General features: G+C 36.3%; 109 protein-coding genes (2 of these 109 cut by a window edge). 67 read left to right on the top strand and 42 right to left on the bottom strand.

What is annotated here, in order from left to right; all coding sequences use genetic code 11:
- Nucleotides 1-329 carry the 5' portion of a crossover junction endodeoxyribonuclease RuvC gene (gene ruvC / locus ACVFVN_RS02890; protein WP_165135762.1) on the bottom strand. 226 nt of this gene lie to the left of the window's left edge, so 329 of the gene's 555 nt are visible here — the first part of the coding sequence; it begins with the start codon at nt 327-329; its stop codon lies beyond the left edge, outside the window.
- A gap of 102 nt (nt 330-431) precedes the next feature.
- Here ruvC and ACVFVN_RS02895 point away from each other — a divergent pair, with 102 nt between their 5' ends.
- The gene (locus ACVFVN_RS02895) at nt 432-3,173 is read left to right on the top strand and encodes a M16 family metallopeptidase (RefSeq protein WP_456234096.1); all 2,742 of its coding nucleotides are present in this window, start codon (nt 432-434) and stop codon (nt 3,171-3,173) included.
- An 82-nt stretch (nt 3,174-3,255) separates the two neighbouring features.
- Here ACVFVN_RS02895 and hemH read toward each other — a convergent pair whose 3' ends face one another.
- Both hemH and ACVFVN_RS02905 read right to left on the bottom strand, forming a co-directional pair.
- Nucleotides 3,256-4,314 (bottom strand): ferrochelatase, encoded by a 1,059-nt coding sequence (gene hemH / locus ACVFVN_RS02900; protein ID WP_456234097.1) that lies wholly within the window; start codon nt 4,312-4,314, stop codon nt 3,256-3,258.
- Between the two features lie 59 nt (nt 4,315-4,373).
- The gene (locus ACVFVN_RS02905) at nt 4,374-5,252 is read right to left on the bottom strand and encodes a NifU family protein (RefSeq protein WP_456234098.1); all 879 of its coding nucleotides are present in this window, start codon (nt 5,250-5,252) and stop codon (nt 4,374-4,376) included.
- 284 nt (nt 5,253-5,536) lie between these two features.
- On the opposite strand from ACVFVN_RS02905, the gene ACVFVN_RS02910 reads away from it, so the two are divergent.
- The 3 genes from ACVFVN_RS02910 to ACVFVN_RS02920 all read left to right on the top strand — a co-directional run bounded on the left by ACVFVN_RS02910 (nt 5,537) and on the right by ACVFVN_RS02920 (nt 8,363).
- Entirely contained in the window at nt 5,537-6,052 is a 516-nt protein-coding gene (locus tag ACVFVN_RS02910) for a gamma carbonic anhydrase family protein (protein ID WP_456234099.1), read from the top strand.
- A 233-nt stretch (nt 6,053-6,285) separates the two neighbouring features.
- On the top strand, nt 6,286-7,353 hold the full coding sequence (locus tag ACVFVN_RS02915) for a DUF4407 domain-containing protein (RefSeq protein WP_456234100.1): 1,068 nt from the start codon (nt 6,286-6,288) through the stop codon (nt 7,351-7,353).
- Nucleotides 7,354-7,838: 485 nt separating this feature from the next.
- Complete coding sequence (locus tag ACVFVN_RS02920) at nt 7,839-8,363, top strand: T9SS type A sorting domain-containing protein (protein WP_456234101.1); 525 nt, start codon at nt 7,839-7,841, stop codon at nt 8,361-8,363.
- 150 nt (nt 8,364-8,513) lie between these two features.
- Here the strand turns inward: ACVFVN_RS02920 and guaB are convergent, their stop codons facing one another.
- The 8 genes from guaB to ACVFVN_RS02960 all read right to left on the bottom strand — a co-directional run bounded on the left by guaB (nt 8,514) and on the right by ACVFVN_RS02960 (nt 18,411).
- Nucleotides 8,514-9,974, bottom strand: a complete 1,461-nt coding sequence (gene guaB / locus ACVFVN_RS02925; RefSeq protein ID WP_456234102.1) for an IMP dehydrogenase — start codon at nt 9,972-9,974, stop codon at nt 8,514-8,516.
- 133 nt (nt 9,975-10,107) lie between these two features.
- A complete protein-coding gene (locus ACVFVN_RS02930) occupies nt 10,108-11,316 on the bottom strand; it encodes a LuxR C-terminal-related transcriptional regulator (RefSeq protein ID WP_456234103.1) in 1,209 nt (402 codons plus the stop codon).
- 182 nt (nt 11,317-11,498) lie between these two features.
- On the bottom strand, nt 11,499-12,716 hold the full coding sequence (locus ACVFVN_RS02935) for a response regulator transcription factor (RefSeq protein ID WP_165135787.1): 1,218 nt from the start codon (nt 12,714-12,716) through the stop codon (nt 11,499-11,501).
- 121 nt (nt 12,717-12,837) lie between these two features.
- Entirely contained in the window at nt 12,838-14,445 is a 1,608-nt protein-coding gene (locus ACVFVN_RS02940) for a hypothetical protein (RefSeq protein WP_456234104.1), read from the bottom strand.
- Between the two features lie 30 nt (nt 14,446-14,475).
- Nucleotides 14,476-15,270: an SDR family oxidoreductase gene (locus tag ACVFVN_RS02945; RefSeq protein WP_456234105.1), complete on the bottom strand. Its 795-nt coding sequence runs from the start codon at nt 15,268-15,270 to the stop codon at nt 14,476-14,478.
- Between the two features lie 178 nt (nt 15,271-15,448).
- Nucleotides 15,449-16,669 carry a 3-phosphoshikimate 1-carboxyvinyltransferase gene (locus tag ACVFVN_RS02950; RefSeq protein ID WP_456234106.1) on the bottom strand — a complete coding sequence of 407 codons (1,221 nt, stop codon included), beginning with the start codon at nt 16,667-16,669 and terminating at the stop codon, nt 15,449-15,451.
- A gap of 6 nt (nt 16,670-16,675) precedes the next feature.
- Nucleotides 16,676-17,002, bottom strand: a complete 327-nt coding sequence (locus ACVFVN_RS02955; protein WP_165135795.1) for a nucleotide pyrophosphohydrolase — start codon at nt 17,000-17,002, stop codon at nt 16,676-16,678.
- Nucleotides 17,003-17,016: 14 nt separating this feature from the next.
- On the bottom strand, nt 17,017-18,411 hold the full coding sequence (locus ACVFVN_RS02960) for a hypothetical protein (RefSeq protein ID WP_456234107.1): 1,395 nt from the start codon (nt 18,409-18,411) through the stop codon (nt 17,017-17,019).
- Between the two features lie 240 nt (nt 18,412-18,651).
- On the opposite strand from ACVFVN_RS02960, the gene ACVFVN_RS02965 reads away from it, so the two are divergent.
- The 33 genes from ACVFVN_RS02965 to ACVFVN_RS03125 all read left to right on the top strand — a co-directional run bounded on the left by ACVFVN_RS02965 (nt 18,652) and on the right by ACVFVN_RS03125 (nt 52,073).
- Nucleotides 18,652-20,733 (top strand): alpha-ketoacid dehydrogenase subunit alpha/beta, encoded by a 2,082-nt coding sequence (locus ACVFVN_RS02965; protein ID WP_456234108.1) that lies wholly within the window; start codon nt 18,652-18,654, stop codon nt 20,731-20,733.
- A gap of 1 nt (nt 20,734) precedes the next feature.
- Nucleotides 20,735-21,319 (top strand): TetR family transcriptional regulator, encoded by a 585-nt coding sequence (locus tag ACVFVN_RS02970; RefSeq protein WP_456234109.1) that lies wholly within the window; start codon nt 20,735-20,737, stop codon nt 21,317-21,319.
- A gap of 5 nt (nt 21,320-21,324) precedes the next feature.
- Nucleotides 21,325-22,407 carry a 1,2-phenylacetyl-CoA epoxidase subunit PaaE gene (gene paaE / locus ACVFVN_RS02975; protein ID WP_456234110.1) on the top strand — a complete coding sequence of 361 codons (1,083 nt, stop codon included), beginning with the start codon at nt 21,325-21,327 and terminating at the stop codon, nt 22,405-22,407.
- A 146-nt stretch (nt 22,408-22,553) separates the two neighbouring features.
- On the top strand, nt 22,554-23,495 hold the full coding sequence (paaA, locus tag ACVFVN_RS02980) for a 1,2-phenylacetyl-CoA epoxidase subunit PaaA (protein ID WP_456234111.1): 942 nt from the start codon (nt 22,554-22,556) through the stop codon (nt 23,493-23,495).
- A gap of 62 nt (nt 23,496-23,557) precedes the next feature.
- Nucleotides 23,558-23,845: a 1,2-phenylacetyl-CoA epoxidase subunit PaaB gene (gene paaB / locus ACVFVN_RS02985; protein ID WP_165135801.1), complete on the top strand. Its 288-nt coding sequence runs from the start codon at nt 23,558-23,560 to the stop codon at nt 23,843-23,845.
- Nucleotides 23,846-23,981: 136 nt separating this feature from the next.
- On the top strand, nt 23,982-24,743 hold the full coding sequence (gene paaC / locus ACVFVN_RS02990; RefSeq protein WP_456234112.1) for a 1,2-phenylacetyl-CoA epoxidase subunit PaaC: 762 nt from the start codon (nt 23,982-23,984) through the stop codon (nt 24,741-24,743).
- A gap of 49 nt (nt 24,744-24,792) precedes the next feature.
- A complete protein-coding gene (gene paaD / locus ACVFVN_RS02995; RefSeq protein ID WP_456234113.1) occupies nt 24,793-25,281 on the top strand; it encodes a 1,2-phenylacetyl-CoA epoxidase subunit PaaD in 489 nt (162 codons plus the stop codon).
- 117 nt (nt 25,282-25,398) lie between these two features.
- Entirely contained in the window at nt 25,399-26,556 is a 1,158-nt protein-coding gene (locus tag ACVFVN_RS03000) for a 3-hydroxyacyl-CoA dehydrogenase NAD-binding domain-containing protein (RefSeq protein WP_456234114.1), read from the top strand.
- A gap of 58 nt (nt 26,557-26,614) precedes the next feature.
- Nucleotides 26,615-27,820 (top strand): 3-oxoadipyl-CoA thiolase, encoded by a 1,206-nt coding sequence (pcaF, locus tag ACVFVN_RS03005; RefSeq protein ID WP_456234115.1) that lies wholly within the window; start codon nt 26,615-26,617, stop codon nt 27,818-27,820.
- A gap of 82 nt (nt 27,821-27,902) precedes the next feature.
- Complete coding sequence (gene paaZ, locus ACVFVN_RS03010; RefSeq protein WP_456234116.1) at nt 27,903-29,951, top strand: phenylacetic acid degradation bifunctional protein PaaZ; 2,049 nt, start codon at nt 27,903-27,905, stop codon at nt 29,949-29,951.
- 122 nt (nt 29,952-30,073) lie between these two features.
- Nucleotides 30,074-30,832 (top strand): enoyl-CoA hydratase/isomerase family protein, encoded by a 759-nt coding sequence (locus ACVFVN_RS03015; RefSeq protein WP_456234117.1) that lies wholly within the window; start codon nt 30,074-30,076, stop codon nt 30,830-30,832.
- Between the two features lie 73 nt (nt 30,833-30,905).
- Nucleotides 30,906-31,088 carry a hypothetical protein gene (locus ACVFVN_RS03020; protein WP_456234118.1) on the top strand — a complete coding sequence of 61 codons (183 nt, stop codon included), beginning with the start codon at nt 30,906-30,908 and terminating at the stop codon, nt 31,086-31,088.
- A gap of 138 nt (nt 31,089-31,226) precedes the next feature.
- On the top strand, nt 31,227-31,847 hold the full coding sequence (locus ACVFVN_RS03025; protein ID WP_456234119.1) for an outer membrane beta-barrel protein: 621 nt from the start codon (nt 31,227-31,229) through the stop codon (nt 31,845-31,847).
- A gap of 24 nt (nt 31,848-31,871) precedes the next feature.
- Complete coding sequence (locus tag ACVFVN_RS03030; RefSeq protein WP_456234120.1) at nt 31,872-32,669, top strand: polysaccharide biosynthesis/export family protein; 798 nt, start codon at nt 31,872-31,874, stop codon at nt 32,667-32,669.
- Between the two features lie 5 nt (nt 32,670-32,674).
- Entirely contained in the window at nt 32,675-35,014 is a 2,340-nt protein-coding gene (locus ACVFVN_RS03035) for a GumC family protein (protein WP_456234121.1), read from the top strand.
- 3 nt (nt 35,015-35,017) lie between these two features.
- Complete coding sequence (locus ACVFVN_RS03040; protein ID WP_456234122.1) at nt 35,018-36,451, top strand: lipopolysaccharide biosynthesis protein; 1,434 nt, start codon at nt 35,018-35,020, stop codon at nt 36,449-36,451.
- On the top strand, nt 36,448-37,533 hold the full coding sequence (locus ACVFVN_RS03045; protein WP_456234123.1) for a DegT/DnrJ/EryC1/StrS family aminotransferase: 1,086 nt from the start codon (nt 36,448-36,450) through the stop codon (nt 37,531-37,533). Before ACVFVN_RS03040 ends, ACVFVN_RS03045 begins: the two co-directional genes overlap by 4 nt.
- Nucleotides 37,534-37,537: 4 nt before the next feature.
- The gene (locus ACVFVN_RS03050; protein WP_456234124.1) at nt 37,538-38,056 is read left to right on the top strand and encodes a DapH/DapD/GlmU-related protein; all 519 of its coding nucleotides are present in this window, start codon (nt 37,538-37,540) and stop codon (nt 38,054-38,056) included.
- A gap of 8 nt (nt 38,057-38,064) precedes the next feature.
- The gene (locus ACVFVN_RS03055) at nt 38,065-38,736 is read left to right on the top strand and encodes an LbetaH domain-containing protein (protein ID WP_374330142.1); all 672 of its coding nucleotides are present in this window, start codon (nt 38,065-38,067) and stop codon (nt 38,734-38,736) included.
- Nucleotides 38,737-38,744: 8 nt separating this feature from the next.
- On the top strand, nt 38,745-39,449 hold the full coding sequence (locus tag ACVFVN_RS03060) for a WbqC family protein (RefSeq protein WP_374330140.1): 705 nt from the start codon (nt 38,745-38,747) through the stop codon (nt 39,447-39,449).
- 16 nt (nt 39,450-39,465) lie between these two features.
- The gene (locus tag ACVFVN_RS03065) at nt 39,466-39,903 is read left to right on the top strand and encodes a GNAT family N-acetyltransferase (protein WP_456234125.1); all 438 of its coding nucleotides are present in this window, start codon (nt 39,466-39,468) and stop codon (nt 39,901-39,903) included.
- A complete protein-coding gene (locus ACVFVN_RS03070; RefSeq protein ID WP_456234126.1) occupies nt 39,904-40,779 on the top strand; it encodes a glycosyltransferase family 2 protein in 876 nt (291 codons plus the stop codon). It abuts the gene before it with no gap.
- Nucleotides 40,755-41,678: a glycosyltransferase family 2 protein gene (locus ACVFVN_RS03075; RefSeq protein ID WP_456234127.1), complete on the top strand. Its 924-nt coding sequence runs from the start codon at nt 40,755-40,757 to the stop codon at nt 41,676-41,678. Before ACVFVN_RS03070 ends, ACVFVN_RS03075 begins: the two co-directional genes overlap by 25 nt.
- A gap of 1 nt (nt 41,679) precedes the next feature.
- On the top strand, nt 41,680-42,576 hold the full coding sequence (locus ACVFVN_RS03080) for a glycosyltransferase family 2 protein (RefSeq protein WP_456234128.1): 897 nt from the start codon (nt 41,680-41,682) through the stop codon (nt 42,574-42,576).
- Nucleotides 42,566-43,660, top strand: coding sequence for a polysaccharide pyruvyl transferase family protein (locus ACVFVN_RS03085; protein ID WP_456234129.1), 1,095 nt, complete (start codon nt 42,566-42,568; stop codon nt 43,658-43,660). Before ACVFVN_RS03080 ends, ACVFVN_RS03085 begins: the two co-directional genes overlap by 11 nt.
- Nucleotides 43,657-44,793: a glycosyltransferase gene (locus ACVFVN_RS03090; protein ID WP_456234130.1), complete on the top strand. Its 1,137-nt coding sequence runs from the start codon at nt 43,657-43,659 to the stop codon at nt 44,791-44,793. The genes ACVFVN_RS03085 and ACVFVN_RS03090 overlap by 4 nt, the downstream gene beginning before the upstream one ends.
- Nucleotides 44,790-45,866, top strand: coding sequence for a glycosyltransferase family 4 protein (locus tag ACVFVN_RS03095; protein WP_456234131.1), 1,077 nt, complete (start codon nt 44,790-44,792; stop codon nt 45,864-45,866). The genes ACVFVN_RS03090 and ACVFVN_RS03095 overlap by 4 nt, the downstream gene beginning before the upstream one ends.
- Nucleotides 45,866-46,981 carry a glycosyltransferase family 4 protein gene (locus ACVFVN_RS03100; protein ID WP_456234132.1) on the top strand — a complete coding sequence of 372 codons (1,116 nt, stop codon included), beginning with the start codon at nt 45,866-45,868 and terminating at the stop codon, nt 46,979-46,981. Before ACVFVN_RS03095 ends, ACVFVN_RS03100 begins: the two co-directional genes overlap by 1 nt.
- A complete protein-coding gene (locus ACVFVN_RS03105) occupies nt 46,974-48,074 on the top strand; it encodes an EpsG family protein (RefSeq protein ID WP_456234133.1) in 1,101 nt (366 codons plus the stop codon). Before ACVFVN_RS03100 ends, ACVFVN_RS03105 begins: the two co-directional genes overlap by 8 nt.
- Complete coding sequence (locus tag ACVFVN_RS03110; protein WP_456234134.1) at nt 48,071-48,958, top strand: glycosyltransferase family 2 protein; 888 nt, start codon at nt 48,071-48,073, stop codon at nt 48,956-48,958. Before ACVFVN_RS03105 ends, ACVFVN_RS03110 begins: the two co-directional genes overlap by 4 nt.
- Nucleotides 48,959-48,973: 15 nt before the next feature.
- Nucleotides 48,974-50,080 carry a glycosyltransferase gene (locus tag ACVFVN_RS03115; RefSeq protein ID WP_456234135.1) on the top strand — a complete coding sequence of 369 codons (1,107 nt, stop codon included), beginning with the start codon at nt 48,974-48,976 and terminating at the stop codon, nt 50,078-50,080.
- Nucleotides 50,081-51,124 (top strand): GNAT family N-acetyltransferase, encoded by a 1,044-nt coding sequence (locus ACVFVN_RS03120; RefSeq protein ID WP_456234136.1) that lies wholly within the window; start codon nt 50,081-50,083, stop codon nt 51,122-51,124.
- Nucleotide 51,125: 1 nt separating this feature from the next.
- Nucleotides 51,126-52,073, top strand: a complete 948-nt coding sequence (locus tag ACVFVN_RS03125; RefSeq protein WP_409508510.1) for a polysaccharide deacetylase family protein — start codon at nt 51,126-51,128, stop codon at nt 52,071-52,073.
- Between the two features lie 170 nt (nt 52,074-52,243).
- On the opposite strand, the gene ACVFVN_RS03130 is transcribed toward ACVFVN_RS03125, so the two are convergent.
- Nucleotides 52,244-52,447, bottom strand: coding sequence for a hypothetical protein (locus tag ACVFVN_RS03130; protein WP_165135848.1), 204 nt, complete (start codon nt 52,445-52,447; stop codon nt 52,244-52,246).
- 193 nt (nt 52,448-52,640) lie between these two features.
- On the opposite strand from ACVFVN_RS03130, the gene ACVFVN_RS03135 reads away from it, so the two are divergent.
- Nucleotides 52,641-52,817, top strand: a complete 177-nt coding sequence (locus tag ACVFVN_RS03135) for a tyrosine-type recombinase/integrase (protein WP_456234137.1) — start codon at nt 52,641-52,643, stop codon at nt 52,815-52,817.
- Between the two features lie 76 nt (nt 52,818-52,893).
- Here the strand turns inward: ACVFVN_RS03135 and ACVFVN_RS03140 are convergent, their stop codons facing one another.
- The 4 genes from ACVFVN_RS03140 to ACVFVN_RS03155 all read right to left on the bottom strand — a co-directional run bounded on the left by ACVFVN_RS03140 (nt 52,894) and on the right by ACVFVN_RS03155 (nt 58,590).
- Nucleotides 52,894-53,757 (bottom strand): SDR family oxidoreductase, encoded by an 864-nt coding sequence (locus ACVFVN_RS03140; RefSeq protein ID WP_456234138.1) that lies wholly within the window; start codon nt 53,755-53,757, stop codon nt 52,894-52,896.
- A 505-nt stretch (nt 53,758-54,262) separates the two neighbouring features.
- Nucleotides 54,263-54,868 (bottom strand): hypothetical protein, encoded by a 606-nt coding sequence (locus tag ACVFVN_RS03145; protein ID WP_456234139.1) that lies wholly within the window; start codon nt 54,866-54,868, stop codon nt 54,263-54,265.
- A gap of 4 nt (nt 54,869-54,872) precedes the next feature.
- Nucleotides 54,873-57,974, bottom strand: coding sequence for an Eco57I restriction-modification methylase domain-containing protein (locus ACVFVN_RS03150; protein ID WP_456234140.1), 3,102 nt, complete (start codon nt 57,972-57,974; stop codon nt 54,873-54,875).
- Nucleotides 57,975-58,341: 367 nt separating this feature from the next.
- Entirely contained in the window at nt 58,342-58,590 is a 249-nt protein-coding gene (locus tag ACVFVN_RS03155) for a helix-turn-helix domain-containing protein (protein ID WP_456234141.1), read from the bottom strand.
- A 739-nt stretch (nt 58,591-59,329) separates the two neighbouring features.
- Here ACVFVN_RS03155 and ACVFVN_RS03160 point away from each other — a divergent pair.
- From ACVFVN_RS03160 to ACVFVN_RS03175, 4 genes are all read left to right on the top strand, one after another.
- The gene (locus ACVFVN_RS03160) at nt 59,330-59,452 is read left to right on the top strand and encodes a hypothetical protein (protein WP_456234142.1); all 123 of its coding nucleotides are present in this window, start codon (nt 59,330-59,332) and stop codon (nt 59,450-59,452) included.
- A 365-nt stretch (nt 59,453-59,817) separates the two neighbouring features.
- Nucleotides 59,818-60,987 (top strand): TlpA family protein disulfide reductase, encoded by a 1,170-nt coding sequence (locus ACVFVN_RS03165; RefSeq protein ID WP_456234189.1) that lies wholly within the window; start codon nt 59,818-59,820, stop codon nt 60,985-60,987.
- A gap of 286 nt (nt 60,988-61,273) precedes the next feature.
- A complete protein-coding gene (locus tag ACVFVN_RS03170) occupies nt 61,274-64,570 on the top strand; it encodes a SusC/RagA family TonB-linked outer membrane protein (RefSeq protein ID WP_456234143.1) in 3,297 nt (1,098 codons plus the stop codon).
- 165 nt (nt 64,571-64,735) lie between these two features.
- Nucleotides 64,736-66,088 (top strand): RagB/SusD family nutrient uptake outer membrane protein, encoded by a 1,353-nt coding sequence (locus tag ACVFVN_RS03175; protein WP_456234144.1) that lies wholly within the window; start codon nt 64,736-64,738, stop codon nt 66,086-66,088.
- Between the two features lie 289 nt (nt 66,089-66,377).
- Here ACVFVN_RS03175 and ACVFVN_RS03180 read toward each other — a convergent pair whose 3' ends face one another.
- The 3 genes from ACVFVN_RS03180 to ACVFVN_RS03190 all read right to left on the bottom strand — a co-directional run bounded on the left by ACVFVN_RS03180 (nt 66,378) and on the right by ACVFVN_RS03190 (nt 67,687).
- Complete coding sequence (locus tag ACVFVN_RS03180) at nt 66,378-66,689, bottom strand: hypothetical protein (RefSeq protein WP_456234145.1); 312 nt, start codon at nt 66,687-66,689, stop codon at nt 66,378-66,380.
- A gap of 124 nt (nt 66,690-66,813) precedes the next feature.
- Nucleotides 66,814-67,242, bottom strand: a complete 429-nt coding sequence (locus ACVFVN_RS03185; protein WP_456234146.1) for a MauE/DoxX family redox-associated membrane protein — start codon at nt 67,240-67,242, stop codon at nt 66,814-66,816.
- Nucleotides 67,243-67,462: 220 nt separating this feature from the next.
- Nucleotides 67,463-67,687, bottom strand: coding sequence for a hypothetical protein (locus ACVFVN_RS03190; protein ID WP_456234147.1), 225 nt, complete (start codon nt 67,685-67,687; stop codon nt 67,463-67,465).
- 265 nt (nt 67,688-67,952) lie between these two features.
- Between ACVFVN_RS03190 and ACVFVN_RS03195 the strand changes: the two genes are divergently transcribed.
- The 7 genes from ACVFVN_RS03195 (at nt 67,953) to ACVFVN_RS03225 (ending at nt 72,521) form a co-directional block, all read left to right on the top strand.
- Nucleotides 67,953-69,602 carry a helix-turn-helix domain-containing protein gene (locus tag ACVFVN_RS03195; protein ID WP_456234148.1) on the top strand — a complete coding sequence of 550 codons (1,650 nt, stop codon included), beginning with the start codon at nt 67,953-67,955 and terminating at the stop codon, nt 69,600-69,602.
- A gap of 45 nt (nt 69,603-69,647) precedes the next feature.
- The gene (locus tag ACVFVN_RS03200) at nt 69,648-70,517 is read left to right on the top strand and encodes an RteC domain-containing protein (protein ID WP_228455859.1); all 870 of its coding nucleotides are present in this window, start codon (nt 69,648-69,650) and stop codon (nt 70,515-70,517) included.
- Between the two features lie 45 nt (nt 70,518-70,562).
- Nucleotides 70,563-70,685: a hypothetical protein gene (locus ACVFVN_RS03205; RefSeq protein ID WP_456234149.1), complete on the top strand. Its 123-nt coding sequence runs from the start codon at nt 70,563-70,565 to the stop codon at nt 70,683-70,685.
- 258 nt (nt 70,686-70,943) lie between these two features.
- Nucleotides 70,944-71,699 carry a hypothetical protein gene (locus ACVFVN_RS03210; protein ID WP_165135891.1) on the top strand — a complete coding sequence of 252 codons (756 nt, stop codon included), beginning with the start codon at nt 70,944-70,946 and terminating at the stop codon, nt 71,697-71,699.
- Nucleotides 71,653-72,105: a DUF5675 family protein gene (locus tag ACVFVN_RS03215; RefSeq protein ID WP_456234150.1), complete on the top strand. Its 453-nt coding sequence runs from the start codon at nt 71,653-71,655 to the stop codon at nt 72,103-72,105. Before ACVFVN_RS03210 ends, ACVFVN_RS03215 begins: the two co-directional genes overlap by 47 nt.
- Nucleotides 72,102-72,320: a hypothetical protein gene (locus ACVFVN_RS03220; protein WP_317164522.1), complete on the top strand. Its 219-nt coding sequence runs from the start codon at nt 72,102-72,104 to the stop codon at nt 72,318-72,320. Before ACVFVN_RS03215 ends, ACVFVN_RS03220 begins: the two co-directional genes overlap by 4 nt.
- A 3-nt stretch (nt 72,321-72,323) precedes the next feature.
- A complete protein-coding gene (locus ACVFVN_RS03225) occupies nt 72,324-72,521 on the top strand; it encodes a hypothetical protein (protein WP_456234151.1) in 198 nt (65 codons plus the stop codon).
- Nucleotides 72,522-72,812: 291 nt separating this feature from the next.
- Here the strand turns inward: ACVFVN_RS03225 and ACVFVN_RS03230 are convergent, their stop codons facing one another.
- The 4 genes from ACVFVN_RS03230 to ACVFVN_RS03245 all read right to left on the bottom strand — a co-directional run bounded on the left by ACVFVN_RS03230 (nt 72,813) and on the right by ACVFVN_RS03245 (nt 77,630).
- Nucleotides 72,813-73,385 (bottom strand): hypothetical protein, encoded by a 573-nt coding sequence (locus tag ACVFVN_RS03230; protein ID WP_456234152.1) that lies wholly within the window; start codon nt 73,383-73,385, stop codon nt 72,813-72,815.
- Nucleotides 73,386-73,433: 48 nt separating this feature from the next.
- On the bottom strand, nt 73,434-75,410 hold the full coding sequence (locus ACVFVN_RS03235) for a hypothetical protein (RefSeq protein WP_456234153.1): 1,977 nt from the start codon (nt 75,408-75,410) through the stop codon (nt 73,434-73,436).
- Between the two features lie 89 nt (nt 75,411-75,499).
- Nucleotides 75,500-75,895, bottom strand: a complete 396-nt coding sequence (locus ACVFVN_RS03240; RefSeq protein WP_456234154.1) for a hypothetical protein — start codon at nt 75,893-75,895, stop codon at nt 75,500-75,502.
- A 172-nt stretch (nt 75,896-76,067) separates the two neighbouring features.
- Complete coding sequence (locus ACVFVN_RS03245; protein WP_456234155.1) at nt 76,068-77,630, bottom strand: helix-turn-helix domain-containing protein; 1,563 nt, start codon at nt 77,628-77,630, stop codon at nt 76,068-76,070.
- A 755-nt stretch (nt 77,631-78,385) separates the two neighbouring features.
- Here ACVFVN_RS03245 and ACVFVN_RS03250 point away from each other — a divergent pair.
- The 6 genes from ACVFVN_RS03250 (at nt 78,386) to ACVFVN_RS03275 (ending at nt 83,107) form a co-directional block, all read left to right on the top strand.
- Nucleotides 78,386-78,637: a type B 50S ribosomal protein L31 gene (locus ACVFVN_RS03250; RefSeq protein WP_165135921.1), complete on the top strand. Its 252-nt coding sequence runs from the start codon at nt 78,386-78,388 to the stop codon at nt 78,635-78,637.
- 147 nt (nt 78,638-78,784) lie between these two features.
- On the top strand, nt 78,785-79,945 hold the full coding sequence (locus ACVFVN_RS03255; RefSeq protein WP_456234156.1) for a GlmU family protein: 1,161 nt from the start codon (nt 78,785-78,787) through the stop codon (nt 79,943-79,945).
- Between the two features lie 111 nt (nt 79,946-80,056).
- Nucleotides 80,057-80,575, top strand: coding sequence for an RNA polymerase sigma factor (locus tag ACVFVN_RS03260; protein ID WP_165135927.1), 519 nt, complete (start codon nt 80,057-80,059; stop codon nt 80,573-80,575).
- The gene (locus tag ACVFVN_RS03265) at nt 80,541-81,287 is read left to right on the top strand and encodes a hypothetical protein (RefSeq protein WP_456234157.1); all 747 of its coding nucleotides are present in this window, start codon (nt 80,541-80,543) and stop codon (nt 81,285-81,287) included. Before ACVFVN_RS03260 ends, ACVFVN_RS03265 begins: the two co-directional genes overlap by 35 nt.
- 8 nt (nt 81,288-81,295) lie before the next feature.
- A complete protein-coding gene (locus ACVFVN_RS03270; protein WP_456234158.1) occupies nt 81,296-82,567 on the top strand; it encodes a DUF4252 domain-containing protein in 1,272 nt (423 codons plus the stop codon).
- A gap of 21 nt (nt 82,568-82,588) precedes the next feature.
- Nucleotides 82,589-83,107, top strand: a complete 519-nt coding sequence (locus ACVFVN_RS03275) for a DUF4252 domain-containing protein (RefSeq protein WP_456234159.1) — start codon at nt 82,589-82,591, stop codon at nt 83,105-83,107.
- 65 nt (nt 83,108-83,172) lie between these two features.
- On the opposite strand, the gene ACVFVN_RS03280 is transcribed toward ACVFVN_RS03275, so the two are convergent.
- From ACVFVN_RS03280 to ACVFVN_RS03290, 3 genes are all read right to left on the bottom strand, one after another.
- Nucleotides 83,173-83,628, bottom strand: coding sequence for a YciI family protein (locus ACVFVN_RS03280; protein ID WP_456234160.1), 456 nt, complete (start codon nt 83,626-83,628; stop codon nt 83,173-83,175).
- Nucleotides 83,629-83,860: 232 nt separating this feature from the next.
- Nucleotides 83,861-85,039 (bottom strand): nicotinate phosphoribosyltransferase, encoded by a 1,179-nt coding sequence (pncB, locus tag ACVFVN_RS03285; protein WP_456234161.1) that lies wholly within the window; start codon nt 85,037-85,039, stop codon nt 83,861-83,863.
- 243 nt (nt 85,040-85,282) lie between these two features.
- Nucleotides 85,283-86,908 carry a T9SS type A sorting domain-containing protein gene (locus tag ACVFVN_RS03290; RefSeq protein WP_456234162.1) on the bottom strand — a complete coding sequence of 542 codons (1,626 nt, stop codon included), beginning with the start codon at nt 86,906-86,908 and terminating at the stop codon, nt 85,283-85,285.
- A 163-nt stretch (nt 86,909-87,071) separates the two neighbouring features.
- On the opposite strand from ACVFVN_RS03290, the gene ACVFVN_RS03295 reads away from it, so the two are divergent.
- From ACVFVN_RS03295 to rpsJ, 5 genes are all read left to right on the top strand, one after another.
- Nucleotides 87,072-88,451: a hypothetical protein gene (locus ACVFVN_RS03295; protein WP_456234163.1), complete on the top strand. Its 1,380-nt coding sequence runs from the start codon at nt 87,072-87,074 to the stop codon at nt 88,449-88,451.
- A 250-nt stretch (nt 88,452-88,701) separates the two neighbouring features.
- Nucleotides 88,702-89,109 carry a 30S ribosomal protein S12 gene (gene rpsL, locus ACVFVN_RS03300; RefSeq protein WP_165135954.1) on the top strand — a complete coding sequence of 136 codons (408 nt, stop codon included), beginning with the start codon at nt 88,702-88,704 and terminating at the stop codon, nt 89,107-89,109.
- A gap of 23 nt (nt 89,110-89,132) precedes the next feature.
- Complete coding sequence (gene rpsG / locus ACVFVN_RS03305; protein WP_079667158.1) at nt 89,133-89,609, top strand: 30S ribosomal protein S7; 477 nt, start codon at nt 89,133-89,135, stop codon at nt 89,607-89,609.
- A gap of 8 nt (nt 89,610-89,617) precedes the next feature.
- A complete protein-coding gene (fusA, locus tag ACVFVN_RS03310; protein WP_165135957.1) occupies nt 89,618-91,735 on the top strand; it encodes an elongation factor G in 2,118 nt (705 codons plus the stop codon).
- A gap of 17 nt (nt 91,736-91,752) precedes the next feature.
- Complete coding sequence (gene rpsJ, locus ACVFVN_RS03315) at nt 91,753-92,058, top strand: 30S ribosomal protein S10 (RefSeq protein ID WP_002661363.1); 306 nt, start codon at nt 91,753-91,755, stop codon at nt 92,056-92,058.
- A 444-nt stretch (nt 92,059-92,502) separates the two neighbouring features.
- On the opposite strand, the gene dnaK is transcribed toward rpsJ, so the two are convergent.
- Nucleotides 92,503-94,395, bottom strand: a complete 1,893-nt coding sequence (dnaK, locus tag ACVFVN_RS03320) for a molecular chaperone DnaK (RefSeq protein ID WP_456234164.1) — start codon at nt 94,393-94,395, stop codon at nt 92,503-92,505.
- 349 nt (nt 94,396-94,744) lie between these two features.
- Between dnaK and ppk1 the strand changes: the two genes are divergently transcribed.
- The 3 genes from ppk1 to ACVFVN_RS03335 all read left to right on the top strand — a co-directional run bounded on the left by ppk1 (nt 94,745) and on the right by ACVFVN_RS03335 (nt 98,869).
- Nucleotides 94,745-96,808, top strand: coding sequence for a polyphosphate kinase 1 (ppk1, locus tag ACVFVN_RS03325; RefSeq protein ID WP_456234165.1), 2,064 nt, complete (start codon nt 94,745-94,747; stop codon nt 96,806-96,808).
- A 9-nt stretch (nt 96,809-96,817) separates the two neighbouring features.
- The gene (locus ACVFVN_RS03330) at nt 96,818-97,699 is read left to right on the top strand and encodes a Ppx/GppA phosphatase family protein (RefSeq protein WP_456234166.1); all 882 of its coding nucleotides are present in this window, start codon (nt 96,818-96,820) and stop codon (nt 97,697-97,699) included.
- Nucleotides 97,700-97,849: 150 nt separating this feature from the next.
- Nucleotides 97,850-98,869 carry an LLM class flavin-dependent oxidoreductase gene (locus ACVFVN_RS03335; RefSeq protein WP_456234167.1) on the top strand — a complete coding sequence of 340 codons (1,020 nt, stop codon included), beginning with the start codon at nt 97,850-97,852 and terminating at the stop codon, nt 98,867-98,869.
- A gap of 38 nt (nt 98,870-98,907) precedes the next feature.
- Here the strand turns inward: ACVFVN_RS03335 and ACVFVN_RS03340 are convergent, their stop codons facing one another.
- The 8 genes from ACVFVN_RS03340 to ACVFVN_RS03375 all read right to left on the bottom strand — a co-directional run bounded on the left by ACVFVN_RS03340 (nt 98,908) and on the right by ACVFVN_RS03375 (nt 105,897).
- Nucleotides 98,908-100,479 carry a flotillin family protein gene (locus ACVFVN_RS03340; protein ID WP_456234168.1) on the bottom strand — a complete coding sequence of 524 codons (1,572 nt, stop codon included), beginning with the start codon at nt 100,477-100,479 and terminating at the stop codon, nt 98,908-98,910.
- Between the two features lie 12 nt (nt 100,480-100,491).
- Nucleotides 100,492-101,058 carry an NfeD family protein gene (locus tag ACVFVN_RS03345; protein ID WP_165136045.1) on the bottom strand — a complete coding sequence of 189 codons (567 nt, stop codon included), beginning with the start codon at nt 101,056-101,058 and terminating at the stop codon, nt 100,492-100,494.
- Between the two features lie 174 nt (nt 101,059-101,232).
- Complete coding sequence (gene rpoN / locus ACVFVN_RS03350) at nt 101,233-102,699, bottom strand: RNA polymerase factor sigma-54 (protein ID WP_456234169.1); 1,467 nt, start codon at nt 102,697-102,699, stop codon at nt 101,233-101,235.
- A gap of 156 nt (nt 102,700-102,855) precedes the next feature.
- Nucleotides 102,856-103,188, bottom strand: coding sequence for a preprotein translocase subunit YajC (yajC, locus tag ACVFVN_RS03355; protein WP_165136087.1), 333 nt, complete (start codon nt 103,186-103,188; stop codon nt 102,856-102,858).
- Nucleotides 103,189-103,199: 11 nt separating this feature from the next.
- The gene (locus tag ACVFVN_RS03360; RefSeq protein ID WP_165136090.1) at nt 103,200-103,718 is read right to left on the bottom strand and encodes a DUF1573 domain-containing protein; all 519 of its coding nucleotides are present in this window, start codon (nt 103,716-103,718) and stop codon (nt 103,200-103,202) included.
- Nucleotides 103,719-103,736: 18 nt separating this feature from the next.
- Complete coding sequence (gene nusB / locus ACVFVN_RS03365) at nt 103,737-104,642, bottom strand: transcription antitermination factor NusB (RefSeq protein WP_456234170.1); 906 nt, start codon at nt 104,640-104,642, stop codon at nt 103,737-103,739.
- A gap of 81 nt (nt 104,643-104,723) precedes the next feature.
- The gene (locus ACVFVN_RS03370) at nt 104,724-105,410 is read right to left on the bottom strand and encodes a beta-carotene 15,15'-monooxygenase (RefSeq protein WP_456234171.1); all 687 of its coding nucleotides are present in this window, start codon (nt 105,408-105,410) and stop codon (nt 104,724-104,726) included.
- Nucleotides 105,403-105,897: an RNA polymerase sigma factor gene (locus ACVFVN_RS03375; RefSeq protein ID WP_165137712.1), complete on the bottom strand. Its 495-nt coding sequence runs from the start codon at nt 105,895-105,897 to the stop codon at nt 105,403-105,405. Before ACVFVN_RS03375 ends, ACVFVN_RS03370 begins: the two co-directional genes overlap by 8 nt.
- A gap of 154 nt (nt 105,898-106,051) precedes the next feature.
- Here ACVFVN_RS03375 and ACVFVN_RS03380 point away from each other — a divergent pair, with 154 nt between their 5' ends.
- Nucleotides 106,052-106,915 (top strand): mechanosensitive ion channel family protein, encoded by an 864-nt coding sequence (locus tag ACVFVN_RS03380; RefSeq protein ID WP_456234172.1) that lies wholly within the window; start codon nt 106,052-106,054, stop codon nt 106,913-106,915.
- On the opposite strand, the gene ACVFVN_RS03385 is transcribed toward ACVFVN_RS03380, so the two are convergent.
- The 6 genes from ACVFVN_RS03385 to ACVFVN_RS03410 form a co-directional block, all read right to left on the bottom strand.
- Nucleotides 106,905-107,690 carry a T9SS type A sorting domain-containing protein gene (locus tag ACVFVN_RS03385; RefSeq protein WP_456234173.1) on the bottom strand — a complete coding sequence of 262 codons (786 nt, stop codon included), beginning with the start codon at nt 107,688-107,690 and terminating at the stop codon, nt 106,905-106,907. The two genes, ACVFVN_RS03380 and ACVFVN_RS03385, sit on opposite strands and share 11 nt — an antisense overlap.
- Before the next feature lie 97 nt (nt 107,691-107,787).
- Nucleotides 107,788-108,981 carry an ADP-forming succinate--CoA ligase subunit beta gene (gene sucC, locus ACVFVN_RS03390; protein WP_456234174.1) on the bottom strand — a complete coding sequence of 398 codons (1,194 nt, stop codon included), beginning with the start codon at nt 108,979-108,981 and terminating at the stop codon, nt 107,788-107,790.
- A gap of 120 nt (nt 108,982-109,101) precedes the next feature.
- Complete coding sequence (locus ACVFVN_RS03395) at nt 109,102-109,362, bottom strand: hypothetical protein (protein WP_456234175.1); 261 nt, start codon at nt 109,360-109,362, stop codon at nt 109,102-109,104.
- Between the two features lie 6 nt (nt 109,363-109,368).
- The gene (locus ACVFVN_RS03400) at nt 109,369-109,908 is read right to left on the bottom strand and encodes a hypothetical protein (protein WP_165136111.1); all 540 of its coding nucleotides are present in this window, start codon (nt 109,906-109,908) and stop codon (nt 109,369-109,371) included.
- Between the two features lie 6 nt (nt 109,909-109,914).
- Nucleotides 109,915-110,301: a DUF423 domain-containing protein gene (locus ACVFVN_RS03405; RefSeq protein WP_456234176.1), complete on the bottom strand. Its 387-nt coding sequence runs from the start codon at nt 110,299-110,301 to the stop codon at nt 109,915-109,917.
- 194 nt (nt 110,302-110,495) lie between these two features.
- Nucleotides 110,496-111,824 carry a hydroxymethylglutaryl-CoA reductase, degradative gene (locus tag ACVFVN_RS03410; RefSeq protein ID WP_456234190.1) on the bottom strand — a complete coding sequence of 443 codons (1,329 nt, stop codon included), beginning with the start codon at nt 111,822-111,824 and terminating at the stop codon, nt 110,496-110,498.
- Nucleotides 111,825-111,992: 168 nt separating this feature from the next.
- On the opposite strand from ACVFVN_RS03410, the gene ACVFVN_RS03415 reads away from it, so the two are divergent.
- The 3 genes from ACVFVN_RS03415 to ygiD all read left to right on the top strand — a co-directional run bounded on the left by ACVFVN_RS03415 (nt 111,993) and on the right by ygiD (nt 114,781).
- On the top strand, nt 111,993-113,171 hold the full coding sequence (locus ACVFVN_RS03415; RefSeq protein ID WP_456234177.1) for an MFS transporter: 1,179 nt from the start codon (nt 111,993-111,995) through the stop codon (nt 113,169-113,171).
- Nucleotides 113,172-113,372: 201 nt separating this feature from the next.
- Nucleotides 113,373-113,885 carry a YceI family protein gene (locus tag ACVFVN_RS03420; RefSeq protein ID WP_456234178.1) on the top strand — a complete coding sequence of 171 codons (513 nt, stop codon included), beginning with the start codon at nt 113,373-113,375 and terminating at the stop codon, nt 113,883-113,885.
- Between the two features lie 71 nt (nt 113,886-113,956).
- Nucleotides 113,957-114,781: a 4,5-DOPA-extradiol-dioxygenase gene (gene ygiD / locus ACVFVN_RS03425; RefSeq protein ID WP_456234179.1), complete on the top strand. Its 825-nt coding sequence runs from the start codon at nt 113,957-113,959 to the stop codon at nt 114,779-114,781.
- 111 nt (nt 114,782-114,892) lie between these two features.
- On the opposite strand, the gene ACVFVN_RS03430 is transcribed toward ygiD, so the two are convergent.
- Nucleotides 114,893-115,343: the 3' portion of a DUF2059 domain-containing protein gene (locus ACVFVN_RS03430; RefSeq protein WP_456234180.1), read on the bottom strand. It continues 5 nt past the right edge of the window; 451 of the gene's 456 nt are visible here — the last part of the coding sequence; its start codon lies off the right edge, out of view; the stop codon is at nt 114,893-114,895.

Here is a 115,343-nt window from a genome sequence, read left to right on the forward strand (position 1 = left end):
TTCTTAGGAGAATATTCAACAATTGGAACATCGCGATGCAAACTTGCGGCCATTGCCACGCCTTGTGCGCGACCTAATTTCAACATACTTTGGACATTTTTTCCAAAGAAAGGTGCTTCCAAAGCAACTTCATCAGGATGATATTCATCAATCAAAGATAGGGTGCGGTCGAAGATGTGTTTTAGTTTTATTTCGTGGGTTTCATATTTCTTAAGAATAAGTTCATGAATGGCTAGTAGCGACATTTTGCCACCTTTTATGGTGATAATTCCAAAGCCCATTACGGCGGTTCCTGGGTCGATTCCTAAGATGATTTTTTCGGTTTGCATTAGCGCAAAGTTACGTTAAGATTTTTAAAATATTAAATCAAAAACAGTATCGAATTAAATAAAAGCTTACTTTTAATAATCACAAAATATCACTAATTAATTATGAAAAAACTTTTACTAGCCTCGGCTTTTAGCTTTGGATTTGGTGTAATGCCAATTGCTATTTATGCGCAAAAAAGTGCTGTAGAATCGCCAGTTTACGTTAGTAATACTGAAGGAATTAAAGAGTATAATCTTAAAAATGGACTTAAAGTATTATTAATTCCAGATGCTTCACAAAGTAATATGGTTGTTAATATTATCTACAATGTTGGTTCTCGACACGAAGGTTATGGTGAAAAAGGTATGGCCCATTTGCTGGAACACATGCTTTTCAAAAGCACCAAAAAATTAGGTGACATCAAAAAACAATTGTCGGATAAAGGAGGTGCTGCCAACGGTACAACGTGGTATGACAGGACCAATTATTATGAAGTTTTCCCTTCTAGTGACGAGAATCTTCGTTGGGCTTTGGAGATGGAAGCCGATAGAATGATAAATGCAACAATTCTTCAGTCAGATTTGGATAAAGAATTTTCAGTGGTAAGAAACGAGTTCGAGATTGGAGAAAATAACCCAGGCAGTGTGTTGCAAGAACGTATTGTCTCAACGGCTTATTTGTGGCACAACTACGGAAACTCAACCATCGGTAGCAAAGAAGATATCGAACGTGTTAAAGCACCGACGTTGAGAAAGTTTTATGAAAAATTTTATCAACCGGATAATGCAACTTTGATTGTTGCTGGTAAATTCGATGAGAAAAAAGCTTTGGATTATGTATCACAATATTTTGCACCTATCCCGAAGCCGACAAGAGTTATTGATCCAACATACACCGTAGAACCAGCACAGGACGGAGAACGTTTTATCGAATTGAAGCGATCTGGTGACAGCAAAGTTGTCGGAGCACTATACCATACCGCGCCTTTTGCGGATAAAGATTACGCGGCTTTGGACGCACTAAGTGAAATTTTAACTTCGGATCCTTCGGGGTATTTGTATAAAGCATTTATTGACACGCACAAGGCCGCTTCTGTGTACGGGTGGCAACCAACGGTTCGTGATGCGAGTTATTTATATTTTGGACTAGAAGTTCCGAATGATAAAGATGTTAAAGCGACACAAGAAGAGTTTAGAAAAGAGTTGGATAAAGTGGCCAATATCAAATATACCGATGATGATGTAAAACGTGCCAAAGCCAAACTTCTAAAACAAGTTGAAAATATTAAAAACAATACCATCAATTATGCTATTAGCTTAACCGAAGTTATTGGTGCTGGCAATCACAAACTTTTTATGCTGTATCGTGATAATGTTGAACAATTAACCAAAGCCGATATCCAACGCGTTGCAGAAAAATATTTTAGAAGTAATAACCGTACAATAGGCGCTTTTATACCAACAAAAGATGAAGTTCGTGTTAAAAACACCGAATATTCTGACAGCCAAATTGCAAGTTTAACCAAAGATTATAAAGGTAAAGCATTAGAAAAAGAAGCCGCAGCTTTTGAAGCTTCCATCAAAAATTTAAAAGCCAATCTTACAGAGTCTACATTAAATAATGGCCTTAAATATGGCCTAATTAAAAAAGAAATAAAAGGAAACAAAATGCTTGCGAGTTTTCGTTTTCCAATTGGCAATGTAAAGGATTTAACAGGTAAGTCAGACGTTGGATCATTAATGGCTCAAGTGCTTAAAACGGGAACGAAATCCCATACCAAAGAGCAGATCCAAGACATGTTGGACGAGTGGAAGACCAATCTTAACTTCGGATTTAGCGGTCAGACTCTATTTGTAAACATTAATACCTACAAAGAAAATTTCCCTAAGGTGATGAATTTGGTGAAAGAAATTTTAACTGAATCTACTTTCCCAGAAGCGGAATTGGTGAAAACTGTTAACGAATATAATACTTACCTAGAATCTTCGTTGAACGACCCACAGGCTTTAGCTTTTACAGAGATTGAGCGTCAAAGTACAGCTTATCCGAAAGAAAGCATCTATTACACGCCATCAACAAAAGAACAAATAGAAAATAACAAAAAAGTGACGCGTCAACAACTTTTAGATTTTTATTCAAATATGCTAGGTGCTAATAATGGCGTAGGTTCTGTAGTCGGCGATTTGGACGGAAAAACAGTTTCAGGATTGATAGAGTCAACCTTTGGAAATTGGAATTCTAAATCGAAATACGAGTATATCAAACCAGAACTATTCGGAACTAAAAAATTAGATAAAGATTATTTGACGCCAGATAAAGAGAATGGCGCAGCGGTTGGCCGTATCAATTTTGCCATGAATCGTAATAGCGCAGATTATCCTGCCATGGTGATGGCGAACGAAATTCTTGGAAGTGGCGGTTTCTTGTCTGCGCGTATTCCGATGCGTTTGCGCGAGAAAGACGGCATCAGTTATGGTGCGGGTTCTTTCATGAATATTCCGATGAATAACGACGTTGCGTCTTGGTCTTGGTATGCACTTTTTAATCCGACAAAAAAAGAGGCTGTTAACAAAGCTGTGAAAGAGGAAATTGCAAAAGCGCTTAAAGATGGTTTCACAGCAGAAGAATTGAAATCTAATTTGACATCGTGGCTTAACTCTAGAAAAACTGGATTGGGGAACGATAATACTTTAATGAATCTTGTCAATACGCAATTGCTATATGGCGTTTCACTAGATGAATATGACAAGTTGGAAAAAGAAGTTTCTGCGTTGAAGTTGGATCAAGTCAACGCTGTTTTAAGAAAATATATTTCTGAAGACAGGTTAACTTCTGTCTATGCAGGTGATTTTAATAAAAAATAAAAAGCATGAAATAATTTTAAACAAAAAGTCCAAGTATTTCGCTTGGACTTTTTATTTATTTTTGAAAAGCTTGAACAGATTTTTAAACCAAATAAAACTCGTTCAGTCTTTCCTCGCAAAGAGTTTTTACAACATTAATCCATTGGTCTTCGTCGTTAAGACAAGGGATGTAGTGGAAGTTTTCGCCACCTGCATGGAGGAATTCTTCTTTACCTTCGACCGATATTTCTTCTAAAGTTTCTAGACAATCGGATACAAAAGCAGGACAAACCACAGCGATATTTTTGATTCCTTTTTTCGGGATCGATTCAAAAGTTTCATCGGTATAAGGCTCAACCCATTTGTCTTTTCCAAGTCGAGATTGGAAAGAAACAATCACCTTTTCTTTTGGAATGCCCAATTTTGCAATGACAAGTTCTGTCGTTTTGTAGCATTGATGTCTGTAACAATAGGCGTTGTGTGTTTCCACTTGGCTGTTGATACAGTTAGCATCATCGATTTTACAAGTCTTAGAAGGATCGGTTTTATAAAGATGCCTTTCCGGAACGCCATGATACGAAAACTGTAAAGCATCAAAATTTCTAGGTAATTTTTCCTTAATACTTTCAGCTAAACAATCGATATAATCTTCTCGATCGTAAAATGGCTGAACATAATTAATTTTAACTTCCGGGAATTTTTTCTTGCGTACAGCTTCTGCTTTTTCTATAACTGTTTCTGTCGTACTCATCGCATATTGCGGATAGAGTGGGAACAAAACAATCTCTGTAACGTCTTGGTCAACGAGTTTTTTAATTCCTGTTTCTATGCTAGGTTCTGCGTAGCGCATTCCGATTTCTACCGGGACATCAACCAACTTTTGAAGTTTCTCTTGGATTTGTTGTGTTATGACAATCAGCGGAGAACCTTTTTCTGTCCAAACTGTTTTGTACGCTTCTGCAGATTTTGCGGGGCGTGTTTTCAAAATAATGCCTTGCACAAGAAGCGCACGACCAATCCAGCGATAATCGATAACTCTTTCGTCCATCAAAAATTCGTCAAGATAATCTTTAACATCTTTCACAGATGTCGATTTGGGCGAACCTAGATTAACGAGTAAAATGCCTTTTCGTTGCTTAGCGTGTAGCTTGTTGGTATCCAATGTTTGATTTTAAATTTGAGTAAAGTTCTGATGTTTTCCATCAACGATTACAAAAGTGATTAGCCATTAACAGCTTCTACTTTGTCCACTAAATCTGGTACAAATTGTTTTAAAATATTTTCGATGCCATTTTTAAGGGTTGCAGTGGAAGAAGGACAACCGCTACATGCGCCTTGTAAAAGCATTTTAGCTGTTTTGCTCTCTTCATCATATTCCATCAAGGAGATTTTTCCACCATCGTTTTCTACAGCTGGAGCAACATATTCCATGAGGATATCGCTGATTTTTTGCTCGTTATCGGTATAGTCACGATTTAAAATTTTCTGAACTGGATTCTCATGCGGATGAGGCTCGATGTTTGAAACTTCGCCTCCTGCCTGAAGATAATCAGCAACTTTGGAACGAACTTGCGTCATAATCTGGTGCCATTCGTATTGATTGTCTTTGGTGACAGCCACAAAATTATCGCTAATAAAAATTTCTTTTACAAAATCGAATTCATCGAAAAGCGCTTTTGCTAAAGGTACAAGCTCTGCGTCTTGCGCATTTTTGCATTCGAGAAAGCCGTCCAAAAGCAACTTGTTAGAAACGAATTTCATCACCGCTGGATTGGGCGTCATCTCCGAATAGATTTGGTACAATTCTTTTTTCTTTTGAAGGTAAATTCTTGGATTTGCCAAAAGTTCGTCTTCAATAACATTTTTAAGACTTTCCGTAATATGTTCCCATTCTGCAGAATCTTCTTTGGCTACCGCGATGAAGTTAGCCGTGATAAAAATACGACTTACAAAAGGGTAGTTAAACAATTCTTGAGCTAATGGAATTTCCGAAATATCGGAGTCTCTATCGAGTTCTAAAGATCCTGGGACAAGGTTGTAATCGGCTACAAACTTTAGGACTTTAGGATTTTCTGTTGGTTCTATTAAAATTTGTCTCATTGACTGATTTTTTCTCTTACAAAAATATCGTAATTTGGTGGAAGAAAAAAATGTGGCAGGATAAGCTATTTCTCGAAAGCTTGAAGAATAGGGTTTTAGGTGTTTTTGATTTTTTCTATATAGCTTATTTGTAATAGAATGACAAAATTCTAGCCCCGATTGTAGCATTTGTTTGAGCTCTTTGCAAAACAAGGCATAAGCTAGGGCTTTGCAAAAGCGAGTGCGGAAAGCGGGAATAGCTTCAAAAAAGAATAAAATAATTAGCTGATAATAAATTTATAAAAATGGCAATAGTTAAAGAACTTTTGGGGAAAACGCCCAAAATAGGTGAAAATACGTGGCTTGCAGAGACGGCAACTATCGTAGGAGATGTGGAGATGGGAAAAGATTGCAGCGTTTGGTTCAATGCGGTGATAAGAGGGGATGTACATTACATCAAAATAGGTGATCGTGTGAATATCCAAGACAACGCGATGGTGCATTGTACTTACCAAAAAAGTCCGACAGTTATTGGAAATAACGTGTCCATAGGACATAACGCTATTGTGCATGGTTGTACTTTGAAAGATAATGTGTTGATAGGGATGGGGGCTATTGTAATGGATGATTGCGTTGTAGAAAGTAATTCTATTGTCGCGGCTGGCGCGGTTGTAACGGCAAATACCCACATTAGCGAAGGTGAAATTTGGGCAGGCGTTCCTGCAAAAAAAGTGAAAGATGTGTCGCAACAATTAATAGAAGGCGAAATCAACCGAATTGCCAATAATTACATGAAATATTCTAGTTGGTATAAAGAATAATATTTGTGGTTCATATCATTTTATTAGACTCTTTTCTCGAGATATTTTTTAATGAGAAAAGAGTTTTTTGTTTATAATACCGGCGTTGGTGTTATTTTGTAAAAATAAATTTCAATTTTGAATTCAGGATAATTGTCTTGGCATATTTTTCGCTACTTGGTAAAGCCTATTACTATTTGTAACAATATATAGTTTTAAATGACAAATTGTAATATCTAAAAAATGAAATAAACATGAATTGGTTACAACATTTTCTTATACTTTGCTCGGGCGCGAATGTTCATATATTGAAAAAAACACCTTCCGAATGGAACAAATTTGCAGGTATTGGTGGTATCGTTTTGTTCACTGCTGTTTTTGCAAGCTTGTCTGCAGGATATGCTATTTTTACGGTGTTTGATGATGTTTGGATTTCCGTCGGCTTTGGACTTTTATGGGGTTTGATGATTTTCAATCTCGACCGGTACATTGTGTCTTCCATTAAAAAAACTGTTGGCTGGTGGCATCAACTTTTGATGACTTTGCCGCGTTTGGCTTTGGCAACTTTTCTAGGTATTATCATTGCAAAACCTTTGGAACTTAAGATTTTTGAGAAAGAAGTTAATAAGCAACTTAACACGATTATCCAGAGAAATAAAAAACAATTACAAGCCGAGATGAGTGGGCGTATTCTTCAACAATCTGGCCCTTTTGACACCGAGAAAAAAGAAATTGCCGATAAATTAAAAACCTATCAGATCGCTTATGATTCTGCGGCTGTAGAATTGGAGAAAGAAATCCTCGGAACAAAAACTGGGCTTACCAGCGGAAAAGAAGGTTATGGACCTAATGCCAAACGAAAAGCAGAGTTGAAAGAGCAACGCCGCCAAGATCTTGAAAATTATCAAAAACAAATGGCGCCAAGATTGGATTATCTGGACAAAGAAATTTCGAAAGTCTATACGAATCTAGAAACTGAACGAAAAAGTACCGAAACCTTTGAGGATAAATTCAATGGTTTTGCAGCGCGGTTACAAGCTTTGGATGAGCTGGGGAAAAACTCAGCAATTATCGCTTTGGCAGCCAGTTTTATTATGGGAATGTTTATCTGTCTGGAAATTTCGCCAGTTTTGATAAAGCTGATTTCGAATGTTGGACCTTACGACTATCTTTTAGAAAAAACTGAAAATGAGTTTAAACTCTATGCTAAAGAAAAAATTGAAAAAGGAAATTCTTTGACCGATCATAGAATCCATGATTTTAAAGAAGAATTGGATGAGAAAAAAGTAAAACCACAAAATGATAATTCTCCCGAAGCTTAATCTATTTAAAATATAAAATAATTTGAAAATTATCAAGAAGAATTAAAAAGATTCTAGGTTCTATAAATAAAACTATATATTTGTCTTCCTAATTTTAAAAATTTATACTTATGAAAAGAATTTTATCTTTTTCTTTAACAGCCGTTATCGCATTTACTGCTTACTCATAGGAATTATGGAGCGATAATTTCGAGTCTTACAATATCGGAAATCTCGGTACACAAGGAGGCTGGCAAAATGATGGCGTTACCGCAAGTTGGACAAAAGTTGCAAATATTGATGCAGCACACGGAAAGTCTTTTCAGTTAGCTAGTCCATCTTCTAACTCGGATGGTGCTTGGAAATTTCGAGAATTTGATCCTGCTGCAAGAACAGAAGGTAATGATATTTTTGTTGTAGAATATGACTATTACACAGGAACTAACGGAACAGATGCTGTTGGAGCTGTACAAATTTATAATACTGATGACGGGTATGCTACTCTCATGGAAATAGGTTATAGTGATGGCGCTTTGTATTTGGCTGATTCTTTTGACGGAATTTATTTAGATGAAAATGCAAGTCCTAATACTTGGTATCACATCAAAGTTGCTTTTGATTCTAGTACAGGAGAAATTAAAGCACGTGTAAACAATGGTGAAGTGTTGACTTATGATGGTTATAGTGCTGGTTATTATCCAAACGAATTCGATGTTTTAATGGTTGGTGCGACTACTGCAGGTTTTGATAATATTTCTGTAACAGCAACTGCAACAGATCCTTTCTTAGCTGTATCTAATGTTTCTAAAAAATCTTTTGTAAGCGTTTATCCAAATCCTACAGCAGATGTTGTTAACATTAAATCTGATAAAAAAGTAGCATCTGTTTCTATCTATGATGCTGCTGGAAAAGTTGTGAAAACGACCGTAGAAACTTCTATCAACGTAGAAAACTTAGCTAATGGTTCTTATATTGTTAATATTAGTTATGTTGACGGTTCTAAAGAATCTACTAAAGTTATCAAAAAATAATTTTTTAGAATTGTAGATATTAAGAGGTTATTTCAGAAGTTGAAAATCATTGGATTTTGTCATTACCACAATCTCTTTTTATCATTTTTTAAACAAATAAAAACTCCGAAGTTTCTAAAAGCTTCGGAGTTTGTTTTATAAGAAATTCTTTTATAAAGAATAGTTAGGCGCTTCTTGCGTAATAATCACATCATGAGGATGAGATTCTTTCAATCCACTTCCTGTGATCATTACCATTTTTGAATCTTTCTGTAAGGCTTCAATATCTTTCGCGCCACAATAACCCATTCCAGCTCGAAGACCTCCCGTTAATTGGAAGATAACATCTTCTAATTTTCCTTTGTAAGGTACGCGTCCTTCGATACCTTCTGGAACAAATTTTTTAGCTTCACTTTGGAAATAACGTTCTTTACCACCACGCTTCATTGCTGAAAGACTTCCCATACCTTGATAAGATTTGAAGGTTCTGCCCTGGAAGATGATTTCTTCGCCTGGTGCTTCTTCAGTTCCTGCCAAAAGAGATCCTAGCATTACAGCACTTGCGCCACTTGCGATGGCTTTTACAATATCACCCGAAAGTTTGATACCGCCATCAGCGATAACCGCAACATTTTTCTTTTTAGCATATTCATATACATTGTAAATTGCAGAAAGTTGAGGTACACCTACGCCAGCAACAACTCGTGTTGTACAGATTGATCCTGGACCAACGCCAACTTTTAGAACATTAGCACCTGCTTTAATTAGATCTTTAGCAGCTTCAGCGGTTACGATATTTCCGCCAACGATGTCCAGAGTAGGATAGGCTTTTCTAATTTCAGCAATCTTGTCCAAAACACCTTTAGAATGTCCGTGTGCAGAATCTATGGCAACAATGTCAACGCCTGCAGCAACCAATGCTTTTACGCGATCCATTGTATCTTCGCCAACGCCAACGCCCGCACCTACGATAAGACGTCCATTTTCATCTTTGTTGGCATTAGGATATTCCATTTGGTTGTCGATGTCTTTAATAGTAATCAATCCAACCAATTTATTTTTCTGGTCAACAATCGGTAATTTTTCAACACGATTTTTAAGAAGTATCTCTTTCGCTTTTTCTAAATTAGTGTCTTTGTCGGATGTGATAAGATTTTCACTTGTCATGATCACAGCGACTTTCATATCAAGGTTTTCCTGATATTTAACATCACGATTGGTAATAATCCCGATAAGGATACCGTCTGCGTCAACAACGGGAAGTCCAGAGATTTTATATTTGTTCATTAAATCCTTAGCCTGACCCAAAGTATGATCTTTGGAAAGTGTAACGGGATCGGAAATCATGCCATTTTCTGAACGTTTTACGCGGTTAACTTGTGCAGCTTGTTCTGCGATTGTCATATTTTTGTGGATGAAGCCAAGACCGCCAACACGAGCAATGGCAATTGCTAAATCGGCTTCTGTAACCGTGTCCATCGCCGCGGAAACGATTGGCGCATTAAGCGTGATTTTGTCTGTAAGTCTTGATTTTAAAGATACCTGATTCGGTAAGACTTCGGAGTACGAAGGGATGAGAAGAACATCATCAAAAGTGATAGCTTGTTCTACAATTTTGTTGTGAATAGACATTTTTACTTTCTTGCAAAATTAAAGTTTTTTGCTGAATTCTGAAAATCAAGGAATTGATATTAACTAAATTTAATTTTCAATCTGTAAATCAGTCGTCTATATGTTTTTTATCGAATTAATGATCCCTGAGGCTTTATAGATCCCAACGCTTTTCGATGCCTAGATTGTTATAGATAATTTTCAAATGATATTTGACTGTATTTTCGGAAATGAAAAGTTCTGCAGCAATTTCTTTATTTGTTTTTCCTTGTTTTACAAGGTTGATGATGTCTATTTGTCTTTCGGAAAAGTTATAGTTTTCAATGTATTTTTCTTCTTTAGTTTTGGTATTGCTTGCAATTAATTCCAGCTCGTGTCGCATTCGGTTGTTTTCAGACTCAATGAATTTTTTTCGTTGTTTATTAGAAAGATAGAGTCTATAAAGAACGAATGCCAACGCAATTGCAAAAACAAATAGTAAAATAAATAAGAATTTTATTCGCTTTTCAAATTCGATTTCTTTGGTTTTTCTGTTGTCAAGAAGATTTTTGTCTAGGATTGTAAGTTTTCCTCGATAGTTGTTAGCATCGTATTTTGTTGTAATTTCGAGTGCTTTACTTTGGTAGATGTAGGCTTTTTCGTAATCGCCCGATTCGCCGTAAAAGCGGCTTATGGTGTAGTACAAATAATTTTCGTAGATCAACATATTGTATTTCTGCGCATAATACAATCCATTTCGGAAGGCGTCTTCAGCCTTTTTTTTGTCTTTGGTTTGACGCGCAATTTCGAGTGCTTTGATGTAGATGGCAGGAAGATGTTTCGGGCTTTCTTTTTTTAATATCGCGATGGTGTTGTTGAGAATGTCTTCTGCGCCTTGCACATCATTATCACGCATTTTCCATATCGCGAGAACGTTGTTGTAAAAAGCTTTAGTTTCTGGTTCTAAGATAGATACGTCTTTTTTTTCTATTTGTTTTAAGTAAACGTCGGCTTCCTCAAATTTTGAAGTGTCAAAATAGACGAACATCTTTTCGACAAGAATTCTTACTTCTACCAAATCCCGCTCCGCTTGTGTCTTGCTTTCTTTGCCAAAGCTATGCGCCAATTCCAGGTTGCTAAGTATTTCGGGATAGTTGTAGAGTCTTTTTTGCGTAAGTGCTTTTTGCAGATAAGCATTATACTTATCAAAGTTTGTTGATTTACGATCGGTAATTATTTTTTCTAATCTAATAAAAGATTCTTCATAATTAAATTTATCATTAAGACTAGAGATTTCATTATTCAGTTTGGAAGTATCAATGTTGTTGGATTTTGAAAACTGGAAGACAACAAGAAAGATAATGAAATATAGAAATTTTGACATGCTTGTATTTTTTAACCGGTTGGGGTCAGTAGCTTGATTTTAATGTTTTATTTATTGGATGTTTTGGACGTTTGTATTGGCTGTTAATTTTGCCACTGTTACAATACGAAATGGGTTTGCAATAATACAATCTATTTTTTAGAGCCATAACTTTTATACTGTTGATATATCTGGAAATGTTTTTATATAGCAGGTTGTAATTCGCTTCGGTTATCAATTTCCAGAATGTTATAAATAATTTTAAGATGGTATTTGACAGTGTTTTCAGAAATATGAAGTTGCAAACCAATTTCTTTATTTGTTTTTCCTTTTTTTACAAGCTCGATGATGTCCAATTGTCGCTGACTAAGATTGTAATTGTCAAGGCTGATTTTCTGCTCGCCTTTTTCGTCAAGCGCTTTGGTCAGTTTTTCTAGTTCGCCACGCATGCGGGTGTTTTCTCGTTGTATTAGCTTGTTTTTTTGCTTATTAGATTTGTGTAGTTTGATGAGTACAATTATAAAAGCTGACAAAATAACGATAGAAAACGCAAGAAAATATTGGAGCTTTTTTTGATAATCGCGTTCTAAATTATTACGTTTGTTAATCAAATTTTTTTCTAAAACAGCGAGTTTACCACTCTGGAAAGTTGCATTATATTGTGAAGAAATCTCAACGCCTTGGTTTTCGTAGAGGTAAGCGTTTTTATAATCTTCAAGTGTAAGAAAAAAGTGACTCATCGTATAATACATCGATATTTTGTAAATAGCCATATTGTATTTATTCGCATAAGCAATTCCCTCATCAAAAGCTTTTTGCGCCATGTCTTTATCTTTGAAATGTTCAGCAAGTCCTATCATTTTGGTGTAGATTAAAGGAAGATGTTTTGGACTTTCAACTTTCAAAATTTTTATAGCATCATCTAGCGTGGCTTTTGCAAGCGTGTATTCTTTATTGATGATTTGCGTTACCGCAACAGCGCTGAGGTAAAATGCATGCGTTTCTGGGTCTAATAGATTGAGGTTTTTTGTGGCTAAAATGTTGATGAGTTTTTCAGCTTGAGCATAAGATCGAGAATCAAATTCAACAAACATTTTTTCAGTCAATATTCTTACTTCAGCTGCTTCTTCGAAATCGGTATTTTTGGCTTCTTCCATCGCGTAGCCAAGATTTTCTAAAACTTCGGGATAATTATACAATCTTTTATAAGTTAAAGCTTTCTGCAAATGAGCATTGTACAAATCCTGTTGGCTTGCTTTTTTATTATTAAGAATATTTTCGAGCTTTACAATAGATTCTTCATATTTGTATCGATCATTAAGCTCTGATATTTCATGATGAAGCTTAATAGGATCAACCAGTTGCGCATGAATATTAAAACTAAAATTAAAGAGAAATAGAATGAATAGAAATTTATTCATTTTAAAAGTTTTCGAATTAGTTAATTTTTTTTGATTTGAACACGTTAATAATTTCATTATCATGAAATTATTCGCTAAAATAAAAAATTATAATTAAAAGATTTATATAATCATATATGATTTAAAACCGACTAACAATTCCCCAATGGATTTTGGTTTCTGCAAATTTGAAAGGAACCCCGAATTGGCTACCATTTGAGATTTGAAAACTCATTAGCCCAACAGGCAAAAAGAAGTTGAAGCCAAGTCCAAAACTATACAGACTCGGACTGACATTTAAGGCCTTGTTCGACATGCTTCCATATTGCGCGAAAATATCAAAAAACGCTCGGTCGTTCACGAGATATCGGTATTCTGCGCCAGCAAAAGCATAAAAATCGCTAATCAAACTTAATTCGTTAAAACCCCGAAAAGAATTCCATCCTCCAAATCTAAAAAGCTCATTGACCGATAAATCATTCTTGGCAGAAAGTAAGGCCGATTCTGCTTTTAAATTAAGATAATGGTTGCCACTTAGATGCAAGTTGTGTTCGCCAGTTACAAAATATCTTAGTTGATTAACGGACAAATTGGTCTTGTCATAAGTACTTTTAATAAAGTCAAATTCCGCACGAATATGGGTGTTGTACAAAAACAACGGAATCTCACTTCCTGTTTGATATTGGTACCAAAGTCCAACGCCTTTCTTGGTGAAATCCTGCGCCTGTGTGTACAAAGAATCCAAAACTGCAGAACTTTCAAACGTGCCGCGAAGACCTATTTTTTGATTTTGTGAAAGATGCAAATACAACGACGGACGGAATTTTACACTGGCAAAAGTCGAGTCTTGTCGGTAAATATTAACCCCAAAATTAACCCCAACATTCGAGTTGAAAACATACGGAATATCGGTTTGCAAATCAAAAGTCTGTCCACGATCTGGATTGCGTTGCCAATAAAGACCAATGCTTTCAAAACCATTAAACATATTGCGAAGCGATACATTAATCGTTCCGTTGAAGGTGAATTTTTCGGATTTGTCATTCCCAAATCCCAGCATGCCGTCAAAATTATTCACTTTTTTCTTTTGTAAAAACAAATAAATTTGCGTGGAATCTTTCGTGAATAAAGTCTGCGGTGGCTTTTCCAAACTTACAAAATTGTGACCTTGTAAATCTCTGTTAATCGACACAAGGTTGTTGTCATCGTAAATTTTGTTGAGGTAAGTTTTTTCTAGATTTTTAATAAAACGTTTTGGCACGCGCTCGTAACCACGCACCACAAAAGAGTTGATACGGCGCTGTTGCGAGGTATTTACAGAGATTTGTACAGTCGCAACATTGTTTTTAAAATCCACAAACCTGGTCTTAACACGATTGAAGGCAAAACCTTTATTTCTATAATTCTGATTAATCTTTTGTCTTAAAGAATCAAGATTTTTCACGAAAATTTCTTTTGGATAATTAAGCTCTTTTTGAAGACTATCCGAAAACTTGACTTGCGCTTGGTTAAAGTTTGGACCTTTGTCATAAACGATTTCGGTGCGGTTGTCTTTCTTCTCCACCGATTCTAATTTTGCAAAAAAGTAAGATGTCTGTGCTAGGCTATCCAGAAATTTGACTGCGGCAGCAGAATCTTTCACCATGTTTTTTTTCTGAGAATCTTTGTCAATTAGCCAAAAGTCTTTTTGCTGCGCTTGTAAAAAGGCAGTAGAAAAAATCATGACAAGGTAAAGAATCGCTTTCAACATCAATAGTGTCCGACATTAATGTAACAGAAATTACTTTAGATTATTGTATTTCTTCATCAGATGTTCATAGATGTTTTGTGGAAGAATCCACTTCAGCGGAACACCTATTTTTTGTCCAAATGCGCCAAAATAATAATGGGCTTTCCATTTATTTTTCTGTAGAAGTTGGTCGATATATTCGGCCACTTCTTGCGGGTCGTTACCTTGGTCAACATGCGCATTCATCAAAGAATAAACTTTTTCGAAAATCCCCTGATATGGTGTGGATACATTGGTTTTGATACGATTGTCAGCAATATTGGTTTTAATATCACCAAGGTGTAGACTGCAAACTTGGACGTTCCATTGGTCAACTTCGTAACGCATCGCTTCCGTCACTTTGTCGAGCGCTGCTTTTGATGCCGAATAAAATCCTCGAAAAGGCAATCCCATTTCGCTGCCAATACTCGATATATTAATGATTTGTCCAGATTTTTGATGACGCATACTAGGCATTATGGCACTCATCATTTGGACGCTTCCCACAAGATTTAGGTTAAAAAGCTTCAGGATTTCCTCTTGGTTAGAATCTTCTACAGCGCCCACCATGCCCATTCCAGCATTGTTAATCAAAACGTCAATTTTGTTCTCGACTTCCAGGATTTTTGCAACTGCAGATTTCACCGCGTCATTATCTGTCACATCTGTTGGGATACATTCAAAATAAGGGCTTTCGGTCAATTTTCGGCTAAGTCCAAAAACCCGATGTCCTTGTTTTCCGAAATATTCCGCAAGCGCCCAGCCAATACCTGTTGAGCTTCCTGTGATGACGATTGTATTTTTCATTTTTAAAAATTCATTTTTTTTGAAGCAGGAAAAATTCCCATTCTTAGAAGATATACGCCCGCTGTCCGCTGTATCTTTATTGTTCGCTCGGTCGGCTCCGCTATCGCTCCGCCGCCTCACTCACAACAAAGGATGTCGCTTCCATCGGGGCTAGGTTATAGTTTCTAGCCTTGTTGGACTATATTTTTCGCGTTACTTTAGCAAAATCCAGCCAAAATTCAGGATAGGATTTTTCAACCACTTGCTCGTGTAGGATTTCAATATCGCGATCCAAAGCAACGGGCGCAAAAGCCATTGCCATACGATGATCGTTGTAGGTTTCTATCACAGGCAATTCCTCAACATCTGAGAAAGAAATAGACTGTATGCTATCTTCTTCAATCTCGGTTTCAACGCCAATTTTACGAAGTTCGTTTTGTAAAGCAACCAGGCGGTCTGTTTCTTTAACCTTCAATGTCTGCAGTCCCGAAACATAAAATGGAATTTTCAAAACCGAAGCGGTCACACAAAGTGTTTGTGCAATGTCTGGACAATCGTTCATGTCGAGCGATATTAGTTCAGGTTTTTTATAATGCACATCTGGCATCAAAGTAATGCTGTTTTCTGCAAAATCCGAAAGTGTGTCGATTCCAAAATGTTTCCAGTACAATTCTTTTATATGACTGTCGCCTTGCAAAGACAAGGTTTTAAAACTTTTAAGGTGAATGGTTTTGCGACCAATTGCTGCCAAAGCATAAAAATAGGATGCCGATGACCAATCGCTTTCCACTTCATAATATTCTGTTCTTAAGCTACCAGAATGGTGATCGATAGAAATTATTTGTCCTTTTATAGAAGCTTCAATTCCGATACTTCGCAGGATTGATAAGGTCATCTCCAGATAAGGCCGCGATGTTATTTCTCCAACGAGATTTATATGAAGTCCATGTTGTAATTTGGAACCAATTAACATCAAAGAGGTGATGAATTGACTTGAGATGTTGGCAGGGATTTCAACCGTATTTTTGATTAAGTTTTGTCCTGTAATTTTTAAAGGTGGAAAACCATATTCTTCCAAATAGTCAATCTCAGCGCCAAGACTTTGCAAAGCAGCAACCAAATCTTTTATAGGACGTTGTTTCATTCTGCTAGATCCTGTCAACGTCACTGTTCTTCCTGCTTGGATTGAAAAGTAAGACGTCAAAAAGCGCATGGCAGTTCCCGCATGATGAATGTCGATAAGATTGTTTGCGCTGTTAAGAGCGGTTTTCAGAAGTTGTGTGTCTTGGGAATTCGACAAGTTGAGAATATCGATATTATTGAACAGTTGGGCTAAAATCAAAAGACGGTTCGAAATGCTTTTCGAACCGGTAATTTGTATCTGTTGTCCATCAATAAGTTGAGACTTTTTTAATAGCATAAAAGCTTATTTTAATTTATCATTTTGCGCGTGACGTTCCGCGTCGCGCTCGGTTTTTATTTTCATTTTTTTATCAAAAGCAGATTGCAAGTCAACACCCGTTTGGTTGGCCAAGCATAAGGTTACAAACAATACATCTGCCAGCTCTTCGCCAAGATCTTTGGATTTGTCGGATTCTTTTTCACTTTGTTCACCGTAACGTCGGGCAATAATTCTCGCGACTTCGCCAACTTCTTCGGTCAGCATCGCCATATTGGTTAGCTCATTGAAATAACGAACGCCAACAGTTTTTATCCAAGCATCAACTTCTTGTTGAAGTGTTGTGATTTCCATTTTGGTCTTAACAATTAAAATTCGTAAGCACCGATGGTTGACGGATTTTTTCTTGCTACGCCTACAATATCCATGGTGTTTCCAGGAATTGAAACGCCTTTTCCGATTGCACCAGAACCTTCTTTAACTCTTAAATTCATTTTTTGGATGTAATAATTTGCGAATTTTGGTTCGATATTTTTTATGGAATTTTGGATTTTGTTATTGTTCTCAAATGTATATCCCGCGTTGTCACCATATTTTATCAAACAGTTTGAAATGTTGTAATCGAAAATTTGTCCTGGTTTTGGCGCAAATAATATTGCATTTATATTGTCATTGTAAGCGATAGAATTGGTCATTTTAAAATTAAGCGGTCCTTCGTAGTTTTGTCCGCCATTGCTCCAAGAGTTGCTCGCATAAATGCTGTATGCAGATAATGCACCATTAAGATCCCAATAATTAGCAAATGTGCTATAGGTTAAATTATAATTTCCTCCTTTAAAAATTGCTAAATCTGCTTCTCCACAATTATTCATCACAAGATTATTGGTTGTTAAATTGGCGCCAATAGCATATATCCCGAAACTTTGGAACGTGTGTATGATTGTATTTGTTATCGTGGCATCGTTATCTTGTAATTGCAAACCAACATTTCCGCCATAGACTTTGGCGTAATTCATGTGTAATTGAGAGGACTCTTCCATACGTATTCCGTTCCAGTTGGCAGGTAGTGTGTCGTATCGTGCATCGTTGCGATCGCCTCGGAAAATCACTTCATGGTTTAGTTCGCCCTTCACTTCTAGCGTTGCGCTTTTAGAAATATTAAGTCCACTTTTTTTATGGAAATATACTTTTGTTCCTTTTTCTACAGTCAGTTTTTTTCCTTCGGCAAGCGTTAAATCACCAAATATAATTTTAGCTTTATTATTGTTCCATGTGGTGTCGTCGCTGAGAATATTTGGGTTGCTATCTGACTGGATAAAATATTCAGCATCTTGAACGACCGAGAAAAGTGTAACTTTCTGTTCGCCTGCAGCGGTCTGGAAAACCACTTTGTCTTCAGCAATGGCTTCTGGCGCGTTGGCAACGGGTGCAATTTCCACGAAAACATAAAGGCTATCGTTTTTTCGCAAAGGGACATTTTTAAAATCTGTGCCTGGACGCCCATCTACATTGATTCGGTATAAAGAAGCATTCCCACTTTCTAGATAGATTCTTGGGATTTGGACATCTTTGTTTTCTTTGTTATAAACTTTAACAGCATAGGTTTCGGACCGCATTTGGTTGTACACAGTATCACAGAATACAGTATCAGCAGAAAATCTTAAAGATTGTGCAGGTTCTTCGAAAGAAATATCATCATTTTTACAAGAAAATAAAAACAAAGCAGACCAAAAGGCTAATCCCAAAAGTACTCGTAGTTTCATCAATTTTTTTTAAGTGTTTCAAAACTACAATATTTTTTTATTTCATTCAATGCTAATTGTCTTAAAAGTGTAATATTGACCAAAATCACTAACTAACGTTTGTTAGCGTCGTCGATTTTTTTATATTTGTAATAACCTAATCACAAGATGTTTTTTTGGGGAATAGCCTTTAGCATTTATCTTTTTTATTGCTTTCCCAAAATCATCTTAACCAATCGAAATATATAGCAGACCGTAAAAATGGAAGTTACTCAGCCAAAAAGAAATATCAATGAAAGCAACTTAGAAGATTTTCTTAAAAACGCATACAAGTTAATGTTTACCGCAAAAAGCTTGTCGGATTTGTATGAAGAAGAAAAGAGGATTGCTTCAAAATATGTACATGCAACCTCTCGCGGTCACGAAGCTATCCAGCTAGCCCTTGGTCTTCAGTTGTTGCCTCAGGATTTTTTAAGCGCTTATTACCGCGACGACAGTATTTTGTTGGGCATCGGGATTACACCTTACGAGTTGATGCTGCAACTTCTTGCAAAACGAGACGACCCTTTTTCTGGCGGTAGAACTTATTATTCGCATCCGAGTCTTAATCGCGATGACATGCCAAAAATTCCACACCAAAGTAGTGCGACAGGTATGCAGGCGATTCCTACAACAGGCGTTGCAATGGGACTTAAGTACAAAGAAGAACTAGGACTTACGAAAGATTTTAAAGACAAACCAATTGCTGTGTGCTCTTTGGGAGATGCGAGTTGCACCGAAGGTGAAGTTGCAGAAGCTTTCCAAATGGCAGCGCTTAAGCAGCTTCCTATTTTGTATTTGGTGCAAGATAATGAATGGGATATTTCCGCGCACGCTTCAGAAATCCGCGCGCAAGATATGTCAAAATATATCCAAGGCTTCGAAGGAATTGAAGCGAGAACTATTGACGGAACAGATTTTATTAAATCTTACGAAACCGTAAAAGAATGTATCCGCATCATTCGTGAAGAACGTCGCCCGATGTTGATACATGCCAAAGTTCCTTTGTTAAATCACCATACTTCTGGCGTTAGAAAAGAGTGGTATCGCGATGATCTTGAAGAAGCAGCAACAAGAGATCCACTTCCTAAATTAAGAGCAAAACTTTCAGAATTCGGTATTGAAGATTCTGAAGTTGAGATATTAGAACAAGAAATTCAAAAATCTGTTCGCGAAGATTACGAACGTGCTTTATTGGCAGAAGATCCGCGACCAGAAGATTTGTTTACGCATGATTTTGTGCCAACGCCAATTACCGAAGAAAAAGGAATTCGTGAGCCCGAAGGTAAAATCCCAACCGTGATGGTGGATTGCGCATTGTTTGCCATTCGAGAATTGATGTCAAAACATCCCGAAGCCTTGTTGTATGGACAAGATGTAGGGGCAAGATTGGGCGGTGTTTTCCGTGAAGCCATTACATTGGCGGGACAATTTGGAGACAAAAGAGTTTTCAATACACCGATTCAAGAGGCCTTTATCATTGGTTCTACTGTTGGGATGAGCGCAGTTGGACTTAAGCCAATTGTTGAGGTTCAGTTTGCTGATTATATTTGGCCAGGACTTAACCAGTTATTTACTGAAGTGGCAAGAAGTTGTTATTTGTCCAACGGAAAATGGCCTGTGTCAATGATTCTTCGTGTGCCAATTGGTGCTTATGGAAGTGGAGGGCCTTATCACTCGAGTTCGGTGGAAAGTGTTTTAACAAATATTAAAGGTATAAAAATAGCGTATCCCTCAACAGGAGCCGATCTTAAAGCTTTGATGAAAGCAGCTTATTACGACCCGAATCCTGTGGTGATGCTAGAGCACAAAGGTCTTTATTGGTCCAAAATTGAAGGAACCGAAGAAGCTAAAACTATTGAGCCAGACGAAGATTACATCATTCCATTTGGGAAAGCGCGCGAAGTTCTTTTGGCAGAAGCCAATGATAACGAATCTACTTTAACGATTATCACCTACGGAATGGGTGTTTATTGGGCGAGCAATGCCGCAAAAAGTTTCGACCGTCGCGTAGAAATTATCGATCTTAGAACTTTGGCACCGCTTGACGAAAACCAAATTTTTGAAAGCGTTAAAAAACATAATCGTTGTATGGTTTTAACAGAAGAACCTGTTAATAATTCTTTTGCACAAAGTATTGCAGCGAGAATTTCTGACGAATGTTTCCGATTTTTAGATGCGCCTGTTAAAGTAATTGGTGCCGAAAATATGCCGGCCATTCCACTTAATTCAGTTTTGGAAGAACGCATGCTTCCCAATGCGGAGAAAGTGAAATTGGAAATCGAAAAGCTTTTAAATTATTAAAATGGCTCCGCTAAGAACTAAAATAAATAAAAAAGAACTCATACTCACAGAGGCTGCGAAGCTTTTTAAAGATCGGGGTTTTGGAGGAACGGGTATGCGTGATATTGCCGAAAAAGTAGGCATGGAAGCGGCATCAATGTACAATCATATCAAATCAAAAGATGAGATTTTAGAACTGATTTGTTTTAAAATTGCAGATGCTTATACCACACAATTGTCCGAGATTGAAGCTTTGGAAGAAAGTTTTCAGGACAAACTGAAAATGATTATAAAACTTCACGTCGAATTAATAATAAACGATGCCGCAGCGGTTTCGGTAGCCAATAACGATTGGAAATACCTTCGTGACGAGAAAAAACAAGAATACAAAAGCATCAGAAAATCTTACGAAAGAAGTTTTGCAAATGTTTTGGAACAAGGGATGGAAACAAGCGAATTCAAAACCATCAATGTTTCTGTCGCTTTGTTCACGATTTTATCATCATTGCGCTGGATAGAGCTTTGGTACAAGCCAAGCCGTAATATCAGCGCCGAAGAGTTGGAAGAAGAGCTTTCAACTATATTACTTAACGGAATTAATATTTAATTATAATGTCAACAACTTTTCATCCTCTTAAAATCAAAAAAATAAAACGCGAAACGCCAGAATGTGTGTCTGTGAGTTTTGACGTGCCGGAGGACTTAAAAGACACTTTCAAATTCACACAAGGTCAATATTTAACCTTCAAAGGTCAAAGCAATGGCGAAGAAATTAGACGTTCTTATTCCATTTGCGCCAGCCCTTGTGAAAACGAATTAAAAGTGGCGGTGAAGAAGATTGCTGATGGCGCTTTTTCCACTTACATCAACGAGGCAGCAAAAGAAGGTGATGTGTTGGAAGTCATGACGCCACAAGGTACTTTTTTTACAACACTAAATTCTGACCATGAAAAGACTTATGTCGCTTTTGCAGCAGGAAGTGGTATTACACCCGTAATGTCGATTATAAAATCGGTGCTAAAAAACGAACCTAATAGCCAATTTGTGTTAGTGTATGGCAATCGTAACAAAGCCAATATCATTTTCAAAGAGGACATTGAAGCGCTCAAAAATATCTATATGGAGCGTCTTAGTGTTTATCATATTCTAAGTCGTGAGATTGCAGATGCCGACTTGTTAGCTGGAAGAATCAATTCAGAAAAAGCGCAACTGTTTTTGGATCACATTATTCCAGCAAATACAATAGATGAGGTCTTTTTGTGTGGGCCAGAAGAGATGATCCTTAGTGTGAGAGATACGCTGAAAAACGCAGGTGTTGACGCTAAGAAAATTCACTTCGAGTTATTCTACAGCGCAACATCCGAGCAAAAGAAGAAAGAACATGCACAGGCAGTTAATCATGCAGATGATCAATACAGCAAAGTCACTGTTAAGCTGGACGCATCAGCGCTCAATTTGGACTTGGCTTATCATGGACAGACAATTCTCGATGCCGCTTTACAAAATGGAGCAGACCTTCCTTTTGCATGTAAAGGTGGCGTTTGTGCAACATGTAAGTGCAAGCTAGAAAAAGGAGAAGTCGAGATGGATATCAACTACTCGCTAGAACAAGACGAGCTGGATGCAGGATTTATTTTGTCCTGCCAGGCGCATCCACGTTCGGAAGAAGTCGTTGTTAATTTCGATATTAAATAAAATAAAAATTATGGCAGCTGTATCCGCCTTCCGCTCCCAATCTTTTTGGAGATATCTTCGCTTTCGCTCGGGCATCTCCAAAAAGGATTTCCGCTCAAGTCGGGCTGCAACAACCAAGCTGTACAACTTCTGTTAAATTATAAATTATGGACACAACAGAAATCAATTTGGAACAACATTTCCAAAGCAAAATAGACAAAGAAATTCGCATCGAACCAAAAGATTGGATGCCCGATGCGTATCGCAAAACCTTGATTCGTCAGATATCGCAACACGCCCATTCCGAGATTGTCGGGATGTTACCCGAAGCCAATTGGATTACACGTGCACCGAGCCTTAATCGTAAAAAGATACTTTTAGCAAAAGTCCAAGACGAAGGAGGACACGGCTTGTATCTGTATTGTGCTGCCGAAACCTTAGGCGTTTCTCGCGATCAAATGTTGGCAGATCTGCACTCAGGCAAAGCCAAATATTCTAGTATTTTCAATTATCCAACTTTAACCTGGGCAGATATGGGCGCTATTGGCTGGCTGGTAGATGGTGCTGCCATCCTTAACCAAGTGCCGTTGTGTAGAGCATCTTACGGCCCTTATGCCAGAGCCATGGTGAGAATTTGTAAAGAAGAATCCTTTCACCAAAGACAAGGCTACGAGTTGATGATGAAACTAGCACAAGGCACGCCAGCGCAAAAAGCAATGGCGCAAGATGCCTTCAACCGTTGGTGGTGGCCAACTTTGATGATGTTTGGACCTCGTGATGCGGAATCTGGAAATACCGAGACTTCGATGAACTGGAGAATCAAACGTTTTACCAATGACGAATTAAGACAACGTTTCGTTGATATGACAGTTCCTCAAGCCGAATACTTAGGACTAACAATTCCAGATCCAAAGCTTAGGTTTAATGAAGAAACGGGTCATTATGAATTCGGTGAAATCGACTGGGACGAGTTCTGGAAAGTGGTGAAAGGTAATGGCATGTGCAACAAAGAAAGATTGGACACACGCCGTACAGCTTTTGACGAAGGCGCTTGGGTGAGAGATGCTGCTACAGCTTATCACGAAAAAAGAAAAAGAAAAACAGTTTAAAAATAAGTACAAAGATTAAAGTCTATTATCTCTAATCTTTTTGTCTCAAATCTAACAATATTATGCAAAATAAAGAATGGCCACTTTGGGAAGTTTTCATTAGAAGCCGCCAAGGTTTAGATCACAAACACGTAGGAAGTCTTCATGCTGCAGATGCGGAGATGGCTATCCAGAACGCAAGAGATGTCTACACAAGACGATTGGAAGGCGTAAGTATTTGGGTGGTAGAGTCCAAGCATATTACGGCTTCTAGTCCAGACGATGCTGGCGCTTTTTATGAACCCTCGGAAGATAAAGTCTACAGACATCCGACTTTTTATCACGTTCCGGAGGAAATCAAAAATATGTAAAAAGAGTCTTTGCAAACCTGCATGAGTAAGGCTTTAAAAAAGTACGTCTAGCCTTGCTCAATTTCACACGTACTTTGGACGAACTTCACACGTGCTTCAAATCTACTGCTGATTTGATAACAAAAATTAAGTATAAATGACAACAAATAATAATACAATTGCTTACCTGCTACAGCTTGCAGACACCAGCATGATTTTGGGACAACGTCTGTCAGAGTGGTGTGGCAAAGGTCCCGTATTGGAGCAAGATATTGCTTTGTCCAATATCGCTTTGGATCTTTTGGGAGAAGCTTCTCATTATTACCAATATGCGGCAGAACTTCAAGGAGAAGGAAAGACCGAAGATGATTTGGCTTTTCTCCGCAACGAAAGAGAATTTAGAAATCTATTGTTAGTAGAACGGCCTAATGGCCATTTCGGTGATACTATTGCACGTCAGTTCTATTTTGATGTTTACCATGTTTTGTTGCTAAGTGAGTTGAAGAATTCATCAGATATTAATATAGCTTCTATCGCCGAAAAATCTCTTAAAGAAGCAACTTATCATGCCAAATGGAGTGGCGAATGGGTCATTCGTCTTGGAGATGGCACCGAAGAAAGTCATGCGAAAATTCAGAAGTCGGTTCAGGACTTTATCGATTATACAGACGAAATGTTTATCCCAACCTCTTGGGAGCTAGAATTGATAGAAGCTGGGCAAATACCAGATATTCGCTTATTGCAAGAGAAATGGATGACTCGCGTTAATGCGGTTTTAGATGAAGCGACTTTATCTGTTGATGTTTCAAAATCCCGCGTGTTAACAGGGGGCAAAAATGGTGAACATACCGAAGCTTTGGGATATATATTGGCCGAAATGCAATATATGCAACGCATGTACCCAGGGATGGAATGGTAAACTTATTGAACCCCATCGGAGTAGATTCGTAAACATAATTAAACAAGAAATGACAATCACAGAACAAGATATTTGGCAATATTTAGGAGAAGTACAAGATCCTGAAGTGCCTGTTCTCAATATATTAGATTTGGGAATTGTTCGTGATGTTATTTGGGATGGTGCAGACGTCGAGGTTGTTGTAACGCCAACCTATTCTGGTTGTCCAGCAACATCTATGATTAACATGTCTATTCGATTAAAGCTTGCTGAAAAGGGCTTTAAAAACATAAAAATCACCAACCGATTGAGTCCTGCGTGGACGACAGCTTGGATGACCGATGAAGCCAAAGAGAAGCTGAAAGCTTATGGTATTGCACCGCCTGTATATTCCAAAACCAATCAAGATGATTTGTTTGCAAAGCCCGATGAGGTCGCTTGCCCACATTGCGGATCCACGCATACATCTTTGATTAGTCAGTTTGGGTCAACAGCTTGCAAAGCTTTGTATCAATGCGAAGATTGTCGAGAACCTTTTGATTATTTCAAATGTCATTAACTCAGTTTGACGATGTGTTGATAAATTAATTTGACAATGAAAACTTTGCGCTCTTTGCGTTAAAAATTAAACAAATAAAAATCTAATATCTGATGTCTAACATCTAATATCTAAAGAATGAAAATAGGAATTGTAGGAAGTGGTGCTATGGGAAGCGGAATTGCGCAAGTTATTGCCAGTGCAGGTAACCAGGTTTCTCTTTATGATAGCAATCCCCTTGCATTAGAAAAAGCAGGTGCCAATCTTGAAGCGACTTTCCAAAAGCTAGCCCAAAAAGGCAAAATGTCTTATGAAGAGGCTGGCATTTATTTTAATAATATCCGTTTGGTTAATGAGCTGAAAGATTTGGCGAATTCCGAACTTATTATTGAAGCCATTATCGAAGATCTTGAGATTAAAAAAGAGTTGTTTCAAAAATTAGAAGCTTTGGTAAGTCAGGATTGTATCTTGGCGAGTAATACCTCTTCTTTATCCATGGCTTCTATAGCGGCATCTTGCCAGAATCCTCGTCGTGTGATTGGGATTCATTTTTTTAATCCAGCACCTTTGATGGCTTTGGTCGAAATTATCCCGGCTGTGCAAACGGACTCTGATTTGGTTTTAAAAACGAAAGAATTAGTCGAAACTTGGAAAAAACTGCCTGCAATAGCGAAAGACACGCCTGGTTTTATTGTCAACCGTGTAGCCAGACCTTTCTACGGCGAAGCAATCCGAATCTTGGAAGAAGGCGTTGCGGATTGTGCGACGATCGATTTTGCAATGACCAGTCTTGGAGGATTCAGGATGGGACCTTTTCAGTTGATGGATTTTATTGGGCACGATGTTAATTATCGTGTAACCGAAAGTGTTTTCAAAGAATTTTTCTATGATCCAAAATTCAAACCTTCATTTACTCAAAAACGTTTGTTTGAAGCTGGTTTTTATGGAAGAAAATCGGGACGTGGCTTTTATGACTATTCGGAAAATGCCATTCAGCCGCAGCCTACTACAGATTCTGCTTTATTGGAAAGTATCTTTAAAAGAATTCTTTTGATGTTGATGAACGAAGCGGCCGATGCTTATTTTCTGAATATTGCTTCAGCAAAAGATATTGATATAGCGATGACCAAAGGCGTTAACTACCCGAAAGGTCTTTTGGCTTGGGCAGACGAATTTGGTTTAGAAAACTTAGAAAAAGAATTGGATGCTTTGTATAATTTATACCACGAAGACCGTTACCGATGCAGTCCAGTTATCCGTCGTTTGGTAAAAGAAAACAAAAATTTTTATAATTAATTTTAATGATTCAGATTCAAATATTAAATCTAAAATCTGATGTCTAATATCTAAAAAAATGAATCAAGTATATCTAATTGATGGTGTTCGTACACCAATTGGAAAACTAAAAGGAAGCTTATCTGGGATGCGCCCAGACGATATGGCTGCTTTTGTTATGAAAAAATTGTTGGAACGTAATCCAAATATCGACCAAAAGAGGATTTATGATGTTGTTTTAGGTTGCGCCAATCAAGCTGGCGAAGATAACAGAAACGTCGCAAGAATGGCGGGATTACTATCGGGTTTGGATTATCATGTTCCTGGCGAGACGGTGAACCGACTTTGTGCTTCTGGATTGTCTGCAGCGATTAATGCTTCGAGAGCTATTCAGGTTGGTGATGCCGATTTGATGATTTCTGGCGGCGTGGAAAATATGACGCGTGGGCCTTTGGTTATTTCAAAATCCGAAAACCCTTTTGGTGGCGATGCTAAAATTTATGACACAACTTTCGGGTGGCGATTTGTCAACCCCAAAATGAAAGAAATGTATGGTGTAGATGCCATGGGCGAAACAGCAGAAAATCTGGCAGCACGTGATAATATTTCGCGTGAAGATCAAGATCTATTTGCCTTTAATTCTCAAATGAAAACCAAGGCAGCACAAGAGAATGGGAGATTGGCACAAGAGATTGTTGCTGTTAATATTCCACAAAGAAAAGGTGATGATCTTATTTTTAGTAAAGATGAATTTGCTAAAAACGATACCACTTTAGAAGGTCTTGCTAAATTGAGAACAGCTTTCAAAAAAGATGGAACGGTTACGGCAGGTAATGCTTCTGGACTTAATGACGGTGCAGCAGTTAATCTTTTGGCTTCAGAACAAGCGATTAAAGAATTTAATTTAACGCCCAAAGCCAGAATTGTGTCAAGTGCTGTGGTCGGTGTAGAACCAAGAATCATGGGGATTGGCCCTGTGAAAGCCGCAGAATTAGCATTGAAAAAAGCTGGTCTTAGTTTTAATGATATTGATATTATTGAACTGAATGAAGCTTTTGCCGCACAAGGTTTAGCATGCATCAGAGCTTGGGGACTTGCCGATGATGATCCGCGCATCAACCCCAATGGCGGTGCGATTGCACTAGGACATCCACTAGGGATGAGTGGCGCAAGAATCCTAAACTCGGCAATGTATGAACTTCATAACCAAAATAAAAAATATGCTTTGGCAACGATGTGTGTAGGTCTTGGACAAGGTTTCGCCGTAATTATTGAAAAAGTTTAAATCAGACGAATAGAAAAGAGACATCAGTAAAGTTTATCATCTATCGGTCTATTATCTAATTGTCTAAAAAAATCTATATAAAATGATGCAACTAAAAAATTATGCTTTAGGGCAATGGACCAAAGGGTCTTCCGAAGGGCAGATGTTATATAACGCCATTACAGGAGATGAGATTGCAACCGCTTCATCGGCAGGATTGGATTTCGGTGCGATGATGGATTATGCACGTCAAGTTGGTGGGCCAAAATTGCGTAAAATGACGTTTCAAGAAAGAGGTTTAATGCTAAAGAAATTGGCATTGTATCTTATGGAGCGCAAGGAAGAGTTTTATAGCATTTCTTGGGCAACAGGAGCAACGCGTGCAGATTCTTGGGTGGACATCGAAGGCGGTATTGGTAACCTTTTTGCCAATGCCTCTTTGCGCCGTCAGTTTGGCGATCAGCCTTTTTATGTAGAAGGAGAAACGCATAAGTTATCCAAGAACGGAACGTTTATCGGGACACATATTATGACCCCTAAGCGCGGTGTTGCCATTCATATCAATGCATTCAATTTTCCAGTTTGGGGCATGTTAGAAAAAATTGCGGTTAACTTTTTAGCAGGCGTTCCAGCGATTGTTAAACCCGCAACCATCACTTCCTTTTTAACGGAAGCCGTTGTGCGCGCGATCATCGAATCTAACATTCTTCCAGAAGGTGCGCTGCAATTAATTACAGGTTCGGCTAACGGAATTTTAGAATGTGTTGAGTCCGAAGATGTGGTAACGTTTACAGGTTCTGCTTCGACAGGTCAAATGTTAAAAGCGCATCCAAGAATTACTTCGGAAGGTGTTCCTTTCAACTTGGAAGCCGATTCTCTTAATGCTTGTGTTCTTGGCGAAGATGTGAAGCCTGGTTCTGTAGAATTTGATATTTTCATTAAAGAAGTAACGCGCGAAATGACCACCAAAGCGGGTCAAAAATGTACAGCGGTGCGTCGTGCTATTGTTCCAGCTAATTTGGTAGAAGACGTTCAGATCGCTTTAGGGCAACGTTTAGCAACGACAACTATTGGAGATCCCAATGTTGAAGGTGTCCGTATGGGTGCGTTAGCTGGTGCTGCGCAAGTTAAAGAAGTTCGTGAGAAAGTTGAAGAACTCGCAAAATCTCAAGAGATTGTTTTCGGAAACTTAGATAATTTCGAAGTGAAAGGAGCGGATAAAAACAAAGGTTCTTTTATTTCACCTATTTTATTTTTAAACAAGGATCCATTCAATAAAACTGATGTTCACAATATCGAAGCATTTGGCCCAGTTTCTACCATTATTCCTTACAACGGAATGGCTGAAGCGGTTGAATTAGTTCGTATGGGTAAAGGCTCATTGGTATGTTCAATAGTTACTTCGGATAACGATATCGCAACAGAATTTGTGTTGAATGCAGGATCACTTCATGGACGTATTGTTGTTTTGGATGCCGAGTGTATCAAAGAATCTACAGGTCACGGTTCGCCATTGCCTTTATTGGTTCATGGTGGTCCAGGTCGCGCAGGTGGCGGCGAAGAAATGGGCGGTAAGCGTGGTGTGATGCATTATATGCAACGTACAGCGGTGCAAGGTTCTCCTAACAAGTTGACGTCGATTACGCAACAATACCAATACGGCGCGGATTATATCGAAGATGACAAACATCCTTTCGCTAAATATTTCGAAGAAATAAAAGTCGGTGATACTCTAATTACCGCAAAACATACACTTCAACAATCGGATATCAATGCTTTTGCGGCCTTGTCTGGTGATAATTTTTACGCACACGTGGATGCGACATCTTTGGAAGGTACCATCTTCGAGCGCAATGTGGCACATGGCTATTATCTGTTGTCAAAAGCGGCGGGCTTATTTGTTCAAGCCAAGAAAGGTCCCGTATTATTAAACTACGGATTGGACGAATGTCGTTTTGTAAAGCCCGTTTATCCAGGTTCTACAATTGGCGTTCGTTTCACTTGTAAAGAAAAAATTACACAAGAGAAAAAGGACGAAAACGACGTGGCGAAAGGCATTGTACGTTGGTTGGTCGATATCTATGACGAGACTGGCGAAACCGTTGCTATCGCTACAATTTTAACCATGGTAAAAATGTTACATCAAGACTAATTTTTTGGGCAGCTATTTCCGTCCTCCGTTCCCGCTTTTTTGTTCCGCTTTGCTACACAAAAAGAGCTCCACTCAGGCCGGGCTGCAAAAGTTGTCAGTCAATTAAAAATTCAAACTAAATTATGGAAGCATACGTAAAATCACATATAGAAAATGGAGTTGGAAGCATCGAGTTCTTCCATCCACAAAGCAACTCAATGCCAGGAAGCCAACTTAGAAGTTTGGCTGAGGAAATTGACAATTTAGGAAAAGATAAAGAGGTCAACGTCATTGTTTTAAAAAGCTTTGGTGAAAAGGCTTTCTGCGCAGGTGCATCTTTTGATGAGTTAATCTCAATCAAAGATTTCGAAACAGGGAAAGCATTTTTCTCAGGATTCTCCAATGTTATCAATGCGATGCGAAAATCGCCAAAGCTGATTATCGCAAGGATTCATGGCAAAGCCGTAGGTGGTGGCGTTGGTATTGCCTGCGCTGCGGACTATACCTTTGCTACAGAAAATGCCGCGGTTAAGCTCAGCGAATTAGCAGTCGGGATTGGCCCTTTCGTCATCGGTCCTGTTGTAGAAAAGAAAATCGGAACGGCCGCTTTTGCTCAGTTAGCAATCAATGCCACTGAGTTTTATTCGGCGGAGTGGGCGCGCGAGAAAAATATGTTCCAAGACGTGTACGAAACAACTGAAGAAATGGATGCCGAAATTGAAATTCTAGCAAATAAATTAGCTAAGTCTAATCCCCAAGCCATGTTCCAACTAAAAGAAATCTTCTGGAAAGGGACAGAACATTGGGATCAGCTTTTGACGGAACGTGCTGCTGTTAGTGGACAATTGGTATTGTCAGCGTTTACGGTGAATGCAATCAATCAGTTTAAAAGTAAGAGTTAGGGATTGGAGACGGGAGACTAGAGATTGGAGACGGGAGACTAGAGATTGGAGACTGGGGATTGGAGATTGGAGATTGGAGACGGGAGATTGGAGATTGGAGATTGGAGATTGGGGATTGGAGATTGGAGACTGGGGACTGGGGACTGGGGATTGGAGATTGGAGATTGGAAACTGGGGATTGGGGATTGGAGACGGGAGATTGGGGCGTGTGTTTGTGGACACTGCGGGATATCCGATTCTAAAAAAATTATGTTAAAAATTCTTGGGTGAGATATTGCGGAATCATGCGTATGGGAGGTGCTTGAGAGGGCATGGGAAATGAGGGATATGAAAAATTATTAGTTTATATTCGCGAAAAAATTCTTACTTTCGTCAAATAATTAAGAAATAAACTATGAAAAGAGTTGTAGGGATACTTTTTTTGTTTTGTATAGGAATGTTGTCAGCCCAAAATTTTAAAATGGGTGTTACAGGGAATATTCATAAGAGTAGTATTGTAAATATTCATGATGTTTCTAAGCCTTCCTGGGGGGGCGGTGGCGGCGTTTTTGCTCAATTTGCTTTGGTGGAGAATGATGTTTTTGACTCTGCCTGGCTTTATTTAATGCCTCAGTTGGAGTTTAGTATGCAAGGAGAAAATGCAGAACCTGAGCAGGGTAAGCAGCAATTTCCTAATCATTATATCGGCTTGCCTATTTATATCAAATACTTTTTTCATAAAGGTAATATGAAGCGTGACGTGTTTCTTATAGCGGGTCCACGTTTGGAGTATCTTGTGTCGCATGATCGCAAGGGTCCAGAAGTTTATCCTATGTTTGTTGATCAAGAAAAGAAGATTAATAAGTTTGGATTTGGATTTTCTGTAGGAGCAGGTTTGAAACTTTCCGACAAGATGGAAGCTTTTATCCGTTTTGACAGAGGCTTCAGCAAAGTTTATCCAGACTATACCCATAAGTCTAATACTTATAATCGACTATTAGGTATCGGCGTTAATTATTATATTAAAACTGAATAATCAGCTTTTAATCAGAAATTTGGAATGAAGAAGGTACAAAGGGTCTTATTTTGGATGCTTATCGTGGCGTTCGGTGTTGTTGTTTCGTGTAAGCCAAAAGAGAATATGGTTTATATGAAGAATCATAATTTTGAACAAGAGGTTTCCGAAGCGCGCTATCATGGACTGCGCCTCCAAGAAGGTGATGTTTTGGATATTCTGGTGTCTGCCTACGATGATATTGCTGTGAAGCCTTTTAACCTTAGTACGATGGAGCAGACCAATAGTGGTGTTGATAAATCCACAGGAGGTATTGCCAAGGCTAATGAATATGTCGTAAGTGCAGATGGTTTTATTACGATGCCCGTTCTGGGGCAGGTTTTCTGTAAAGGCATGACCAAGCAACAATTAAAAACCGATCTTGAAAGCCGTTTAAAAACCTATCTTACCGATCCGCTGGTCAGCATAAAGCTGGTTAACTTCAATGTTAGCATTCTTGGAGAGGTGAAAAGCCCAGGTCAAAAGACGAGCAGTACAGAGCGTCTTACTATTTTCCAAGCACTCGCTTTGGCAGGCGATATGACCGATGGTGGTGACCGTACCAATGTTAAGCTCATCCGTTATTCTGAGGCCTTAAAAAAAGATGAGGTTGTTGCTCTGAACTTGTCTGAATCTAATATCGTTAATTCGCCGTATTATTATCTTCAACAAAATGATATTGTTTATGTTGAGCCGGATAAGAATAAGCAGATTATTGCTAATAACAATCCTAACAAAGGTTTGTATTTTCAGATTGGTGCTATATTACTTGCAACCATTGGTTTACTCATTAGATTTAAATAAGCGTCATGGAGTTATTGGATACGCAAACGAAACAAACTAAACATAGACTAGACCTAGAAAAGGAGTTCCGTAAGGCATTAAAGTTTTGGCCTTTGTTTATTGTTCTACCTTTATTGTTTTATGCTGGTGCCAAGATCTACATGCGCTATGCACAGCCGCAATATTTTAGCAAGACTACTTTAAAATTTGAGCAGGCTTCCTCTAAAGCTTCCACGCAGGCTCTTAATGATCTTAAGAATCTGGGTGTTGGCGTTTCTAATGATGAGTTGGACGCTGAAACTGTTGTTATGGTTTCGAAACCTATCTTGGGGCAAGTCGTTAAAAACCTCAATCTTAATGTTAAATACTATTCTGTTGGAAAAATTAAGGAGGTTGAATATTATGATGAGTTACCCATACGCGCAGAGGTTGTTAGTCTAAAGAATCCTGATAAATTTGGGGGTGCTAGTTTTATTTTGGATTCTGGTACGGGGAATAGTTTTAGCTTATCCTCAGTAGATGGCAGCCATCTTAAGACGTATCAGTTTGGTAGCTTGGTTGATTTAGGATTTGGAAGTGTTATTTTTGAAAAGCGGCCGATTTCGCAGGCTGTTCATCATATCAAAGTCGTCTTCACGAATCCTAAATATGTTGTTTCGGGATTAGAAGGGGCTCTCAATGTTAGTATTTACAAAAGCCTGTTGATGGATATCAACATGGTGAGTCCTACTTATAAGAAATCTGAAGCGATCTTGGCTGAACTTGTAAAAGTTTATAATGATGAAGGTATAAAAGATAAAAATCAAGAAGCACAGTTTACAGGAGATTTTATTGATAGACGTTTGCAGATTATCACTGATGAGTTAGCAGGCATTGAAAATCAAAAAGAAGGTGTCAAGCGCGACTACCAAATTACGGATCTCGCTACGCAGGCACAGCTTGCCCTTACGAATGTCAATGCTAATACCAAAGAAGTTTTGGGTTATGCTACACAGTTGGATTTGGTAAGTTCTGTTTACCAATTGGCCAATGCAGGAAGCCAAAGCCTTTTGCCTACTGGTTTGGGTTTGTCGGGTGCTATCGATGCGCAGATTAGCCAATATAATGACTTGGTGCTTACGCGCAATCGTGTGCTAAAACAGGCAACTAATGCCAATCCTGCCGTTATCGAGATGAACAAGCAGATTGGTATTTTGAAGGATGCTATCCGTGGGAATCTTGCCGATGTGCGTCGTAGTTTGCAAGATAATATCTCTCGTTTGCAGGGTGATATCAACCAGGATAAAGGCAAGATTGACCGTTATCCTACGCAGGAGAAAGTTTTCCGAAGTATTGACCGTCAACAAAATTTAAAAGAAGCCTTGTATCTCTTTTTGTTGCAAAAACGAGAAGAAAATGCCATTAACCTAGCCGTGGCATTGCCTAAGGCGAAGGTTATCAATCCGCCCTATACCTCTGGTGTTGTGGCGCCAAAGGGACAGTTGATTATCTGGGGTTCTACCTTGCTGGGTTTTGTCTTGGCGCTAGGCTTTGTGGTTGTGCGACGCTTAATGGATACTAAGGTGTATAGCAAGGCCGATATACTTAATCTTGTGGATAATGCCACCTTGATTGGTGAAATACCCGAGAGTAAGGCCGATGCGGTTTTGGTAGGTGCTAATGATTTCTCCATGTTTGCTGAATCTTTTAGAATATTATCTTCTAACCTAAAGTATATTTTAAAGACTAAAAAAACGACGGATGATGCTGCTGTTATCCTTGTTACTTCCTCGGTAAAAGGGGAGGGCAAGACTACGCTATCTATGAATCTGGCGATGAGTCTGGCAGGTAATTCTAAGGTGTTGATTATAGGGGCAGATATAAGGAATCCCCAGTTGCATCGTTTTGTACCGAGACAAAAATTGGGATTAACGGATTATCTTATCTCGAATGATGCACAAGCTGATGCATATATTTTCTCTTCTGGCTTATCGGAGCATTTGGATGTGATGTTTAGTGGTGCCAAAGCCCCTAATCCTAATGACTTGTTGGATATGGCTAAGTTTGATGAGATGATTCATACACTAAAGGTACATTATCAATACATCATCCTAGACTCTGCTCCCGTTATGCTGGTGTCGGACACTATCCATATTGTTGATTTGTCGGATGTCATTTTGTATGTTGCTAAAGCGGGTTATACAGAAAAGAGAATGATGCATTTTGCTGATGATTTTAGAAAAGAGCATCATATTGACAAGCTCTCTTTTGTACTCAATAGCGTAAAGCCAGAGTTTTCCCGTTATGGGAATAAGTATGGTTATGGGTATTATAATATGGAATCGAAAAGAACAGGTATAATCGGAAGAATTTTGAAAAGGGGGTAGTAAATGTCGTTAAAGCAACAGGCACGTTCAGGGATTGTATGGACATTTGCAGAGCAGTTTGGAACACGGCTTATCAGTTTTGGTATCAGCATAATTTTAGCAAGATTATTAACACCTGAGGATTTTGGTCTAATAGCTTTGTTTGGGGTGGTTATGGGAGTTGCGTCCACATTTATTGATAGTGGGATGGCATCTAGTCTGATAAGATCTAAGAATGTTAATGAAGAAGACTATTCCACCGTTTTTATATTCAATATTATTACAAGTCTTGTTATGTACGGCTTGGTATATATTATAGCACCTTATATATCCAGTTTTTATAAAGTCCCCGCTCTTACGGATATTATCCGGAGCTACTGTATCATTCTTATTATAAATGCATTTGTAAGTGTACAAAAAATGCATTTTGTGAAAGAACTGAATTTTAAAACCGCTTTTAAAATCCAACTGCCTTCTTTAGTTGTTGGTGGGGTGTCAGGCGTTGCCTTAGCCTATATGGGGTATGGGGTATGGTCTTTGGTATATTCGGCAATCTTACAAAGTACAGTCTTTACCTTGCAACATTGGTTTTATAGCAGTTGGCGTCCAAAGTTAATATTTAACATTAAAAAGTTTAAATATCATTTTGACTTTGGCTATAAGATGATGTTATCTGGACTGCTTAATATTCTATTTATAAATGTCTATACAGTCATAATAGGAAAAATGTTTTCTGTGCAACAGTTGGGTTATTATAATCGAGCAGACAGTCTTAAACAGCTACCTGTTAGCAATCTTTCTACAGCCCTTAATAAAGTAACTTTTCCACTATTTGCAAAAATAAGTCACGACAACGAACAGTTGCAACGTGTCTATCAAAAGCTACTCAAGGTTGTTATTTTTGTTGTAGCACCAGTATTAATCTATATGGTTGTTGCTGCAGAACCTATTATAAGTGTGTTGTTAACTGACAAATGGTTGCCAGCCGTTCCTTATTTTCAAATATTATCCATTGCTGGAATATTGTTTCCCATTCATGCTTATAATCTTAATATTTTACAAGTTAAAGGAAGATCTGATTTGTTTTTGAAATTGGAAATTGCTAAGAAAATATTAACTGTTGTTACGGTTGTAATTGCTTTGAAGTTCGGTATCTATGGACTTTTGTGGGGGCAGGTTGTCAACTCGATTTTGGCTTTGTTTATCAACACCCATTATACAGGTAAGTTTCTTAATTATACGATGTGGATACAATGTAGAGATCTTTTGCCGAGTATTATTTTGGCTTGTTTTTGTGGGCTCATATGTTATGTGTTGTATCATTATTTATTAATGAATATGTATGATATTTCCATTTTGCTCATCACGATAGTGGTCTATTTTTCGTTATATTTGGGTCTAAGTTATTTATTCCGATTCAAAGAAATCTCATACCTCAAAGAACTTATAAAAAAATGATACCTGTTACTAAACCTTTTTTACCACCTATAGAAGAATATCAGCAATATTTAAAAGGTATTTGGCAGCGCGAGTGGTTAACCAATATGGGACCTTTAGCGAGTGAACTGGAGATGGAGTTGAAAGCCTATTTAAAAGTCAAACATTTGCTGTATGTGACAAACGGAACCGTTGCATTACAAATGGCGATAAAGGCATTACAGTTAAATGGCGAAATCATCACCACGCCATTTTCCTTTGTAGCTACGACTTCCAGTATTGTTTGGGAAGCTTGTACACCCGTCTTTGTGGATATTGATTCCCAATCTTTAAACATTGATCCTACTAAAATAGAAGCTGCCATTACCGATAAAACTTCCGCCATCTTGGCGACGCACGTCTATGGGAATCCTTGCGATGTTGAAGCTATCGAAAAGATTGCCAAAAAGCATAATCTTAAAGTAATCTATGATGGCGCACATGCTTTTGGCGTCGAGGTCAACGGCAAATCCATTTTTGAGTATGGCGATATTTCAACCTGTAGTCTGCATGCCACCAAACTTTATCATAGTGTAGAAGGTGGTTTGGTAATTTGCAATAATGAAGCACTTAACCAAAAACTAAAATACATCCGTAATTTTGGGATTTCGGGTTTTGATAGCTTTGCCGAATTGGGAATCAATGGCAAGAATTCAGAATTTCATGCCGCCATGGGATTAACCAATTTGAATCATATAGAAAAAATACATAATAATCGAAAAAAAATAAGCGAATTCTACGATGTATTTCTGCGAAATGAAGCGATTTCTAAACCAGTTTGGCATACAGAAGCTTCAATAAATTACGCCTATTATCCGATTCTTTTAAAATCAGAAGAAATGCTTTTAAAAGTCAAATCTGGATTGGAAAAAGAAGAGATCCATACCCGCAGATATTTTTATCCGAGCTTAGCGTCGGCACTTCCTTATTTAGAAAAAACGGAGATGCCAGTTACAGAGGATATTGCCAAAAGGGTGCTGTGTTTGCCCCTGTATTATGGTCTGAGGAATGAGGAAGTAGAACGAGTTTCTAATTTGATTAATAATCTATTATTTAAACATTAAAATTATGAATAGCGACGAGAATAATAATGGAACTAGAGTCGGAAAGTTTTCAATAATCGATCCAGAAGCTGTCTTGGGTGAGAATGTTATTATTGGAAATTTTTGCGTCATACATGGAGGCGTAGAAATAGGAAATAATACTGTAATAAAGGATTATGTGGAATTACGCTCTGATACTGTAATTGGTGAAAATTGTATAATAGATTCTAGGGTTTCTAGTTCTGGTAACTGTAAAATAGGTAATAATGTTACCTTACGCTATGATACAATTATTGCAAGAGGATGTGAGTTTGGAGACAACACTTATGTTTGTCCACGAGTTATGACTAATAATTTAGATACAGATGGACATCAGGTTGGTGGTGCTAAGGTTGGTAAGAACTGTTTTATTGGAACCAATGCAGTTTTACAACATGGTATTGAAATTCAAGATAATGTCATAATTGGTGCAATGAGTTTTGTTAATAAAAATTGCGAAGAAAATTCTACCTATATTGGCATACCCGCACAAAAAAAAGCTTAAGGTTAATTATGAACACAACCAAAATAATAATATTAGGTGGTAAAGGGACTGCGGTTAATGTTGCGGAAGCAATATATGATGCACAATACAGCTACAATCAACCACTGGAGTTTTTGGGATTTGCTTTTGATGATGAATCTTTCGGGAATAGTATTAACGGATTTCCAATACTTTGTAAAACAACAGATGTTTACGAAAAGTTTGGAAGCTTGGATGATGTTAAATTTATTTTTCAAATGTATAGAGAAGATAAAATGGTAGAAAGAGCAGCGCTTATTAAATCCTATGCAATACCAGAAGATAAATACTATAACTTTATACATCCATCAGCTTTTGTTTCTAAAAGTGTTAAATTAGGGGTCGGAAATGTTGTCTATGCGCATTGTGCAATACATGCCAACACAATTATCGGTAACCATTGTATGTTTAGTGCACACACAACGATAGGTCATGATAGCAATATTGGGAATAGCGTTTTTACAGCTACACATGTGTGTGTAGGAAGCTCTGTTAACCTGGGGGATAGCCTATTTCTCGGGCAGAATGTTGGTGTGCGTGGGAGTATTGATATAGTAGGAGGTAATATCATTGGCATTGGGAGTAATGTCGTATCCAATATTAATGATACTAATAGTGTTTTTGTGGGAACACCTGCAAAGAAAGTACGCAGCATAAATTAGATGAGGTTATGAGAATAGCAGTTATGCAACCCTATATCTTTCCGTATATTGGGTATTTTCAAATGATAAAAGTGGTTGATACTTTTGTGTTTTATGATGATGTTAATTTCATTAAGCAGGGCTGGATCAATCGTAACAACATACTTCTAGGAAACAAAGCGTATCTATTTACAGTACCTCTAGACTCTGCAAACTCTTTTGTGGAGATAAAAGAAACCCTAATTAATAAAAAACTTTATAAAGACTGGAGAGAAAAGTTCCTGAAAACGCTATATCAAAATTATAAAAAAGCGCCTTTTTTTTCAGAAACTTGGCAGATATTAGAATCTGTTTTTAACCAAGATGTTAATACAATTAATGAACTTGCTATATTAAGTATAAAACAAATAGCTCAGTATTTGGAATTGAAAACAAATTTCAAAATCGCATCTGAAAGCTTTCAAAATAGACAGCTAGAAAGACAGAATCGACTAATAGATATCTGCCAGAGAGAGCAGGCACAACACTATATTAATGCAATTGGAGGACAAGCACTATATAAAAAAGAAGATTTTATAACACAAGGGATCAAGTTAGATTTTATTAAATCAAAACCAATACAGTACAAACAATTTAATAATGATTTTGTGCCATGGTTATCAATAATAGATATTCTAATGTTTAATTCTGTAGAAGAGGTTAATTTCATGTTAGACCAATATGAACTGCTCTAAATTAAAATAATAAAACGTGGATATTGTTTATAATACGACAACTGAAAAAGAAATTTTTCAATACCTTACCAAAATGAATACGGTTTTTGTGCCTGCATTGGACATAATAACAAATATTGAACAATACGCAAAAAAACTATATGAGAAAGCCTTTAGGATTGAATGTTATCAGGATCATGTTTTGTGCGGTTTTTTAGCTTGTTATATTAATGAAGAACAAAACTTTGTTTTTGTTACAACCATAAGCGTATTACCAGAATATCAAAATTTGGGAATAGCACAACAATTATTAAATAAAATTATAGAGTTAAGTAAAGCCAACCCAGCTATTAAAAAGATAGACTTAGAGGTTTCAAATCAAAATGCAAATGCACAAAAATTCTATAAAAAAAACGGGTTTGAAACTCTGCAAATTAAGCAAACAACAAAAATTTTATCAAAAGATATAACCTAAATGCAAAATACCAATCCTAAAGTTGTCGTTTCCATTTGTTCCATTACATTCAATCATGCGCCTTATATTAGGGAATGCTTGGATGGTTTTTTGATGCAACAATGTGATTTTGAGTTTGAAGTTTTGATTCACGATGATGCTTCAACTGACGGAACCCAAGAAATTATCAAAGAGTATCAAGAGAAATATCCAGATATAATAAAATCTATTTTGCAAACAGAAAACCAATGGTCTCAAGGTATAAGGAATATCCAAAGTCGGTATAATTTTTCTAGAGCAAAGGGCAAATACATTGCTATGTGTGAAGGTGATGATTATTGGACAGATCCTTTGAAGTTGCAAAAGCAGGTTGATTTTTTAGAAAAAAATGGGGATTTTGTATTAACTTTTCATAAAGCAAAAATTAAAGACATAAATTCAGGAAAATATAAAGAAGATTATTTGACGAAAGTTCCAGAAAGATATGATTCGCCAGAAGTATTTGCAATGAAAGGTAATTATATCCATACACCATCCATTCTTTTTCGAAATATTATAGTTAATTTAAATATGAAATACAATTGTAGTCAAATAGGTGATTTTTTTTTGTTACTCCATTTAGTCCAATTCGGAAAAATTGGATACATTGAGAAAAGCATGTGTGTATATAGAGTAGGTAGTGGTTTTTTTTCAAAGTCGTCAGGAATTAGCAAAGAAATTGAGCTTTTGAAATGTATTATATCTGCAATAAATTCATTACAAAATCAAAAGATAATTAATGTTTTAATAAGTAGGGAGAAGTTACTTAGTGATTATTTAAAGTTTAGTAACCAGAAATTAGAGAAGAAATCAATAACATTAAGTTTAAAAAAATGGATAAAAAAATTCTTACGATAATTGTTAGTTATAATGCTTTAAGGTATAATTGGTTGTATAACTGTATTGATTCTATAAAACAAAGTGCATATCCTACAGATGTTTTTTTTATTGATAATGGTTCAGATGATGCTTCTTGTGATGTCATAAAGTCATACAAAGACGAAAGGTTTATCTTATTTGAGACAAAAAAAAATTTAGGTTTTGGTCAAGCTAATAATATTGGGCTTAAATATGCTATAGAAAATAATTATGATTTTGTATTTCTTTTAAATCAAGATGCTTATTTGAAAAAAGATACATTAGAAAAATTAATAAGTCTACCAAATCTTGATGATTACGGTATAATTAGCCCAATACAATATTCAGGAACAGAGGATGGGATCGATGAAGATTTTTTAGAATTTGTAGGACCTAGAATGTGTGCTAATTTTTTATCAGACGGCTTAACTGGTGGATTCAAAAATAAAATTTATGATTGCAATTTTGTAATGGCTGCTAGTTGGTTTTTACCGATTGCTACTCTGATAAAAGTAGGAGGATTTTCTCCAGAATTTTTTCATTATGGCGAAGATGAAAATTATTGCCATCGAGTTTTGTACCATAATCTAAAAATAGGAATACTCCCATCAGCAGGAATTTACCATGATAGAAAAAAATCTCAAGAAACATTTTTCAATCCAATTGATGGGCCATTTAGACATCACATGATTAGAATATTAAATCCATTATTAGACCAATATAAATTTCGCAATAAGGGTTTTGTATTGTTAATGTGGACTTTTGCTTTTATAAGAAATAATAAAAATGGGAAAAAAGTATATTCTAAGCTATATAGTTATATAAAGAATAAGAAAAAAATTACATCTAAACTAGGTGAGTTTAGGCGTCAAAATGAATCTCTTTATTTGAATAGTTAAAATGATCTCAATAATAATTCCAATATACAATTCCGAGGATTATTTGGAAGCGTGTCTTGAGTCTGTTTTGGTTCAGACGTTTAAAGATTTCGAACTATTATTAATCAATGACGGCTCCACAGATAGAAGCAGAGAAATTTGTGATGTATTTGCAGAAAAAGATAATAGAATCAAGGTTTATCACGAAAAGAATAAAGGACAAGCTGCAGCGAGAAATTTTGGGTTAAAGCAAGTTACAAGACCTTTTGTTACTTTCCTTGATGCTGATGATGAAATTTCATCTGACACTTTAGAAAGTAATCTAAAGATTCTTGTTAATAATCCAAAAATTGATTGTTTGCAGTATCCAACATATGTTAATTATGGTACAGATAAGCAATTTGTTAGAAGTTCAAAGGAAGAACTTATAACATCAGATTTTTATAAAGCATGGTTGAAAAATAAGCAGATTAGTTGGGTGGTTTGGGATAAAATTTATAAAACAAAAGTTTTTGAAAATTTTTATTTCACAGAAGGGATTGTCTATGAGGATAACCTGCTTATTGCAAATTTATTAGAAAGAATTAATAATTTATATATTTCTAAAGAAGGTATGTATTATTACTATGTAAGAGACAATTCAACAATGACGAGTGTACAAACATTAAAAAAAGAAGAAGACTCATTTTTTGTCACAAGCAAAATAGCTGAAAAACTTTTCAATCATCATGAAAAAAAATTATTAATAGAGTTTATTTTAAGATTAGTTAATATTAAAAAATCTTTAAATGTAAATTTCTCAAAGAATGTAGATATTCCTAATAATTTAGTAAAGTCAATGTCAGTTATAGATGTTTTACTTTCAAAAATTTCTTTTAGAGGTAAGATGAAACTATTTATCGAAAAATATGCAAATTAAAACCATCACCTGTCACGAAGTTTATAACCACGGTGCCTCTCTTCAGGAATACGCGTTGTTACGTTTTTTGAATGATGAAGGGCATGAGGCACAAGTGATTCATTACAAGCCAGATTATTTGTCGCAACATTTTAATTTGTGGGGCGTTAGCAATCCTAAGTTTAATTTGCCACTAATAAAGCAAGCTTATCTTTTAGCAAAATTACCAAAACGTCTGAAGGCGCTGAAACGCAAACATAATTTTGATACATTTCATCAAAAATACATTCCGACAGATTCTACAAAATATACGACTAATGAGGAACTAAAAAGTAATCTGCCAAAAGCGGATGCCTTTATATGTGGTAGCGACCAGATTTGGAATTCTTTCTTCCAAAATGGGAAAGATGAAGCGTTCTATCTCAACTTTGTGCCAGATCATAAGAAGAAAATATCTTATGCTGCTTCGTTTGCTATAGACGAGTTGGCGGAGAATATGAAAGCATTGGTACGAGATAATGTTTCTCGTTTTGATGCGGTAAGTGTGCGGGAAACTTCGGGGCAAACTATTTTGAGAGATATGGGGATTACTTCCGCTGTGCAGGTTTTGGATCCGGTTTTTTTATTAGATGCCGATTTTTGGAAAAATACATTTGTAAAGCCAATTGCCGAACCTTATATTTTTGTCTATGATTTTGATAACAATCCTTTAATAAAGAAAATTGCTTTGGACTTAAAACAAAAACTGAATTGTAAAATCTACACGGTTAACCAAAATATTGCATATGCCGATAAAAATTTTTGGTTAGAAGGTCCAGAGCAATTTTTATCCTTGGTATATCAGTCACAATACAATATCACCAACTCTTTTCATGCGGTTGCTTTTTCATTATTATTTGAAAAGCAAATGGCAGTTGTCAATCGTGGAGAAGCGATTAATACTAGAATGAGAGATTTGTTGTCCTTATTTGGTCTTCAAAAAAGATTAATATCTTCGAAAGAAGATTTTGATTCGTTATCTACAATTGATTATGTAGAAGTTATCGGAAATAAGAATTTTCATATCAAAAGGTCCAAAGAATTTTTATTAGAATCCTTGAGATGAAAAAGCGAATTGTTTTTGTAATAGAATCACTGCATCTAGGCGGTGCAGAAAAAAGCCTTGTCACCTTACTCCAAAATTTGGATTACAATCTTTATGAAGTAGATTTAATTACCTTTCATAAGGCTGGTTTTTTTCGGGAGTTTGTTCCAGCAGAAGTCAATCAAATTCAGATTACTTTTCCGAAACTTTCTTTGATCGATCGATTGTGCTTTGCAATTAAAAAAAAACGACGTAAAAAGATGCATCCTGCCCAATTATTTTGGCCAATTGTTTCAAGCTATTTCAAAAAAATTGAAAAGCAATATGATATTGCCATTGCTTACAATCAAGGCTTTGCCACCTATTTTGCAGCCGATAAGATTTTAGCTACTAAAAAATTGGCTTGGCTTAATACGGATTATCAGAAAGCGGGTTACGAGTTCGAGAAAGACAAAGAATTTTATACTAAATTTAATAAAGTTGTAACGGTTTCTCAAGAAGCAGATGCGAGTTTTAGAAAAGCATTTCAAAAATCTTCGTCAGTTATTGAAACGGAAGTTATTAAAGATATTTCTGATGATAGAATAATAAAAGAACAAGCAAATAAGAAGTTAGAATGTAATTTTAATCCTTCAGAAATTAATATTGTTTCTGTTGGTCGTTTGATCTCATATAAAGGATTTCATCTTGCAATAGAAGCATGTAAAATTTTAATAGGAAAAGGCTATCCAATACATTGGTATGTCGTAGGGGAAGGTACAGAAAGATCTAGCTTGGAGAAGCAAATCGCAAACAATAATCTAGAGAAATCATTTAGCTTATTAGGAGCAAATACTAATCCCTATCCTTATATGAAAGCCTGTGATATTTACGTGCAGACTTCTTTGTTTGAAGGATTGGGTTTAACAGTTATAGAAGCTTCTATTCTTCAAAAGCCAATTGTTTGCACTAATTTTTCAACCGCATTCGGGATTTTGAAAGATAATGAAACAGGCCTTATTGCCGAGATGACGGCTGAATCTATTGCTGAAAATATAGAACGTTTGATAAATGATGTTGAGTTAAAAAATAAATTAATTGCAAATCTTTCGCAACAAAAAAATAAGGACAAAGAAGAAAGTCTAAGCAAAATTGAACAATTATTAAAATCATGAAACTCCTCTATATCACCAACGGCATTAACGGCTCTGGCGGCCTCGAAAGGGTATTGTCTATTAAGGCGTCTCATTTTGCCGAGCAATTGGGCTATGAGGTTCATATTTTGGTGTTGAACAAGGCTCACGAAAATCTGTTTTATGACTTTAGTTCAAAAATTAAATATCATTCAATTTCAGTAAATGGGAATCCAATTTCTTATTTTTTAAAATATAAGAGAGGTGTGCAAGACGTTGTCACTCTAGTAAAACCAGATGTTATTTTGGTTTGTGATGATGGATTGAAAGGTTTTTTTCTTCCAAGTCTTATTACGACTAAAGCCAAATGGATTTACGAGCGACATGCTTCTATAGAATTAAATAAACAAAAAGGATTTCTGGGGAGATTGTCAAGCCGACTCATGCAAATGCAAGCGTCCAAATTTGATTCGTTCGTCGTTTTAACCAATGCCAATCGTGAGGAATGGAGAGCTAAAAATGTGGTTGTCATTCCTAATCCGTTAAGTTTTTATCCTAAAGAAACTAGCGATTTGCAGTCAAAAAAGATGATTGCAGTTGGCTCGCATTCGTACAATAAAGGTTTTGATAGCTTGCTCTACATTTGGAAAAATATCGAACAAAAATATCCCGATTGGCAGCTTCATGTATTTGGGAAAATAGATAAAGACCAAACTTTTGTTAAGTTGGCCGAAACTTTAGATTTAAAAAAAGTCCAATTTCATCAAGCATCAAAAAATATTCAAGCAGAATATTTAAAATCTTCCATCATGCTTCTGCCTTCCAGATCCGAAGGTTTTGGTATGGTATTAATAGAGGCGATGGCATGTGGCGTACCTTGTATAAGTTTCGATTGTCCTTCTGGGCCTCGAGATATTATTAGCGATGGTGTAGATGGTATTTTGGTAGAAAATCAAAATAAAGATGTCTTTGAAGAACGTATTGTGAAGTTAATTGATGACGAAATCCTACGAAAAGAAATGGGAAGAACAGCTAAGCTGAAAGTAACGAAGTATCTTCCTGAAAATATCATGAAGGTGTGGCAAGATTTGTTTAACCAACTACAGAAGAAATAATGAAAATAGTCTTTAATACCGACCAAGTCCATTTGCATGGTGGCATCGAAAAAGTGATGGCGACGAAGGCTAATTATTTTGCAGCTTTGCCAGAGGTTGAGGTCTATGTGGTAACGACCGAGCAGAAGAATCTACCACCGCGTTATGCATTAGATTCTCGGATAAAGTTGGTGGATTTAGGAGTTGATTATGATCGTACAAAATCTTATTTTTCGATACAAAATTTAAAGAAAGCAAAACTTCATTATAAAAAGCAAAAGGCTTTATTTAAAAGTTTGAAGCCCGATGTTATTATTTCTCCCAATTTTAATTTTGATCATTACTGGTTGCCTTTTATAAAAGGAAATGCAAAACTTATTAAAGAACGTCACAGCTCCCGTTATCAGGAGGAAGAACAAAGGAAAACTGCGTCATTTTTAAAACAAATAAAATATACATTGAGCGATTGGGTGGAGCGACACTATAATCATATTGTTGTGTTGAATGTTGATGAAGCCCACTATGTTAAAACGGGGAATGCTGTTGTTATTCCTAATCCTGTTGAATTATCTTCGCTTTCCGCGGATATGCATTCTAAAAAAGTGGTCGCAGCAGGTCGTATATCTCCCGTTAAAAATTTCGGAGATTTAATAAAAGCCTGGGTATTTGTAAAAGCTGAGTTTCCTGATTGGCAGTTGGACATTCATGGCGAAGATTATTTGGGAACCCAAGCAACTTTAGAATCTCAAATTCGTGAAAATGGATTAGAGGATGTTATCAATTTCAAGGGAAGTTCAGACCAGATGCTAGAAGATATGTCGAAGTACAGTATCTATGCGATGACATCAGAAACCGAGTGTTTCCCTATGGTGTTGTTAGAAGCTTTATCGATTGGTTTGCCTATCGTGAGTTACGATTGCCCGAATGGACCTCGCAACATTATTGACAATGGCGAAGATGGCTATTTGGTTCCGCTTCATGATATTGAGACTTTTGCGATGGAGTTGAAAAGTCTTATGCGGAATCTTTCGGAGCGCGAAAGATTGCAAAAGACTGCCAAGCAACATGTTTTAGCTTTTGGCACGGATGTCGTTATGAAACAATGGCAGGAATTATTAAATTTACCACATGTTTGATTGGATTCCGGTAGAACTGTATACGAATGTTCATTATAATTTTTTGTTAGGGATTATTTTATTGGTTCTTTTCAATTCCTTTATATTTGATATTAACAATAATCAACAAAATCTTCGTATTACAGGTTTTCTAATTGGAGGGTATCTTGTTTTATTGATTGTATATATGGGATTAAGACCAATTAGTGGGCGATATTTTGGAGATACTGCTAATTATGCGAGAGCATACAAGATACTGCAGGCTGGTGAAAAAGTTAGAATCGAAAAAGATTATGTTTTTAATTATTTTATGCAATGGTGTAGCCGTTTCATGAATATTCATACTTTTTATCTCGTGTTAGATATTATTTATGTTGTACCTATATTTATATTTGTTAAAAGATACTTTGGTATTTATTGGTGGTTTGGTTTTCTTTTTACAATTGCATCATTTTCATTTTGGTCAGCAGGCACCAATGGACTTCGTAATGGTTTAGGAACTTCTTTATTTTTTTTGGGTTTAGTTTTTTATCGAAATAAAGCGATAATGTATGCATTGTTTATAGTGTCCTACTTTATGCACGCTTCTTTGATCATCCCCATAGCGGCTTTTGTGGTGTCTGGTCTTTATAAGAATCCTAAAGCTTATTTGGCTATTTGGTTGCTAGCAATACCTCTATCATTGGCGGGTGGTTCTGCTTGGACTACTTTTTTTGCCAATCTAGGATTTGCTGAAGACCGGACACAAGGTTATTTGACCGGCGGTTCTGATGAGTATAATGATCAATTTTCACAGACTGGTTTCCGTTGGGACTTTTTGGTGTATAGTGCTTCTGCAGTATTTGCAGGCTGGTATTTTATATTTAAAAAGAAAATTACAGATAAGTTTTATATCCACTTGTTTGGAACGTATTGTATTGCCAATGCTTTTTGGATCTTGGTGATTACTGCTGCTTTTAGTAATCGCTTTGCTTATTTGTCGTGGTTTCTGATGCCCGCCGTGATTGCTTATCCGATGTTCCGCTACAAACTATGGGATAATCAATATAGAGTTTTAGGTATTATTTTGTTTTTGTATTTTATGTTTACTTATATAATGAATGTGGTATTATGATAAAAAGCATCACTGTATTTACGCCGAGCTACAATAGGGCTCATTTGCTTCCTAGGCTTTACGAAAGTTTGAAAAATCAAACTTCCAAAGATTTTGTTTGGATGGTTATTGATGATGGTTCTACAGACAATACCAAAAGCTTAGTTGCGCAATGGAGGGAAGAAGCTGATTTTGAAATACAGTACCATTATAAGGAGAATGGCGGTATGCATACGGCTCATAACCTAGCATATTCTCTCATACAAACCGAACTGAATGTATGTATTGATTCGGATGACTATATGCCAACGAATGCGGTCGAATTAATTTTAAGTCTATGGGAAAATAATAAGTACAATAATGATATTGCAGGTTTAATAGGATTAGATGCCGATTTTGAGAATAATATTTTAGGCACGGCAATGCCTATAGGTGTTAAAACAGGAACGTTAAGTGGACTTTATAAAAAGTATAAAGCTAAAGGCGATAAAAAGCTTGTCATTAAAACTAGTATTGTGAGGGAATTTCCTGCATATCCAGAATTTGAGGATGAAAAGCTTGTACCACTCGGCACACTTTACTTAATGATTGATCAGCACTATCAATATATTTATGTAAATGAGATGTTTTGTAATGTGGAATACCAACCGAATGGTTCTACTAAATCAATAATTAGACAGTATAAACAGTCCCCAAAAGGATTCGCCTATGCACGGAAATTAAAATTAAGATATGAATCTTCATTTTCAGAAATAATTAAAAACTGCATACATTTAGTATCGCATGGAATAACAACAAAAAGTGTTAAAACCATCTTTGAAAATAATCCTTACAAGTTTTTGACTGTCTTCTTACTACCTTGCGGACTACTATTAGATATTTATATTAAAATTAAAGCAAAATAATTAATTATCAGACAAATGAAGGTAGCACATTTATGTCTCAGTTTAGGAAAAGGAGGAGCTGAAAAATTGCTCGTTGATAACTTACATACTTACAAGCAATATGGTGTTGATGTGTCGGTAATACAATTATCAGCTATTCTTGAAGAGCCATGCTATATTGCAAAAATGGCAAGTGATAATATACCAGTAGTCACTTTAGGAAAAGGAAGCTTTATAAGTCTTAAATATATATGGAAGCTTACTAAACTTATAAAAAAAAATAGATATGATATAGTTCATGTGCATCTTTTTCCTAATTTGTACTATATGGCAATTGTAAAATCTTTTTTATCAGATAAAGTAAAACTTGTGATTTCGGAACATAGTGTTGAAAATGGAAGAACTCATAAATTGTTGTTCAAACTTATTGAACCTTATATATACAAGCAATATGATGGCATAATTGCAATTTCAAAGAATGTGCAAAAAATGTTATTTAAAAGATTACCAAAATTAAAAACCCGAATATTTCTCATTAATAACGGAGTTAATTTTAATAAACTAACAACTACTAAAGCTTATAGTCGTAATTATCTTGCAAAGATTGTCCAAACAACAAATGAGGATGCTGTTTTTCTTATGATGGTTTCTAGATTTTCAAATCCCAAAAATCAAAATGCTATAGTAGAAGCCTTAACTATGCTCCCTGAAAATTTTTATCTTATTTTTGTGGGGGATGGACCAATGATGAATGATACTATTAATTTGACTAGACAGAGAAATTTGGATAATAGAGTTATCTTTTTAGGTTTCAGAGATGATGTCGCAAGTCTTATGTCTTCTGTTGATTTTAATATTCTGTCATCTAGGCATGAGGGTTTTTCAGGAGTTACCTTGGAAGCATTATGTTCAGGTAAAATGTTCTTAGGTTCTGATGTTGAAGGAATTAATGATGTTGTTCCTACAAAAGATTTTTTATTTGAAGAAAATAACTCAAAAGCTCTTGCAACTCTAATAATGAAATTTGTTAACAATCCTGCATTTAAAAAAGCTTGCATTAATGAAGCAATTAAATTTGTAAAGCAGTATGATGCTGAAAATATGGTGAATTCTCATATTAATTTATATAAATCAATACTTTAAATGGAAAATTATATCATAAAAAATATTTCACACTCTACAATTGATTTATTTAAATCATGCTTCGACCAAAATGGTTCACCAAAATCTAAAGATAAAATTGTTTGGCAATTTTTGGGAAATCCTATTGAAGACAAGTTTGTAGACATTGCCTATGATAATGAAAATCATAAAGTGGCAGCAATATATGCAATATTTCCAGTGAAATTTAAGATTAATGAATCAATTGTTTTAGCATCACAATCTTTAGATACCATTACTGATATTGATTATAGGGGCAAAGGATTGTTTATTCGGCTTGCTATGAGTGTCTATGAAAAGGCAAAAAATAAAGATATTAAGCTGGTGTATGGTTTTCCAAATGGAAACTCTATCCACGGTTTTAAGAAAAAATTAGATTGGCAAGTATTAGACCCTGTTCCTTTTTTAATTAAGCCCCTAAAAACAAAATACTTTAGCACAAAAATTAAAGCGATATCATGGTTTCCCAATGTTAATATTGGTTTCAAAAAAACAATTAGTAATAATGTTATAATAAAGGAAGAAAATACTTTTAGCGATGAAGTGAATATTATTTGGAAGAAATTTTCGCAATCATTAAAGATCGGAATTAATAGAGATAAGGAATATTTGAATTGGCGTTATATTCAAAAGCCTAATGAAGATTATAAAATCTTACATGCTTATAATAATTCAGGAGGCTATATTGGGTTTATTGTTTATTGTGTAAAAGGTAAACATGGAGGTAAAATAGGATATATAATGGAATATTTATATGATCCAGATTATAAGATAGAGGCTGAGAATCTAATGAAGGAAGCTGTTAATCGCATAATTTCTACTAATGCAGACTGTATACTAGCATGGTGTATGGAACATTCTGATAATTATAAAACATATAGAAATGTTGGTTTTTACGAAATGCCTAAAAAATTAAGACCAATAGAATTACATTTTGGGGTTTGCAGTTTTGATAATTCACTAAATACTATAATTAATAATAGGAAAAATTGGTATTTAAGTTATTCTGATTCAGATACAGTATAAAATGGCAGGTAAATTTATCATATCATTGGATTTTGAACTACGTTGGGGTGGAGCAGAAAAATGGGAATTGACTAAGTATAAAAATTATTTTCTCTCTACCCGAGGCACAATCCCTATTGTTTTAGACTTGTTCGAAAAAAGAAAGATTAAATCGACGTGGGCAACTGTAGGATTTTTGTTTGCCAAATCAAAAAAACAGTTGATTGAATTTTCTCCATTGTTAAAGCCAACCTATGATAATAAAAATTTAAACTATTATGAATATTTCAAGAACATAGGAGACAATGAAAAAGAAGACCCTTTGCATTTTGCAGGTTCCCTGATTGAACAAATTATTCAGACAGAAGGGCAGGAGTTAGGGACACATACTTTTTCACATTATTATTGCAATGAGAAAGGACAAAATATAGAACAGTTTGAAGCGGATTTAATCGCTGTACAGAATATTGCGAAAGAAAATTATCATATAGAACTTAAATCTTTAGTTTTTCCACGAAATCAATATAATGTAAGTTATCTTAACGTGGCGCGAGCAAATGGTATTGAGGTTGTTCGTTCAAATCCAAATGTTTGGTTTTGGAAGAATACACATGGAAAGGTAAGTCCTTTATTTCGGGCTATGGACACATTGATACCTATTAGTGATTCTGTATGTTTTGGAGAAAAGGATATAAAGCGTACAAGAATTATAGAATTACCAGCAAGTCGTTTTTTAAGACCATATTCTTCAAAAGAAAAGGCTATACAAACATTAAAAATAAATAGAATTAAAAATGAGATGCAGTATGCCGCTAAAAATAACTTGAATTATCATTTATGGTGGCATCCTCATAATTTTGGAAATTTTCCGATGGAAAATGTTCAGCAATTAAAAGACATACTAGACCATTATCAATATCTTAATGAAAAATATGGATTCGAGTCTGTATGTATGTGTGATTATAGGTAGTATATTTTATTAAACTATCAACAGTATTTAATTTTTTCATAGAATATAATTATTTTTTTATTGGAATTAGATTTCTAAATCTCAAGATTTCGGTTTTGCTTTATGGACGGTCGCTTTTATGGTGGCTTCTGCAGGCTCAGCGACTGGTGTGGAGATAGGTTGTGGGAGTGTTAATCTATGATGTATTCTATGACTTTTGCATGTTCTAGCCCCGTGTAGGTGCAGAATTCTTCGATGCTAACGAGGTGGTGCTCTGGTTTGTTATAGTGTTTTCTGATTTTTTGAATGAGCGCGCGGCTGTAACGCTCACTACGTCCTGTAATTCTTTGGATGTCTTTTGGGTAGATGCATAGCCTTGTCAGTTTGCTAATCATGTCTAAGGTTTTTGATAAACAAAGATTGGTAGACTGAATGAATTTTTTACGGTAGTCTTTCGGTAGTACCGAAAGATTTTTTAGCTTTTTGACCTATCCTTGCTGTATTTCTACTGGTAAACCGCTATCCATGCTCCGCTAAAATGAACGCCTGTCCTAAGGCTACTGCCGATTTGTGTGGTGTTACCAAAGGTTGAACCATCATGTTGCCCGTTATACATTGGCTACTACAATAAGGCTTTCTAATGGTGCTTCTATAGAATACGTTAGCAAAATGCTAGGTCATAAAAGTATTACAACCACACAGTATTACGCCAAAATCCTCGACAAGAACGGGGGTGAAGATAGGTGGATTTTAAAAGAAGTATAAAATTAAAAATAAGTAGCCCTATTAAATCAATTTAACATTTCAGATGTTTTCAATTTATATATAAATACAGGTGTTCTTATCCGTTTATAATTTCTCCTCCATTAGGATGAATAACCTGACCGGTAATATAACTTGAATCTTCGCTTGCTAAAAATAGAAAACTCGGAGCCACCTCATTAGGCATTCCAGCACGCTTCATGGGAGAATCGCTTCCAAATTCCGAATTTTTTTTTGGTGAGAAAGAAGAACTGATTAATGGCGTCCATATTGGTCCTGGTGCGACAGCATTCACTCGGATCCCTTTATCTACCAGATTGGCGGCTAAACTTCTTGTAAAAGACAGGATTGCTCCTTTAGTTGCGGAATAATCAATAAGGTGGGGGCTTCCTCGGTAAGCTGTTACAGACGACGTATTGATAATAGATGATCCTTTGCTGAGAAATGGTAAGGCATATTTTGTAATCCAGAAATAGGAGAAAAAATTATTTTGAAATGTTCTTAACAATTGGTCAGTAGAAATTTCTTCTAATGACGCGGATTCCCAATGCAAAGCCGCATTATTTATAAGGATATCTATTTTTTTATAAATTTTTATTGTCTTTTCAATTACTTTTTTGCACTGGCTTTCTTTTGCTAAATCTGCTTTTATCAATGTGCATTTTCTTGAAAATGTTTCTACCTCTTTTTTAGTTTGTTTGGCATCGTTGGTTTCGTTGAGGTAGGCAATGATAATATCGGCTCCTTCTTTTGCGAATAGCAGCGCTACTGCTTTTCCAATACCGCTATCTCCTCCTGTAATCAATACTACTTTATCTTTAAGTTTTCCTTCTTTAGGATAGCTGATTGGATTAGTTTCGGGAAGAGGAGACATTTTGTTTTCAGTTCCGGGTCGGTTTTGAGATTGTTTAGGTCTCAAAGCTCTTTTTTCTTGCTTTTTCATAAGCTTTTATTAAAGCTAATGCAATAATTATGCATAAAAAAGTTTGCCTATAGCATATTGACTCATAATTTATGCGGTATTCTACTATCAAAGGGGGGATGGATGAATTTGTTTAAATTATGTAAAAATAAAAACAGAGAACAAAGAATCTTTTCCCACATTTCAACAAAATTTTTCCAACACCAATAACGAATTATTAACAAAAGACTCTACTTTTGAGTGTTACTAAGAAGGGGGAGATTACAAATTACACTATGGTTTCAGGAATCGTGTTATTTGTAGAAATATAAGAAAAAAATTACTATATATGATTTTTTGCTGAATAAAAGGCGGAAATCTCTGGATTCTAAGCTTATAGTACGTCACTGGGAAATAAATCCTTATTAGCCTTAGTTTTATTTGCCTTCTCGCTTAAAGTGTAGGGAAACGGTATTTTTTGCAATTTTGGCTTTGTGCGGTTGGTTTGTGCGAATTGCAAATGTGTATGGTTTTGTGGTGGCAACTGTCAATTAGAAATATTCGTAAAGTCAAAAATTAAATGCTTTAATATTCCTATTTCGGAGTGATTGGATTCATAATAGGATTTCATTAGTTTGTGAGATGCAAGATTCAGTATTTCAGAATTCCTCTTGTCTTTTATAATTAATGCGTTAATTCCGTTTATGGTTTCATCTATTTTGCCCTCAAGTAAATATCCAACAAGGCTGCCGTTTTCATATTTTCTCGAAGTGAAATTATTAATTCCGGTGTCAATATATCTGCGTTTTAAAGCTGAATTATTTTGTTTCAAATTTTTCGCCTCAAAGAAATACTCGTATTCATAAGTTGATATGAAAGATGTCAGTCTAAAATCTATTCTTAAATCTTTATCAGCAAATCCTTTTTCTTTTGAGATTTTCTCATTGGGAATATGAGCCTCAACGTTTGTTGAAACTTTCCATTTCTTTCTTAAAGGATTTTCTTTTATGTTTTTGTGTATTTCAGAAGAAATGTCATTTTCGTTCCACTCTAACTGAATAATTTTTTCATCTAATGAAGTGCGATACGCTTTGATAATTAATCGAAAACACTTTTGCTCAAAAGCCTTTTTATAATTGATCTTGTATAACATTTCGTTAATCCTCATTTAAAATTTCAAGAATTAACTCTTGGGCATCTTCTAATGCCATTGATTTTGACCAAAATCTACGTTGGTTAGGACGAATGATATAAATATCATCATCTCTTTTGTAGTTCAGTTTTTTTCTAAAATAAATATTGTTTGATTTTTCTTCCCACAAATATTGGTCTAACTTTTTCAGTTCTTCATCAATATGATCTTTAGACGTAGAAACATCTTTTTTAACTTTCTCGTGAGAAAGTTTTATCATCATCAAGGGTGTAAATCGATTAGTATTAAAAACTGTAGCATTCACAAATAAATTTTGTCCATCAAGAAAATCGTTGAGTTCAGAAGTTATTATTTCTGAATATTCGGTTATCTGATTTTGCAGGACAGAATATAGTGCAGCTGATTTTTCCTTACTCTCGAAAAGGTCAATCGAATAGTTAATTAAATCCTCAATAGCCCATTTGTCAGAATCAGAGAATAAAAATAAATCTTTTAAAATGATTTTGTTAATTTCAGATTCAACAGGTTTTGTTTTGACAAAATCAAAATCATCTTGAATTAACTTTACCAACTTGTCAAAGTTTTGCTCTAATTTTAAAATAACATTCTTATTAATATTCATTGGCAATGGCAGAGTCAAAGTTTCATTAGATTGAACTCTTTCTCTTTCAATACCCCAAGACGCAGATGTTAGCGATAAATAATATTTGGCAAATGTTGAATTAATTAAACTACAGATTACTTTCAATATAAAATTGTTCTTTTCGTTTATTGACGAAATACTAAACGCACCAGTATGATATGATTTGTAATCTATCCAACTTGCACAAAATTCTTTGTTTTTTTGACCTTCTTTTATTATTAAATAAGGAGGTTTGAAAATATTTTGGTTGATGCTTCTATAAACTTTTTGAGAAAGTTCTTCTGCTGATTTTAACGTATAGAATCGTTGAACTTTTCTAAGATTAATCACTTTGGAAGGAATAAACGTTTTATTCTCTTTTAGTTGTTTTTCTGTTGGAGAGTGCAAACCTGAACCAAAATGATATTCTTTCTTATTCTCCTCTAAGAATTCTCCAATTGATGTATTGAACTTTTCAGAAACTCTATTTATTAGCTCCCAATCATTCATTCCTCCCCACATTGCAATTTTCCAAATCTTGGTGTTAGGATTCTGACATTCTTCTCTTGGTAGATATTTTATGTCTGTAAAATCAATACTCAAACCATCAATTATATTGGTTTTAATGAATGTTTTTGGAGCGTAATAAGAGATTTTATCAATCGGTTTTTTAGGTTGTTCTTTTTGATAAAACACAATACTTATTGGTCCTGTTGCATCGCCAAATAATTGACCACCAAAATTTTTTTTAGTATTTCGAAGAATAGAAAAATTGAAAACTTTATCTACATAACAATCATTAAATAACCATTTTCTGAAATTTTGATAAGTTCCTTTAGTATTGGTTAATATTTTTGTATTAAAGATTAATGCTATTTTTCCTTTGGGTGCAAATAACGTTGCTTTATGTAGAAAAGGAAGAACCATTTCTGTAGCAAAGCCTTGATTATTACAATAATTACGAATTGATTCTGAAAGTTGGGTTGTTCCAAAAGGAGGGTTACCGACTACTAAATCAAAATTAATAGCCTCAATTTCTTTGTTTTGAGCAATCGTATCTCTACAAAATAAGTTTTTACCTTGTGTTTTTAATGATAAATCTTCAGGATTATTAATAAGATATGGCAAACGATGTTTCTTCTTTTGCCATATCGTTTTAGGGTCTAAACAATCCACTAATGACAAATACAAACTAAACGCAGCTACTTTTATAGCTTGCGGATTTAGTTCTATACCAAAGATATTATCAGTTAGTAATTTCTTTAGTTTTTCAAAATCGTTTAGCTTTTCTTTAGTTTGATTTTCATAACGCTTTACTAATCGTTTAAAACTCTCCACTAAGAAAATTCCTGAACCACAGCTTGGGTCTAATACTTTTACATTGTAATTTTTTTCTCCATTATTAGTAGGTAATTTTTCGTTCAAGATAAATTCTACCAAAGATGGGGGAGTATAATAAGTTCCTGTTTGCTTCTTCAGTTCAGGGTCTGTTTTGAATAAGAAATTTTCGTAAATCTCGCTTAATAGTTCAATCTGAATAATGCTGAAATTGAACAATCTCCATTCTTCAAAAAGTTTTGTTTGTGGAGTGTTATCGTTTCCACTGATAAAACATTTTTTTATAATTTGAAGTTGGTCAGCAGATATTTTTTCAATTATTTCATCTTTTGCGTTTCTTTCTAAGGTAAAAACATTACCATTGAAATCATCTTCTAATCGTTCGTAAAGCTTGTATGTTGCTTCTGCATCATCTAATATATCAAGATAAGAAGCCGCATCTTTTTTGTAAATAGAATAAAGCTTTTTATCGGTTGCTCCTCTGTCTTCAAGATACAAAAGAAACAGCGAACGTAAAATGATTTTATGGATGAAATTAATTTCTAACCCCTCATTTTCAAGCTGATTTGAGGTATTGATTAGACTTTCTATCAGATACTTATCAACTCGTTTTTGTAAGTTGATTTTGTCTCTGATAAATTGAGCATCTTCTAACGTCCAAATAATTCCTGTATCAATAGCAATTCTCGAAAAAAGTTTGTTGAGTTCTTGCAACTGTTGCTTGTCGGAATATTGATAAGATGTAATTTCAATTTCCTTTAATTCTTTTTTGTAATCAAAATCATCCTTGGTTACAATAAGTGGTTTTTCAGAACAATTGTAGATACGAATTTCCGTTTCTGAATATACATACAGAAACAAAACTTTTTTGTAGTTCCAAATTTTGCGTTGTGTTTCAGCAATATCTTTTAAAGTTTCTTCGTCGTTGAAGTTTGTAACTTTTTTTAGAAAAACAGCAGGGAAACTGTTATTATTTTCTTCGTCTGTATTGAAATAAATTAAATCAACGCCAAAGTCTTTTTCTTTTACTTCATTTAGAATAATAGCTTCGCTGTCCGATAGTTTTTTGCCATCGGAATGAATGGGCTTTGCTTTGTCCAAATCAAGGAATTCAAGTACATCCAGTTCTGCCATATTACTCTGCATAATACAAAATTTATACTAGAAATACAATTTTGTCAATCCACAAATCTAATCAATTTTGGACGAAACCAGATAAGATTTAACGTATAATCTACTGTTGTTTTTTTCTGGCTTTTAAGATTGGTTGAGTGTTGGAAAGATTTAAGCACTTTTGGTTTTTGTGTTAGATTTGTGCGTGTTGAAAAACCAATTGTGCTTGAACGTGCGGTGGTTTTTAAGCTTTCATATCACGAAAAAGTATTACGAAGTGCGGGACAAAAAATGAACTTTAGTTCAATTGATGCTTTTTAAATTACAAATAAAATCACGATGGAAATCATTTTTACGTGGTAAATTGTTATCCATGTCAAATTTTATTTAATCTCGCATTTTACTCAGCAATCTTATATTTCTTAATGTCAAATTCAAAATCAAATAATTCCTTTGGTACAATATTTAAGCCTTTTGCCAACTCTTGTATTGTTGATATTCTTAAATCAACTTCTCCTTTCTCAATCTTACTTATATTGCTATGATCCACATCACATCTTTGTGCTAATTCACGATAGCTTAGTCCAAGTTTTTTTCTAAACAGTTTGACCCTATTACCAAAAGCTTTTCTAAAATCTGTTTTATCCATTGGAATTTACTTTAATAAAAGCAATTTGAAGAGATTTTTAAAAAATAATGTAGTTTAATTAACCTACATTAAAAAGTTTTACTATATTTGTGAAAAGATTGCATCATAAAATGTAATTTTGCGATACTTCAACGAATAATAGAAGCTATTGCTTAGAATCTCTAACTGAAAACTGGTAATTTTTAAACATACGAGACGATAAGCAGGAAGCTCACGACCTAGGCGTGGGCTCTCTTATCTGTATGTAGGGCATACCAGTGCCTCAGTTAGGATAATGTAGAGTACCCATGCCGTTTTGTTTCCTATGCTGTCAGCTTTTTCTACGACAAGCGATATTTTCAAAAATACTGATGTGGTCAAGCGATACTTTATCTCGCAGTGCTGCAGACAGAACGACAGTAAGAATAGGGTGTACAACCTATTGCGGCTTTTAGTAGCTAACACGTGGAAAATTTCATATCATTAATTTGTTTAGACTGGTAGTGCTGTAGCATTCCCCCACAATGCAAACCTCATTGCAGTGCTACCGTCTTTTTTAGTTGAGAAATAAGAGTCAAGAATCAAGAATCAAGAGACTGGAGACTGGGGACTGGAGACTGGTGACTGGGGATTGGGGATTGGTGACTGGTGATTGGAGATTGGTGATTGGTAATTGGTGACTGGGGATTGGGGATTGGAGATTGGAGATTGGAGATTGGTAATTGGTGATTGGAGATTGGAGATTGGAGATTGGTAATTGGTGACTGGGGATTGGGGATTGGAGATTGGAGATTGGAGATTGGTAATTGGTGACTGGGGATTGGGGATTGGAGATTGGAGACTGGAGACTGGGGACTGGGGATTGGAGATTGGTGACTGGTGATTGGTGATTGGTGATTGGTAATTGGTGATTGGAGATTGGAGATTGGAGACTGGGGACTGGGGATTGGTGATTGGAGATTGGGGATTGGGGATTGGAGACTGGTGAGGGGTAATTGGTGAGTGTGACAAGAATATAGTAAGAGACATAATAAAAATGCTCTTTCCTGATAGTTTGGCGACCATGCAAGGAAAGAGCGATAGTAATTAATATTAATTAAAAACCATTTCAAAAGTATGAAAAAAAACTTTTGCAGGAATCTATTTTCCCTAGTTTTCATTATGGTGGCAACAACCGCCTTTTCCCAAAATAAAGCTTTGAAGGTCGGTGATGCCATTCCAAACGCTGTGTAGACGACAACATTACAACTGGTCAACAGCCCAGAACAAACCACCACACTTCAACAAGACCGTGACAAACTCATCATTCTGGACTTTTGGGACACCTGGTGTCAAGCTTGTTTGGTCAACTTTCCAAAAATGGAAAAGCTCCAACAAGACTTTGGTGACAAAATCAAAATTATAGCAGTCACCGCCCAAGACCGCGGTTTAATAGAAAAATTCTTTAAAACCAAAAACGGCCAACGCTACAACTACCAAAGCTCTATTGTTGACGACAAGATGTTCCACACGATGTTTCCCCATATTGGCGTGCCTTTCATCGCTTGGATCAAAGATGGGAAAGTCCTTAGTACTACCAATGCCGAACAAGTGACCGCAGAAAATATCACAAAAATCCTAGATGAAAAATCCTCAGGCTTACAAAGTATCGTGCAAATGACCAGAGAGCGGCCACTATTTCTATCAAAAGACTTTGACCGTCAAAAGCAAACCAATATGCGCCATTATTCTATATTAACGAAAGGCATTGTCCCCGATATTGACGGAGGAAGCACCATCCGAAAAACCGAAAAAGATGTGGTTTATGGCAGGCAGTTTACCAATCTTCCTCTTCAGGATATCTACTTTTCAATTGCTTATGAACTCTTCAAAAAAGCAGGAGTTAAAGAAGGTTTCACCGAGAAAAGGATCATCTACGATGTCAAAGATCGTGACCAGATTACTGGCACATTTAATCCCGATGGAACATTTAAGAATTTGGATGTTCTTTACAATTACGAATGCCTAGTCCCAGAATCTCAATCAGAGCATTTGTACCAATATATGCTGGACGATCTTAATCGATTCAGCGACTACAAAGCGGTTTTAGAAGAAGTAAATACCCCTTGTTTGGTGCTGAGTAGAACCTCAAACCTTGACAAGTTGAAAACCAAAGGAGGCGACTATCAATCCACGATTTTAAGAACACCCTCTATATTACAAAATGCCCCATTGCAGGACTTGGTCAATATGCTCAATGGCAAGTCACCACTGCAAAAAGTACTCGTAGACGAAACCCGCTACAATGGAAAAGTCGACCTCAAACTATCGGGCATAAAGAATTTAGAACAGCTCAACCAAGAACTAATGCAATATGACCTTACAATCACCGAAACAGAACGCCCCATCCTCATGCTCCACATTACAGAAAGGCAGTAAATGTAGACACTAGATATCAGACATGAGACATGAGAAACTAGACCTTAAACAAGACGATTTCAAGCTTTGTTTTACAAGACTAAGTTTTATGTCTTAGTTTCTCTTAAAAAGAAGAATAAATGAAAAAACCTTGTCTAATCTTGCGCTAAAAAAACGTCATGCTGAGCCTGTCGAAGCGTCATTTTAAACTTTAGACATTGAACTTTATACCTAAAACTTTAAACCAAAAAAAGCATCAAGCTAAAAGCTATTTGCAAATAGCCAAAAACAACCAAATCAATCTACTATGAAAAAACTTTTGCTCCTAGGACTGTTAAGCATTACCCAGCATCTTTGGTCGCAACATCGCTTGTCGGGTCAAATCCTCGACCAGTCCACACAGAAAGCCTTGCATGGCGTGTTGATAAACCTCAAAAACAACAACCAAAGCACACAAACTACCGAAGACGGCTATTTCAACCTCGAAATTCCGCTATCAGAAAAAGACTCATTACCGAATCATGATGAGGTCTACGTCTTACAAATCGCTTGTAAAGGCTACCAAAGTCTAGAAGTTGAATATCCGATAAACAAGATCAACTTTAAAATCTACCTTGAAAAAAAATCCAAAGAATCTACATCACCCAAAGAATCCATCCACAACATCGAAGAAGTCGTTGTCAGCACAGGTTATCAGAAAATACACAAAGAACGAGCGACAGGCTCATTTTCTGTGGTGGACAAAAAACTATTGGATAAGCAGGTTTCTGTCAATATTTTAGACAAACTAGAAACCGCTGCCAATGCTATCGCCATCGACAAAGGCACGGGCGAATCGGGACAGATGATGATTCGCGGACTTAGCACCATCAAGGGCCTTCGGTCGCCACTCATCATTTTGGACAATTTCCCTTATGAAGGCAATATCAATAACATCAGCCCCAATCTGGTCGAAAACATTACGATTCTAAAAGATGCAGCAGCAGCCAGTATTTGGGGAGCGAGAGCCGCCAATGGCGTTATTGTTATCACCACCAAAAAATCCAAACCCAACCAAAAACTTAATATCGATTTTTCAACATCACTATCTCTAAGCGACAAACCCAACCTTAACAAGACAGCACAAATGTCGAGCTCGGATTTTATTGATGTAGAACAAGAATTATTTAACCAAGGCTTTTACGATGGCGACATCAACTCCCCACAACATCCGGTTTTGTCGCCTGTAGTCGACTTACTCAACAAAGCAAAATTGGGTATCATCAGCCAAGAATCAGCACAACAACAAATCAACCAACTTCGCCACGTCGATGTCCGTGACCAGTACAAAAAGTACATGTACCGAAGTCTTGAAAACCGACAATATGCCATCAGTATTTCAGCAGGAACGCCCATTTTATCGTGGTTGTCATCCGCAGCTTATGACGATAATTCTGGAAATCTTGATGAAAAATACCAACGCTTTAACCTGCATCTTCAAAATACTTGGAAGCCCCATAGTAAGCTAAGCCTTAACACCAGTTTATTCTTTAACCAAAATAAAAACCAAAGTGGCAGAAGTCCCTATGGAAGCATTATTGTCGCCAATAATGGATTGCCCTACCTGCGCTTTGCTGATGATCAAGGAAATCCTCTTTCAGCACCGAAACAGTTTAACCAAGATTTTAAAAACTCTTTTGAAAATGGAACATTACTCGACTGGAATTATTATCCCTTAACCGACTGGCAACACAACACCAGCAAAGCAAAGGGCACAGAAATTCTCCTTGCAACATCACTAAATTATAATATCATCAAAGGTCTTGATGTAGATTTAAAATACCAATACCAGTACCAAAGCAATCTTACAGACCATCTTGCAGATGAACACAGCTACTATGCCCGCAACTATATCAATCTGTTTTCGAGTATTGATGACAATGGCGTGGTCACCAACAATGTACCAAAAGGTGGCATCCTTAACAAATCATCGAGCTTTACGACAGTGAACAACCTTAGAGTACAGCTTAATTTTTCTAGAAATTTAGGAAGACACGATGTTTCTGCTTTAATCGGTGCTGAAACTAAAACCACCAACACCCAATATCATAACCAAGTCTTTTATGGCTATAACACCAATAATATGAGTTTTGGATCGGTTAATTATACCCAAGCCTATCCGTGGTTAACAGGAGGCTATGGCTATATCGACAATAGCAATAGCTTGGCAGAACAACAATATAATTTTATTTCAGCCTTTGCCAATGCCAGTTACACTTTTGATAAAAAATACAGCATTTCTGGAAGTGCACGCCAAGATGCCAGCAATCTGTTTGGACTTGCAACCAATGACCAATGGAATCCCTTTTGGTCAGCAGGATTGGCTTGGAACATCAGTAACGAAAGTTTTTATCCATCAAAATTGGAGCTTAATGCTTTGCCTCAGCTAAAACTGAGAGCCTCCATGGGCTACAATGGCAATATCGATCCGTCTATGGTGGCGATGACCACCATTTCGTATCTATCAAGTAACTCACCATTTACAGGACAACCGATGGCGGTGTTTAGCAATTACTATAATCCAAAACTCCGTTGGGAAAGTGTTAAAATATGGAATCTAGGCTTGGATTTTTCAGCCTTTAATAACAGAATCAACGGAACATTAGAATTTTTCCAAAAAACATCGGACAATCTCTTTGGTACAGCCCCAATGGATTACACGACAGGCATCACCGATTTGATATGGAATGTCGCAGGTATGAAGGGTAGAGGGCTTGACCTCCAACTCACAACATTGAATATGACTGGGAATAACAAAAATGATGACAATAATGCTTTAAAAACGAATAAAAATTTTCGATGGTCAACATTACTAAATCTAAGTACATACAAAGACGAAATCACACAATACCATCTTAGCAACAGCTTTGGAAGACAGTTTGTCAATGCCAATGTGCCTATTTCGGGAGTAGTAGGCTTACCAGTTTATTCAATATTTGCATACAGATTTGCGGGCTTAGAGCATGAGACGGGCGATCCGCTAGGCTATCTGAATGGAGAAATTAGTAAAGACTACAACAAGATAACGGGAACAGGCACCGATGTGAAAGACTTAGAATATTTTGGTTCGGCGCTTCCTACAGTCTATGGCAATTTTACCAATAGTTTTAGCTACCGACAATTCAGTTTGGATATTGGGATAAGCTACAAATTGGGCTATTGGTTCAGACGACCATCCATCAATTACACCAAACTGTTTACCGAATGGCAAGATCACAGCGATTATGCCAAAAGATGGCAGAAGCCAGGCGATGAAGCCTTTACCAATATTCCTTCCAACACTTTTACCACCAATGCTAACCGAGATGCCTTCTTTGCGGGTTCCAGTGCCTTAATCGAAAAAGGCGATCATGTTCGTTTGCAATACATCAATTTGGCGTATCGATTAGCGCCAAATATTGTGGAAAAAACAGCCTTCAAAAGCTTAGAACTCTTTGTTAACATTAACAATATCGGGATACTTTGGCAAGCCTCCAAAACAAACATCGACCCCGACTATAACCTCGGACGCTATAACCTTAGAACCCCATGTGTGTACACCTTAGGACTAAAAGCTAATTTTTAAAAAGCAATTTCAGACACTAGACATTAGACACTAGATGCTAGATACTAGATGCTAGACACTAGATGCTAGATACTAGATACTAGATACTAGATACTAGATACTAGACTTTAAAAACAACAACAAGCTAAAGGCAAGCAGCCAACGAGCATTAACCAATTAAAAAATATGAAAAACACCCTTTACCTTATCGTTCTTTCCAGTTTTAGTTTATTGATTAACACTGGATGCAGAGACTTACTAGATGAAAAATCAGATGCAAAGCTTTCCGTTCCCTCATCATTAGCCGATAACCAAGCACTTTTAGACATGTTTGTGTACGCCAACACCGAATTTACCAGCAGTGGCGAAACCAGTGCCGATGACTATTATCTTACAGATGCCGATTATAACAGTCTGTATTTTGAAGAAATCAAACGCCTCTACACTTGGCAGCCCGACCATGTCTCTTTGCCAGCCTCGTCGGGCAACGACTGGTCGAGTACTTATCGATCTATTTATATTGCTAACTCCGTCTTGCATAATTTGGAATATTACAATTTGAAAGGCGCTGAAGCCAACAATATCAAAGCCCAAGCCTATGCGTTAAGAGGCATCAGATATCTGGATGCCGTACAGATTTGGTGTTTGGCGTATAATCCCCATACAGCAAAGCAAGATTTAGGATTGCCTTTACGCCTCGACCCCGACATGAACTTGCCATCAAAAAGAAGCAGTTTACAAGAAACCTACCAACAAATTATTAATGATTTGTCGCAAGCAATTATAGGGCTACCCAACCAGCAATCCGCGAAAACAAGACTTTCCAAAACAGCAGCCTATGCCTACCTTGCCAGAACTTACCTCATTATGGGCGACTATGAAAAAGCCTTAGATAATGCTGAACAAGCCTTGTCTTTGAATAACCGATTAATGGATTTTAATAATTTGGACGCAAGCTCCGATTATCCCATTCCAGATTTTAATGAAGAAATAACATTTTGGGGAGCGATGCGCTATGAATCTCATTTGATGTCTGCCAAGATTTCACAAAATATTTACAATATGTATGACGACAATGATTTGAGGAAAAGTATTTATTTCAATACCAATAATACGGAATTTATCCTTTTCAAGGGCTATTACAACAATGCCAATGGACCTTCTGTGGCGGTGGCTACCGATGAGTTGTATCTTATCGCAGCAGAATCTTATGCAAGACTTAACCAACTAGAAAAGGCTATGGACTATCTCAATGCTTTACTTTCAAAACGTTGGAAAACGGGAACTTATATTCCGATATCTGCCACCACAAAGGACGAAGCATTAGCCATAATTAAAACCGAACGCAGGAAAGAACTTATGTTTCGAGGAACTCGTTGGTCGGACATCAAACGTTACAACAGAGATGGAGACAACATCAGTTTAACACGCACAATCAACGAAAAAATCTATAATCTCCCAGCGAATGATCTTCGATATGCCATCGCGATTCCCGAAGATGTTATCAAAATAACGGGCATGCCTCAGAATCCAAGATAGAAAAGCCGTTAAGCATTTCATCGGTTTAGGCTTTGGAGACGTTAAAAAATTTTGAATTGAATCCGTTAAAAAGCTTCTATTGTTGGAGCAAGCATGGACAAAGGAGTTGGAGCGAGTTTTAGAAGCTTTAGGATTCAATTTGAAATTTTAGTCGAAAAGCCAAGCCTTGATTTTTTGTAACTTTTGTATCAAGACAAAAGTTAAGAAATCAACAACAACAACAACAACAAAGAGGTCGCTTATCCAGCGACCTCACTTTATTAATGGTAAAATTTAAAAACTACAGACATTAAGGTCTTCTCTCAGAAGGATTAATAGCTAAAACTTGAGCATTGGTCTTTCCTCCAATAACAGCATTCAGATTAGAACCTGTAGGAACTACCACTTTACAGGGTCTATTGCCTAGAGTCGCACAGCTTGCCATTGTAGTATTCCAGTGGCTAGTATTCGCAAAAGCGCCTTCGCTGATGTCAGAACTTTGGTAGTAATACACTGTATCAAATCTTTTGCTGTCTGCCAGCTTAAAAGACATTGTTGTAGTTACAGTTAACAAAGCCACCACTAACATGGCATTGGCTTTTAAGAAATTTACTATTTTCATAATATTGGTCTTTTTGTAAATCAAAAAAGATTACCATAAAAACTTTAAATGAATAATAAATGAAGATCTGTACATAGACTTTTCAGCGCTGACTAAAATCTATGTTAGATTTAATTTTCTTGCTTTAGACCGAAGTTCTAGCAATCATTGATTCAAAGTATAAAGACAAACCAGCGATTAGACTACAAAATAGATTAAAATACAAGTTTACGCGCCAATCTTTCCCTTCCAAAAATCCTAGACAAGTGCATGGTAAATTTGGATGAAAATTGATGAGATAGATTATGTAAATGCTGATACTGACCATCATGCCAAAACTTAATACGAGTCCTAGTCTTCGCCATTTTGTAATGCATAACAGCAATACAATTAAGAAGAGTGATAGAATAAACAAAAGAGCCACGAACCTTGTATTCATCAGCAAAGGAAGCAGTGTCTTTAATTGTATTTGAAAGTTTTCAAAATCCATAATTTTGCTTACTGCAGCATAACAAAACAAGAGCATCAGGAATGAAGTCGTTATGTTGATAATGGTTTGTTTAAAGTTTCTCATTTAATACTATTTTATGTTCGATTGCTATTAGTACATATTGCTAGCCTTTATGTATGAGTTGCCATAGTACATCTTTGCCCAGGTAAGTTGGCATAATAGCGCCTTTTGAGAGAATAATACTCGTGGTGACTAGGCCTACCACGTGCCATTCTCCACTAAAGGGGCATACTTGGCCAGTAGGAACGATGATGTCGGCTTCTTTATTCTGATTTTTTGGCATCTATTGTGTTGTCCGCCATTGTTGGCGGTCTTTTCGGGGTTCTTCATCGTCTGGATCTAGAGCGTTGCTTGTTGAGGTGTTGTCAACAATGCTGTCTTGATGTGGATTTTGCTTATTGGCCTGCAAGCTTATTGGCAGGTGGTCGTCTTGTTCGGTTTGATTTGGTACGCATGAGATGTTAATGCATAACAAAAGAATGCTAAATATTGAAAGGATTGTTTTCATAATGAGATTTTTAAGATTAATCTCGGTACCGATTGTTGGTAGAATTCTGATTCGAAATTAGTTTCAATGCTTTTGAAAAACAAAGCTTTAGGGCAATCGTGGAAGTAAATTAAGGTAACTGTGGTTACATAATGACAAGCTATTTTTTATAATATTGAGGCATATTCTATTTTTATGTAAATTGTTCTAATTATTGTTGGTGGTGTGGGCTGCTAAGAATATGCTAAGGATGTTTATAAAATAAGTTTTGATCTTTTTTTGAGGTATGATTAGATTTGTTTTAGTTTTTCTGTTGTTATGTATTGGAAGCGATATATATGGGCAAGTCCATAATGGGACTTACGCAGAAATTGAGCGGTTGTATGAATCTAAAAAAGAAAATGATGAAAGTGCACTGCCCTATATAGAACGACTACTTTATCTTGCTAAAAGAGATTATGACTACAAACGCGTTGTATATGGGTATGAAGATGCCATTTTTTATACGGGGAGTGTTGAGCGGAAGTTGGCCTTTGCTGACAGTGCAGTTGCCGCGGCTCTGCTGTCGCATGATAATGATCTTATTGCTAAGTCTTATTTAGGGAAAGGCATTGTTCATTATTTTAATCAACGTAATTATAAAGATGCTTTGTCCAACTATTTGTCTGCTGGACATTATCTGAAAGACTCCAAGGATCTTTATCTTCAAAATAAATTGCGGTATCATATCGGTGTGGTGAAAAGTTATTTGGGTTATTATGATGATGCAGCGAAGGCTTTAGAAAAGACGGCGTCTTTTTTTTCTAAAGAAATGTCGCAAGCCAAACATCAAACAGCCTATTATAATTTTAGCCGAGGTTATCTTAATAGTAGTCATCAGTTGTTGATTATTTATCGCATGAGGAAAGAATGGGCGCGTGTAGATAGTCTGTTTGGAAAGGTTGATGGTCTTGTGTTAAGAAGTGGACATGGGTATGCACAAGAAAAGGCTTATCTTCTAAAAGAAAAGGCTATCCGTAATTACTATCAAAAGGATTACACGACATGTATTGAAGAACTGAAAATGTCCTATAATCAGCTAAAAACTTTTAAAGATGTTGCTGCCGATGCATTGATCTACTTGTACCTTGCTAAATCTTATCATAAGAAAAGTTTGGCGGATTCTTCTGTTTGCTATGCGCAGAAAGTTGATAGTATATTTAACCAGCATTTATACGTTATACCTGAGATACGCAGCAATTACGAGTTGCTGATAGCGGAGGCTGTAGAGCGGGGTGATAAAAAGTCCTGTAAATATTATACTGCACAATTGGTGAAGGCGGACAGCCTTATCGTATCTGATTTTCCACAGTTGGCGACTGCTATTAATCATCATTATTATCCACAGCTAGCCAATGGGATACATGTAGAAACGCATCGTTTTTTTCCATATTATATTTTTGCTTTTGTTATTGTGGTTGGTGTTTTCGTTTTCGTTTTCTTTTTCGTGCGAATGCGAAACACTAAACAGACTGTTGTGCAGGCGATGCCTCTTGAAAAAGAAGTTCTTGTTAATCTGAGCAGGAAGTATGATTATTCTGAGGAAGTTGTAAGCACTATTCTTGCAGGTTTGACATCTTTTGAAAACAGTAAGGCTTTCTTAGATCCCAAGTTGAACTTATCTCGTCTTGCCAAGCGTATCAAAACTAATAATACGCATCTTTCGTATGTCCTAAATGAGCACAAAAAGTTGTGTTTTTATGATTATATCAAGCAACTAAGGATAGGTTACATCACAAGATTGTTAGAAACCGAACCGAAATATCTTAATTATACCATAGAGGCTTTGGCACAGGAATGTGGCATAGCCAACCGCCAAACTTTTTCCAAGCAGTTTTATGAAATCAATGGGATAAGACCTATTGATTTTATTAAGAAAAGAAGGGAAGTCATGTAGTGCTTAGGAGTTTTTAGTCTTTTACGGAAACTAAACTTTTAATATATGGATTCACATTTACTATTACAAAAAACCGAGGAACTTTGGGAGGAACTCCTTAGAAAAAATCAACACCTCCAAAGGCAACAAAGCAATGAGTTGCTGTGTGCCCAATATCAGCTCATGGAAGTGGATGCATGCATCCAGCTTTTGAAATCATGGGTACTAAAGCATGAGTTTGCGGATTGGTCTAGTGAGATCATTTTTTTTAAAAAGTGGAAGGCAAAATTTTGTGGTCATTTTATTTTTCTTTCAAAAAAGATAGAATGTTTGGTTTCTTTTCCAGTGAATTCTCCACGTATTACCAAGCGCCTTATTGAACATCAGTTGGAGCAAATGAATTTATTTTGTTGTGAGCACCGCGATTTTATTTCCTACTACCGTCGTGGTGCGAGTCATAATGACAAACGTTATTTTTTACGTTTTAGGTTTGATCTTAATGAAAAAATCCCGAATGATTACCACAGTTATGACAATCGTTTTTGTACTGCTTATGATCATCTTTTAGCACAGGTATTTGCCAATGAGTCTTTTGAGGTCTTTTTACAACAAAAATTAGATAGGCTGAAAAACAGGTCGGCAGAAGATCAGTATTCTGAATCTCCGCTTACGGCTCTTCAGTGGACGGGATCGAAATCCGCTCTTATCGAATTGCTATTCGCATTGTACCATAGCCGGTCTATAAATGCGGGCTCTATTGAATTGGCGGAGTTTATACGGGTTTTTGAAAAGTTGTTTAATACAGGTCTTGGAAATTATCATAAGACTATAGGTGAGCTTCGGTATCGAAAAGTTGATCGCACGAAATTTTTGCATCATTTAGAAGAGGTGTTGTGTTTGTATATGGATGGTTTTGATGAGGCTGTGGGGTGTTAGGGATTGGGGATTGGAGACTGGAGACTAGAGATTGGAGACTAGAGATTGGAGATTGGAGACTGGAGATTGGAGACTGGAGATTGGGGATTGGGGATTGGGGATTGGGGATTGGGGATGGGGGACTGGAGACTAGAGATTGGGGATTGGGGATTGGGGATTGGGGATTAGGGATTAGGGATTAGGGATTGGTAGATATGTTAGATGCTTTGACAGGTTCAGTATTATAATTTACGAGAAGGAAAGACTTACAAGTTTGATTATAATTGGGTAATGAAAAAGGCAAAAAAGAAATGAATCGGCAAAATCGGCTTGTTTGTATTTAGTTGTTTGTTTTACAGGTGTTTAAGTTTAATATTTGTGCTGTGATCACAAAGGTTTGAGCAGGTGTACCTAACACCTGAGCATTAATAAAAAAACTTAAATATTATGGCAAGACAAAAAGGTATCATAAAACTTCATGGTACAATAGGCGATATTACTTTTTATCGTTCCAAAGATGGCTATATGGCCAGAGAAAAAGGCGGTGTTTCCGCAGAGCGTATATTGAATGATCCTGCTTTTCAGCGTACTCGAGAGAATGGTGCAGAGTTTGGACGAGCAGGTAAGGCAGGTAAGCTTTTGCGGAATTCGATACAGGCTTTACTTAGATCTTCCGCTGATAGTAGAATGGTGGGGCGTTTGACTAAAGAAATGCTGAAAGTTATTCAGATGGATGCTACCAATCCTCGTGGTTTGAGAAATGTCATAGATGGAGAGGCAGAACTTTTGGAAGGCTTTGAGTTTAATATTCAAGGAAAGCTAAGTACAACATTATTTGCTCCTATAAGCGCTACGCTAGATCGGGTAACAGGTGATGCTCATATTGAGCTTGCTGCGTTTGTTCCGACAGATTATGTTGTTGCCCCCAGTGGTAGTACTCATTTTAAAATTGTGTCTGCGGCAGTTGAGATTGATTTCGAAAATGCAGTCTATATTAGCGCGCAATCTGAGTCTGCCACGCTTGAGTTGGACAACAATGTGACATCGATAATCCAATTACAAAATGCCTTGACAGCTGGTAGTACACATCCTATGTTCTTGATAATGGGGATTTCTTTTTATCAGGAAGTGAATGGGGAAACCTATGTTTTAAAGAATGGCGCCTACAACGCACTACAGATTATTAAAGTATTGGGAACTTAATATGAAGGTTATGGAATTACAATTATTAAGAACCTATATGTCTAAAGGTACTAATGGCAGATTGTATCATGATGGGCGTGAGTTGTGTAAATGTATAGAGCTGGGATGGCATAAAAATGCTAAGCAACGTTCTTGCGTGCCAGAAGGTGAATATAGACTTTCTAAGCGTTATAGCTCACGGCACGGTTGGCATTTTCAGCTTATGGATGTTCCTGGAAGGAGTCTGATTCTTGTGCATCCTGCGAATTGTGCAGAACGTGAGTTGCTAGGCTGTATAGCTCCTGTCACAGGTCATACTGGAGAAGGGAGAGGCTATTCTTCGCGATTGGCAATGCAAAAGCTAAAAGATTTGCTTTTTCCTATTATGGATCAGGGGCATATTGTTAAACTTTTAATAAGCTCATGATGAATAAGATAATTAAAAGAATGCAGTCACCGACGCCTAAATTTTTTCAGAGTATTCGCAATATCGGTTTAGTCCTAACGGCGATAAGCGGTGTTATAAGTACCGCCCCGATTAGTCTTCCTTTGATTGTTGTAAAGATCGCTGGGTATGTGGCTATTGCAGGGGGTATTGCCAGTGCTATAAGTCAAACTGCAATAAAACAAGAAGAGCGATAAGTTATGTATTATAATGATGTATATCAGCGGGCTAGCACATTGTTCGGAGTAGGTTTGGTGCTTTTGGTTCAGTTTGAGAAGAATGAGGTTTTGAAAACAATTTTGCTGGCAGGCTTGGGAGGTGCTTCTAGTTATGCATTTAGTCAAGTAGTTAGGCTAATTATTTTCTTTATTAAAAACCGATGGTTATCTAAGAAATAAAACAAATATTAACAATGGGGCTGCATCTGAAATGGTGCAGCTTTTTTGTTTTCAATTTCGGCTTCGCGCGGTGGGTTGGGGGCTAGGGATTAGAGACTGGAGATTAGAGACTGGGGATTGGGGATTGGGGACTAGGGATTAGAGATTGGAGATTGGAGATTAGAGACTAGAGATTGGAGATTAGAGATTAGAGTCAAGATATAAGAATTGAGAGGGGTGGGTGGCTGAGCGGCGTCGAAGTCATCGTGTTGTTGGGTACTTCTCAATACTAATATAATTCAGTTAGTCGGTTTAGGGTTTCCAATATGTCCATGCTTTACCGTTGTAGACGGCTAATCTTTTAGCGCCTGTTTTATTAATATAAACTAACATGCCTGGCGCGGGGTCGATAATTTGGTCTGTACTCTCTATCATTGGCAATACCATAGCTTTGGTATCAGATTCTAAAACCAATGCGCCAGGGTTTGTAGAATTTGCAGCACCGATGACTACTTTAGAATTGGAATTTTCATTAACAGCTAGTGGTTGATGCAATAAGGCTGATGTAACATCGGCTTCGTTGTCACTGCTTAGATCAAACCAACCATCAGGATTTGTCGCATTGATGATACCATTGTAATATTTAACTTTGGCTTTTGATGGGTTGCTTGCATCAAGGACAAATGTACCTGTGCAAACTTCTATGCCTGCGGGGAGTGTTCGTACGTAGGGGAGGATAATGCCTTTTTGTTGGCCAGCAGCAAACTCAAGTAAAACGGATGATTTTTGACCGTTTGGAACTGTGCCTATATTATCTCCAATAATGACTTGTGCATTTGATATTACAACGAGGCCTAAAGCGATGATGCTAATTATTTTTTTCATGATGTTATTTTTTTGATACTAAAGCTACTACGAATATATATAAGTTGTCTATGGACACGCTGGCGTATTAAAACATTTCCAGGCGCCATCAGCATATAATTTTATGCAATTAAGATCTGTATCATAAACCATCATTCCTTCCTGTGGATTACTTATTTTCGGAGCTATAAAGGATGGGGAAGTTTGGCCTTCGATTTCAACAGTAGATAGTCGGTTGATAACAAAGCCTTTTTTATTTGATTCTATGGCGATATGACCTGATTTTCTGAGCATGGGCCAGTTGTCTAGGTTTTGTGTGCCTGCTCTCTGTAATAATGTTATTCCCATTTTAGTGTCGGGGCCATTACCTGAGGTAGCAGGATTGAAGCACGGACAAGGGTAGTTTGGTTCGGTCGAACTATAGTAGGAAACTGTTATGATGGAGCCTACTAATCTACATTTTCCTGCTGCTACAGTATAGAAGGCGTAGTAAGTGCCTGGTCCTACTGCTTTGATATTTGTTACTAGTGGACTTTCAGGATCGTTGGAGGTGTGCCATTCAACTTCATTGGGATTATCTTCCAAAATAGCATTTGTGAGATCTGCAGTTTTGTTAGGGCATATTTTTAAATTTTTAACACTTGGGCCTAAATCTGTACCACATACAATGAGAATGGAAGTTGCATAGCTAAAGGTGTTGGGGTTGGAGCTAGTATCGGTGCCATCGCCCATACTTCCATTGGTTCTGTGACCAATATAACCGAAGTTTTGTGAGCATTTTTTTACATTCACTGTCGTATGTCCTCCGGTTTCAACAGCGATTACTTCATCTGTTAGGCTAAGGCCATTGGCATTGGTGCTGTTCCCAGGCATAAAAATAGGGTTGTAATAACTGTTGCTTAAAGCTCCTCCAATCATATTGCCACTGTTGGAACCCCAAGCCCATTGTTTGTTATTTTTAGTTAATACATTGATGGCGGCCGAATTGTCATAATTGGAATGTTCATTTGGAGACATCCAAGCTATATTTCCTCCTAAAGTATTGGATCCAGATGTGGCTGTTACTTCTTTCCAGTTGTTGCTAGATGTTGTTGAATTATCGCCTAACTGACGATTGGCATTGTTACCCATGGCATATAGCTTCCCCTCTGTAGAAAGTAAATAGTATGTCTGTTGACTTGCCGATGCTTGCGTCATTCCTATCATTTTGGGAGTTGCGCCACTCGGTAAAGAGATTTCAGTAGCATAGGTCCTGTTAGATGAGGTCGCATTGTTGTTAATATAAGTGCTTGTTCCCCAGGTAAATACTTTGCCTTCGGAGGTTAGAGCTATCAAGGCATTTGGTGTTCCGCGCAGTGCCACCACTTTGTCAAGATTGGGATTGCCTGTGGCTGATGTTTTTACACGATGCCAAATTACATTATTTGTCGCGTTTTGCGTTGAGCCATCCCCGTTTTTTGATCCTAACATTGACAATACCCAAGCTTCTCCTTGGCATGTTACAATGGCTAAGGTTTGATACGAGCCAAACATCATTTTAACATCAGAAGGGGAAACGCCTGCGGGTAGCCCATCTGCCTTGGCATTTATTGTAATTTTACCAAAAGCAGTAGTGCTTTTTATTGTAGAGCTTATTAAAGTGTTTGTATTTCCCCAAGCATATAGTCCATCGGTTGTTAACAGTACAAACTGATGTCCAGTGTTGCTTATGCTGCCTGTAGTTGCCTTAAGTGGTGTTCCTGTATAGTTAAAATTGGCATTTCCAGTCCCTGCTTCTATTTTGGTTGGGCTTAATAAATCGGAGGAGCCATTGCTACCACTATTTTGTCCCCAAACTTTAAAGTTTCCATCTTTTTCTTTGGCTATAGAAGCGTGAAAAGAAGATACTAGGTTGTCGTATTCAATTGTATTGGGATCCTGGCTATTGATGTACGCGTTTGAATTACATCCTAAAGTACAAAAGTTCTGGGCTTTGAGTTGAGATAAAAGGCTAGAAGCCGTTATAAACATCGATGCTAAAACGAGATTTATAGTATAATTTTTCATTTGGTTTTTTATTTAAAAATTGCAGATAAGCAGGATTATGAGCGAATCACATAAAGCTTTGTAGCGTGGCCATACTTGGTATAAAAGCGCTATGACCAAAATGGAAAGATGTATGTAGTAGTAGCAACATATCCTTTTAGAAATGACAGATTGTAAGCTTTTAAATCTCGATTTTTGTTACTAATTCTCAAATCTTTATTCTGATGAGATTGAGATCTATTAATGGTATCCGTAGGCTTAGAAAGATGTTTTTTTTCAGAATCTAATTCGCCTTTTGAAGCATTCGATTTATTTTTTGAGTTTATGTCGCTTTGGAAAATAAATGAATTGTCTTTGGTAACAATACTTGTATTACTCGAAATGTAAATTTGAGAAGAATACCAATTGATGGATAGTGCAAAAAGTAGTGCGGTGTAATAAATGCCGTTACGCCTGCAATTGTTGGTGATTTTTTTTCGATTAATTTGCTTTTTAGAACCTAACATGTGTCATCATTTATGCTGCAATATTAAGTCGTCATAAAGAGCTTTTGCAAATACATATAGGTGCGAATTCGTGAAAATGCTTGCTTGTTTTTAACCTCTATTAAGCTGGTATTGTGGTGTTTATGGTGTTTTGGTGTTGGTGGGTTAAGTGCTGGTTTTTTAAGTCTATTTTTTATCCGTTTTCCTTCAAATGCTTGATAAACTCCGAGGGCGAAACAGAAGTTACCTTCTTAAAAGCAGCAGCAAATTTACTTTGTGATGAGAAACCAGTTTCTTCGGCAAGACTTGAGATTTTGTATTTTAAATATTTAGGTTCTTTTTTTAATTTTCCAATGATGTAATTAATCCTGAGACCATTAATGTAATTGTTAAAATCTTTTCCTTTGTGGGTATTAATGACATAGGAAAGATATTTGGTATTGGTGTCAAAATTGGCTGCAAGAAAGGGTAAAGAAATGCTGTTCTGAACAAATTTGGACGATGATTCGAAGTTCTCGAGCTGGGAAAGTATTTTTTTTTCAGTGGCATCTGTCATTAGACTTTGCTGTGTATTGCCGTTATTTTCCTTGCTGATTTCTTCTGAGCGGAGGTCAAGTGGATTGGGACTTGGCGTGTTTTGTTTAGAATAATCTATGTTGTCAAGTATTTCTTGGATTTTTTTAAACTTCTGTTTTTGACGTTTTTTATAAACACACAAATACATCACAACACACAAAAGAATAACAAAGATAATAATTGAAACCATTGTTTTCTCTTGCGACTTTATCGCCATCTGTTCATTTTCCTTTTGTAAACCGGTGTAAGAAGAATTTATAAATTCTACCGATTTGTCGCGTATTTTTTCGGTAACAGAATCTTGCTTAGTTTGTGTTTCCTGGACTTTGTCAATATCTTTTGTGAGGATATAAAAATCTTTTGACGTCTTATAGATTTCATTTTTTAAGCTCAGATAATTAGATTCTTTTGCAATAAGTTCTGCTTCTTTCAGATTTTTTTCAGCCTTTTTGACATCTTTTTGTTTGATGTACACATTGGCCTTTCCATTATACAAAAGTGCAGTATAATAGTTTTTGGGTAAGTTTTTTATACGGTCCAATCCTAGGTCGTAGTACTCAAGAGCTTTGGCAAAATCATTTAGGTAAAAATAATTTAATCCCAAGAGCTGGTCGTTGTTGGAAGATATAAAGGGATTATTTTGTGATGTGAGATCAAAATAATGTTGAGACGATTTGATTAATTTAATTGATTTTAAATAATTCCTTTGATTCAATTCGTAATATGCCTGTTCTTGCTTGATAAAGCCTATTGTTTGGTTGTAGAAACGTGGGTTATCTATATTGTTCAGAGCCTTTATGCTTTCATCAATATGTATTTTTGATTGATCAAAAAGACCCAGATTTCTATATTGTGTAGCTAGAAAACCAGCAATTTTTGCCTTCCAAATGTCCTCGTCTCTCTCCGAAGTAAGCTGTTTCGCTTGTAAGGCGTAATTGACAGCCTTGTTGACATCGCCCGATTGTTGAAATAGCGATGCTGATAGCATGAGACTTCGGATTTTGAAGTATGGCGTTTCAGAAGTTTGGTATAATGAATCTGCAATTTGCAGCGCTTTAGGGAAGTTTTTTTGAGAAATATCGAGATAGGTGGTTGTGTAGATACGGTTGTATTCTTCATAATTTTGAGCCCTACTAGTCATGCTTATAAAAAAGAAGGTTGTATATAATAGATACCTCATTAATAAAATGTTTTTTGTAAAAATTACGAAATCGCAAATATATATTACATAGGCCTAAAATACTTATTTTTTTTAATAAATATGCGCCATTTTCGCGAATATGGATAACTATTTTGTGTGTTTTCCTGATTCTGAAAAGCTTTTCATAAAGTCAGAAGCCTGTTAAGATAAATGACTATTTTTATTTTGTTTTTAAAATTATGTTTGTCTTTTGTAGATTTTATTTTTATGTTGTACAAGAATATGTTTTGTCATTTATATATGTTTTTGTTTTTTCTAAAATAATTTCATTTTTGAAAAATTTCGAGTTACAGAATTTGAATAAAAACTGATAGAGCATGGCTGCTGACGGAGAAGAGCCGAAGTCATCGTATTGTTGCACTTCGACAAGCTCAGTGACCGATTGGGGACTAGAGACTAGAGACTAGAGACTAGAGACTAGAGACTAGAGACTAGAGACTAGAGACTAGAGACTAGAGACTAGAGACTAGAGACTAGAGACTGGGGATTGGAGACTAGAGACAAGAATTGAGAGGGGTGGGTGGCTGAGGCTGTCGAAGCCATATTGTTGCACTTCGACAAACTCAGTTACCAACTTTGACGGGCTCAGCGACCTGTTGTCTCAAATATATATTAAAAAAAGATTTGCGAATTAGAAAATAATGTTTAATTTTGCAATCTCAAATACCAGAGTGGTAGGATTCCATTACATCCGAAACTCATATTTAAACAAAAAATTTTAAAAAATTCTGAAAATGAAACAAGGTATCCACCCAGAAAATTATAGATTGGTAGTTTTCAAAGATATGAGTAACGACGAAATGTTCCTTTGCAAATCTACTGCTGATACTAAAGACACTATCGAATTCGAAGGTCAAGAATATCCATTAATCAAAATGGAAATCTCTTCAACGTCTCACCCGTTCTACACTGGTAAAACTAAATTAGTTGATACTGCTGGACGTGTTGATAAGTTCATGAACAAGTATAAGAAATTCTCTAAATAATTTTAGATTATTAAAAGAAATATAAAAGCTTTCGGAATTTCCGGAAGCTTTTTTTGTTAAATTTGTTTTTTAACAGAAATTAGAATCGATTGGCAAATGCCATTTTGGTCTAGTTTCGAATATCTAACTTCTAACATCTAACTAACAATGCAACTTGTATTTTCGGACGCACAATATTGGGAAGATTTTCTTCCATTAACTTTTACTAGGCCAGTCGCAGAGATGCGTGTCGGCATTTTGACTTTTACAGAACGTTGGAAAAAACTTTTGAATATTGACCAACACTTCTATATTACCGAAGATTTTCTTCAAGAAAAATTTGTAAAACCAAAGAGTGGACAAAGCCTCTTTATAGTACCGAATTTTTTACCATCCAATGAGATTTTGCAACAGATAAAAGATCTTAAACCTGGCGAAGCTCTAGTGTATGATAATGAATTACTTGCTGCCAATATCAATATGGAGAATTTTTCTCTTAATCAGATTGAGAAAATGACAGATGTGACGGAGGACTTATTTTTCTTCAAAAAACCAACAGATTTGTTTTCGTATAATGATAAAGCCATAGATTTTGATTTTGAATTATTGACGAAAGGTCGCGCTTCTCAAGAGTTGTCCTCGAATTGTGGTTTTCTTGGGGATAAAGCTGATTTGTTTATCGAAGAAGGTGCAATGGTGGAATTTGCAACGATCAACTGTAAAACTGGCAAAATCTATATCGGAAAAGATGCTGAGGTCATGGAGGGTTGTAATCTTCGCGGACCTATTGCTTTGTGCGCGCATTCTAAGTTTAATCTAGGTGCAAAAGTATATGGCGCAACCACTGTTGGCCCACATTCCAAAATTGGTGGCGAGGTTAACAATATTGTGGTGTTTGGGTATTCTAACAAGGGTCACGACGGTTTTGTCGGGAATTCTGTGATTGCAGAATGGTGTAATCTTGGCGCCGATACCAATTCTTCAAATCTTAAAAACAATTATGCTTCAGTAAAACTTTGGAATTATAAATCCAAAAGATTCGAAGATACAGGGCTGCAGTTTTGTGGATTAATTATGGGAGATCACTCCAAAACAGCGATTAATACGCAGCTTAATACAGGAACTGTTGTAGGTGTGGCTTCTAATATTTTTAAATCAGGTTTTCCACCGAACTTAGTTGAAAGTTTTTCGTGGGGCGGTATGAAGTGCGATGAAAAGTTTAAGCTCGAAAAAGCTTACGAAGTCTGTGAGAAAGTCATGGCGCGTAGAAAAGTCGATCTTACAGAAACGGACAAGAATATTTTAAAATATATTTTTGAAAATTATTAAAATTTATTTTATTGAAAATCAAGCGTTTAAATTTATTTGAGCGCTTTTTTTATTTTAAATGTAATATTTTTGTCCCGATAGATGTCTTACTTATAAACCGGCAAACAACTCATGACCAAAGAACAATTTCAAGAATCGATATATACGCTCAAAGATGAGATGTATCGTTTTGCGAAAAGATTTGTGATGAGCGTTGACGAAGCCGAAGATGTCACGATGGATTTATTAATGAAGTTTTGGCAAAAAAAAGAAGAATTACTTTCTGTTGATAACCTAAAGTCTTATGTATTAAGATGTGTAAAAAATGAATGCCTCAACCGGCTGAAGCATCACGATGTTAAACAAAATTATGCACAATTAGAATACGGAAGATCTGAACTTTATCAAATAGAAACCAATAATTTGAAAGAGCAAATTCTGAGATTTATCAACGATTTGCCAGAAAAACAAAAGATGGTCATCCACCTAAAAGATGTTGAGGAATACGATATTTCTGAGATCGCCGGGATTCTCGAAATGGAGGAAAATGCAGTGAGGATAAACCTAATGCGGGCCCGTCAGAAGGTGCGAGATGCCATTAACAAACTTTACGCGTATGAAAACCGACAAATACAAGGATTGGGAGTATAAATTCTTCGAAGGTGAGGAGCTGTCACCAGAAGAAGAACGACTTCTAAAACAAGAAAGCGACGATCCTTATTTTTCTTTTCTACGAGAAGAAAAACAAGAAAAGATGAAACTGGACTTCGATGATTTTTTGTCGAAAGTAGAAGGAGAACAGGTCGCACCGAAAATGGAACAAACACCTATTATGCCGTTGGGTTCTGCAAAACCAAAATTCGGAAATGGATTCAAAAACTATTGGATGGCTGCGAGTCTGGTGATGTTTATGGGAGTCTTGGGAGGTTATCTTTTTGTGAACCAAGAAAGTGGAGATGTTAATAAGCCTTTGCAGCCCGTTGTAAAACAAGATGCAGAAGCTACCGTTGAGCAGCAATCCCAAATTTTAGCACAAAAGAATATTGAAGATAATGCAAATGTAGCACAACAAAATGTGGCAAAGAGATTAGCCCAGAAACCAGAATTGCCAACTTCAAAAACAAAAAATATTGTAAGTGTAAGTCAAACAGAAATACATAATTTAGTAGAAACTGAAACAGATAATGTAAATTATCAAGAAGCTTATAATCCTAACTATGTCGTCATCAATGGAAAACCTGTTTACAACGAACAAGAAGCCATCGCATTAACAGAAGATGCGGTTAATTATTTGGCAAGCAATGTAAGCCAAACGGTAGATCACGCACAAAATGCAACCAGTCTTTCACTTGATTTAAAATAATAAAAAAAATGAAAAAGTTCTCAATAATATTAGTTTTATTCTTTCTTTCAACGAATATTTTCGGCCAGTCAGAAAAGATTAACCAACTGTTCACACAGTATCAAGATGCACAAGGTGTTACGACGATTAAGATTGCAAAGCCCATGTTCGGGATGCTCAACAAGCTTAATATCGGAGACTCTGAACTAAAAAAAATTAAACCACTTCTCAAAAAAATCCAAGGCTTGAATATTATGATTATGGAAAAGCCAACTTTCCCAGCCGATTTAGCTGCCGAGAATGTTGTGCCTTTGCAAAATTATGAAACGCAACGTAGCGCGATTTTGTCGGCAATTAGTAATCTTAAGTATGAGGAATTGGTGACGGTAAATAGCCGAGACAATAAAATTAAATTTTTGGCATCCGACGCAACAGACGGCATATTCAATGATTTGTTACTGAATATCACAACGAACGACAACACGATTTTGATGATGTTGGATGGGAAAATTTCTATGGATGATGTTTCCAATCTAATAGAAGAAACCAAGAATGTTACGGCGCTTAATCCGATTTCGAGTATTAATTCAACCAGTCAGCAGAATACCGCAAGTGTTAGAAAAGTTTCCGCTTTTGATGGCATCGAAGTATCTACGGGTGTAAGTGTTAAATTTACGCAAGCTGCCAATCATTCCGTAGTGGTGGATGTTGAGCCAGACAAGCTACAATATGTAATTACGGAAGTAGAGAATAATGTTCTTAAAATATTTATCAGAAATAATGGGGTTAAAAATTTGAATATTAGAAATCTTATTGTAAAGGTTTCTTCTCCTAAAATGAACCGAATCGTTACCAAGTCTGGGGCTAGCTTTCAAGCCATGAATACCATTAAAGACAGAGCCTTAGCGATAGAAGCTTCTTCTGGTTCCAGAGTAGATGGCGATTTTGATATTTCATCTTCTTCAGCGATAGAATCGACTTCGGGGTCAACAATCAAGATGAAACTTCAGACAGGCAGCGTGGCATTGGATGCAAGCAGTGGTTCTTTTGTGCGACTAAATGGTTCTGCCGACACTGTTGCGTACAGTGTGACGAGTGGCGCGACTCTGGACGGCGCCAATTTCGCAACCAAAAAAGCAACGGTAAGTGCTTCATCTGGAAGTAGTGTTAAAGTAAATGTATCGGACGCGTTGACAGCTTCGGTTTCTTCGGCGGCATCGGTTCAGTACAAAGGTAATCCATCAAGCATTGTGACGGATGTTAAGAAGATTACTGGTGCTAGTTTAACACAAATCAATTAAGATCAAACTTAAAATTAAAGCATGAAAAAATATATATTTTTAGGATTTAGTATATTGACGATGCAGTCTTGTCTCGTTTCGCAAAAACCTTCCGTTGATTTTTTCAATACGCCGTATTATCGCAATCAAGCCAATTTTATGAGTATTAATGTTCCGACTTTTTTGGCTAAATCATTTCTTAAAAATCAATTAAAAGAAGATGGTGAGAGCGAAGAAGTTATCAACCTCGTTAAGAAAGTCTCAAAAATAAAACTGATGACTTCCGAGAATATGGATTCTAAAATGATGGCAGAATTTACCAATTACCTCAACCAAGAAAAGTTTGAAGAATGGGCGTCTATCCGTAATGATGGTGATGTTATCAACATCAATGCGCAACAATCGGATGATGTAATTAAAAAAATAATGATTGTTGTAAACTCAAAAGATAATGATGCTGTTTTTATAGATGTAAGTGGAACATTCACCGTTGATGATATCTCCAAGCTTGTGGAAGCGGGCAAAACATCTAACATTAAAATTAATCGTAAAAAATCATAACACACATATTAACACTAGAACTTAAATTTTTCACTAAAAAATCCCTCCATTTGCGAGGGATTTTTCTATGGATTTTCCTGAGATATTTTGTCGTGATAACGCAGATACATTGGCAAAGCTGCGGAGCCGTACCATTTGAAACTTTCATAGCTGAAGACTCCAGCAGCTACAGCAGGATCGCTTTTTACCAAGGCGTCCGCTTCTTCTGTTGTTTTGACATTAAAGATGAACATACCACGATAATCGCGATCGTTTTTATCAAAGAAAGGACCTGCTACGGACAGTTTTCCTTCTTTTGCAAGTTTTCCTATATTGTCGAGATGTCCACGCATTAAGTCATCCATTTTCTGTTTGTCCTCAATTTTGTTAGGTCCCGTTTTTAGCATGACAATGACGTAAGGTCGCATGCCATATTTGTCGGCGGACAAAGAGTCTGCTAGTTTTTTATCAAAATTTTTGTGTTGCGCAAAACTTAAGCTTGCACAGAAAAACAGTATAAGACTAAATGATAAATGTTTCATGATTTTTATATTTAATTGGGGCGTGTCCCGTTGTTTTCCTTGGCGCGTCCATTGCCACAACAAGCGGGTCGCTACGTTCGCTGCTATCTTTGGTATTCGGCGGCTGAGCGGAGCCGAAGCCCCGAATACCAAAGGATATCCGCTATCATCGCTCACGCATACAGCATATTGCGACAACAAGGCTCTTTTGGCGCTCGCTTCGCTCGCGCCTCAAATTCACTTTTTAATTCTATTAGTCTTTAATTCTCAAAAACTCTTTGGCGAGTTCAATCATTTTTGGATCGCCTGTATATTTTCCTCTTTCGTCCGAAAGCTTCACTGTTGGGATCCATTCGTTATTGATGCCTTTTACGCCGATTAGCTTCATTACGATGTTCATAGGTTTCAGTCCGACATCATTGGTAAGATTGGTTCCAATTCCGAACGAAATTCCAATTTTCCCGCGGCAAGCCTTTGTGATTTCGTGCACTTTTTCAAGATTAAGACCATCTGAAAAAATAATGTATTTGAAGAGCGGATTAATTCCTAGAGACTCATAATGTTTTATCGTTTTTTCGGCAAATTCTATGGGGTCACCACTATCGTGTCGCACGCCATCGAAGAGTTTTGAAAACTTTTTGTCAAACTGTTGGAAGAAAACATCCGTTGTGTAGGTGTCGGATAATGCAACGCCCAAATCGCCGCGATAGACATCAATCCAATGTTCCAAGGCTAGAGAATTGGCCATCTTGAAGCCGTATTCTGCTGCATGGAACATAAACCACTCGTGGGCGTGTGTGCCGATGGGTTTTACATTAAACTTCATAGCGAAATGCACATTGGATGTGCCTATGAAAGTTGAGTTTTTGTCTTGTAGCAAAGCTTCCATAACCAGACCATGTACGCGATAAGAATGGCGTCTTCTTGTCCCGAATTCTGCAAAAGAAACGCCTAGTTTTGTAAGGTGTTTTGCTTTTTCCACTGTCTTGTCGATAACTTCTTGGTTGGATTGTCTTTCGAGGTGGTTCATTTCGTAATGGAGCTCGCTGATTAAAGATAATAACGGAACTTCCCAAAGGATGGTTCTGTACCAAAGTCCTTCGGCGCTGACTTTTAGGTCGTTGCCATGTTGTTCAATTTTTATTTCAGAAGGATCATATTGATAGCCTTCGAGAAAGTCTAAGTAGGGGAGGCTAAGGTATGGGCAAGTTTTTTTAAGGTAGGCTTTTTCCTCTTTGGTAAGTTTGAGGTTTGCCATGTCATTAACCGCTTTGCGCAGTTCTTCGGCGAAACCCTCGGGGAAGTTGTGTTTGCCACGATTGATGAATTCGTATTTTACGACTTCGTTGGTAAAGAGTTTTACGACGGCATTTTGCATCGTAATTTTATAAAAATCATTATCTAATATAGACTGAAGTCTTACTTCTTGCATAAAAGCTTGTTTTATACAAAGCTACTGAAATATCATATTGTGAAGAATATTTTTAGTCAAAAGAATGTTGAATGTTTTAATCTAGCCCCGATGGAAGCGGCATCCTTTGGGCTTGGCGTGAGGCGGCGGAGCGTAGCGGAGCCGACCGAGCGCCAAGACGAAAGATATAGCGGACAGCGGGTGGGAAAAGTCAAGAGCATGACAACTTGCCATGCTCCTAATTTTTATTGAAATTTTAAACCTTTATTGTTTGATAAATTTAAAGTTTTTGTAGCCGTTGTCGGTTTTTATGTTTAAGATATAGGCCCCCGAAGGAAGTCGAGCAACGTTGATTCTTGTAGAATTGGTGGATATAATTTGCTTGCCACTGAGATCATAAATGAAGATTCTTTCAATGTTTTTGTTGGTTGCCAAAATATTGATGAAATCAGAAGTAGGATTTGGGAAAATCTTGATAATTCTTGATGGATCTTCTATGCCAAGTTTGTCTGTTAGCTTAATAGGTTCGCGGAACAAAGAGAGTTGCATGAGATTTTTGCCAATCAGTTTGTAGGTGTAGGCTTCCACAGTGTAGGATCCGAAATCTTCGGTTGTTACTTCGTTGAAAAACAGGTTTTCTGTGGAAATGTCCATGTTTTCATCTAGATTTTTGAACCAAGTAAAGCTGTAGTCTGGTCCTGTTAAATATTGATGAAGAGAGGCGGGTTGTCCTATAACGCCCAGCACTTCTGCTGGCGCATCATAACGTTGTGGTGAATAATAAAAACCGTCGTAATTGAAATTTTCTGAAGCGAATTTTGCTTGTAGTGCTTGTGATGTATATCTGTTGTTGCTAAGGTCACAAACTGGGGGGAGCTTTGTTGGAAGTTCGCCTTCCAAATGATTGTCGCGTATGGATAACATTAATAAAGTCGGAATGTTTAGCAACTCCGAAGGAAAACTTCCCCGAAGTTCGTTTTCGTCAATCGAAAGTTGTTGGAGTTTTTTCAGTTGGATAAGGTTTGATAGCCCCGATTTTATTTTATTTTGGCTCAGATTGAGATTTAATAGATTTGAAAAACTTGCGATTTTTGCGGGTAATTGTTCAAGGTTGTTAGCGGCGATATTGAGTTGTTCAAGATTGTTAAGATTGCCAATGTTAGAATAGTTTGAAATGTTGTTCTTACTAAGGTTTAGTTTAATCAAACGTGTGAAACTATTAATAACATTGGGAACTGCTGTTAATTGATTGTTGGATAAATTAAAATCCTGTAATGCTGAAAGATTTGTAAGCCTGTCGAAGCCAGAAGTAATTTGGTTGTCGCTAAGGTCGAGTTGTAGAAGGTTTATAAAAGACGATAAGCTTGTTGGTACTTCGGTTAGTTGAAGATTGGAAAGGTTAAGGTTTTTCAGTTTTGTAAATGGCTGAAGCGTTTGGTTGATGTTAGGAATTTCGAAACGGTTGCCACCAAGTCCAAGATCTTCAAGATTGGTAAGGCTTGTGATTTTGGAAGATGGATCGCCTGATAAGCGGTTGTGGGAAATGTCTAATACTTTTAGATTTGTTAATCCGCCAAGGCTTCCTGCTAATTCGCCATTTAGTTCGTTATTACTTAAGTCTAGCTTTTGAAGTTTCGAAAATATAGAAAGATTGGACGGGAAAACACCTTTTAAGGCGTTGTTGTTAAGTGAAATTTCTACGACATCGCCGTTTTTTATATTGATACCAAACCAGTTTCTGGGATCTTTGGATAGATCCCAAGTGCGGTTCCAGTCTGGGCCATTGGTAGTGTTGTAGATGTTGATTAGCGCATTTCGTTGTGCGTTAGAAATGCTCCATTGTGCCCATACAAAATTGGAAATCAGTAGAAAAAGTAGAGTTTTTTTCAAAAGCTAAATGTTTTTTGCAAATATATATTTTATATGTAATACTTGTTTTATTTTTTTTGTTACAACTGATAAGCCTATCTCTAAGAATTTGAAAAATTATATCCAAAGGCTTGTGTTTTATTTCTTGAGAAAATTCTTAATATTGCGGGTTTTAGACTTTTCCATGAAGAAATATGTTATTCTTGCTGTTATTGTAGTTATTGTTAATCTGTTAGAAAGTTTTCTGTTACCAACAGGCGGCGTCTATGCGGATAGTTTGTCTTACTTCGAAATCGCTGCGGATTTACCTACTCCCGTGACAGATCTTTTCCCATTGGGATATCCTATTTTTTTGAGGGCTTTCTTTGAGGTGTTTAAAGATTACTTTTGGGCGTATAAGCTTCTTAATGTTAGTATGCTTATGACGGTATTTTTGTTTTCATATTTTAAAAAGTTTTTTTTCAGAGAAACGGTTTTGTTGTTCATGGGAAAAACCTTGTTGTTTGTAATGGCTATTGCGATTTCGGAAGGTCCATTTTTGTTCTTAATGTATTTTCTGATTTACTTTTTCTACCAAATTTTAACAAGCAATTCTTTTAAATATAGAGATGTTGTTTTCGCGTCGCTCCTTATGGTATTGATGTTTGTTGTAAGGTATTCGGGCATTTATGTGTATTTGGGTATAAGCTTATTCGCGCTGTATATGTTGCTAAAATCTAAAGACCGCAAACGGGTCACAACTTTGTTTTCATTTCTTTTAATTTCCGGAGTGGGCATTGCAAGTTATTTAGCCTTCAATTATATTTCTTTTGGAAGTTTTACAGGAGAAGATCTTAGAGGGCAGCCCCATGAGATTTTGGGAATTAGTGTTTTAAGAGGCGTTTTAGGAACTGTCAACGCGATTAATCCGTACATTGGTCTAAAACCAGCATCGAATAGTATGTTTAGTATAGGCTTTCAATTTGTTTTAATGCTGATTGATATTGCAATATTTCTTTATTTTCTCAAATATTTTAAAAAATCAAAAAATACCACTGCTTCTTATTTCCATATGTTGTTGTGGACCATTGCAGGCGTATATGCAATTTGTCTTTTTGTTTCCAGTCTGGCGCAACAAATCGAAGAAATGAATACAAGAATGCAAGCTGCAGTCAATGTATGTTTGTTTTTCTCGTTCCTTATATTATTCTTTCAAACGGGAAAATCGGATAAGATTATTGTAAGACTGTCTTGTTTTTTCTTTTGTTTTGGAGTGCTATATAGTTTGAAAAGTCCTGAAAGCTATTTCGAAAATCGCAAGCAGATTGAGCCACAAATGTCAATGTTCATAGATAAGGAATATAGTTTTAATAACGAAAGTAATAAGAGCGAAATGACAACCTATTATATCCCTATTATTAAAAAGACTTTCCAATACAGGCATACGGGAGGGCAAGCGGGCGATACCAAGCAGTCTATTATTGGAACGATTAATCCTAAAATAAAATGGTTAAAATTCGATACCGTGCAAGACAAGTCTAAAGTCTTGTACACTTCCGAAATTGTTTTGGACGGAAGTCAATAAGAATAGAATATTTATTAATCCTGTTTTTGTTACTATTAAATTTTCTCTTGCTACTAAAAGCAGTACCTGAACAAATCAGGGATTGTTAGTCTAGATAAAAACACTAATAGAAATGAAAAGTTTTTTAAAATATATTGTCCTAAACAAATGATTTTTAATGAGAAAGAATATTAAATTTTTATAGCATGTGTTGTTAATTAAAAAAATATTATTACTTTTGCACCCTGAATTATAATATAAAAGCAATTAAATGCCTACTATTCAACAATTAGTAAGAAAAGGAAGAGCCACGCTTGCCAAGAAGAGCAAATCGGCTGCCCTTGATTCTTGTCCACAAAGACGAGGAGTATGTACAAGAGTATATACTACTACACCTAAGAAACCTAACTCTGCACTTAGAAAAGTTGCAAGGGTAAGACTTTCTAACGGTAAGGAAGTTAACGCCTACATCCCGGGCGAAGGACATAATCTTCAAGAGCACTCGATAGTATTGGTAAGAGGCGGAAGGGTGAAAGACCTACCGGGAGTACGTTACCACATCGTAAGAGGTGCATTAGACACTGCAGGTGTTAATGGAAGAACACAGAGAAGATCTAAGTATGGAGCTAAGAGACCAAAACCAGGTCAAGCGCCAGCTGCAACAGGTAAGAAAAAATAATCATTAAATAAGGTACAAAAGCAATGAGAAAGACAAAAGCGAAAAAAAGACCGTTGTTACCAGATCCGAAATTTAATGATCAATTGGTAACAAGATTCGTAAACAACCTAATGTTAGACGGTAAAAAATCTATCGCATTCAAAATTTTTTATGATGCGCTAGATATCGTTGAAAACAAAAAAGGAGATAACGAAAAAACATCACTAGAAATCTGGAAAGATGCATTAACTAACGTTATGCCACACGTAGAAGTACGTTCTAGAAGAGTTGGTGGTGCTAACTTCCAAATCCCAATGCCAATCAGAGCAGATAGAAAAATTTCTATGGCTATGAAATGGTTAATCAAGTACTCTAAAGCAAGAAACGATAAATCTATGGCTCAGAAATTAGCTGCAGAAGTTATTGCTGCTGCTAAAGAAGAAGGTGCTGCTTATAAAAAGAAAACAGATACTCACAAAATGGCAGAAGCTAATAAAGCTTTCTCTCACTTTAAATTTTAATTAAGACAATGAGTAGAGATCTTAAATTAACAAGAAATATTGGTATCGCAGCACACATCGATGCTGGTAAAACAACTACAACAGAACGTATTTTGTTCTATTCTGGTAAAAACCATAAGTTAGGAGAAACTCACGAAGGTTCTGCTACGACTGACTGGATGGAGCAAGAGGCTGAAAGAGGTATTACAATTACTTCTGCTGCTGTTACTGTAGATTGGAAATTCCCTACAGAGCAAGGGAAAGCCCTTCCAGATGCAAAAGATTATCATTTCAATATCATCGATACCCCAGGACACGTTGACTTCACAGTAGAGGTTAACCGTTCTTTAAGAGTTTTGGATGGTTTGGTATTCTTATTCTCTGCTGTAGATGGTGTTGAGCCTCAGTCTGAAACCAACTGGAGACTTGCTGATAACTACAAAGTTCCAAGAATGGGATTTGTAAACAAAATGGACAGACAAGGAGCTGATTTCCTTAATGTTTGTAAGCAAGTTAAAGAAATGTTAGGTTCTAACGCAGTGCCTATCGTTTTACCAATTGGTGACGAATCCGACTTTAAAGGTGTGGTAGATTTAGTGAAAAACAGAGCAATCGTTTGGCATGATGAAAACCACGGATCTACTTTTGATATTGTTGAAATCCCAGCTGAAATGGTTGACGAGGTAAGACAATACAGAGGTCAATTAATCGAAGAAATTGCTGCATACGACGAAAATCTTCTTGAGAAGTTTATGGAGGACGAAAACTCTATTACAGAAGAAGAAATTCATGTTGCATTAAGAGCTGCTACTTTGGATATGAGTATCATTCCAATGACTTGTGGTTCTTCATTCAAAAATAAAGGTGTTCAGTTTATGCTAGATGCTGTTTGTCGTTACTTACCTGCTCCAACAGATAAAGAAGCGATCGACGGTACAGATCCTAAGACTGATTTGCCAGTTACAAGAAAACCTTCAGTAACTGAACCATTCTCAGCTTTAGCATTTAAAATTGCAACTGACCCATTCGTAGGTAGATTAGCATTCTTCAGAGCTTATTCTGGTAGATTAGATGCTGGTTCTTACGTATTGAATACAAGATCAAATAACAGAGAGAGAATCTCTCGTATCTTCCAAATGCACGCTAACAAGCAAGAGCCTATCGAGTACATCGAGGCTGGAGATATTGGTGCTGCTGTAGGATTTAAAGATATCAAAACTGGAGATACATTATGTGATGAAAAGAACCCAATCGTTCTTGAATCTATGGTGTTCCCAGATCCAGTAATTGGTATCGCTGTTGAGCCTAAAACTAAGGCTGACCAAGATAAAATGGGTAACGCTTTAGCTAAATTGGCTGAAGAAGATCCTACTTTCACAGTGAAAACTGATGAAGCTTCTGGTCAAACAATTATCTCAGGTATGGGTGAGCTTCACTTGGATATCATCGTAGACCGTATGAGAAGAGAGTTTAAAGTAGAAGTTAACCAAGGTCAACCTCAAGTAGAATACAAAGAAGCGCTTACAGCAACAGCTAATCACAGAGAAACTTATAAAAAGCAATCTGGTGGTAGAGGTAAGTTCGCAGATATCGTATTTACTATTGGTCCAGCAGAAGAAGGTAAATCTGGTCTTGAATTCGTAAACGAAATTAAAGGTGGTAACATTCCTAAAGAATTTATCCCTTCAGTTGAGAAAGGATTCAAAGAAGCTATGAAAAATGGTCCATTAGCAGGTTTCGAAGTTGATGCAATGAAAGTCGTTCTTAAAGACGGATCTTTCCACGCGGTTGACTCGGATCAGTTATCGTTTGAATTAGCTGCAAAAATGGGATTCAAAGAATCAGGAAGAGCTGCAAAAGCAGTTATCATGGAACCTATTATGAAGCTTGAAGTGGTAACACCTGAGGAATACATGGGAGACATCGTTGGTGACCTTAACAGAAGAAGAGGTACTGTAAACGGTATGGATGACAGAAATAACGCTAAAGTTATCAAAGCATTCGTTCCCCTTTCTGAAATGTTTGGTTATGTAACGACACTAAGAACATTATCTTCTGGTAGAGCTACATCTTCTATGGAATTCGAAAAATACGAAGCTGCTCCTAATAACGTTGCTGAAGAAGTAATCGCTAAAGCTAAAGGTTAATTTTAAATTAGATTAAAATGTCACAAAGAATCAGAATAAAACTTAAGTCTTACGATTACAATTTAGTAGATAAATCTGCTGAGAAAATCGTAAAAACGGTAAAAGCAACTGGTGCTGTAGTTAACGGTCCAATCCCTTTACCAACTAACAAGAGAATCTTCACTGTGTTAAGATCTCCACACGTTAACAAAAAAGCTAGAGAACAGTTCCAATTATCAGCTCACAAGAGATTGATGGATATCTACTCTTCTTCTTCTAAAACTGTGGATGCGCTTATGAAGCTTGAGCTTCCTTCAGGTGTAGACGTAGAAATTAAAGTGTGATACTAGCATACTTTGCTATGATTATAGAATCCCTTTCCAATTTTGGAAAGGGATTTTTTGTTGTAACAGCATTTGTTTAAAATTAACTTTTTTGTGCACAAAGATTAATCATGATATTAGGACTTTTCTTTAACCTCAGTTTATTCTGTGATGTGTTTTAGTTGAACCTCATTTACCGCATTCTCTGAGTCAAAGAAAGGAGTGTTTTTTAATAGCAAGAAAATTTTTGTAGAAACACAATCAATAGATTTAAAGTTGTCAACTAAGTCTGGCAAAAAAATAAAAGAATTAAGAGAACAGCTAAAATGAAATACGAATTTATTGAAACTGAAAGCTTGAAATAGAATTAGTATTCTTTTTTAACCAAAAAATCCCCTCGTTTTCACGAAGGGATTCTATTTTTAAACTTTCAAGGTTTTAGAAACTTTGAAGGTTGTTGTAAAATTACTTCACTTCTTCAAAGTCTGCATCTTGTACATCATCTGCACCAGTGTTTGCATGACTTTGTTGTTGTCCAGCGTTGGGATCAGCTTGTTGACCTTGAGCATACATTTCTTCTGAAGCAGCCATCCACGCAGCATCTAAAGCTTCAGTTTTTGTTTTTGTAGCTTCTAAATCTTTAGCATCAAAAGCTGTTTTCAATTCAGCTGCTGCAGATTCTACTGCTGCTTTTTTGTCCGCGGAAAGTTTATCTCCAAATTCTTTCAATTGTTTTTCAGTTTGGAAAATCAATCCATCTGCTTTGTTGAAAACTTCAACTTCTTCTTTTTTCTTAGCATCGGCAGAAGCATTTTCTTCAGCTTCACGCTTCATTCTTTCGATTTCGTCATCAGAAAGTCCAGAAGATGCTTGAATTTTGATAGATTGTTCTTTTCCTGTTCCTTTATCTTTTGCAGAAACACTCAAAATACCGTTTGCATCGATATCGAAAGTTACTTCAATTTGAGGAACGCCTCTTGGTGCTGGTGGAATATCTGTAAGATCGAATTTACCGATTTCTTTGTTATCGTTGAACATGGGTCTTTCACCTTGTCCTACTCTGATGCTTACTGCAGGCTGATTGTCAGACGCTGTAGAGAAAACTTCAGATTTTTTAGTTGGGATGGTAGTATTCGCATCAATTAATTTTGTGAATACAGAACCCATGGTTTCGATACCTAAAGAAAGTGGTGTTACATCTAATAACAATACATCTTTAACATCACCTGTTAAAACCCCACCTTGGATCGCAGCACCAATAGCTACCACTTCGTCTGGATTTACACCTTTTGAAGGTTTTTTACCGAAGAATTTTTCAACTTCTTCTTGGATAACAGGGATACGTGTAGAACCACCCACTAAAATTACCTCATCGATATCGTTAGCAGAAAGACCTGCGTCAGATAAAGCTTTTTTACAAGGCTCCATAGATCTTCTTACCAAATCAGCAGCTAATTGCTCGAACTTCGCTCTTGTTAAAGTTTTTACCAAGTGTTTTGGTCCTGTAGCCGTTGCTGTAATATACGGTAAGTTGATTTCTGTTTGAGAAGACGCTGATAATTCGATTTTTGCTTTCTCAGCAGCTTCTTTTAGTCTTTGTAATGCGATTGGATCCGCTTTTAAGTCAACACCTTCTTCAGCTTTGAACTCGTCTGCTAACCAATTGATGATTACGTCATCAAAATCGTCACCACCTAAGTGTGTATCACCGTTTGTAGATAATACTTCGAAAACACCATCTCCTAAATCAAGGATTGAGATATCGAAAGTACCACCACCAAGGTCATAAACTGCGATTTTTTGATCTTTATGTGCTTTATCAAGACCATAAGCTAGCGCTGCAGCTGTAGGTTCGTTGATAATTCTTTCTACTTTAAGACCTGCAATTTCTCCAGCTTCTTTCGTCGCTTGTCTTTGTGCATCGTTGAAGTATGCAGGAACTGTAATTACCGCTCTGGTTACTTCTTGACCCAAATAATCTTCAGCAGTTTTCTTCATTTTTTGAAGCGTCATCGCTGAGATTTCTTGCGGCGTATATTCTCTATCGTCTATTTTTACTTTTACAGTATCATTTGGCCCAGATACTACTTTGTAAGGTACTCTAGTGATTTCCGAAGCGTCATCTTTAAAGTGCGTTCCGATAAATCTTTTGATAGAGTAAACCGTTTTTGTAGGGTTGGTTACTGCTTGTCTTTTTGCAGGATCACCAACTTTTCTTTCACCATCTTCAGTAAAAGCTACGATAGATGGCGTTGTTCTTTTCCCTTCTGCGTTAGGGATAACTACAGGATCTTTTCCTTCCATTACTGCAACGCAAGAGTTGGTTGTTCCTAAGTCAATTCCGATTATTTTGCTCATATTTTTATTTTTTAAATTTTAAATTATTGATGAGAAATTCTCAATCTTTGTGCCATAGCCGATTGATGACAGAAATTGAGGTTTTCAATGACAAATTGTCAGTTTTGATTGTTGTTTATTTTTAAATATGATTAAAAAGGACAGGCTTTTCTAAAATGCTTATTATTAAATTCGGTTTAAAATTAAAGCTTGTCATTAAAAGTAGTAAGAGATTTTGAATCATTTTTTTTCTTATATTAAACAAGGGCTAAATAACGATATCCTTTTACCAGCAAGCAATAATTTAATATTATAAATATTTAAAAATTATTTTTATTAAACGTAAATTTGAAACATATCAAATCCAAATATGGCGCAGCAATTCAATCCTAGAGATATAACATGGTTAGGTTTTAATGCCAGAGTTTTACAAGAAGCAAAAGACGCAACAGTGCCTTTGCCTCTCAGAATTCGTTTTTTAGGAATCTTTTCCAACAATCTTGATGAGTTTTTTCGAGTTAGGGTAGCGGGTCTGAAAAGAGCTATGGATTTTAAAACAAAAGTCATTCAAGAATCTTTTTACGAAGCACCTTCCAAAATTCTTCAAAAAATTAACAAAATAGTAATTGACCAGCAGTCGGATTTCGATAAAACATGGCGAGAAGTCCAAAAAGAAATGGCCAAACAAAATGTTTTTATTAAAGACAGTAAAAGCTTGTCGGCAGCCCAAAAAGATTTTGTGGTAAAATATTTTGATGAAGAAATAGAAAGTAATATGATCCCAATTTTGCTGCACGAAAATGTCCCCATGCCCTATATGCGAGACAAAAGCTTGTATATTGGTGTTGCAATGCGTCGAAAAGAATGGCAGTACGAAAGCAAATTTGCAATCATAGAAGTGCCCACAACGACCAATAGCCGATTCGTAATTCTTCCAACTGAGAACAAATCAGAGAAAAATGTTATGCTTTTGGAAGACGTTATTATCTATAATCTGCCTCATATTTTTTCATATTTTGGTTATGATGATTTTGAAGCAAATTGTTTTAAAGTAACCAAAGATGCGGAATTCGACTTGGATAACGACATCAAAACAACTTTGGCAGACAAAATCGAAAAAGGTATTAAAAGCCGAAGAAAAGGCAAGCCGACACGTTTTGTTTTTGATAAAGAAATGGACAAAGCGCTTCTGGAATTTTTGATTCGAAAACTCAATTTATCAAAAAAAGACAGCATTATTCCGGGGCAAAAGATTCATAACTTCAGACATTTTATGGATTTTCCAGATGTTTTTAAAGCTTACGAAAAGCCAGTTGAAAGAACGTCTTTTACCCATCAGGCTTTCGATAATAAAGAAAGAGTTACAGATGTTATTATCAAAAAAGACATCTTGTTGACCTTTCCGTATCATACATATACGCCAGTTATCGACTTGTTGCGCGAGTCAGCAATGGATCCCGATGTCAAATCCATTCAGTTGACTGCCTATCGTTTGGCGAGCAATTCCAAAATTATAAATGCTTTGGTTAATGCCGCGCGTAACGGAAAAGATGTAACAGTAATGTTGGAGTTGCGCGCACGTTTTGATGAAGAAGCCAATCTCCAATGGAAAGAAAGGTTGGAGCTAGAAGGCGTGAAAGTTTTGGTGGGAATCCCCAATAAAAAGATCCACGCCAAATTGTGCGTCATCAAAAAACGGGTCAACAATAAAACCATTCAGTATGGATTCGTCAGTACTGGAAATTTTAATGAGAAAACAGCAAAAATCTATGGTGACAGCATGTTGATGACAGCTAATCGATCCATAATGGCCGATATCAATAAGGTTTTCAGCGTTCTTAATAAGCCCAAAGCTGATCCAACTGCAATTCTGAAAAGTTGCAAAACTTTATTGGTGTGTCCACAGTTTATGCGGGACAAAATTATTTGGCACATCGACCGCGAGATTGAAGAGGCGAAAGCTGGACGCAAAGCGGAGATAATAATTAAAGTCAATTCTTTGAGTGATAAAATTTTGATTACCAAAATATACCAAGCTGCCGAAGTTGGCGTGGATATGAAAATGATTGTTCGAGGGATTTATTGCGCAGTCAATCAAAAAGGTTTTAAAAAGAAAATCTATGCCATAAGCATTGTTGACGAATATCTGGAACACGCCAGAATTATGTATTTTTATAATAAAGGTAAGAACGATTTTTATCTTTCTTCAGCCGATTGGATGTCACGGAACTTGGATTATCGCATCGAAGCAGCAACGCCAATTTTGCAAAATGACCTTAAAAAACAACTCAAGCATATGTTAGAAATTCAGTTAGCAGATAATGTTAAAGCCAGAGTTCTTGACAAAAATATTAGAAATGAATATGTTAAAGGTGACGAGAAAAAATTAATTCGGTCCCAAATAGAAATTTACCATTATCTAAAAAATCTTTAGATTTAAATTATGAAAATTGCAGCTATCGATATAGGCAGTAATGCCGCACGTCTTCTAATAAATGATGTACAAGAAGTCAATGGCAAAGCCACATTTACAAAGCTCAATCTTTTGAGAATACCGCTTCGTCTAGGGATGGATGTTTTCAACCTTGGAGAGATTGGCCCGCAGCGTAAAGAGATGTTTATTAATTCTATGAAGATTTTTCATCAGTTGATGGAGATTTACCATGTTGAGCATTATCGGGCTTGTGCGACGAGTGCCATGCGCGATGCCAAGAACGGAAATCAACTTATAGAATTGGCAAAAAAAGAAGCCAATATTGATATTGAAATTATTTCTGGTGACGAAGAAGCAACTTTGATTTATGCCAATCACGTTGAGGAAAATCTTGACAAAAAATCCGCTTATCTATACATTGATGTTGGCGGTGGCTCAACCGAATTGACCTTCTACGAAAATGGAAAAATGCTTTATGAAAGATCTTTCAATATTGGGACGATCCGTCTTTTGCAAGGTCTGGTCACAGATGATATGTGGTTCGAAATGAAATCTGAAATTAAACGTAACATTCTTAGCAAAAATAATGTTGTGGCGATAGGATCTGGGGGTAACATCAATAAAATTTTCTCCTTAAGCAAAACCAAAGATGGTAAAGCAATGGCCGCAAGCGCACTAAAAAAATATTATAAAACCATGAAGGAAATGAGCGTTTTGGAAAGAATGTCATTCTACCAAATTCGTGAAGATCGTGCAGATGTTTTGGTGCCGGCGCTTCAGATTTTTAATAACGTGATGCAGTGGGCAGATATACATCAGATTTTTGTTCCGAAAATCTCTGTTGCAGATGGTCTTGTCAAAAATATTTTTACCAATCTTAAAACCAAATAAAGATTCTATTCTGCAAAAAATCGATTGTTTTTTTTTAAAAAATAAACACAAAGACATTCTTAAATGTTCAGATTTTTACAAATTTCATTCTTATCGTATGTTAATGTTAAGCCTAAAAAAGCATCGTAATTTTGTCAAAAATAATTGAATATGGAATTAGGAATAGGAATGTTTGGAGACTTGGCAATAGATTCCAAAACCGGAAAATATAGAAATGCTAGCGACAAACTAAACGAAATTCTTGAGCAAGTTGTGCTTATGGATCAAACGGGAATAGATGTTTTTGCCATAGGAGAACATCACCGCGCAGACTATGCCGTTTCTTCTCCAGAAATACTTTTGGCAGCAGCTTCTAGCGTGACTAAGACTATTAAATTGGCAAGTGGCGTAACGGTTTTAAGCTCATCAGAGCCTGTTAAAGTTTATGAAGATTTTGCCACATTAGACTTGCTATCAAAGGGTCGAGCCGAAATTGTTGTGGGGCGCGGTAGCTTCATTGAGTCTTTCCCGCTTTATGGTTATGACTTGTCTAATTATAATCAGCTTTTCGAGGAAAAATTAGATTTACTTTTAAAAATAAATGCAGAGGAAAATGTGACTTGGACAGGACAACTTCGTGCGCCAATGCACAACCAAACAGTGTATCCACGCGCAACTAAGGATGGAAAACTTCCAATTTGGATTGCTGTTGGGGGCACGCCAGAATCGGTATTAAGAGCTGCGAAATTAGGATTGCCTTTAATTGTTGCAATAATTGGTGGAATGCCACTTCAGTTCAAAGCATTAATTGATTTTTATAAAGAAGAGTATTTGAAAGCTGGACATCCAGAATCTGAAATGCAAATTGCCATACATTCTCATACTTTTGTGAGTGATAATCCGCAAGTGATTGAAAATTATTTTGAAACCTATAAATCACAAATGGATAGAATAGGGGCAAGTCGCGGTTGGGCACCTTATACCAAAATGCAATACGATGGTGGACGAAGCAAAGATGGCGCATTGTTTATCGGAAATGCTGAAGAGGTTGCTGAAAAAATTAACCGAATGAAAGAAGTTTTTGGATTAACAAGATTTCTTGGGCACATGGATATTGGCGATCCGTCGCATGATATTATGATGAAATCGATAGAGCTTTTCGGTACAAAAGTAGCAACGCAAGTAAAATAAAAAAATCGCCTTTCAAAATAATTTGAAAGGCGATTTTTTTAAGCATTACTATCTGGATTATCCGTCTTTGGCGGATCTTCTTTTTTGATGATTTTTACCGTTTTAGTTTCCGTGGCTTTGGTTGCTTCTGTATCTTCTCCTTTTAAATAAGATGGTAAATTAAGTCCAGCCATATTGAATAAATCATTAAGAGGCGGAACGCTTTTCATCATCCCGGAAACGAAATTTGCTGTTGAAGTTGTTCCTTCAGGATTGTTGCCGCCATCCCAAACGGTAACTTTATCAATCTTAATATTTTTAACTGCTTCCACTTGGGTTTTCACCAATTCCGGAAGCTTCTCAATCAACAATAATTGGAAGGCGCTATTAGTGTCGCCACCAGCAGCTTTCACTACTTGGTCATAACCTTCGGCTTGTTTCGTTAGAATTTCGTACAAACCTTTTGCCTCGGCTTCCATTTTTGCGAAAATCGCGTCTGCTTCACCTTTGGCTTGTAATCTAATTTTTTCGGCTTGCGCTTGTGCGTCGATTATGGCTTTTTGTTTCGCAATTTCCGCAGGAACAACGATATTAGCTTGTTGTGTTGATCTTTCTCTTTCCGCACGAGCAGTTTCTGCTTTTTGTTCTGCTAAATAGGATTCCTCCAAAGCTCTTGCGGCTTGTACTTTTTCTGCGGTCATGGCTATTTTCAAAGCTTCTGCTTCTTTTTCGCGGCGTTCAGCATCCGAGTTGGCGATGGTGATTTTTGCTTCGTTTTCCCCTTTTACGGCTAATGAGTTGGCTTCGGAAGTCGCGATACGTGCATCTCTTTCTGCTTCTGCTTTTCCAATGGCTTCATCTTTTCCAGCAGACGCAATGCTGACTTCTCTGTCTTTTTGGGTGATGGCAATCTTTACATCGCGATCTCTTTGTGTTTCCGCAATTTGGGTGTCTTTTTCTCTGTCGGCAATAGCTTTTCCTGTTTCCCCAATTTTTTCTTGTTCGGCAACAGAAATTTTAGCTTCGTTGATCGCTTTTGCTGCAGCTTCTTTTCCTAAAGCTTCAATATATCCAGATTCATCTTTGATGTCGGTAACGTTTACGTTGATGAGTTTTAAACCGATTTTCTTCAATTCTGTATCCACATTTTTAGAAATATTATCCAAAAATTTGTCACGATCCGAGTTGATTTCTTCAATTGTCATCGTCGCAATAACCAAACGTAACTGTCCGAACAAGATGTCTTTTGATAATTCTTGAATTTGCTCAGGATGAAGTCCTAACAATCTTTCTGCGGCATTTCCCATAGAATCTGGCTCTGTAGAAATAGCAATCGTGAATCGACATGGGACATCGACACGAATATTTTGACGGGAAAGTGCATTGGTCAAATTGGCTTCAATAGAAATTGGTTTTAAATCTAAATATGCAAAATCCTGAATAACTGGCCATACAAATGCGCCACCACCATGAATACATTTGGCTGAGCTTCCGCCAGTTTTTCCATAGATTACTAAAATTTTGTCCGATGGACATCGTTTGTAGCGCGAGATAAGCGCCATAAAAGTTACAAACAGTACAAAGACTGCCACGAGAATCAAGATGAAAGTCCCGTTAATTCCTTCAATCATAGTTTATGTTATTTATATTTTTTCGACAATTAAAATGTTGTTTTCGTGGCGAATAACGCGTACCATATTTCCTGACGAAATTGTTTCGTTTTCCGTCATAGCTTGTAGTTCGCGTTGGCTGCCTTTATAAGAGATTAAAACTTTTCCATATCCAGTTTTATCTTTAGGAATTGTTAGATAGACTTCCGCATTTTTACCAATTAAGGCTTCATAATTAAAGGTATTATCTTCGGAGAGTTTTAAAATTTGTTTAATCATTACAAAGTATAATAAGACAAAACCAAGCCCAATAAGTGTTGCGATAACGATGAGAAATGTTGGACTTTTGATAGTGTTAAACAAGGCGACGCCTGCCCAGCCAAAACCTAAAAGAAAGTTGATAAGGTTTCGGAAAGAAAATAATTGAAATGGCGCTGCGTCATGATCGAGGTTGCCATCGAAATCAGCATTAATTCCGTCAGAGAAATCACTTCCAAATATAGTTAGCAAAGTTTGGACTATAAAAATGACGCTTGCTACAATAGCGACCCACCAAAAAGCTTGTTCTAGCGGCGCTAATTCTTGAATGAAATTGAACATAGTTGTGTTTAGAATATTTTTAAAAATACTAAAAAATATACATATCTGAAAGGTTTTTCAAAGCTTTTAATTGATTTTTTAAACATTCATCATGTTTGAAATTAAATCTTAATTAATGGTTTAATTTTTAAATAACGACAACGAAAAAGCACTCCGTTGTGAAGTGCTTTTTTGTTATAATTCTTTTCGTAAACGAGCAACTGGAATGTTGAGTTGTTCGCGGTATTTTGCTATCGTACGTCGGGCGATATTATAGCCTTTTTCTTTAAGAAGCCCCACTAAAGCATCGTCGGTAAGAGGTTTTCGTTTGTCCTCGTTGTAGACAATATCTTGGAGATGATTTTTGATTTCTTTAGTAGAAACTTCTTCGCCATCATCGTTTGTCAAGCTGTCAGAGAAAAGGTTTTTAAGATAAATAATCCCATTCGGCGTGTCTGCATATTTGCTTTTTACAACTCTTGAAATGGTTGAAATGTCGAAGCCTGTAATGTCTGCAACGTCTTTCAGAATCATAGGTTTGATACTTTTTTCGTCACCAGTTATGAAATATTCTTTCTGAAGTTTTACAATTGCAGTTATGGTTTGCAAAAGTGTATTTTGGCGTTGGTTAATTGCGTCAATATACCATTTTGCAGCATCTAATTTTTGCTTGATAAACAAAGCTGCCTGCTTGTGTTCTGCAGAATTTTTATCGTGAGAATAGGTTGTTAAAATTTCTTTATATTCTTCCGATACACGCAGGGTAGGTGCGTTTTTGCTATTCAAAGATGGGGTCACCTCATTGTCTTTAACCTGAATAACAAAATCTGGAATAATTTCTTGATTAATAGTAATTGTCTGCGTATCGAAGTTACCACCCACGCGAGGCGAAAGCTTAGAGATAATGTCTAAGGCATCTTTAAGATCTTCTTCTTCGATATCGTATTTTTGGATGATTTTATTATAGTGCTTGTTGCTTAGCGCATCGAATTGGTTTCTTAAAATATTTGCTGCCAAAGAAACGGCAGGATCTGCTGTGACTTTTTTTTCGATTTGTAATAAAAGACATTCGCGCAAATCTCGGGCACCAACGCCTGCTGGATCAAGTTTTTGCACGTAGTTTTCTAAAATCTCTTGCGTTTTTTCTGTCGTAGTGTAAATACCTTGAGAAAAAGCTAAGTCATCCACAATGGATTTTATTTCACGGCGTAGATAGCCGTCATTGTCCAAATTTCCGATAAGGTATTCTGCGATATTTAGATCGTCACCGTCAATTTTGGCTAGTCTAATTTGTTCTAATAAATAGTCATAAAGGCTTTGTCCTTCTGTTAATAAGGATTGGTTGTCGAACTCATCATCATCTTGAGAATAGTTGCTGGATGCCGTTTTATAACTTGGTTCGTCGTCGTAAATGTAGTCGTTGACGTCGAAATCTGTTTCGATGCTTTCGTTACCTTCGTCTTCAAAATCGCTTTCGTTGGAATCCGCGTAATCGTCTTCTGAGTCGTTGTCCGAAGCTTTTTCTAAGGCGGGATTTTCTTCGAGCTCGCGTTCTAATTCTTCCTCAAATTCTAATGTATGAAGCTGAATCAATTTCATCAATTGAATTTGTTGAGGGGCTAGTTTTTGACCTAACTTAAGTTGTAAATTTTGTTTCAGCATATTTTTTTGTTTCAGACGAAATAATACATCTGTGCTACGAATTTACAATTTTTTTTAATATAGCATAGGCTTTTGCATGATTTTTGCTATTAGTTTTAAATAACAAAAAAGCCTTCAATATTGAAGGCTTTTTTGTTAGGAGCTAGACTCTGTCGTTTATTTTTTCGTAATACCTAAAGTTTCAGGAAATCTTTGTGCTGTAAAATCTCTTGATATTGCGGCTTTTTCGAATTTTAATTTTCCTGATAAAGTTTCAAGAACAACACCATCTTCGTTAATACTGAAAATAGTCCCGTGCATTCCTGAAGTAGTCACTACTTTTGCGCCAGGTTTTAGCGCTTCTTGGAATGTTTTTTCTTGTTTTTGTTTACGCATTTGCGGACGGATCATTAAGAAATAGAATCCTACAAACATTAATCCCATCATAATTAAAGTTGGGGTCATCGATTGTTGTCCTCCTGCTGCTTGCAAAAATATTGTCATGTTCATTGTTTGTTATTTTAGTTGGTGATTTCGGCTGTGAAACCAATTCTGATAGGTGCTTTTTCTACGTTTGCATAGATGTCAGCAGCTTTTGCTACATTTCCATCAAAGCTTGATGAATCGAATTTAAGTGTTATTTTTCCTGATTTTCCGGGAAGGATTGGCTCTTTTGTGTAATCTGGAGCTGTGCAACCACAACCTGGTTTAACACTAGAGATGATTAATGGATTAGTCCCTGTATTGGTAATTTCGTAAATGTGCTCTACGATATCCCCTTTTTTAATTTTCCCAAAAGAAAAGTCAGATTCTTTTAACGCGACAGTAGTCAAAGGGTTTTTCTTAGCTTCTTCTAGCATTGCATCTTCTTCGGTAGCGTGGTCATGTCCTGCATGCTCATCTACTACAGCGTCCATAGCTTGGTTTTCTACAACTGCTGAACTATTGTCTGCTACGAGTGTAGTGTCGTCTTTTTTCTTACATGCCACAATGCTGATTGCCATGGCTGCGATTGCTAAATACTTGAATGATTTTTTCATAATATTTTAGTATTGAGATTATGCTCTGTTTTTGTCTTTGCTGTATTTATCCAAAATACCGTTGATAAAGATATTCGATTTTTCGCTAGCATAGACTTTAGAAATATCGATATATTCATTAATAATAACTTTGGAAGGTGTTTGTGGGAAATAGTCCATTTCTGTAATTGCAGCGACTAAAATGATTTTGTCCATCAGTGAGATACGTTCCAGCTCCCAGTTTACCAATCTTTCTTCAAGTTTTTTCTCTGCATCTTCCCAGTTGTTAAGACTTTGGCGCAAAAGTTTTTTTGCAAATTCTTCGTCTTCTTCATCTTTAATCGCTTTAACTAAAGTATGGCTGGGAACATCTTCTTTAAGGAATCCAATGGTTTTTTGAATCATCGAGTTAGAGATGTGATAATCATCTGCCCAACTCATTTCAAATTCTTCGAATTTTTCATGTAAGTCGTTGTTTTCTGCGATGTATCTTAGAAAAAGCTTTCCGATAAATTTTTGATCTTCTTCAAAAGAAATTTCTTGGCTCGCCATATAGTCTTGATAGCGTTTTCCAGCTTTAATTCTTTGAAAGGTTTTGATAAGGATTTCGTCGTTGTAATCCCAGGTTAGTTCCTTGTGTTTTTCTGTGAAACTTCTGCGTTCTTCGTTGTTTTCCAGACTTTCCAAAATTTGGTTACGTACAAATTTCTGGTTTGGATTAATATCGCTATCGATTTTAATAAACTTGTTTTTACCAATTTCAATTTGGTTTTCGGCAACATGTTTTAGCGCAACCAAAAAGTTGAGCTGATAGATGTACAAGTTGTAGATTTTTGACATTTCTGTCACAAGATTTTTTTCTACGAGATCTTGTTTTATCGGGTTTTGGTAGTAAGAATAGAGATTTTCTATTACTTTTTCACGGATTTGTCGTCTTCCAAGCATTTTCAAAGAACTTTTATGGCGGCAAAGATACGCATTTTAATTTTTCTGGAAAGCTGACTTTTGTACGAGCAACTATTAGATTTAAAATTTATTCTTATCGGATTCTATTTGTCGAAGTTGTTCTAAAGTTTTGCTAAGCCTTTTTAATAAAATACCATAGAAAACGCGATAGTAAATGATGATGAGGAGAATGCTTAACAATAAAGCGGTAATAACCCCGGTAATAAATCCTATTTTGGTGGTGTTGTTGAGGTGAATGCTTTGTTCTCCCATGACAATGCTGATGTAAACGCTGAACGATACAATGTATAAAACCAAAAGCAGAATGTTGATGCCGATAAAAGCATTGACTTTTTTCTTGAAACTGAGGATTCTAAGGATGAATTGTTTTAAATTATCTTCAATGCTTATTTTTCTGAAGCTGTTATAAAATAAATAGACAAAAATCCCTGTTAAGCTCAAACTCAGAACTTTAATAACAAAATAAATATTGTCCATCGTTTGCATGATTTTTTCCTGATCCCGAATTTGTAATCTTTCCAAAATTTCTCGGAAGTTGCTATGGTTGTCTTTGTTGATTAATGAAAAAACTAATAAACCGATAAATACCAAAAACTCAGCAATACTTATCCACAGAAGGTATTTAACATAGTTTCTGGATTTTGTATTCAGCATGGCTTCGATGTCAGATTGCTGGTAGGCATCCTCGACATTTTGGTTTTGCCAAGCAGATTTTAGTTGGTCTATATCGAAATCGTTATTAGGCATGTTGCGTCATTAGTTCTTTTAGAGTTTTTTTCAATCTATTCATTTTTACGCGCGCATTAACTTCTGTAATACCAAGCGTTTCAGCAATTTCTTTATACGAAACATCGTCCAGATACATCATAACAATTGCACGTTCTACATTTGGAAGAAGTTTGATAACCTTGTAGAGTAACGAAATTTGTGCTTGTTTTTCCTCATCTTCATCTTGTTTGTAATTAAAATGAACTTCGTCTAACTCGTCAGTAAGAGGCGATTTTGTTTTTTTTCGAAATAAAGTAATGGCTGTATTAAGCGCAACACGATACATCCATGTAGATATTTTGGAATTTCCTTTGAAAGAATCGTACGAGCGCCACAATTGCAAAACAATTTCCTGAAAAAGATCTTGCTCATCTTCAATAGAATTGGTGTACAATCGTGAAACCTTAATGATAAGGCCTTGATTGTTTTTAATGAGTTGAGAAAATTCTTTCTGTTTCGAGTCCAATTTTTGTTGAAGGCTAAGATTTTTGTTTGCTTTGCTAAAGATAATAGTTTTTTTTGATACCATTAAATTAAATATTGATTCTCCGAAAAGCGTATCTATTCGTATTTTTGTGTTTTATGGTATTTTATTTGATAACAAAAGTCAAAATTATTTTATGGAAGAACAATCCGCCACTTATGTAGAACTTGTCTATCGTGTCCTTAATAATTGGTATGTTAAACTTGCGGAAATAACACCGAATCTTATTGTAGGCGTTTTGGTGTTCTTTTTCTTTTTCAGCAGTAGCAAGTATCTCAGCAGACTATCGGTAAAATTGTTTCATAAAGCCTTTCCGAAAAGTAGAATAGAATCCGTAGCAACTTTGGTAGGTGTTTTCCGATTTCTGATTATGATTATGGGAACTTTTATTTCCCTTGAAATCATGGGATTCAGTGGTTTTTTTGTGAAATTCGTCGGAAGTCTCGGAGTGGCTGGGGTTATCGCTGGGGTTGCGCTGAAAGATTTGGTGTCGAGTATGTTTTCCGGTATGTTGGTGGGGATTGACAAAGCTTTTGTTGTAGGCGATTATATCACCATTGGGAATCATTCTGGAACGGTACAAGAAATTGGCTTTTTAACAACCAAACTAATTACCGACGAAGGAAAAAAAGTCTATGTCCCAAATCAAGTGATTTTCAATGCGCCGTTTTATAACATTACAGCATCGCCACAACGTAAAGTCATTATTAATTTTGATATTCCGATTAGTGAAGATCTGGATCAGGTTAAAACGGCAATAGAAAGCGTTATTAAAAATCTCGATAAAGTTGAAGGCGTTCATCCTGATGTATTGTTTACCAATCTTAATGCAGGATTGGCAACGGTGCAAGCAAAATTTGTTGTTGCACCAGGGGCGAGTCCATTGCTGTTGAAAAGTAATGCTATTTTGGCGATTAAAGATGAAATGACCAAACGCGATATTAAATTAACGAGCCCAACGAGTATTAGTCTAGAAAATCCAAATTCTGCTAGTTCTTAAATAGTATTTTTTGCTGATAATATTTGTTGTTATATAAATATTTGATGATGTAAACGCCTTTAGGATATTGTTGAATATCGAAGTTGTTATTAGAGCTTTTAATTTCTTTTTCTAAAACTAATTTCCCCTCATTACTGAAAATCTGCATCGAAGTTTTTATTGGAGAAAACACGATAAGTTGGCCTTTCTCTGCAACCAATTGGAGTGGCTTTTGAGACGTTTCTTCTGTTTTTAAAGTCGAAGCAATCGTTATTTCGTCGATGCCGAGGAAGTAAGTTCGGACATTTAGAAAGATTCGGATTTCGTCAACATCACCAAAAGCTGGAGTGTCTTCAAAATCAAATTTTGACCAACGCTCTGGCGTAAAGGTTCTAAAGTTTTTTGTCGCATTAGGGACTTCAACACCATTGACATAGCCAATAAAAGTGACATTGAGATTGCTGTCTGGTTTTAAATGAATGGAAGAAAATTTGAATCTCGAAGCATCGTTGGATTTAATTTTAACATACTTCATATCCCAATTGTCAAGACTGATGCATCCGTCAAGATTGTCGATACCACCGTAAGGAAAGCGCTTGTAATTGAATTGTCCCGTGTTGTCAAATGCGGTAATGTCCCAGCCAGTATCAAAAATATTATTAATCCAAGTGTCGTTGTTGTAGGTGTTTTCTTCGTGTTCTGTGATGAAATTAAAGTCGGTTACGCCAATTGTAGGCGACTTTTGGGCTTTTATAGGAATGAAGAAAAGTATGATAAACAGATACAAATATTTCATATAATTACTTTGTTTTTAAAGTTATTAAATTTAATAATAAAAAAAGAACTCCAGACTTATTAAAAGCTGGAGTTCTTTATATTTAAAAAAATTAGGATTAAGCGCCTAAAACTTCTTTTACTTTGTTAGCAGCTTCTTCCAAAGTAATTGCAGAGTGTACTGGAAGGCCAGACTCGTCAATTAATTTTTTAGCTTCAACAGCGTTAGTTCCTTGTAATCTTACGATCAATGGAACTGGAAGGCTTCCCATTGCTTTATAAGCATCTACAACACCTTGTGCAACTCTATCACATCTTACGATACCTCCGAAGATATTAATAAGAATCGCCTTTACGTTAGGATCTCTTAGGATAATTCCGAAAGCTGTTTGTACTCTTTGTGCATCAGCAGTACCCCCTACGTCCAGGAAGTTAGCGGGATTACCACCAGATAATTTGATGATGTCCATAGTTGCCATTGCAAGACCAGCACCATTTACCATACAAGCCACGTTACCATCAAGCTTTACGAAGTTAAGACCAGCTTCGCCAGCTTCAACATCCATAGGATCTTCTTCTCTTGTATCTCTTAGTTCAGCAAGGTCTTTGTGACGGAACATTGCGTTGTCATCCAAAGTTACTTTAGCATCTACCGCAATAATTTTGTTATCTGAAGTTTTTAAAACTGGATTGATTTCAAATAAAGAGGCATCGATACCGATATAGGCGTTGTAAAGATTGGTAATGAATTTTGTAAATTCTTTGAAAGCATTTCCTTCAAGACCTAGGTTGAAAGCGATTTTCCTAGCTTGGAAACCTTGAAGTCCCAAAGTAGCATCGATAACTTCTTTGTGAATAAGGTGTGGGGTAACTTCAGCAACGTGCTCAATATCCATACCGCCTTCTGTAGAATATACTACAGTGTTTTTTCCTAAAGCTCTGTCCAAAAGGATTGAAACGTAAAATTCTTTAGTTTCCGTTTCACCAGGATAATATACATCTTCTGCAACCAAAACAGAATGTACTTTTTTACCTTCTGCAGAAGTCTGAGGCGTCACCAATTGCATCCCGATGATGTTGGAAGCATTTTCTTTAAGTTTATCCATGTTTGGAGAAAACTTAACACCTCCACCTTTACCACGACCGCCTGCATGGATTTGTGCTTTTACAACCCAAGCTTGTGCGCCGGTTTCAGAAGTCAATTTTTCAGCAGCTGCTACAGCTTCATCTACGTTGTTTGCAACGAAACCACGTTGTATAGCAACGCCGTACTTTGATAAAATCTCTTTTGATTGATACTCGTGAAGATTCATAATATTTTTATTGTTTAATTTACTATTTTTTAAGATTTACAAATTTACAAAATCATGGCATACTTACAAGATTTTAGTATTTAGATTTAATAATTTATAATAAAATACGCTATTTTTTATTTAATATTTTTCCCCAACCTCTTTACAAAGCATTAGATATTCCTGTGGCATGTTACCAAAATTTACATTTTCATAGTATTCATCACTATGTGGAATGTACATGCTGTATTTTTTTCCGATGGGGAAGATGGGAATGAAAAACAATTCGAAATAATTTTGATAAATTGTTATAATCGTATTAACATCAAATCCGTTTTTCTGGATTTTTCGCTCTTCTTTGCCTACGATTTTGGATTTGATACCGAAAATGAAAAATAGCATGTCGAATTAATTAACTTCTTTGAAACTTCCAGCAATTTTTCTAAACTCTTCTATGTATTTGGATTTGTTTTCCTGATTGCTCCAAGAAAGTATTTGATAATAATAATTCGGGGTTTCAACAATGCTGAAATGATAAAATATTTTGGATAATTCAGATGTTTCTTCATCTTTTAATGCACCTTCCAATTCCATTTCAATAGTGTTGTAGTTATTTATTTTTAAGGTTTTTAATCCAGATTTTTTCGTAGATCCTTCTTCCATAGAAGCTACTAAGTTTTTGATATAAAAATCTAAGGCTTCTTCTAGGTTTCCAAACTTGATTTTAAAGTGATCTAAAGAGGCTTTTTCGTCCTGAATTATTATACTGAATTTACCCAAAGCCAAGTTAATCATTTGTAAAGAAGCGCTTTCGTTGAGATCATAAGTTCTCACAAAACTATTAGGATAATCTACAGTAAAAGTTTGTCCAACCCTGATTGTGCTTGTTTGCGCAAAACTGAAACTTACAGTCAATAAGACTATACTTATTATTAATTTTCTTAGCATACAATTTTAAATTTTATTTTTAGCAAAATACCAAATCAACATTCCCCAAGAGATTATCATGAAAAGTCCTCCCAATGGCGTGATAGGTCCAAGAAGTTTTAGGTTAACGCCCCAATAATCTTGGAAACTTAAAAAATAGATACTAAACGAAAATAGAAAAGTCCCGATAATCATTAAGAACGAAATCCATTTTTCGGATCCTGTTTCGAATTTTAAAATATAGCCGACAATTAGTAGAAAAAACGCCGCATACATCTGATATCTTACGCCCGTTTCGAAACTTTCTAATCGTTCTACGGAAAGAATTTTTTTAAAAGCATGCGCACCAAAAGCACCAAGGATTACGGACAATAAACCGTAAAATGCACCAAATATCAAAGTGAAAGTTTTCATTTATAATTTATTTTTGAGTTATTAATATAAATATTTTTCCCGCCGTTGTCAAAATTCCGAGAATGATAAAAAACCAAGCAAAACGTTTGCTACTCGCAAATCCTGGGTTGTGTGTGATTTTTAAAAATATACCGAAGCCTAGTATAAATAGGGCTAATCCAAGTCCAAACATGTAGTGATATTTTTTATTGAAATTATTGTCCTCTCAGTTTATTCAATTCCGAAATCACTTCATGGTGACTTACCGTTTTGTCTTTAAAATACGTCACAAAATGTTGTTTTTCTGCTTCGGTTGCCCCAAACTGATTAAGGATGTTAAACAAGTGCATTTTCATGTGACCTTTTTGGATTCCCGTTGTCACCAAAGAACGCAAGGCTCCGAAGTTTTGTGCTAATCCAGAAACCGCTAAAATACTCATCAACTCTTGTGCAGAAGGCTTTCCTAAAAGTGCTAAAGAGAATTTTACCAATGGATGAAGATTGGTTAATCCGCCAACTACACCCACGGAAATTGGTAAGTCAATCCAAAATCTAAAAATGCCGTTATCTATTGTGCAATGCGTTAATGACGAATATTTACCGTTCCTAGAAGCATAGGCGTGGGCGCAGGCTTCTGTCGCACGGAAGTCGTTTCCTGTCGCGATAACTACGGCATCTACGCCATTCATAATGCCTTTGTTGTGCGTTGTTGCGCGGTAAGGTTCGATCTCGGCAATGCTCACTGCTTGTTTAAACTTCCATGCAAACTCTTCATTGGAAATGCCGCTATCATCTTTCAGCTCCTCAATTAGGCAAGATACTTCGGCACGAACGATGCAGTCTGGCGTGTAGTTGGAAAGAATATTCATAACCACTTGCAAAGAGGCTTTTTCTTCTGGAGTGAAATCTTCTTCTAAAGCAATTTCCTCTTTCAAGGTTTTTCCAAATTGTTCCAAACACGAGTTGATAAAATTGGCGCCCATAGAGTCCACCGTATCAAAACTCGCTTTCAGCTGAAAATAATTTTCCATTTCGGAGGTTTTGTCAATCAATCTGATATTCAAAATGCCGCCACCACGTTTCCTCATATTTGCGGTGATATCTTCGGTCGCTTCGAAAAGTTTTTTCTTTAATTTAAAATTAAAAAAATGTTGCAGTTTGTGTGGTTCAACATTCAATATAAAATGAGTGTGACCTAATTTTTTGGTGTTGATAATGGTTGTTTTGAAACCGCCTTTATCTAACCAAAATTTTGCTGCTTTTGACGCTGCTGCAACAACCGAGCTTTCTTCAACAGCCATAGGAAGCGCTAATAATTTGCCATCGATAAGGAAATTAGGCGCAATTCCGTAAGGCATATAAAAGTTGGAAATGGTGTTTTCCGAGAATTCTTCATGCAGTTTTTGTATGTCGTGATCGTTATTCCAATATTGTTGTAAGATCTGCTCGTAGCTACGATCTTGGCTAAGATATTCTTTGATTAACCAATCTATTTTTTGTTGTTTGGATAGTTTTGAAAAACCTTCAACGGGTTGGTGATTCATGTCTGTAAAAAATTTGATGTTCAAAGATAAGCAATTCGTTTTTGCCTTTTGAGAGATTCTTGTCAGGTATTGTTTTTTTTGTAATCAATTTTATAATTAGGCATTTTCTATGATTTTAAATTTCAAATAGTGGTAACTTTGCACTCGTTTTTTTAACACCTAATATATATGTCTAATACTTTCACTTTAGCCAATCCCAAAAGAGTTTCCATTATACGTTATCGAACGGCGGTTTTTGGATATTTTTTCTGTCAAGGACTTGGTTTCGCATCATGGGCAAGTCGTATTCCTTCAATAAAAGAAGCGCTAGGTCTTAGCGAAGGACAGTTGGGTGCCATGTTGTTGATGTTGCCATTAGGACAATTGTTTACGATGCCTTTGTCTGGGAAGTTGGTGACGAAATATGGTAGCGCAAAAGTTATTTCTGTTGTTTCCATATTATATGCTTTGATATTGTTGAGTATTTCTTTCGCTTCTAATATTTATATGTTGGCGGCGTCATTATTTTTATTTGGTATTGCTGGTAATATGGGAAGTATTGCGGTTAATACGCAAGCGGTTGCTGTGGAAAAAATGTTTCGGAAATCAATTATGACGTCGTTTCATGGTGGTTGGAGTTTGGCAGGGTTTTTCGGAGCGCTTATCGGATTATTAACGATTAATTTTCATCTTAATACAACCTATCTTTTTTTGATTATTCTAAGTTTGGTTTTAATCAATACATTTTGGAATATTAAGTATCTTGTTCCGAAAGTAGAACATGCAAGTTCTAATGCCGAGAAAATAAAATTTAAGCCAGATGCTATTTTAATTCAGTTGGGTATTGTTGGTTTTTTCAGTATGGCGACGGAAGGTGCGATGTTCGACTGGACAGGCGTCTATTTTAAAGATGTTGTGAAATCTCCAACGTCTTTGGTTATTTTGGGTTATACATCATTTATGATTATGATGGCTACAGGAAGGTTTTTGGGTGACTTTCTCATTACTAAATTAGGCAAAAGAAAAGTGCTTATTATAAGTGGACTTTTGATGTTTGTGGGGATGATGACTTCTGTATTGTTTCCTTATGTTTCGACGTCAACTATTGGTTTTATGCTAGTCGGTTTGGGCGTTGCGTGTTGTGTGCCAACCGTGTATAGTATGGCAGGGAAACATTCTAGTATTCCTCCAGGAATGGCCATTGCCTTGGTGTCGAGTATTAGCTTTTTAGGCTTTTTGATGGGGCCTCCTTTAATAGGATTTATTGCGGAAATTTTCGGATTGCGTTGGTCGTTTACCTTGTTTTCTGTATTTGGGTTGGCAATGGTTGTGATGATGTTCACAAGTTCTTACTTCAAAAAATCATAATTTTTTGTTAAGTTCGATTGTAATAAATTAAATATTTAAAATTTTAAAATAATAAAGCCTTTTGTTGAAGGGCTTTTTTGTTTTTATTATTTAAAATCTTAATATAGATCAAGTTGTTAAGTTATCATAAATCAATGTTTTATATAGATTCGCAGTGCTACATTTGCAATAGAAATTTTAATCAATAAAAAACAAAATATTATGGCAACTAAATGGCTACTAGATCCAGCACACAGCGAAATTACTTTTAAAGTAAGACACATGATGATCTCTAATGTTAAAGGACAATTCCAAAATTTCAACGCAGAAATAGAAGCAGAAGATGACACTTTTGAACATGCAAAAACTACTGCTTATATCGATGTCGATTCCATTTACACAAATAATACAGATCGTGATAATCACCTGAAATCAGCAGATTTTTTCAATGCAGAAGCGAATCCTAAAATCACTTTCGAAACAAGAACTCTTAATAATGATATCACTGGAAATTTAACAATAAATGGTATTACAAAACCAATTAAATTAGAAGTAGAATTTGGAGGGATTTCTAAAGACCCTTGGGGTAATACCAAAGCCGGTTTCACTTTCGAAGGAAAAATAAGCAGAAAAGAATTTGGTCTTAACTGGAATGCCGCATTGGAAACGGGTGGTGTTATGGTGGGTGACGATGTTAAAATATCAGGCGATCTACAGTTTGTAAAACAAGCCTAAAAAATCTTTCTACAAATCTATTTTAGAAAAATTTAAGAGGTCTTTGATTTCTTAAATTTTTCGTTTTTATCATGAATATCAATCATCTTAATCAAATAGTCGAGACTTTTGCTCCAACACCCAAAATGCCAGTTTTGTTTTTGGGACATGGCTCGCCGATGAACGCCATCGAAGATAATGTTTTTGTACAAGGATTCAGAAAAATATCAAAAGAAATCCCAACACCCAATGCTATACTTTGTGTGTCGGCCCATTGGTATACAGACGGAACTTTTGTTACCGCAATGCAATATCCAAAGACGATTCATGATTTTTATGGCTTTCCAAAAGAACTGTTCGAAGTGGAATATCCCGCGCCAGGCTCGCCAGAATTGGCTAAAGAAACCACTGAACTTTTGTCGCCTTTTGCCGAAGAAGATCTCAGTTGGGGGCTGGATCATGGCGCGTGGTCGGTGATTAGGCATATGTATCCGGACGCTAATATTCCTGTAATCCAATTGAGCATCGACTATACAAAATCACCACAATACCATTTCGAACTTGCACAGAAATTAGACAAACTGCGTGAAAAAGGAATTCTGATTGTTGGAAGCGGTAATATTGTACATAATCTTCGAATGATTGACTGGCGAAATATAAATACAATAGGTGCCGGATGGGATTGGGCAATCGAAGCTCGAGAAAAAACCAAGTATTGGTTATTAGAGGGTGATTTCAAAAGTTTAATAAATTATAAAAAACAAGGTTCTGCGCTGCAAAATGCAATACCAACGCCCGAACATTTTTTACCTTTGATATATACTCTAGGTTTAAAACACAAGTCGGAAGAGCTTTCACTTTTTAATGATGCATTAATCGGCGGAAGCCTTAGTATGACGAGTGTTTTGATTGGTTAACTTTAATGGTTAATTGTTTTTTTAAACCCTATTTCAAACAGAGATAGGATTTTTTGTTTCGAATGAAGTGAAAAAAAATCCCGATAAACTTTTATCAGGATTTTGTATTTTTTACTTTGTTTCCATTGGAAGTGGTGGGTTTTGCAGATAGCCATCTTTTTCAAGATCTTCTATAATTTTATTTCCAATATTAATTCCCCATTCTTGGCCAATCGCCATACTTTCTTGCATGATTTGTGGAAGTGTCGTTATCGTCTTTTGACCTAGGGGACTTTGGTAGAATTTAATTAACCCATCAATATCTTCTCCTGTAAAATATTTGGAGTAAACAGGAATCATTTTGGATTGTAAATCTTTGTAGTTGATGTTTTCACGAAACTTTGTCCAAAAAATAGAAGGGACATTAGGATATGTTTCGTTGTAATGCTGCATCATTTGGTCAAACATCAAGGCCATATTCTTTTGCATGCCCATAACTTCCATTAGCCTCTCAACTTTTTGCTCTTTGGTTTGTGCAAAAGAAAACGAACATGTGATTAAACCGAATATTAAAATTACTTTC

The organism is Soonwooa purpurea (assembly GCF_053891095.1).

What these genes read in the sequence shown, in the direction of transcription:
- ACVFVN_RS02895 (WP_456234096.1), top strand. Translation starts at nt 432, where the DNA reads ATGAAAAAACTTTTACTAGCCTCGGCTTTTAGCTTTGGATTTGGTGTA.
- ACVFVN_RS02905 (WP_456234098.1), bottom strand. Translation starts at nt 5,252, where the DNA reads ATGAGACAAATTTTAATAGAACCAACAGAAAATCCTAAAGTCCTAAAG.
- ACVFVN_RS02910 (WP_456234099.1), top strand. Translation starts at nt 5,537, where the DNA reads ATGGCAATAGTTAAAGAACTTTTGGGGAAAACGCCCAAAATAGGTGAA.
- ACVFVN_RS02915 (WP_456234100.1), top strand. Translation starts at nt 6,286, where the DNA reads ATGAATTGGTTACAACATTTTCTTATACTTTGCTCGGGCGCGAATGTT.
- ACVFVN_RS02920 (WP_456234101.1), top strand. Translation starts at nt 7,839, where the DNA reads ATGGAAATAGGTTATAGTGATGGCGCTTTGTATTTGGCTGATTCTTTT.
- guaB (WP_456234102.1), bottom strand. Translation starts at nt 9,974, where the DNA reads ATGTCTATTCACAACAAAATTGTAGAACAAGCTATCACTTTTGATGAT.
- ACVFVN_RS02930 (WP_456234103.1), bottom strand. Translation starts at nt 11,316, where the DNA reads ATGTCAAAATTTCTATATTTCATTATCTTTCTTGTTGTCTTCCAGTTT.
- ACVFVN_RS02935 (WP_165135787.1), bottom strand. Translation starts at nt 12,716, where the DNA reads ATGAATAAATTTCTATTCATTCTATTTCTCTTTAATTTTAGTTTTAAT.
- ACVFVN_RS02940 (WP_456234104.1), bottom strand. Translation starts at nt 14,445, where the DNA reads ATGTTGAAAGCGATTCTTTACCTTGTCATGATTTTTTCTACTGCCTTT.
- ACVFVN_RS02945 (WP_456234105.1), bottom strand. Translation starts at nt 15,270, where the DNA reads ATGAAAAATACAATCGTCATCACAGGAAGCTCAACAGGTATTGGCTGG.
- ACVFVN_RS02950 (WP_456234106.1), bottom strand. Translation starts at nt 16,669, where the DNA reads ATGCTATTAAAAAAGTCTCAACTTATTGATGGACAACAGATACAAATT.
- ACVFVN_RS02955 (WP_165135795.1), bottom strand. Translation starts at nt 17,002, where the DNA reads ATGGAAATCACAACACTTCAACAAGAAGTTGATGCTTGGATAAAAACT.
- ACVFVN_RS02960 (WP_456234107.1), bottom strand. Translation starts at nt 18,411, where the DNA reads ATGAAACTACGAGTACTTTTGGGATTAGCCTTTTGGTCTGCTTTGTTT.
- ACVFVN_RS02965 (WP_456234108.1), top strand. Translation starts at nt 18,652, where the DNA reads ATGGAAGTTACTCAGCCAAAAAGAAATATCAATGAAAGCAACTTAGAA.
- ACVFVN_RS02970 (WP_456234109.1), top strand. Translation starts at nt 20,735, where the DNA reads ATGGCTCCGCTAAGAACTAAAATAAATAAAAAAGAACTCATACTCACA.
- paaE (WP_456234110.1), top strand. Translation starts at nt 21,325, where the DNA reads ATGTCAACAACTTTTCATCCTCTTAAAATCAAAAAAATAAAACGCGAA.
- paaA (WP_456234111.1), top strand. Translation starts at nt 22,554, where the DNA reads ATGGACACAACAGAAATCAATTTGGAACAACATTTCCAAAGCAAAATA.
- paaB (WP_165135801.1), top strand. Translation starts at nt 23,558, where the DNA reads ATGCAAAATAAAGAATGGCCACTTTGGGAAGTTTTCATTAGAAGCCGC.
- paaC (WP_456234112.1), top strand. Translation starts at nt 23,982, where the DNA reads ATGACAACAAATAATAATACAATTGCTTACCTGCTACAGCTTGCAGAC.
- paaD (WP_456234113.1), top strand. Translation starts at nt 24,793, where the DNA reads ATGACAATCACAGAACAAGATATTTGGCAATATTTAGGAGAAGTACAA.
- ACVFVN_RS03000 (WP_456234114.1), top strand. Translation starts at nt 25,399, where the DNA reads ATGAAAATAGGAATTGTAGGAAGTGGTGCTATGGGAAGCGGAATTGCG.
- pcaF (WP_456234115.1), top strand. Translation starts at nt 26,615, where the DNA reads ATGAATCAAGTATATCTAATTGATGGTGTTCGTACACCAATTGGAAAA.
- paaZ (WP_456234116.1), top strand. Translation starts at nt 27,903, where the DNA reads ATGATGCAACTAAAAAATTATGCTTTAGGGCAATGGACCAAAGGGTCT.
- ACVFVN_RS03015 (WP_456234117.1), top strand. Translation starts at nt 30,074, where the DNA reads ATGGAAGCATACGTAAAATCACATATAGAAAATGGAGTTGGAAGCATC.
- ACVFVN_RS03025 (WP_456234119.1), top strand. Translation starts at nt 31,227, where the DNA reads ATGAAAAGAGTTGTAGGGATACTTTTTTTGTTTTGTATAGGAATGTTG.
- ACVFVN_RS03030 (WP_456234120.1), top strand. Translation starts at nt 31,872, where the DNA reads ATGAAGAAGGTACAAAGGGTCTTATTTTGGATGCTTATCGTGGCGTTC.
- ACVFVN_RS03035 (WP_456234121.1), top strand. Translation starts at nt 32,675, where the DNA reads ATGGAGTTATTGGATACGCAAACGAAACAAACTAAACATAGACTAGAC.
- ACVFVN_RS03040 (WP_456234122.1), top strand. Translation starts at nt 35,018, where the DNA reads ATGTCGTTAAAGCAACAGGCACGTTCAGGGATTGTATGGACATTTGCA.
- ACVFVN_RS03045 (WP_456234123.1), top strand. Translation starts at nt 36,448, where the DNA reads ATGATACCTGTTACTAAACCTTTTTTACCACCTATAGAAGAATATCAG.
- ACVFVN_RS03050 (WP_456234124.1), top strand. Translation starts at nt 37,538, where the DNA reads ATGAATAGCGACGAGAATAATAATGGAACTAGAGTCGGAAAGTTTTCA.
- ACVFVN_RS03055 (WP_374330142.1), top strand. Translation starts at nt 38,065, where the DNA reads ATGAACACAACCAAAATAATAATATTAGGTGGTAAAGGGACTGCGGTT.
- ACVFVN_RS03060 (WP_374330140.1), top strand. Translation starts at nt 38,745, where the DNA reads ATGAGAATAGCAGTTATGCAACCCTATATCTTTCCGTATATTGGGTAT.
- ACVFVN_RS03070 (WP_456234126.1), top strand. Translation starts at nt 39,904, where the DNA reads ATGCAAAATACCAATCCTAAAGTTGTCGTTTCCATTTGTTCCATTACA.
- ACVFVN_RS03075 (WP_456234127.1), top strand. Translation starts at nt 40,755, where the DNA reads ATGGATAAAAAAATTCTTACGATAATTGTTAGTTATAATGCTTTAAGG.
- ACVFVN_RS03080 (WP_456234128.1), top strand. Translation starts at nt 41,680, where the DNA reads ATGATCTCAATAATAATTCCAATATACAATTCCGAGGATTATTTGGAA.
- ACVFVN_RS03085 (WP_456234129.1), top strand. Translation starts at nt 42,566, where the DNA reads ATGCAAATTAAAACCATCACCTGTCACGAAGTTTATAACCACGGTGCC.
- ACVFVN_RS03090 (WP_456234130.1), top strand. Translation starts at nt 43,657, where the DNA reads ATGAAAAAGCGAATTGTTTTTGTAATAGAATCACTGCATCTAGGCGGT.
- ACVFVN_RS03095 (WP_456234131.1), top strand. Translation starts at nt 44,790, where the DNA reads ATGAAACTCCTCTATATCACCAACGGCATTAACGGCTCTGGCGGCCTC.
- ACVFVN_RS03100 (WP_456234132.1), top strand. Translation starts at nt 45,866, where the DNA reads ATGAAAATAGTCTTTAATACCGACCAAGTCCATTTGCATGGTGGCATC.
- ACVFVN_RS03105 (WP_456234133.1), top strand. Translation starts at nt 46,974, where the DNA reads ATGTTTGATTGGATTCCGGTAGAACTGTATACGAATGTTCATTATAAT.
- ACVFVN_RS03110 (WP_456234134.1), top strand. Translation starts at nt 48,071, where the DNA reads ATGATAAAAAGCATCACTGTATTTACGCCGAGCTACAATAGGGCTCAT.
- ACVFVN_RS03115 (WP_456234135.1), top strand. Translation starts at nt 48,974, where the DNA reads ATGAAGGTAGCACATTTATGTCTCAGTTTAGGAAAAGGAGGAGCTGAA.
- ACVFVN_RS03120 (WP_456234136.1), top strand. Translation starts at nt 50,081, where the DNA reads ATGGAAAATTATATCATAAAAAATATTTCACACTCTACAATTGATTTA.
- ACVFVN_RS03125 (WP_409508510.1), top strand. Translation starts at nt 51,126, where the DNA reads ATGGCAGGTAAATTTATCATATCATTGGATTTTGAACTACGTTGGGGT.
- ACVFVN_RS03130 (WP_165135848.1), bottom strand. Translation starts at nt 52,447, where the DNA reads ATGATTAGCAAACTGACAAGGCTATGCATCTACCCAAAAGACATCCAA.
- ACVFVN_RS03140 (WP_456234138.1), bottom strand. Translation starts at nt 53,757, where the DNA reads ATGAAAAAGCAAGAAAAAAGAGCTTTGAGACCTAAACAATCTCAAAAC.
- ACVFVN_RS03145 (WP_456234139.1), bottom strand. Translation starts at nt 54,868, where the DNA reads ATGTTATACAAGATCAATTATAAAAAGGCTTTTGAGCAAAAGTGTTTT.
- ACVFVN_RS03150 (WP_456234140.1), bottom strand. Translation starts at nt 57,974, where the DNA reads ATGCAGAGTAATATGGCAGAACTGGATGTACTTGAATTCCTTGATTTG.
- ACVFVN_RS03155 (WP_456234141.1), bottom strand. Translation starts at nt 58,590, where the DNA reads ATGGATAAAACAGATTTTAGAAAAGCTTTTGGTAATAGGGTCAAACTG.
- ACVFVN_RS03170 (WP_456234143.1), top strand. Translation starts at nt 61,274, where the DNA reads ATGAAAAAACTTTTGCTCCTAGGACTGTTAAGCATTACCCAGCATCTT.
- ACVFVN_RS03175 (WP_456234144.1), top strand. Translation starts at nt 64,736, where the DNA reads ATGAAAAACACCCTTTACCTTATCGTTCTTTCCAGTTTTAGTTTATTG.
- ACVFVN_RS03180 (WP_456234145.1), bottom strand. Translation starts at nt 66,689, where the DNA reads ATGAAAATAGTAAATTTCTTAAAAGCCAATGCCATGTTAGTGGTGGCT.
- ACVFVN_RS03185 (WP_456234146.1), bottom strand. Translation starts at nt 67,242, where the DNA reads ATGAGAAACTTTAAACAAACCATTATCAACATAACGACTTCATTCCTG.
- ACVFVN_RS03190 (WP_456234147.1), bottom strand. Translation starts at nt 67,687, where the DNA reads ATGAAAACAATCCTTTCAATATTTAGCATTCTTTTGTTATGCATTAAC.
- ACVFVN_RS03195 (WP_456234148.1), top strand. Translation starts at nt 67,953, where the DNA reads ATGATTAGATTTGTTTTAGTTTTTCTGTTGTTATGTATTGGAAGCGAT.
- ACVFVN_RS03200 (WP_228455859.1), top strand. Translation starts at nt 69,648, where the DNA reads ATGGATTCACATTTACTATTACAAAAAACCGAGGAACTTTGGGAGGAA.
- ACVFVN_RS03210 (WP_165135891.1), top strand. Translation starts at nt 70,944, where the DNA reads ATGGCAAGACAAAAAGGTATCATAAAACTTCATGGTACAATAGGCGAT.
- ACVFVN_RS03215 (WP_456234150.1), top strand. Translation starts at nt 71,653, where the DNA reads ATGGCGCCTACAACGCACTACAGATTATTAAAGTATTGGGAACTTAAT.
- ACVFVN_RS03220 (WP_317164522.1), top strand. Translation starts at nt 72,102, where the DNA reads ATGATGAATAAGATAATTAAAAGAATGCAGTCACCGACGCCTAAATTT.
- ACVFVN_RS03225 (WP_456234151.1), top strand. Translation starts at nt 72,324, where the DNA reads ATGTATTATAATGATGTATATCAGCGGGCTAGCACATTGTTCGGAGTA.
- ACVFVN_RS03230 (WP_456234152.1), bottom strand. Translation starts at nt 73,385, where the DNA reads ATGAAAAAAATAATTAGCATCATCGCTTTAGGCCTCGTTGTAATATCA.
- ACVFVN_RS03235 (WP_456234153.1), bottom strand. Translation starts at nt 75,410, where the DNA reads ATGAAAAATTATACTATAAATCTCGTTTTAGCATCGATGTTTATAACG.
- ACVFVN_RS03240 (WP_456234154.1), bottom strand. Translation starts at nt 75,895, where the DNA reads ATGTTAGGTTCTAAAAAGCAAATTAATCGAAAAAAAATCACCAACAAT.
- ACVFVN_RS03245 (WP_456234155.1), bottom strand. Translation starts at nt 77,630, where the DNA reads ATGAGGTATCTATTATATACAACCTTCTTTTTTATAAGCATGACTAGT.
- ACVFVN_RS03250 (WP_165135921.1), top strand. Translation starts at nt 78,386, where the DNA reads ATGAAACAAGGTATCCACCCAGAAAATTATAGATTGGTAGTTTTCAAA.
- ACVFVN_RS03255 (WP_456234156.1), top strand. Translation starts at nt 78,785, where the DNA reads ATGCAACTTGTATTTTCGGACGCACAATATTGGGAAGATTTTCTTCCA.
- ACVFVN_RS03260 (WP_165135927.1), top strand. Translation starts at nt 80,057, where the DNA reads ATGACCAAAGAACAATTTCAAGAATCGATATATACGCTCAAAGATGAG.
- ACVFVN_RS03265 (WP_456234157.1), top strand. Translation starts at nt 80,541, where the DNA reads ATGAAAACCGACAAATACAAGGATTGGGAGTATAAATTCTTCGAAGGT.
- ACVFVN_RS03270 (WP_456234158.1), top strand. Translation starts at nt 81,296, where the DNA reads ATGAAAAAGTTCTCAATAATATTAGTTTTATTCTTTCTTTCAACGAAT.
- ACVFVN_RS03275 (WP_456234159.1), top strand. Translation starts at nt 82,589, where the DNA reads ATGAAAAAATATATATTTTTAGGATTTAGTATATTGACGATGCAGTCT.
- ACVFVN_RS03280 (WP_456234160.1), bottom strand. Translation starts at nt 83,628, where the DNA reads ATGAAACATTTATCATTTAGTCTTATACTGTTTTTCTGTGCAAGCTTA.
- pncB (WP_456234161.1), bottom strand. Translation starts at nt 85,039, where the DNA reads ATGCAAGAAGTAAGACTTCAGTCTATATTAGATAATGATTTTTATAAA.
- ACVFVN_RS03295 (WP_456234163.1), top strand. Translation starts at nt 87,072, where the DNA reads ATGAAGAAATATGTTATTCTTGCTGTTATTGTAGTTATTGTTAATCTG.
- rpsL (WP_165135954.1), top strand. Translation starts at nt 88,702, where the DNA reads ATGCCTACTATTCAACAATTAGTAAGAAAAGGAAGAGCCACGCTTGCC.
- rpsG (WP_079667158.1), top strand. Translation starts at nt 89,133, where the DNA reads ATGAGAAAGACAAAAGCGAAAAAAAGACCGTTGTTACCAGATCCGAAA.
- fusA (WP_165135957.1), top strand. Translation starts at nt 89,618, where the DNA reads ATGAGTAGAGATCTTAAATTAACAAGAAATATTGGTATCGCAGCACAC.
- rpsJ (WP_002661363.1), top strand. Translation starts at nt 91,753, where the DNA reads ATGTCACAAAGAATCAGAATAAAACTTAAGTCTTACGATTACAATTTA.
- dnaK (WP_456234164.1), bottom strand. Translation starts at nt 94,395, where the DNA reads ATGAGCAAAATAATCGGAATTGACTTAGGAACAACCAACTCTTGCGTT.
- ppk1 (WP_456234165.1), top strand. Translation starts at nt 94,745, where the DNA reads ATGGCGCAGCAATTCAATCCTAGAGATATAACATGGTTAGGTTTTAAT.
- ACVFVN_RS03330 (WP_456234166.1), top strand. Translation starts at nt 96,818, where the DNA reads ATGAAAATTGCAGCTATCGATATAGGCAGTAATGCCGCACGTCTTCTA.
- ACVFVN_RS03335 (WP_456234167.1), top strand. Translation starts at nt 97,850, where the DNA reads ATGGAATTAGGAATAGGAATGTTTGGAGACTTGGCAATAGATTCCAAA.
- ACVFVN_RS03340 (WP_456234168.1), bottom strand. Translation starts at nt 100,479, where the DNA reads ATGATTGAAGGAATTAACGGGACTTTCATCTTGATTCTCGTGGCAGTC.
- ACVFVN_RS03345 (WP_165136045.1), bottom strand. Translation starts at nt 101,058, where the DNA reads ATGTTCAATTTCATTCAAGAATTAGCGCCGCTAGAACAAGCTTTTTGG.
- rpoN (WP_456234169.1), bottom strand. Translation starts at nt 102,699, where the DNA reads ATGCTGAAACAAAATTTACAACTTAAGTTAGGTCAAAAACTAGCCCCT.
- yajC (WP_165136087.1), bottom strand. Translation starts at nt 103,188, where the DNA reads ATGAACATGACAATATTTTTGCAAGCAGCAGGAGGACAACAATCGATG.
- ACVFVN_RS03360 (WP_165136090.1), bottom strand. Translation starts at nt 103,718, where the DNA reads ATGAAAAAATCATTCAAGTATTTAGCAATCGCAGCCATGGCAATCAGC.
- nusB (WP_456234170.1), bottom strand. Translation starts at nt 104,642, where the DNA reads ATGCTTGGAAGACGACAAATCCGTGAAAAAGTAATAGAAAATCTCTAT.
- ACVFVN_RS03370 (WP_456234171.1), bottom strand. Translation starts at nt 105,410, where the DNA reads ATGCCTAATAACGATTTCGATATAGACCAACTAAAATCTGCTTGGCAA.
- ACVFVN_RS03380 (WP_456234172.1), top strand. Translation starts at nt 106,052, where the DNA reads ATGGAAGAACAATCCGCCACTTATGTAGAACTTGTCTATCGTGTCCTT.
- ACVFVN_RS03385 (WP_456234173.1), bottom strand. Translation starts at nt 107,690, where the DNA reads ATGAAATATTTGTATCTGTTTATCATACTTTTCTTCATTCCTATAAAA.
- sucC (WP_456234174.1), bottom strand. Translation starts at nt 108,981, where the DNA reads ATGAATCTTCACGAGTATCAATCAAAAGAGATTTTATCAAAGTACGGC.
- ACVFVN_RS03395 (WP_456234175.1), bottom strand. Translation starts at nt 109,362, where the DNA reads ATGCTATTTTTCATTTTCGGTATCAAATCCAAAATCGTAGGCAAAGAA.
- ACVFVN_RS03400 (WP_165136111.1), bottom strand. Translation starts at nt 109,908, where the DNA reads ATGCTAAGAAAATTAATAATAAGTATAGTCTTATTGACTGTAAGTTTC.
- ACVFVN_RS03405 (WP_456234176.1), bottom strand. Translation starts at nt 110,301, where the DNA reads ATGAAAACTTTCACTTTGATATTTGGTGCATTTTACGGTTTATTGTCC.
- ACVFVN_RS03410 (WP_456234190.1), bottom strand. Translation starts at nt 111,824, where the DNA reads ATGAATCACCAACCCGTTGAAGGTTTTTCAAAACTATCCAAACAACAA.
- ACVFVN_RS03415 (WP_456234177.1), top strand. Translation starts at nt 111,993, where the DNA reads ATGTCTAATACTTTCACTTTAGCCAATCCCAAAAGAGTTTCCATTATA.
- ACVFVN_RS03420 (WP_456234178.1), top strand. Translation starts at nt 113,373, where the DNA reads ATGGCAACTAAATGGCTACTAGATCCAGCACACAGCGAAATTACTTTT.
- ygiD (WP_456234179.1), top strand. Translation starts at nt 113,957, where the DNA reads ATGAATATCAATCATCTTAATCAAATAGTCGAGACTTTTGCTCCAACA.